The sequence below is a fragment of the Flavobacterium sp. 245 genome, from assembly GCF_004362055.1.
Classification (GTDB): Bacteria; Bacteroidota; Bacteroidia; order Flavobacteriales; family Flavobacteriaceae; genus Flavobacterium.
Genome location: NZ_SNXB01000001.1, coordinates 115,343 through 230,685, shown reverse-complemented (window position 1 = coordinate 230,685; position 115,343 = coordinate 115,343). Strand labels below are relative to the sequence as shown.

Sequence of the window (115,343 nt, the reverse complement as noted above, 5' to 3'; positions counted from 1 at the left end):
CGGCTTTTGTAAACAAGTTTGATGCTGTTACGACTGATACTCGTGGTCAGTTTTATACTAACGGACAGACGAAAGAAATTGCTAACATTGGAAATTTTACAGATGGTTATGCTATTCAGAAATTCAAAAATGTTGATGTAAACGGTGTTCAGGGATCAGATAAAGCTGGAAACTTTGCAGATACTGATTTTCCAATTTTCAGACTTGCAGATGCTTACTTAATGTATGCTGAATGTGTTGTTAGAGGTGCAGGAGGAAGTTTAGGAACTGCGACTACTTATGTAAATGCTTTAAGAACAAGAGCAAAAGCGAATACAATTTCTCAAAGTGATCTTACTTTGAATTTTATCTTAGATGAAAGAGCAAGAGAATTACATTGGGAAGGACACAGAAGAACAGATTTGATCCGTTTCGGAAAATTCACTGGAGGTTCATATTTATGGCCATGGAAAGGAAATGTGGCTGGAGGTACTTCTACACAAACTTACAGAGATTTATTCCCAATTCCAGCTGGATCTTTAGGAGCAAATCAAAATTTAAAACAAAATCCTGGATACTAACTAACTGAATAACGAAATTAAAAAATACCACAAATGAAAAATATAACTAAATCATTAATTGCTTTATTAGCATTAGTTGCAGTATCATGCAGCGTTGAAGATGTTCAAGACAGACCTGTAATCGAGGCGGTTACTGCCCCTGTATTAACAGCTCCTCAAAGCGGAACTGCATATGTTTTAACTCCAGATGCTGCTGCGAATCAAGCAGAGCGTTTTACTTGGACTTCTGCAGATTTTGGAGGAAGTGTTGAAGTAAGCTACGTAGTAGAAATTGACAAAAAAGGAAATACATTCAAAACGCCTAAAGAATTAGGTACTGTTAAATCTCAAAATCAAGTATCAGTTTCTGTAGAAAAAATGAATACTGCAATTTTGTCTTTAGGTGCAACTCCATTTACTCCTGGTGATTTCGAAGTTAGAGTTAAATCTGCAGTTGGTACTGAAACTCAATTTTCAAATGTTACAGGGATTGTTGTAACACCTTATACTACTGAAACTCCAAAATTATATGTTCCTGGAGGATATCAAATTGCTAGTGGTTATGGTGCAGCTGATTGGACTCAGGCATCTGCTCCAACATTATTAGCCGAAGGTTACGGAAAAACTGCTTTTGAAGGTTATGTATATTTTGCAACTGCGCAAGATGCTACAAAAGACGGACAAGGATACAAATTATCTACTAAATCTGACTGGAGTGGTACAAACTACGGAACTGGTACTGCAGCTGGTACTTTAAGTGGAGCAGGAGATGCTAAAAATCTTTCAATCCTTACACCAGGTTACTACAGAATTAAAGCCGATACTGACCCAGCAAAATTATCAATCGCTACATTAAAAACTACTTGGGGAATTATTGGTAATGCAACTCCAGGAGGATGGGATGCTGATACTCCAATGACTTATGATCCTGCAACTAAAAAATGGACAGTTATTGCAACTTTAACAGCTCAGTCAGCTCCAGATAATGGTTTGAAATTTAGAGCAAATGGCAACTGGGATCTTAACTTTGGAGACACAGGAGCTAATGGAACTCTAGAAGAAGGAGGGACAAATATTGGTACTAGTGCTGGAAAATATTTAATTACTTTGGATTTAAGCAACCCAAGAAATTATACTTATACAATGGTAAAACAGTAATAAGTTGAAACATAGAAAGAGGCTATCTACGGATAGCCTTTTTTAATAACCATATAAATTATGAAAAAAACTTTACTATTATTTTTCTTTTTGTTGTCGGCGATTTCATTTGCGCAGATACAAACAGCAAGCTATTCAGTTAGTCCATCTACTTTTGAGGAAACTGCATCTATTACAATTACTATAAATGGAAGCAGTATAAATGAAGGTACATGGGGTGTTACTGGAAATGCTTTATATATGTGGGCTTGGGCATTTGATACTAATGACACAACTCAAAAAGGTACACCAAACAATGGTACATGGGAAGCGTCAAGCGAGGAAAGTAGATTTACTTATAATGCAGGAACCGATACTTATACTAAAACAATTACACCAACGACTTATTACAATACAACAGGAATTGGTAAAATTGGATTTTTAATTAAAGCTAAAAACGGAACTGGCGACAAAAAATCACAAGATATTCTAGTTGAAGTGGGTTCTTTTCAAGTAACACTGACTTCTCCAACAGAAAATAGTACAACAATATTAGCGTCAGGTTCTAATTTTAATATTGCTGCAACTAATACAAACGGAGTGGCAAGCTATACATTAAAAGCAAACGGAACGACAATTAATACTAACGCAAGTACTGCAAGTTATTCTTATACTGCAAATAATATTACAGATAATCAAAGTTATGAGTTAGTAGTGGTTCAGGGAACTGTTACAATCTCAAAAAAGTTTTCGGTTGTTGTAAATCCAAATACAGTTTTAGCGGCTATTCCTGCAGGGTTAGTTGATGGAATAAATTACAATGCTTCTGATGCTACAAAAGCAACTTTGGTTTTAGATGCGCCTTTAAAAGATTTTGTTTACGTTGCTGGAAGTTTTAATAATTGGCAGCCTACAACGGCTTATGCAATGAAAAAAGATCCATCTTCTGATAAATTTTGGCTGGAATTGACAGGATTAGTTTCGGGAACAAATAATACCTATCAATATTGGGTAGGCGAGAGTACGCCAATGGCAAATTCTCCTGCATTAGTAAAAACAGCAGATCCTTATTCAACGTTGGTTTTATCTCCTTATGATGATGGTGGAATTCCTGCAGCTTCTTATCCAAATTTGCCAGCTTATCCAGCGGGACAAAGTTTTGAAGTTACAGTATTAAAAACAGGACAAACGCCATACAATTGGCAAGTGACAAATTTTACCAAACCAGAAAAAGACAAGTTGGTTGTTTACGAGGTTTTAGTTCGTGATTTTGACGCTAAGAAGAATTATCAGACTTTAATAGATCGAATAGATTATTTTAAAACACTTAAAATAAATGCGATCGAATTAATGCCGGTAATGGAATTTGAAGGCAATGAAAGCTGGGGATATAATACTTCATTTCACATGGCTTTAGATAAATTTTATGGTACATCAGATAAATTAAAAGAACTTATCGATTTGTGTCATCAAAACGGAATCGCAGTGATTTTGGACGTGGCTTTAAACCATGCTTTTGGAAGAAATCCGATGGTTAGAATGTGGATGAACGATCCTGACGGAGATGGTTTTGGATCACCAACTGCCGAAAATCCCTACTTTAATACAGTTGCAAAACATACTTATAGCGTAGGTGAAGATTTTAATCATCAGTCAGCAAAAACGCAATATTACGTTGAAAGAGTTGTGAAGCAATGGATTCAAGAATATAAAATTGATGGTTTCCGCTGGGATTTAACAAAAGGATTCACTCAGGCTTGTACAGCTTCGGATGAATCTTGTACAAATGCGTACCAGCAAGATAGAGTTGATGTTTTGAAAAAATATGCCGATTATTCTTGGAGTCTTGATCCGACACATTATACTATTTTTGAGCACTTAGGTTCTGACAGCGAAGAGCAGCAATGGGCAAATTACCGCGTTACTGAAACACCAAGCAAAGGTGTTATGATGTGGGGTAAAATGACAGATCAATATAATCAGTTGTCAATGGGATATTCATCAAGCAACAATATTTCAAGAATGATGAGCTCTAGCCGTGGTTTTACCGGAAATCGTTTAATGGGTTATGCCGAAAGTCATGACGAAGAACGTTTGATGTATAAAAATGTGATGTATGGAAATACATCAGGAACTTATAATGTAAAAAATTTAAATACAGCTTTATCAAGAATGTCAGCTGTTGGCGCTGTTTCACTTTTGATTCCTGGTCCAAAAATGATTTGGCATTTTGGAGAATTAGGTTGGGATGATTCGATTTATACTTGTAATGACGGAAGTGTAAATGATAATTCAGCTACTGTTCCAGGAGATTGTAAACTTGATACAAAACCACAGCCACAATGGACAGAAAATTGGTTGGGCGATACCAATCGTAATAAAATTTATTATGACTGGGCAAAAATGATCAATCTTAAAGTGACTGAACCAGTATTTTCAGGAACAGCAACAATGGCAAATGCAAATACATTAACGGTCAATATTAAAATAACAAACAGCAATCTGGCTGCGACACAATTAAAGGATGTCTTGATTTTAGCCAATTTTGATATAACAGCACAAAATGTTGCAACAGGTTTTCAATATACTGGTACATGGTATAATTTAATGGATAATTCTTCATTAAATGTTGCAGATGTTAATGCAACAGTAAATTTAGGTCCAGGAGAATATAGAATTTATGGAAATAAAACAGCCAATTTAGCAATTCCAGATTTTGATAAAACAAGCGCTGTAAATTTATATCCTAATCCAGTTTCAAATTATTTCACATTAAATACGGCAGTTTCTAAAGTTCAGGTTTATTCAATTTCAGGACAATTAGTAAAAAGTTTTATTTCAAATGGAAGTGCAGATTTTCAATATAATGTAAGCGATTTGAAAACAGGATTATATGTGGTAAAAGCGCATGATGAAAATGATAAAATTCAGGTTATGAAATTCATAAAGAAATAAATACGTCATTTTAAAATTTAGATCAAAAGCAAACTGCTGCTTTTAGGTTTGAAATTTTAATAGGTATTTAAATTTTGGTTTTTTAGTAGTGTAAAAGGGCTGTCTAGAAATAGACAGCCCTTTTTGTTTAAGGTTGTTTTGGTTATTTTTTCTCGTTGTATTCTCCGATCAAAGAAAAATAGCCAAAAGTTCCCAAGCCTAAAACGATTAGCGGGGTTAGAATGAATAAGGTTATAATTCCAAATACTGTATCATCCTGCTGGTCTGATAAAAATTTTGGCAAGCCAAATTCAAACACGCAGAAATAAGCGGCAGCAATGGAAAGTATAATCCACAAAACACCTAAAATTTTCTTAACTGTATTCATATTATATGTAGGTATTAAAGGTGATTCGTTTTGTTTTTATTATCAATGTAAACCATTCCAATCACAAAGCAGATCGAAGCAATAATAATTGGGTACCAAAGCCCATCCAGATAAAATTCAGGTTTTTTATTTGCTTTTGCATGGGTTACTAAATAGGTCGAAATTGCAGGAAGCAGTCCTCCAAAAATTCCATTCCCTACATGATAAGGAAGAGACATTGAAGTATATCGTATTTTAGTTGGAAACATCTCCACTAAAAACGCTGCAATTGGTCCATAAACCATTGTAACAAATAGAACCTGAATGAAAACCCAAAAAATTAATGTCCATTGGTTCTCTGAATTTATTGTAACTGTAAAAGTGCTTTGTGCCTCTTTTTTATCGGCAAAAACAGTTTTCTTTTCTACATACGATGTTCCGTCTGTATAGGTTTTGGAAATAGTGATTAAAGTATCATTATTCTTTGTTAATTCAGTACTTTGAGTTGTTTTCGCTGTAATTTCTGTCTTGTTTTTAATATTTGTTGTGTTGTACATTTTTTTATAGATCGGTCTATAAGAAAAAATAGCAAGGAACATTCCAAGCATCATAATATATTTTCGTCCAACTTTGTCGCTTAGCCATCCAAAAACAATAAAAAAGGGAGTTCCTAGGAGCAAGGCAATTCCTAAAAGTTCATCAACTTGTGAAGAATCTATATTCATGACGGTTTTCATGAAACTCATAGCGTAGAACTGTCCTGTGTACCAAACAACACCTTGCCCCATTGTAGCGCCAAAAAGAGCCAGTAAAACAAATTTTAAATTATATCGGTTTCCAAAACTTTCCTTTAATGGGTTTGTGCTTGTTGTTCCTTCTTTTTTAGCTTTTGCAAAAACAGGTGATTCGTCCATGTTTTTTCGGATTAAATACGAAACACCTACCATTACAATTGAAACCCAAAAAGGTACGCGCCATCCCCAAGTATCAAAAGCTTCAGCAGAAAGTGCATTTTTTGTGGCCAAAATCACCATTAATGAAATAAATAAGCCTACAGTAGCTGTAGTCTGAATCCAAGATGTCCAGTATCCTTTTTGACCAACTGGCGCATGTTCTGCAACATAGGTCGCTGCACCACCATATTCACCGCCTAAAGCAAGGCCTTGAAGCAAACGCAGAATCAATACTAATAAAGGAGCAACAAAACCAATAGTTTCATAACTCGGAATACAGCCTATTAAAAAAGTAGAACCACCCATTAATAACAGCGTAGCCATAAAAGTATATTTTCGGCCAATAATATCACCTAATCTTCCAAAAAACAAAGCTCCAAAAGGTCGTACTACAAATCCCGCAGCAAACGTGGCCAAAGTGGATAAAAATGCCGCTGCTGGATTATCACTTGGAAAAAATTTTGTCGAAATAACAACTGCTAAACTCCCAAAAATATAAAAATCGTACCATTCAATCATTGTTCCCATTGAGGATGCCGAAATAACTTTCCAAATACCTTTAGTCGAAGTTTTGCTCATAAAACTGTTTTGTGTACTTAATAACGATTAAATAATAAAATTATAGTTTTACGAATATAGAAGATATTTTCATATTCACTTAATACTTTTTTAACAAAAAGAATGTATTTGTTGACTTTTTTATTTTTAGTAGTATATGCTTTATAAAGTCCTTGAAAAAGTCAAATTTAATCGCAAAGAATATAAAGAAAAAAAACGCAAAGGTCCGCAAAGCAATAAATTAAACTTTGCGAACCTTTGCGTTAAACTTTTGCTCTTTGCGGTTGAATATTAAAAGGGTGTAAAAACAAAAAACCCGAATATTGCTATTCGGGTTTTGGTGGTACCTCCAGGGATCGAACCAGGGACACATGGATTTTCAGTCCATTGCTCTACCATCTGAGCTAAGGTACCGTCTTGTGCTCAATGCGGGTGCAAAGATAGAATCATTTTTCGTTTATCCAAAACATTTTTTTAAAAAAATCAATTCGTATCTTCGCAATGGTAATAAAATAGATATGATTTTAACTGTAGATATTGGTAATACAAGAATTAAAGCATCTGTCTTTGAGCGAAATACTGCCTTGGAGAATTTTGTTTTTGAGAAAAATGAACTCGAAAAAAAAATTAAAGAAATATTAGAAAAATTTCAAAATTGCTCCGATTTGGTTGTTGCTTCTGTCGGAAGTATAGAAAAACAATCTTTTTTGATCTTCGAAAAGCAATTGAATATTCATTTTTTTACTCATGAAGATGTTTTTCCTTTTCATAATAAATATGCAACGCCAAAAACTTTAGGTATCGATCGAATGATTTTGGCTGCAGGCGCAACTTTACAATTTCCTAAAAAAAACAGATTAGTTATTGACGCCGGAACTTGCATTACCTACGATTTTATCGACGAAAATGACAATTATCTTGGCGGTGCAATCTCTCCGGGACTTAGATTGCGATACGAATCGTTGCATCAATTCACGGCTAAACTGCCTTTGCTGACTTTTAAAGAACCAGAATCATATGTAGGAAACTCTACTGCAGAGGCGATTCATTCGGGAGTTGTTAATGGCTTCGTCTATGAGATCGACGGTTTTATCGATGAATATCGGGCTGCGTTTTCAAATTTTATAATAATTTTAACGGGAGGCGATGCAGAATTTTTGGCTAAACGATTAAAAAATACCATATTTGCCAATTCAAATTTCCTTTTAGAAAGTTTGAACCAAACATTTCAATATAAAATCGACAATGATTAAAAAAATTATAATAAGTGCTTGTTTACTTATCTCGTTCGTTTCATTTGCTCAGCAAGGTACAGCTTCACCATACTCTTTTTACGGAATTGGAGATGCAAGATTTAAAGGTACTCTAGAAAACAGATCTATGGCTGGGGTTTCAATAGAACAAGATAGTATTCACTTGAATGTTGATAATCCTTCAAGTTATGCGAGTTTAAGACAAACTACATTTACAGTTGGAGGAAGTTTTGGTACTTCTACTTTAAAAAATTCTACTCAGTCAGAGAAAGCGCAGCGTGCCACTTTCGACTATTTGGCAGTAGGGATTCCAATGGGAAAATGGGGAGCGGCTTTTGGTTTGGTTCCGTTAACTTCAGTTGGATATAAAATCTTGAACGATAATACAGATACAGAAGGAGCGACAAACAGCCAATTTCAAGGAAAAGGCGGTGTTAATAAAGTGTTCTTTGGTTTAGGTTATAAAATCAAACCAAACTGGAATATTGGAGCTGATGCACAATATAATTTTGGTTCAATTACTACAACAAGCGTAGAGGCAATCACTGGTGTTGCAAATCCAACAACAGAAACAAATAAATCTGAATTGTCGGGTATTAATTTTAATATCGGAACAATGTATCAGACTAAGATTTATAAAAAAATGATGTTGTTTACTAGTTTAAATTACACATTTGCAAGTACATTAAATGCAGACAATACCAGAGTTATTTCGGTAACTGATGATCCAGATCCTATTACATTTGATCCCGTTGCAGCAAAATTAAAAATGGGTAATAAATTGACAATTGGTGCGGGTGTTGGTATACCTAGAAAATGGCTTGTTGGTACTACATTAGCATTTCAAGGAGAAGGACAGTATCAAAATTATTACAATTCAAGCGATGATGTTCGTTATGAGAAGTATTCAAAATATGCTGTTGGAGGATATTATATTCCTAATTACACTTCGTTTACAAATTATTTCAGCAGAGTTACCTATAGAGCCGGTTTGAAATACGAAAAAATAGGATTGGTAATTAATAATCAGTCAATAAATGATGTGGGGATGACTTTAGGTGCAGGATTTCCAATTACTGGATCTTTTTCAAATGTGAACATAGGAATCGAATTTGGTAAGAGAGGTACAACTTCTGCAGGCTTGATTCAGGAGAATTATTTAAACTTCAGCGCAAGTTTCTCTTTCAATGACAGATGGTTTTCACAACGTAAAATCGACTAATACCTGAGTTATATTTTTATAAGCTCATTACAATTTACTACTTTTGGCAAATGAATTTACCAAAAAGATATATTAGAACCGCTGTCACAGTTCTTGCTGTGACACTGTTTTTTGGGTGTGAAAGTAATTTTAAGGAAGTACAGAGAAGCAATTTTGCAGAATTTGTTCCGGGAAGTGACGCTGACACTGTTAATATAAAATACACAGATTCTGGCCGTATTACGGGTGTTTTGAAAAGTCCTAAAATGTTGGATTATTCTAATCTTGAATTTCCTTTTACAGATTTTCCAAAAGGAATTGATGTTACTTTATACGATAAAAAACAAAAGCGTACTTTTATCAGGTCAAATTATGCTGTTTCTTATAAAAATACAGGAATAATAGATTTGCAGGGAAGAGTAAAAATTACTTCAGAGGCAGGACAGATTTTAGAAACTGAACAGCTTTATTTCGATCAGAAAAATGAGTGGTTTTATACAGAGAGAAAATTCAAGCTTACAGATGCAAAAGGAGTGTCAAACGGACAGGGGATAGATTTTAGCAAGGATTTTAAAATGATTAACTCGCAGCGAATAAGCGGCGAAATCGAATCGAACGAATAAAAAAATAGTATGGGAATTTCAAAATATACACAATACCTTTATTTAGTAATTGCAATTGCTTTTATTTACGATGGAGTTACGAAGCTAAATTTGCCAAATGAAAACCCTTGGTTAAGTTTTATAATTGCAGGAGTAAGTGTTTTTATGTTTTTCTTCAGAAGAAAATACAATAAGAAATTCTACGATCATTATAAAAAACAGTAAAAATGGAAATTAGTATTATAATATTATGTTTAATACTATCAGCCTTTTTTTCGGGAATGGAAATTGCCTTTATTTCCTCTAATAAAATTTATCTTGAAATCGAGAAAAAGCAAGATAACTTTTTGTCAAAAATATTAACCAGACTAACTCAGAATCCTTCAAAGTTTATTGCTGCAATGCTTATTGGCAATAATGTTGCGCTTGTAATTTACGGCTTCTACATGGGGGATTTAATTCTTCAATGTTTTGTTGGTTTAGGATTTCAGTTTTCTGCTTTGACCAGTTTGCTTGTTCAAACAGCGCTTTCGACTTTTATTGTTTTGATAACAGCCGAATTTCTTCCAAAAGTTTTTTTTCAGATTTATGCAAATTCTTTAATCAAGTTTTTTGCGGTGCCGGCTTATATTTTCTACAAGCTATTCTATTATATTTCAACTTTTTTTATCTGGATCTCAGATTTTGTTTTAAAGAAATTTTTTAAGACAGAAGGCGATCAGGTGCAGTTGTATTTTAGCAAGGTGGAATTAGGAAATTATATTACAGAACAAATGAATTCTGTGGAAGATGATGAAGAAGTTGATTCTGAAATCCAGATTTTTCAGAATGCATTAGAATTCTCAGGTGTAAAAGCGCGTGATATTATGACACCTCGTACGGAAATTGTTGATATTGATCTATTTGATAGTGTTTCAGACTTAAAAGCGCTTTTTATTGAAACGGGTTATTCTAAAATTGTTGTAAGCCAAAATTCGCTTGACGATATTGTGGGTTATGTGCATTCTTTTGATTTGTTTAAAAAACCAGCGACAATTAAATCTGTTTTAATGACGGTTGAGTTTGTTCCAGAAACAATTTTGATTAAAGACGCTTTGAATCTTCTTATCAAAAAAAGAAAAAATGTTGCCGTGGTGTTAGATGAATACGGCGGAACTTCTGGAATTGTTACCATAGAAGATATTGTAGAGGAACTTTTTGGAGAAATCGAAGACGAGCATGATCTCGATGAAGAGCTTTTAGAACAGGAATTAGGAGAAGGTGAGTATTTGTTTTCTGCTCGATTAGATGTAGAATATTTAAATGAAACCTATAAATTAGAAATTCCTGAAGAAGACTCGTATGGAACTTTAGGAGGATTTATTGTGAACTCTACTAAGAAAATTCCGCAAAAAGGTGATCATATTGTAATCGATAACTATCATTTTGTGATCGAAGAGGCGACAAATAAGAAAATCGAATTGGTGAAAATGACCATAAAAGACTGATTTTTTTTAATAATTAAAAAAATTGTTGAAAATAAAACGCTAGTTGTATTGTTATTAACTAGATAATTGTATTTTCGCAAACTGAATATAAAATTAACGATAATAAAAATGGCAGTTTTAGCAAAAATTAGACAGCGTTCCGCTTTATTGATAGGAGTTATTGCACTTGCATTATTTGCATTTATAATACAAGATCTATTTAATAAAGGAACATTTAGTCAAAGTTCAAAAGATGTGGGAAGCATCGACGGAAAAGATATTTCATTTGAAGACTTTAGAGTTAAAGTTAGTAATGTTGAAAAAAGTGGTCAAGGAATTACTTCCACTGAAGCTGCAAACAGAGTTTGGGATCAAGAAGTTTCAATCGCTTTATTATCTTCTCAATTTGATAAATTAGGATTGAGAGTGGGTGAAAAACATTTACTTGAAGTTTTAAAAGCAGATCCAAATATTGGTAAAAACCCAATGTTTTTAAATGCAGCAGGAATGTTTGATGTTGTTAAATTCAAAGATTACTTTAAAACTAATCCTGAAGCAGCACAATATATTTCTCAAAAAGAAAAAGATGCTGAATTAAATGCAAAATTCCAAATCTACAATACATTAATCAAATCTGGACTTTACACTACTGCTAGTGAAGGAAAGTTGAAATATGAAATGGAAGCTAACAAAGTAAACTTTAGTTATGCTGCAGCTTTGTATTCTTCTATTAAAGATAGTGATGTAAAAATCTCTGATGCTGATATCGTAGATTATATGAAGAAAAACGAGAAAAAATTCAAAGCGGATGAAACTCGTGAAATTCAATATGTTTTAGTTGAAGACAAAGCTTCTAAAGAAGACGAGGCTGAAATTAAAGCTAAAATCACAGGATTGTTAAACGGAAGTGTTGTTTACAATGCTAAAACTGGTAAAAATGATACTTTAGCTGGTTTTAAAAACGCTACAAACATTGCAGAATTTGTAAACTCAAATTCTGATGTTCCTTACGATTCTACTTATGTTCCTAAAAATGCTTTGCCAGCTGTTGATGCTGATAAATTATTCAGTTTGCCTGCAGGAGCAATTTACGGACCATATGTTTACGGAAGATATTACGCTATTTCTAAATCTTTAGGATTTAAAGCTGGTGTTAACGCAAAAGCTAGTCATATTTTAATTGGTTACGAAGGTTCTCAAACACCAAACCAAAAAGAGAAAAGAACTAAAGAAGAAGCAAAAGCTAAAGCTGAAGAAATTTTAGCACAAGTTCAGGCTAATCCAGATAGTTTCATGATGCTTGCTTTTACAAGCTCTGATGATTCGTCTGCACAGCAAGGTGGAGATTTAGGATATTTTGGTCAAGGCCAAATGGTAAAACCATTCAATGATTTTGTATTCAACAACGGAATTGGTAAAGTTGGATTGGTTGAAACTCCTTTCGGTTTCCACATTATCAAAATTACTGACAAACAAGACGGAATTCGTTTAGCTACAATTGCTCAAAAAATTGAGCCATCTGAAGCTACTTCTGATAAAGTATTTACATTGGCAACTAAATTTGAAATGGATGCTGCTGATAAAGATTTCAATGCAACTGCAAAAGAATTAGGTTTAAAAGTTGCTGCTCCAGTAACTGCAAAAGCTATGGACGAAGCATTTGGTCCATTAGGAAACCAACGTAACATCGTAAGATGGGCATTTGACAAAGAAACAAATATTGGTGATGTTAAACGTTTTGAATTAGCTAATATTGGTCACGTAATCGCTCAATACAAAAGTGAAAACAAATCAGGGTTGGTATCTGTAACTTTAGCTAGACCTTATGTTGAGTCTATCTTGAAAAACAAGAAAAAAGCTGAAATCTTAAAAGCTAAATTAACTGGTTCTACAATCGAAGCTATGGCTAAGAGTGCTGGTGTGGCGGTTCAGCAAGCAACTAATGTTACTATGGATAACCCAGTTTTACCAGGTGGAGTTGGACAAGAGCCTAAAGTTGTTGGAAATGCATTTGCTTTAGCAGCAAATAAAGTTTCTGCTCCAATTGAAGGAAATACTGGAGTTTATGTAGTGAAAAACGTTAGCACAGTTAAAGCTCCTGCAATTGCTAATCATGCAGAGTATGTTGCTAAGCTAAAAGCTCAAAGTGCATCTGATGCAAACAGAGTTTTGCCAGCTTTAAAAAGCAATGCTAAAATTGAAGATAACAGATTACAGTTTAACTACTAGTTTTAGTAATTAAATCAAAATATAAGACCCGAAACATTTTGTGTGTTTCGGGTTTTTTTGTTTAGTGTTTTTTGAATTTTGTAAGACATATTGCTTCATTTTTTGTAAATTATATAGGAATAATAGAAATATAATTTAAAAAATTTGGGATATTAAAATTATTACAGTTTATTTGTCGAAATTTTTATTTAAACAGAATAAATTTTGTCTGTATAGTATTTAAAAAATAGTGAGAGAAAAATGACGAAGTACTTTAATAATCAGATGTTTAATGTTTTTTATGTTTAATATTTTTAGGAGAAAACCAAGGGTTTATTCCAAAATTGAGAATCATATTTATGGAATAATCATTGAGCTTTTAAAAGTAAGCAGTACCGACATCAATGTTGATGAATTAGGCGGTAAATACTATTTAAGCAATGAAGAACAGCATTTCAAGGTTACGATCTTAAGTAACGATTATGTAATCAGATTAACGAACACACGTGACTCTGTTGCTGAAAAATACGACAAAGGTTTTGTTGAAGATGTTTTAAAAGCTGTAAAAGAAGAAAAGCATCGCAGAATGGAACTTGTTTATGATTCTATTAATAATAGTATAGAAAAGATGGCAGAGCGTCTCCATAACACGCTTATCGAATCTAATGAAATAGAGAATCAAAAAGTCCGTCATCTACAATCAGAACCTGCTGACGATAAAAAAGCGAATTTCTAAGAGAAAGTTATAAAATCATTTCCTCATAAGTTAGAATGGTTTCATAGCCCTTTGACTGGAAATAAGCGAAAGGATTTTCTTTTGATAAGACCATTACAAAATCGCCTCCCCACGCACCAAGACTCTTAATTGAGCCATTAAAATCAGGAAAAGCTTTTTCTTTTATCGTTTGGATTTCAAGAATGTTGCTTAAATGATTTTCATGTCTTTCAATTGCCTGCGCAAATTCTTTTAGAGTTTTAGAATGTAAAATTGTGTTGGTGATTTTGTTGTTTTCAGCAACACTTTTTACTAAATTTTGACCTTTGTGTGTGTTGTATGCGTGAATTGCGGTTTTACTGTTCTGCTTTTTATTTAGATAAACAAAGAAAATGTTTTTTGTAAAATCAGGATTAAAATCTACTGGTTGAACATTGTTGTTTTCTATTTTATAAAGAATAGGAGTGTCGTTTTGAGCACAAGCAATATCGTAGCCACTTCCGCCAAAACTGTTTTTCAGCAATGTAAAAGCATTAATTCTTGTCCATTGAGCGATATTATTAATCAAAGTCGATGAAGTTCCTAATCCCCACTTTCTTGGAAAAGTCAGGTTTGTCGTGATTTTATATCCTTCTGAATTGTTGATGAAGTCCGGATTTAATAAATAGGCTTCGTGAAGAATATTGATTAGCGTTGTTTTTACAGTTTCAATTTCTGAATCGGTATTGTTTATGATTTCATCAAATGAAATGGTGTTTTCGAACCAAAGCGCATCATCGTAATCATAGCTTTTCCAATCAATGATTTTGTCTTTTGTATTTTCAACAATTAAATTCTGTCCAAATTTAGTTGGCAAAGCAAAAGCATCTGCACCGTCTAAAACTAAATATTCTCCAGAGATTAATAATTTTCCGTTACTGTAAAAAGTTGTTGACATACGTGATTTTTTAGCCCCGATAGCAGTGAAAATCCTTTTGTGCTGGGGTTCAGCACAAAAGATTGTAACGAATAGCGGGATTAGCTCCTGATTATTTTCTTAAATTTTCGATAAACTCAACTACAGCGCTGTGTGAAACTGCCGTTTTTTTGAAATGAGCTTTAATTAACTGTCGCTCTTCATTTGTTGCTTCAAACTGATTGATGATATTGTTAAGATGCATTTTCATATGCCCCTCTTGAATTCCGGTTGTTGTCAAGGAGCGCAATGCTGCAAAATTTTGTGCCAGACCTGCTACTGCTGTAATTTCCATTAATTCAGTTGCTGAAGGTTTTTGAAGAATTTCTAAACATAATTTTACCAGCGGATGCAATGAAGTTAAGCCTCCAACTGTTCCTAAAGCCAAAGGAATTTCGATCCAGAAAGTAAAGATTCCGTTTTCGATTTTTGCGTGCGACAAACTTGAGTACTGACCATTTCTCGATGCATAAGCATGAACGCCGGCTTCGATTGCTCGAAAGTCATTTCCGGTTGCTAAAACAACGGCATCGACACCATTCATAATCCCTTTGTTGTGCGTAACGGCTCTAAAAGGTTCTACTTCGGCAATTTGAACGGCTTGTACAAAACGTTCTGCAAATTCCTGCGGGTTTGTGATATGTTTTTCAGACAAGTCTTCAATTGGGCAAGAAACTTCGGCCCTTACAAGACAATGTGGTACATAATTAGATAAAATGCTCATGATTACCTGAAGAGTATCTTCTTCAGAAAATAAATCCGAGTTTTGAAATTCCTCTTTTAAAGTCGAAGCAAATTGTTCCAGACAGGAATTGATGAAATTGGCACCCATGCTGTCTTTGGTTTCAAAAGTAGCATGAAGCTGAAAATAATTTTCAAGCAGATTTCTTTTGTCTTTTAGTTGGATGTCTAAAATTCCGCCACCGCGCTGTTGCATATTTTTGGTAATAGGCTGCGTTTCAGAGAAAAATTTAGGTTTAATTTGGTCGAAAAAAGAATGTAGTTTTTCGGCATTTCCATTGAAGGTAAAATGCACTTGGCCAATTTTTTCGGTATTAATTATTGTTGTTTTAAATCCCCCGCGTGTTGCCCAGAATTTTGCAGCTTTTGATGCTGCGGCAACAACAGAGCTTTCTTCAATTGCCATTGGGATGGTTTTGTATTTCCCATTAATCAAAAAATTAGGAGCAACTCCAAGTGGAATATATAAATTGGTAATTGTGTTTTCAATAAATTCATCATGAAGCTGCTGAAGCTTTTCGTCTGAATTCCAGTAATTTCTTATAATATTTAGAGCCTCTTCAGGTGTCGAAAAATATTCGTTTGCGATCCAGTTTATTTTTTCTTTTTTGGATAATTTAGAAAATCCGGCAACAGCGTTGTTCATTCTCAGTGTGTTAAATAATATTGTGCGCACAAAGATACTATTTTAAGAGTTTTGATTGCAATCTATTTGAGTTGTGAAAGTACGCAATCGTTATTTTTTTTAACATTTAACACTTAAAATGTGTATTATGTTTATTTTTTTTACTAAAATTGGGCTCTTTTTATATTTAAAATAATTATAATGAACACAAGTAAATTTACTGCAGTACTTTTATTTTTAACTGCGGTGGTTTTTGGACAGCAGAAAATAACTGTCGAAAACATTTTTGGAGGTACATTTCGTGCTAAAGGAATGGACCAGATGCAATCCTTAAAAAATACCAATCAATATACTGTTTTAAATGTCGATCAGGCAAGCAGAAGCATGCAGGTTGATTTATATGATTTTGCAACGCTAAAAAAAGTTTCCAATTTAATTGATACAAAAAACTTCAAAGAGCTTGCAGACGGAATTGACGCCTACACTTTTGATGCTTCTGAAAAAAAGATTTTAATTGCTTGTAATTCTTCTAAGATTTTCCGTCACTCTTTTACTGCTGATTATTTTCTCTATGATATTGCAGGAAATACTTTGACAAAACTAGTTGATTCCCAAATTCAGGAACCAACTTTCTCACCAGACGGAACAAAAATTGCTTACGCAAAAGAAAATAACCTTTATATATATGATGTTACTTCAAAAAAATCGGTTGCTATTACAACAGACGGAAAGAAGAATGCGGTTATAAATGGTATTACTGACTGGGTTTATGAAGAAGAGTTTGCGTTTGTGCGGGCATTTGACTGGAGTAAAGACAGCAAAAAATTAGCTTATATCCGTTTTGACGAAAGCCAGGTTCCAGAGTTTTCAATGTCAATATTTCATAAAGATTTATATCCAGGGATTGAAACGTTTAAATATCCTAAAGCAGGAGAAAAAAATTCGGCAGTTTCATTGCATATTTTTGATGCTGTAGCAAGTACTTCAAAAAAAGTTGATTTAGGAAGCTACAATGATTTTTATATTGCAAGAATGCAATGGACAAATGATAATAATGTGTTGTCAGCTCAGGTTTTAAACCGTCACCAAGATAATTTAGATTTATTGTTTATTGATGGAACTACAGCTGCTGCAAAAGTAGTTTTGAACGAAAAGGACAAAGCTTATGTTGATGTTACAGATGACTTGACGTTCTTAAAAGACAATAGTTTTATCTGGACAAGCGAAAAAGACGGATTTAATCATATTTATGTTTACGATAAAACCGGAAAACTTAAAAATCAGGTTACAAAAGGAAACTGGGAAGTGACTTCATACTACGGTTTCGACGAAAAAACTAAAACTATTTTCTACCAATCTACAGAAAATGGTTCTATCAACAGAGCCGTTTACCGCATTTCATTAGACGGAAAAAACAAAGTTGCTTTAACGAATAAAATTGGTACAAATAAAGCGACATTCAGCCCAAATTTCCAATACTTCATAAATACTTATTCTAGCGCTTCTCAGCCAACGGTTTACACTTTAAACGACGCAAAAGCTGGAAAAGAAATTCAGGTTATAGAAAACAATCAGGCTCTTGCTGATAAGTTAAAAGGATACAATCTTCCTTCAAAAGAATTTTTTGTTTTAAAAACAGCGAAAGGAAATGAATTGAACGCATGGATTATGAAGCCAAAAGATTTTGATGCTTCAAAAAAGTATCCAGTTTTCATGATTCAGTATTCTGGTCCAGGATCACAGCAGGTTGTAAATGGATGGGGAAGTTCTAACGAATATTGGTTCATGATGCTTACACAGCAAGGTTATATTGTTGCTTGTGTTGACGGAAGAGGAACTGGATATAAAGGCGCTGATTTCAAAAAAGTAACGCAATTACAATTAGGTAAATATGAAGTTGAAGATCAAATTGATGCTGCAAAAGTAATTGGTTCTTATCCGTATGTTGATGCTTCAAGAATTGGTATCTGGGGTTGGAGCTACGGAGGATTTATGGCTTCGAACTGTATTTTTCAAGGAAATGATGTTTTCAAAATGGCAATTGCTGTTGCGCCGGTTACAAACTGGAGATTCTATGACAGTGTTTACACAGAAAGATACATGCAGACGCCTCAGGAAAATCCGAGCGGATATGATCAAAACTCACCTATAAACCATGTTGAAAAATTAAAAGGCAAGTTTTTATTGATTCACGGTTCTGGAGATGATAACGTACATGTGCAAAATTCAATGCAGATGATGGAAGCTTTGATTCAGGCAAACAAACAATTTGATTCTCAAATTTATCCAGATAAAGACCATGGAATTTCTGGCGGGAATACCAGAATTCAGCTTTATAATAAAATGAGTAACTTTATCAAAGAAAATTTATAATCTAAAAATATTAACCTTAAATAAGAATAAATAATATGGGAGAAACTAAAGTAAAAACTGCGCATCCAAAAGGACTTTGGGTATTGTTTGGGACGGAGATGTGGGAGCGATTCAATTTTTATGGAATGCGAGCTTTATTGACTTTATTTCTTGTGAACTCATTATTGATGAAGGAAGAAGAGGCGTCATTAATTTATGGAGGTTTTCTTGGACTTTGTTATTTGACTCCTATGCTTGGAGGTTTTATTGCAGACAGATATTTTGGAAATAGAAATTGTATCATTTTAGGAGGTTTATTGATGGCGACGGGACAGTTGCTATTGTTTACCAGCGGAAGTGTTTTTGAAGGAAATCAAGATTTAGCAAGAGTGATTATGTTCTGCGGTTTAGGAACTATCGTTTTTGGTAATGGTTTCTTTAAGCCAAATATTTCTAGCATGGTGGGGAGTTTATATCCAAAACAAGAAAAAACAAAGCTAGATTCTGCTTTTACTATATTTTATATGGGGATTAACATTGGAGCGTTCTTAGGACAATCTATTTGTCCTCTTTTAGGAGACGTTAAAGATGCTAGTGGCTTTAGAGATGTTCATGCATTCAAATGGGGATTCTTGGCAGCTTCTGTTGCGATGTTGTTAGGGACAATTCTTTTTTACTTCTTAAAAAATAAATATGTAGTTTCTCCAGAAGGAAAACCTTTAGGAGGGCTTCCTTCTAAAAATGATGCTTCTGATTTTGAAGAAGGAGAAGCGCAGCAAGCAAACTTTTCAGGTAAAGCTTTGACAATTGCAGGAATTGCTTTTATAGTTTTAGGGTTCTTTTTTCACTACGTTGTGGGCCAGAATTTAATTTATACTTTAATTTACTCAAGTGGTTTAGCCCTGGCGGGATTAATTGTTTCAGATTCGTCATTGACAAAAATCGAGAGAGATAGAATTATTGTAATTTATATCGTTTCGTTCTTTATTATTTTCTTTTGGGCTGCGTTTGAGCAGGCAGGTTCTTCTTTGACTTTTATCGCAGATAATCAAACGGACAGAAACTTCTTTGGGTTTCAAATGCCAGCATCGATGGTGCAGATTTTTAACGGATTATTTGTAGTGTTATTAGCTGTGCCATTTAGTGTATTATGGGATACATTGAGAGCAAAAGATAAAGAACCAATTTCTCCTGTAAAACTAGCTTTTGGACTTGTTATAATTTCTGTGAGTTTCTTCATGATTGCAACTCAGGTTTCTTATATCGGAACTTCTGGTCTATTATTGGTTAAATGGTTGATTTTATTATATTTCTTAAATACATGTGCTGAGTTATGTTTATCGCCAATTGGATTGTCATTGGTAGGTAAATTGTCTCCAAAACGTTTTGCTTCTTTATTATATGGAGTATTTTTCTTGTCGAATGCTTCGGGTTATGCTTTAGGTGGAACATTAGGAGCAATTTTGCCAGCAACAGGTGATAAATTTGCAAAAGCAAAAGAATTAGGAATTGATCTTCAAGCAATTTTAGATAAAACTGTTACTCCAACTGCTGAGCAATTAGCGCTTTTAGAGAAACACCAAATTAGTGCTGCAAACCACTTTTTTGCAGGATTCGAAATTCATAATTTATATGAGTTTTTTATGGTGTTTGTTGTGCTTACTGGCATTGCAGCGATTGTGTTATTTGCTTTAACGCCATTCTTGAAGAAAATGATGCACGGTGTTAGATAAAATGGAAAAGACAATTACATTAGAAGAAATTCAAAATTTTAAAGGCAATTATCCAAAACAATTGTGGTACTTGTTTTTTGTTGAAATGTGGGAACGTTTTTGTTTCTACGGAATGAGAGGAGTTCTTACGTTTTTCATGGTGGATCAGCTTTTTTTAAAAGATGAGCATGCTAATTTACAATATGGTGCGATACAGGCTTTTGTATATGCGTTTACTTTTATAGGAGGTATTTTTGCTGACAAAGTTTTAGGATTTAAAAAATCTTTGTTTTTTGGCGGAATCGTTATGATTCTTGGGAATCTTTTGATTGCTTTTTCGCCTCAGGAAATGTTTTACTATGGAATCGCTTTCTCTATTATTGGAACAGGGTTTTTTAAGCCAAATGTTTCGTCAATGGTAGGTGAATTATACCATGAAGATGATGGGCGTAGAGATGCGGGTTACGGAATGTTTTATGCTGGAATAAATGTTGGAGGCCTTTTAGGGGGTGCTTTATGTATTTATTTAGGAAAATATTATTCTTGGCAATGGTGCTTTTTGTCAGCAGCTATTGTAATGTTTTTAGGTTTACTTACTTTCTTGTTTACCAAAAAATATTTAGGGCCTATTGGTGATTCTCCTCTTTTAGATTTAGAACCATCTAAAAGAAGAATTCGTGAAATTGCAGTTTATGCATTGTCACTTTTAAGTTTACCGTTTATTTTTATAATGGTAAAAAATACAGATTATACAGATTATTTCATGTATACCATTGGGGTTGCTGCAGTTTTGTATTTTACCTATGAATTGATTAAGTTGGGAGATGTAAAGCTTCAGAAAAAACTTTTTGCAGCATTTTTATTTGTATTTTTCTATCTTTTATTTAATGCGATTTATGAGCAAAGTGGTGGTTCTTTATCACTTTTTGCTAAAGATAATTTAAATGATAAGTTGTTATTTTTTACAATTGATCCGAATATTATAAATAACAGTTCGAATACTTTTTTTGTAGTTGTTTTAAGTCCTCTGATTGGATTGCTTTGGATTTGGTTAGGAAAAAGAAAAATAGAACCTAATACTTTAATTAAATTCGGAATAGGATTTTTATTTTTAGGAGCTTCTTTTTATATTTTCTACCTGACTAGATTTTTTGCAGATGCTAAAGGTATTGCATCACTGAATGTATTTACTTTTGCATATCTAGTAACAACGATCGGTGAACTTTGTCTAGGTCCAATTGGGATGTCAATTATAACAAAATTATCTCCTAAAAGATTGTTTGGGATGATGATGGGATTATGGTTTCTAGCCAGTGCATTCGGGCAATTATTTGCAGGGAAATTAGGTGCCGAAATATCAAGATCAAATACTGGTGATACGTTGTTGTCTAAGCTTCAGTCTTATACAGAAGGGTACTATCAATTGGCAATATACTCATTAGTTGCAGGGGTTATTTTAATTGCAATTTCGCCTATTATTAAAAAATTAATGCAAGAAGTGAAATAGAAGATGTTTTTGTGATTTCTTTTTTGTTTAAATTTGTGGAAAAATATAAAATATGAAAAAATTTTATTTAATCGCTTTGTTTTTAGTTGGCGGTTTTGCATCTCAAGCGCAAGAACTTAAATGGTATACAGATGTTAGAGAAGCGATTACAGTGAGTAATACTGTACATAAACCGATGCTGATGTTTTTTACAGGAAGCGATTGGTGTGGATGGTGCATAAGATTACAGAATGAAGTTTTAAAAACGCCTGAATTTAAAAAGTGGGCGACTGATAATGTTGTTTTAGTTGAACTGGATTATCCAAGAAGAACGCCTCAGGCTCCTGAAATAAAAAATCAGAATAATGAATTACAGCAAGCATTTGGAATACAGGGATTTCCGACAATATTTTTTACAAGTGCTGAATCTAAAGATGGAAAAGTAAATTTTAAAGGTTTGGGCCAAACGGGTTACGTTGCCGGAGGACCATCGGCATGGCTGACGGTCGCAGATGGAATTGTAAATCCGAAGAAGTCTTAAGTTTTAAATTATTAGAAAATAAAAAAGCTCCTTATGCTCATTTGCATAAGGAGCTTTTTTTTGGTTTCGTAGGAAAAGTTTTTGGTTACGCTTGACTGAATTGTGTATTTGGTATTTTTTTGTCTGTAAAAAAACACATTATTCATTTTTTGTATTAATTAAAATTGGATAATTAAAATATTATGTTAATTTCGTTCCACTATCTAACCAAAACCAATATAATATGACTAAAAAATTACTTATCCTACTATTTTTTTTAGGTTCATTTTTTATGCAGGCACAAAATCTTGTTTGGAGAACCAATATGACAGATGCAATTGCTATTAGTAATGAACAAAGAAAACCAATGTTAATTCTTTTCACTGCCTCAGGTGTACCAGAGAATCTTCAGAACGAAATTTTTAAAACCCCAGATTTTGCTGTGTGGTCGCGCGACAACGTAATTTTAGTAAAACTGGATTTATCTGATGATTCTGCATCAGACGGTGATAAAGAGCAAAATCTTAGATTAAAAAATGCTTTTGGTGTTGACGAGCTTCCTCAGGTTTGTTTTGCCAGTGCGTCTATCAGAAAAAGCAAAACTACATTTAGTGCTTTAGGAAAAATTTCCTACAAGCCGGGAGGAGCAAAAGCTTGGATTGCGGAGTCAAATGGAATTTTACATCCGAGTGAATAAGAATTAACTTCATTTTTAGTTAAAATATCCCCTTTTTATGAATATAAGAAGGGGATTTTTTTTCAATAGTGATGAAAAGTTTAAAAATTTCGGTGGTATTTTTTTTCATTTTTATATTTTTTTAACTTTTTATTAGCAAATTCGATTTTCTTAGTTTTTTTTTCAATTTTTTGTTTAATGTTGTGGATTTTAGTGGGATATTATAGTACTTTAGTCGAAATTAACCTACTTCAAACCCCAAATAATTATGATTAAAAAATTACTGACTCTGTTATTATTTTTAGGCTCATTTTTTCTGCATTCTCAAGGATTAGTGTGGAAAACTTCTATGACCGACGCTGTTGCAGCAAGTATGGAACAAAAGAAACCTCTGTTTATATTCTTCACAATTGCTGGCGCACCAACTAAACTTCAGAACGAAATTTTTAATACTCCAGATTTTGTTGTTTGGTCGAGAGATAATGTTATTTTGGTTAAATTGGATTTATCGGACACAACAATATCTGATGCTGAAAGAGATCAAAATGTAAGTTTAAAATCAGCGCTTGGTGTTGTTGAACTGCCTCAGGCCTGCTTGACTTTAGCTTCTGTACGAAAAACTAAGACCACTTTTAATCTGTTGGGTAGATTGGCTTATAAGCCTGTGACTGCAAAAGCATGGATATCGGAAGCTAATATTATGCTGAATCCAGAATAAAAAGATTTTATTTTAATTGATAGTATCCCTTTTCGGCTGTGGCATGGAAAGGGATATTTTTTTTAAGACAGGTGTATTTCCAAATTTTTTGAATTGAATTCGAATTTGAAGCATCTGCAATAATTGCTTTAGGATGCATTTCATTAAGAAGTCGATCTAAATTTATTTTTGGAGATTGTGTGAGCAGTAAGATATCAGGTTGAATCTTTTTATCATAAACACCAGCGCTATCCATAACAAAGATTTTTTCCCCGTTATAAAACATTAAATTTTCAGGTTTTGTAGCTGATTTTATTGTACCAAAATTCCCAACTAAATAAGATTTTAGAACTGTGTTTCTTGAATCTTTTAAGAGAAGTTTATCATTTGTAAAAATTGTAATGATTTTCCCAGATCGAATTGTGATTAATGTTTTCTTCTTAACGTTGTAAACAATCATTTCTTGTTGCGTTTCGGTTTCTTTTTTGGTATAAATAAAAGAAATCTGAACCATGATTATTGCAATTAAAGCTATCGCTAATTTTGGAAAATTAGGTTTTTTGAACCAAATAATTGTTGTGAATATTAGAAGATAAAAAGTAATCAGAAAATAAAAATTAAAACTGATATCCAATATTACGAATGATTTTATAGAGGCAACTCCATGAATTATCTCGTTTAAAAGGTAAATGCTCTTCTCTAGAATTTTCACCAAAAAAAATGGAGGAGAATCAAAAACGGCATAAATCATTACGATGATTCCGGCAATCATTACAAAAGCTAAAACCGGAATAATAGCAATATTTGTAATAAAGAATAATCCAGGAAATTGATGAAAATAATACAAACATAAAGGGAAAGCCCCAATTTGCGCTGCAAATGAAACCGTGAGTGCATCCCAAATATATATAGCTATTTTGTTTTTTGGAGTAAATAGCTTTTTTAATAAAGGCTGGAGCCAGATAATAAAAAACAAAGCAATATAACTTAGCTGAAAACCAGCGTCAAACAAAAAATATGGTTCAAAGAGCAAGATCAGCAACATTGAAACTAAAAGTGTGTTATAGATATTGCCCGTTCGGCGAAGATGATTTCCAATTGTTAAAAAAGAAAACATTACTACAGAGCGCAAAACAGAAGGCGATAGTCCCGAAATAACAGCAAAAAAACTGAGCGCTGTCAGTACAGAAATTAATTTTATAAAAGAACCTTTTCTTGTATTCGGAATTGGTTTTAATATAAAATTGATGAGAAGCATTATAAAACCAACATGTAGTCCTGAAACTGATAATATATGTGTCGCCCCAGAATATTGATAGTCCTGAATAATATCTGCTGAAATTTCCTGTTGCTGTCCTAAAATTAAAGCAAGCGCCACATTCATTTCTGTAGTATTAAAACGTGCTTTTTCCAGATTGCGGATAATGCGCTGATGAAGACAATCTGAATAATACCAAATATCTTTTTGGATGTTTTTATTAATCTGGATTTGAGATTTGCTGCAATAAATTTGAGCATAAATCTGACGGTCCGATAGGTATTTAGCATAATCAAACTGGTTAGGGTTTTTGTTTGATTTGTTAGCTTGTAAAGTGGTTTTTGTTTTAATACGGCTTCCAATTATCAAGGAATTATTGGTGCTGTCTTTTGCAATATTTACTATTATTTTGCCGGAATACACTTTTCCATCAATTCTATTTATTAATGCAGTATATCGGTCGCTGTATGAGTTGCTTTTGAGTTTTTCATGAAGTGTAAATGTTATTTGAGATGAAACATTGAATGCTTTTTGACAATGAATATAATTTGATTTTTGAAGAGAATCTGTATGCAGAAGTAATATAATACCACCTAAAAAAAATGCTGAACAATAGGTGCTGAGGCCAAAGAAAGGCAGTATTGTTTTGTTTTTGTTACTTAGAAAGTACAAAATGAGAAAAATAAAAGTGCTGCTAATTAATGCTATAGTTGCGATAAATAGCGTGGTTTTTGTATAATAAAAAAATAAAATGCCAGCAATAAACCAAATGGTAATTCTGATCAAGGGAAAATCTAATACTTTCATGGTTTAAAAGTATTAAAATTTTGTAAGAAAAAGAATATAAAAATATTATTCTACAATTCGGTTGATTTGAGCAAAAGAATTTTGGTAATAGGGTTCTTTTGTAGACGAAATAATTACGCCTTTTGAAGTTGAAGAATGTATAAACTTGATTTCATTAGAGTTAATTTCCGTAATAAGTCCAACATGATTTATTTGCTTGCTTTTGTTGGTTTTAAAGAAAATTAGATCTCCTTTTAAGGCGTCTTTTGAAGGTATTATAGTTCCGATTTTTGATTGCTCAAATGAACTTCTCGGCAATTTTATGTTTTCAGATTCAAAAGTAGTAAAAACCAATCCAGAACAGTCAAAACCATTTTTAGTCGTGCCTCCAGCTTTATATTTTACGCCGATATTTTCTGTGGCAGTTTCAATTAAATGGCTTACAATGGATTTGTTTTCTCGTTTTGACTCCTTTTTGCTCACTGCATTTGAAGAAGATTTACAAGAAGCAAATGTGATTGCTAAAAGAAGTAAAACAATTATTTTTTTCAAAATCAAAAAAGTTTAAGCTTGCTTTAAATCGGCAACTATAAGTTTTGCTGTTTTTTTGCTGGCACCAACACCTCCAAGCTTTTGTTCTAGTATATCGTAATTTTTTAATAGTTTTTCGCGGTACGCTGGTTCTAAAAGTTTTTGCAATTCCTCTTTAATGCGTTTTGTATTGCATTGGTCTTGAATTAACTCAGTTACAACTTCTTGATCCATAATTAAATTGACAAGAGAAATGTATTTCAGCGTGATAATACGTTTAGCAATTTGGTACGAAATTGCACTTCCTTTATAACATACTACTTCGGGAACTTTAAAAAGAGCAGTTTCAAGGGTTGCAGTTCCTGAAGTTACTAAAGCCGCTGTTGAAGAGCGAAGCAAATCGTAAGTTTTGTTAGAAACAAATGCAATATTTTTATTTTTTATAAACTGCTGATAAAATTCATAATCCTGACTTGGAGCGCCGGCAATTACAAATTCATAGTCTTGAAAATCATCAACAACGCTAAGCATTACGCTAAGCATTTTTGTGATTTCCTGTTTACGGCTTCCTGGCAAAACTGCAATAATTGGTTTTTCGCCCAATTCATTTTCTCTTCTAAATGTTGCCTCATCAAAAGCAGGCTGATTCTGGATTGCATCGATTAACGGATGCCCGACAAAATCAACTGGAAAATGATGCTTCTCTTCATAAAAACTTTTTTCAAATGGGAGAATCACAAACATCTTATCGACATCTTGTTTGATTGCGGTAATTCTGTTTTCTTTCCAAGCCCAAATTTGCGGCGAAATATAATAGTGGGTTTTGTAATTTAAAGCTTTTGCCCATTTTGCAATACGCATATTGAAACCTGGATAATCTATAAAAATTAATACATCTGGTTTGAATTCAGAAATGTCTTTTTTGCAGATCTTAATGTTACTCAAGATTGTTTTCAAATTGAAAATAACTTCAACAAATCCCATAAAAGCTAAGTCGCGATAGTGTTTTACTAAAGTGCCGCCCGCTTTCTGCATTAAATCACCGCCCCAAAATCTGATTTCAGCCTGCGGATCTTCTTCATACAAAGCTTTCATTAAATTAGAACCATGTAAATCTCCAGAAGCCTCGCCAGCTATTATGTAATATTTCATATTGAGTTTTTTAAAAGTGCGCGTAATTTAGAAGCACAGCATTTTTTTTTTGCAGAACAAAGATAAGATTTAAATAAATAAAGTCGAAATTGCTAAGACAATCACAGCAAAAACAACGCCTCTCGCCATTAATTCTTTATTTCTTTTTAACAGAAATAAGAATAAAACAAGATCTAAAATGCTTCCTAAAGTAATTACTTTTCCTAAATATCCGTATTGCTTTATGGTTTGAAGACCGTTTGAAAGGTCAAAAGAGGTAAATAATTTAATGAAAAGATAACTTCCGATAAGAGAAGTAATAATTCCGATAATAAAACCAATCAGGATGTCTAATTTATTCATTTAATTTCCAGGTGTTAAGTTGTTGCATTGAATGATGAGCCGTTAAGTCAAATTGAACAGGAACTACAGAAATGTATCCATTTTCCAGCGCCCATTCATCTGTATCTTCGCCCTTATCTTCGTTTGTGAATTTTCCGGTCAGCCAGTAATAATCTTTCCCAAAAGGAGTTTGTCGTTTGTCAAATTTTTGAGCATAATACGCTTTTGCTTGGCGACAAATTTTTATTCCTTTTATTTCGTTTTCTTTTAATTTCGGGAAATTTACATTTAAAACGACTCCAGCGGGTAATTTATTGGCAAGTGTTTCCAGTGTTATTTTTTTTACGAATGATTTTATGGGTTCAAAATCGGCATTCCAGTCAAAATCTAAAAGTGAAAAACCTATAGCCTGAATTCCTTCAATTCCGGCTTCAACGGCGGCGCTCATTGTTCCAGAATAAATTACATTTATTGAAGAGTTTGAGCCGTGGTTTATTCCTGAAACGCACAAATCAGGTTTTCTGTGCAGAATTTCATTTACTGCCAATTTTACACAATCTACGGGTGTTCCAGAACAGCTGTATTCAGTTACTAGATCATCATCTTTCGAAATTTTATCCAAAAATAAAGTATTGTTTATTGTGATGGCATGTCCCATGGCACTTTGAGGTTTATCTGGAGCAACAACCACAACTTCTCCAATAGTTTCCATAACACTAATTAAAGCTCTGATTCCGGGTGCTAGAATTCCGTCATCATTGGTTACCAATATTAAAGGTTTTTCGTCTTTCATGCTAGGCGAGGATTTTTTGTTTTATCAAAATTAAGGCTTCTTTAGGCAAATGTAGCAACAGATTTTGGTAGAATACTAACAAATAAATAAAAATTGTAAACTAAATCTTAAAGGACTTTTGAACAACAAACATTTTTATATCTTTAACAAAAAATTATAGTGAGCTTGGCTTTGTTGGCACAGTTTTTACCGTAACTTAGATTAAAAAATTTGATGAATGCTATTATTAAGTTTATGAAAAGAAATTATAAAATACTTATAGCCGTATTATGCTTATCAGTTACCTTATTTGCGTTTAAAATAAATGCAGATAAGTCTGCAGATCCGGACCCAAATAGAGACAAAACGCTTTTAGAATTACTTGCTTTCGTTATTGAAAAAGGACACTATAGTCCGGCTGAAATAAATGATGACTTTTCTAAAGGAATTTTTAAAGATTATATCGATGCACTGGATCCTTCAAAAAGGTTTTTCCTGCAGTCTGATATTGACGAATTTAAGCAGTATGAATTACAGCTTGATGACCAGTTTTTAAACAAAGATCTTACGTTTTTTAATCTTACTTATACAAGATTAATGAAGCGAATGGAAGAAAGTAAAAAACGTTACAAAACAATTTTAGCACAGCCTTTCAACTATAATGTTGATGAGACTTTTAATGCCGATTATGAGCATCTTCCTTATGCTAAAAATACGGCAGAAATTAATGAAAGATGGAGAAAACAAATTAAATTGTCTACGCTTTCTTCATTGGTAACAAAACAAAAAATAGAAGAGGATAAAAAGAAAAAAGATCCTGCTTATAAAGAAAAATCTTTTGAGACATTAGAGAAAGAAACTCGTGACAGTTCATTAAAATCATTAGACGACAATTTTGGTGTAATTAAAGATTTGAACAAAGAGGATTGGTTTTCTGTATATGTAAATTCAATCATGACACGTTTTGACCCGCATACAAGTTATTTTGCACCTGAAGAAAAAGATCGTTTTGATGTTAATATCAGTGGAAAATTAGAAGGTATTGGGGCAAGATTAGTTAAGAAAAATGATTTCACTCAAATTGACGAATTGATCTCAGGAGGTCCCGCATGGAAAGGTAAAGAACTTGAGGCAGGTGACATGATTTTGAAAGTGGCACAAGGAAACGAAGAGCCAGTCGATGTTGTTGGAATGCGTCTTGATGATGTCGTGAAAAAAATTAAAGGTCATAAAGGAACTGAAGTTAAACTTACAGTTAAAAAAGTTGACGGAACTATTAAAGTAATTTCAATCATCAGAGATGTTGTTGAAATTGAAGAAACATATGCTAAATCTAGTATTGTTGAAAGAAATGGATTGAAATATGGTGTGATTTATTTACCTAAATTCTACATTGATTTTGAAAACAAAGATGGTCGTGATGCCGGAAAAGATATTGCTCTTGAGGTTGAAAGATTGAAAAAAGAAGATGTAAATGGTATCGTGCTTGACGTTCGTGATGATGGCGGTGGATCTCTTTCTACGGTTGTTGATATTGCAGGTTTATTTATTGAAGAAGGGCCAATTGTACAGGTAAAATCTGCTGGTAAAAAGAAAGAAGTTTTATACGATAAAGATAAAAAAATCGAGTGGGACGGACCGTTAGTAATTATGGTTAATAGTTTTTCAGCTTCGGCTTCGGAAATTTTGGCCGCTGCAATTCAGGATTACAAACGTGGAGTAATCATTGGAAGCAAACAAACTTACGGAAAAGGAACAGTGCAAAATGTTCTTGATTTAAACCAGTTTGTACGTAACGCAAATTACGGTGACCTAGGAGCTTTGAAAATTACTGGGCAAAAATTCTACAGAATCAACGGAGGGTCAACTCAATTAGAAGGTGTTCATAGTGATGTTGTAATGCCAGATCGTTATGCTTATTTAAAAATGGGAGAGCGTGATATTGATAATGCAATGCCTTGGGATAAAATTGATCCAGCGGATTACAGTACTTGGACTTCTAACGAAAAATTTACTCAGGCGATTAATAACAGCCGAAACAGAATTGCAAATAATGATCAATTCAAATTGATTGAAGATAATGCAAAATGGATTGATGTTAAAAATAAAGAGAATACTTATAGCTTGAATATTAAAAGCTTTAAAGCCACTCAGGAACAAGTTGAAAATGAAGGTAAAAAGTATAAACCAATTGCTGATTATAAAAATAGCTTGGTTTTCAAATCATTGCCTTATGAAGAGCTTGAAATGAATAATGATGCTACATTAAAAGAAAAAAGAGAGGCTTGGCACCAAGCATTATCTAAAGATGTTTATGTAGAAGAAGCTTTAAATGTTTTGGATGATTTACAAACTAAAAGTTATGTAAAAAATACTGTTACTCCTAAAATGAAAAAGGATAAACTGGTAAAATCTTAATTCGATAAAGAATTAATTTGTTATTAAAATGCTCCATAGATATATTATTTATGGAGCATTTTTTTGTAAGTTTATTTCGTAATAAAAGAAAGGATGAAGAATTATATTTTTTTGGGTTTGATTTGTTTGGTATTGGTTTCTTGTAAAAAAGAAAATTCAGAAAGAGAGGGAGCGGTGCAGGAAAAACCAACATCTTTTACTTCAGCCTCGGCTCAAAATACTACAGATTCTTTGTATGCGGTTTCTTATTTGCCAACTTCAACTACAGGTCAAATTGTAAAGCATACATATTACACGCTTTCTTATAATGAAAAATTTGAGCAGGCAGAATGGGTTGCTTATGAATTGAAAAAGGAATATTTGAAAAACGGAGATTATAAACGTCCTTATTTTATTGAAGATCCAAAAGTAACAACGGGTTCTGCGGATTGGAGAAATTATAAAAAATCGGGCTATGACAAAGGGCATCTTTGTCCTGCTGGTGATATGGAGTTTAATAAAGAGGCTTATAATGATACTTTTTATACTTCTAATATTTCGCCTCAAAAACATGATTTCAATAGCGGAATTTGGAACAGAATTGAGCAAAAAACGCGCTATTGGGCAGGGAAGTACAATGATATTTATGTTGTAACGGGAGGTGTTTTGAAAGATTCAGACAAAAAAATAGGGACAGAAAATGTTGCTGTCCCTAAGTATTTTTATAAAATCGTTGTAGCTAAATCTGGAAAAGAGCACAAAGCTATTGCTTTTTTGGTTCCGAATGAAGACAGCGAAAAATCCATTTATGATTTTGTTGTTCCAATTGAAACATTAGAAAAAATGACTGGAATTGATTTCTTTCCGAATTTGAAAAACTTAAAAAGCAGTAAGGACTTTTAATTCTGAAATAGTTTGAGTTGGGTTTTCGGCTTTAAAAACAAAGCTTCCTGCAACTAAAACATCTGCTCCGGCTTCTACTAACTGTTTTGCATTTTTGCTGGTTACACCGCCATCAATTTCAATTAATGTTGAAGCATTTTTGCGAGTGATCAAAGCCTTAAGTTTTTGAACTTTTGTATAAGTGTTTTCGATAAATGATTGCCCACCAAAACCGGGATTCACACTCATAATACAAACCAAGTCGATATCATTTATAACATCTTCTAATAAATCGATATTAGTATGAGGATTGACAGCAACTCCGGCTTTCATTCCTTCAGCCTTAATAGCTTGTAAAGTTCTGTGCAAATGTGTACAGGCTTCGTAATGTACCGTTAAGTTGTTAGCTCCCAAATCGGCAAAAGTTTTAATGTAGCGATCTGGATCAACAATCATTAAATGCACATCGATTGTTTTTTTTGCATGTTTGGAAATTGCTTCTAAAACAGGCATTCCAAAAGAAATATTCGGAACAAAAACTCCATCCATAATATCAATATGAAACCAATCAGCTTGGCTATTGTTGATCATTTCGACATCGCGTTGCAGATTTGCAAAATCGGCAGCAAGAACTGAAGGAGCAATAAGTGTATTCTTCATTTTTATAGTAGTGTGTTGTTTTATTACAAAGATAAATTTTTAACCGCAAAGTTTACAAGGATTTACGCAAAGTTCGCAAAGCTTTGCAAACTTTGCGGTTAAAAGAGCCCTGCAGTTAAGGCCAATAAAAAACTCCGGTAATCAGCCGGAGTTTCAATCATCAATCAAAAAACGAACAGTCAATCAAACTGTTGTTTGCGTTAAAAAGGTTTCAAGTTTCAAGTTTCAGGTTACTACGAGCAACTTGAAACTTGAAACCTGAAACAAATATAATTTATCCTAAATAAGTTTTAAGAATTTTACTTCTTGAAGTATGTTTTAATCTGCGGATTGCTTTTTCTTTAATCTGACGAACACGCTCACGAGTTAAGTCGAAAGTTTCTCCAATTTCCTCTAAAGTCATTGGGTGTTGATCGCCAAGACCAAAATACAAACGAACTACATCAGCCTCTCTTGGAGTTAATGTTTCTAATGAACGTTCGATTTCAGTACGTAATGATTCGTGAATTAATTCTCTGTCTGGGTTTGGAGATTCTCCAGAACGTAAAACGTCATAAAGGTTAGAATCTTCACCTTCAACAAGAGGTGCATCCATAGATAAGTGACGACCAGAGTTTTTCATAGACTCTTTTACGTCATTTACAGTCATGTCAAGTTCTTTTGCAATTTCTTCAGCAGAAGGCGGACGCTCATTAGATTGCTCTAATAATGCGTACATTTTGTTGATTTTATTGATAGAACCAATTTTGTTTAATGGTAAACGAACGATACGTGATTGTTCTGCTAATGCCTGAAGAATCGATTGACGGATCCACCATACTGCATAAGAGATAAATTTAAATCCACGAGTTTCATCAAAACGCTGTGCTGCTTTGATAAGACCTAAGTTTCCTTCGTTAATTAAGTCAGGAAGAGTTAATCCTTGATTTTGATATTGTTTAGCAACCGATACAACGAAACGTAGGTTGGCTTTTGTTAATTTTTCTAATGCTCTTTGATCACCCGCCTTAATTCTTTGTGCTAATTCTACCTCTTCATCCGCGGTAATTAGGTCAACTTTTCCGATTTCTTGTAGATATTTATCTAACGATGCAGTTTCACGATTAGTTACCTGCTTGGTGATTTTAAGTTGTCTCATGTTTTTGTCTCCTCAATTTTTAAGTGTACAAATGGTTATACGTATGAAGTATCAAAAAAGTTACAACTAATTAAAAAATATTTTAAAATTTATAATTAATTCCTGTTTGCAGTGATAAACTGTAAGGTTTTGCTTCGCCATTTTCTTTAAAAGTATTGAGGTAATATTTAAAGAGAGGATTTATATCTACACCTATTTTATCTGTTAATTTATAGGTAATTCCGATTCCTAGATCGAATGAAATATTTAGTCCTGAAATGTTTTTTGCCTCGCCAATTTCCTGCATTGCTATTTTCTCTGATTTTAAAAATAGCTGATTTTTATCTAAAAATAAAAAACTAAATCCAGTGAAAGCATCTACTTCAAATTTGCTTTCATCTTTTTTTATGGCATAGTTAAATTCCATTGGAATTTCATAATAAGAAATTTTTTGAAGCAATTCAGCTTCATTAGAAGTACCAAATGTCTCCTTTATATTGGTTTCAGATTTAAGATTAATGTTTTCAAAATCTGTAATTAAGTTTTGATCGAGGTTTGTTGTTGTCTTTAAATTTATTTTTGAAAATCCTGTTTTAAAACCAATTCTGTCGTACATCGTTTTCACATAGATTCCGTAATGTGAGGTTACGGGATGGCTTTTTGGTAAATTATCCATAGTTGGACTAATCAGCGACAAACCATTTAAAGAACCAAAAATTGCTGGACCATAAAATGCGTGAATACTAAAATCAGGACGATTTTCTTCAGGTTTTGTGTTGTAAACGGTTTTTTTGTATTCTCTTTTTGGAGCAGTTATTTTTTTAGTAAGTAAACTGTCTGTTTTTGTAATTGTATCTTTTTGTATTTGATCTGTTTTTAATGCGGTTTCATTATTTTTTAAAGTGTCTAAAACGGTTTTTTCTGAAGCATAACTTTCGGGTAATTTGGCTTCTGTTTTTTTGTTTTGCCTCAAATTGTAAGGTTTCACTTTTTTGTTTGAAGCGTTTTTTGCTGCTTTATGTTTTGTTGGGGTTTTCGCATTTTTAGAAAGACTCGCTTTCAGTGGTTTCTTAGAAGTTCCTAATTTTATAGGTGCTGTTTTTACCTGTTGCTTTTTAATAACAACCTTATATTTTTTTACGACTTCATACTCTTCGTATTCCTTTGTCGATGTGATCAGTTTACTGGATTCTTTTACAAGCTTTACGTTTTTAGTTTTTGTAATCGTAGTAATTTGATCTGGTTCCTTTTTTTGTAATACTGTTTTTTGACTTGGCTTTAAATCTTGATTTTCGTTACTGATTCCTTTGCTGATTTCTTTTTTTGGTTGTGTTTGTTGTTTCTGATTTTTTTCTTGAAAATCAGAATTAAGATAAAGCGATGCAGACAAAAATACCACAGCGATTAAACTCGGAATTAACCAAGTTAATATTCTTTTGCGTCTTTTTTGATTCAAGTCTTTCTCAATTTTTGACCATAGAAAGTCATTCGGACTTTTGTCCAAATTATTTAACTGACCTCTAATTGCTTTTCCTATTCCTGTTCTATTTTCCATTTTTCTGTTTAGAATAATAAAATGTACTTTGTGATTTAATCTTGTCTTTTAAAATCTGTTTTGCTCTATGTAAATTAGATTTTGAAGTGTTTTCTGAAATGGATAGCAAACTGGCAATTTCCTGATGTGAAAAATCATCCAATTCATATAAACTGAAAACCAGTCGATATTGATGTGGCAATTCTTGAATAAAAGATAATAGAGTGTCAAGCGGTAAATTGATTTCGCTTTCATTTATGAACTCATCCTGCAGATATTCATCCTTAATGGCTGTTAGGACATAAGATTGTTTATAGCGGGTTATTGCCTTGTTGATTGTGATTCTTTTAATCCAGCCCTCAAAACTTCCTTTTTCTTTGTAGTTTTTTATATTACTGAAAATCTCAATAAAAGCGTCGTGAAGATTGTCCTCGGCTTCGGCTTCATTGCTGCAATATTTTAGACTTAGCACATAAAGCGTTTTCTTATATACATGATATAATTCTTCTTGTGCCTTTCGGTTTTGCTTAATGCAGCCCTTTATGAGTTGGTCTAAATTCAAATTTTATTTTAGAATATTTGTTGCTTTTTTTATTCTCTGGTTACAGAGTCTAATTAGTAGTACGGAATAAATAAAAAGGTTGCGTCAATAAATAAAAAAAAACCTCTATTTCAAGTCTTGGAAACAGAGGTTTTTTTGGTGTTTGTATTTTTTGAAGTATACTAGTTGCTAGGTTCTTCTTTTATTTCTATAAAATCTTTGATGAAAACAGGTTTTCCATTTGCTGAAAATCCTTCAAGTGTAACCTCGTAATTTCCTGAGACATCAGACGCATAAAATTTAATATTTGAGTCTGTTTTGCTCAAGTCAATATTAGGTTGCCATAAAAGCTGGTGTCTATAATCTGGAATTCTTACGCTTTTGTTGATTACATAATCAGGACTAAAATAGTTTTTCTTAACCTGAGGTCTTAAAATTTCAGGCCTAATAATAAATTGACCTTTCAGTTTCGTGTCATAATCGCCATTTTTAGTAGTGAAAGAAACAATACCGTTAAAAGATTTTGAACCATAATAATAGATTCCTCTTACTACATTTACCTTATAAATGAGTTTAGGATTAAAGGCAAAAAACTCATTTAGGTTTTCGATAATTAATCCGTCAACAACAATCAAGGCAGGAATTGAAGATTCATAATTTTCATCATAATCGAAAACATGAATCGAGTATTCATTATTGTATTTTCTATAATAAACACCTTTTAAAATCTCCGTAATTGTTTCTTCCATATTAGGAAATCTTGTAAAATCGTCCAGTTTAAATTCTTCAGATGAAGTGCCAAAAAAAGGAGCACCAACAACAGGATTTATTAAACTATCTTTTTTAATATCATAATAGGCATTTTCAACTTGAGTTGAAATCAATCGGTCTGTGATATTTTTCTGGAAATCCGAATTAAATTGAACAGTTGGAAAAGTCAAATTAGAAAAATCTAAAGCTTTTTGTTTGTCAATTTCAATTACATAATCTTCCTTGCCGCTTTCAAGAACCTGCACAATAATATTTGAATTTGGATTTTCTTTTTCTAGAATAAAAAGGAATCTTCCTTGATCATCAGTTTTAGCAAGTTTTAACTCAGAATTTTTTCCGACAATAGAAAGTGCTACTTTTTTGTTTTTAATGTCCGCACTAGCTGAAGATATTTTTCCTGAAATAATTTCGCCTCGCAGTTCTGGAATTGCGAATTGATTTGCCGTAATCTCGCTATTTTGTCCTCCGTTAACATTGCTGAAAATTGCTTTATTTTGAGTTAAATAACCATCAGTTTTTCTAACAGAAAGCGTGTAGTTTCCTTTAGAAAATTCCTCAGAATTAGCTTTGATATTTAATTCAATTAAATCTCTGCAGTTGTGCGATTTGTTTTTTATATCAAAAGAAATATTGCTGTTGCTCACCTTTTCTGACGAAACAGCATTGTACGAAACCGTATTGTTGCTAGGGTTTTCTTTATAAGGATTAACAATATAAATATCAACAGAAAAATATTCTGGTGTAGTTTTGTTAAGCATCCAATTGGTGTACCCAATTAATTTATAGCTTCCGGTTTCTAAAGTTGTCGGAATAAAATAGTCTCCATTTCCTGTTGCTTTGTCAAGAAAAAGTTTGTGAGTGAAAACAACTTTTTTACTATTATCAATTAGCTGTACATAAGCTATTTTGCTGAAAATTGAAGCCGTATTTGCTGCTTTATCTATGCAGAATATTTTGTAGAGCAAAGTTTCACCTGTCAAAAATGAATTAGCATTTGTGCTAAGGTAAATAGCCTCGTTAATTTTCTTGTCAACAACATTCAGTTCGTTTACAGAATTGCTTTTTTGAGCAAATACAATTTGCTGACAGCTAAAGGCTAGCGCTATGAATAATATGTGTTTTAATCTATCCAAAATGGTGGTTTTACGTTTGATGAATAAGAAGTACAGTCGCCGCATTCAATAGGGTACAATATATAGCTAGTACCTTCTGTAGGGAAATAAACTTTCGTGCCACTTGAAAGTAAATTCAGAATCAGTTCGCCCTGGCATTCATATTCAGGATTTTTATTGAAACAATAATTGTAAATATATTGTTTGGTCTGATCATCTGGTATTGGAGAAGGGCAGATGTATGGATACTTCGGAGTAGGTTCGCCATTCAATAAATCTTTGAAGTCAAAAAACAGTCTTTTTTCAGAATAAGAAGATACATCAAAATACCCAATGACTTTTTCTCCGGGGTTATCCACTGATTTTATGTTTCCATAGAAAAAACCAGGCTGTGTCTGCGATAAAATACTTCCTGAATTTGATATTTCTTTCAGTGTTTCAGAAAATGTATGAGCCGCAAGACTTTGTACATATTGTTTCACTAAAATGCTATATCTATTTGCAATAATATGATCAGTGCTGGCGATGAAGCGTACAGGAAAGTCTGTTACTCTATCCTCAGATAAATCATTTGTACTGGTTAAAAGCAATTCATTCGAGCTTTGGTTGGAGTAACAAGTTCTGACATCTTCAGTTCGATCTTCAAAAACAACCATTCCTGGTGGATAAGAACCCGCTGGAAAATAAACGGGAACTGCTTTTTTAGGGTAATATTTTGGAGCCACAACTTTATAGGTTTCATCATACTCATACCTGTAATAATGCGAGCTGTTTGTTGGATCATAGCTATTTACTGTGATTTCAACTCCAAGCTGGTTTTCTTTGGTTACTTTATTAGCTGCGATACTTTCTATTTCAGTTTGGTGTGGCAATGTTTCGTTGCTTGAAATATATGTTCTGCCATCTTTAGTAGTTACATGCAGCTGATATTGTCTGTCTGGTGCTGCTTGAAAAGGAGTTACAGAAGTATAGTTTTCAGTATTTTGCTTAAAATCGTATTTATTGCCTTGATTATCTGTCACAAAAACAACAGCACCTGTTTCAAAAGTTGGACTTTTATCATCAAGCTTATACGATCTTGTAAGTTTTACTACTTGCGCTTTATTTTGATTGGTAATAGTGGATTCAATAACAATGATATCTTCGAATCCGCTGCTTGATTGATAGGTATAAGGTGTTGTACAGCCAAATACCGCAAAGAATAGTATTGTTATTAGAAATCTAAGTAAAAAGATTTTTTTCATAACGGTTAAAATTTAAAATTATAAGTAACAGTTGGTATTGGAACTGCGAAAATTGATGTTTGATAAGCTTTTACTTGGCCTTCTTTAGTAACAAAGAAAATCGAATAAGGATTGTTTCTTCCTAATACATTATAGATTGATATATTCCAGAAACTATGCGCTAATTTTTTGATCTTGTGATTTCCTTCAATATTTAATCCTATATCCAATCGGTAATAATCAGGTATTCTAAACTTATTTCGGTCACTGTATAAAGTATATTCTGCACCGTTGTAATCATATTTACCAATAGGGTAGGTAATTGGTCTTCCTGTTTGATATACAAAATTAGAAGAAAAACTGTAACGATGCGTGAATTTATAATTCATAACAATGCTAAAATCGTGTGGCTTGTCAAAATTACTCGGAAAATAATCCCCGCTGTTTACTTTTTCATCATTAAACTGACTGTCTAATTTTATAAATGATCTTGAATACGTATAGCCAATCCATCCATTAAGGCGTCCAATTGATTTTCTTAACAAAAATTCGATACCGTAAGCTTTCCCGTCTCCCTGAAGTAATTCGGTTTCTAGGTTTTGGTTTAAAAGAATCTGTGATCCGACTTTATAATCCAAAATGTTTTTAGAAGTTTTGTAATACCCCTCAACACTTAATTCTAAGTCATTATATTCTAGTTTTTTGAATATTCCCAATGAATATTGTAGGCCACTTTCTGGTTTTACATTCAAATCAGACAATTTCCAAGTATCAGTTGGCGATTGTGTTGTATTGTTTGTCAGTAAGTGAATGTACTGATAATTTTTATCGAAACCAGCTTTTACAAAAAGACTTTCGTTAAAAATATAACGCAGGCCAACTCTTGGTTCAAAACCTCCATTTTTAGAAATTACATCATTATTTCCGTAGGTCTTTTGTTCAATTACTGTGGCTGGAGTCTTTGGTACGCCATCTGCATATACATTTTGTGTTGACGGGCCTAGCGCCATATAATAAGAATAACGTGCGCCAACATCTAACAATAGTTTTTCGGAAATCTGAAATTTATCAGAGAGGAATGCGGCCGATTCGAGTCCCTTTTCATTTTCTATTGTAATTGGCGTGACTAACGAGCTTTCTCCATTTGGCGATAATTCTCCCGGATTTACTTTATATAGTTTAGTGGCTATTCCATAAGTAAGCTTATGCTTGCTGTTAAGTTCGCTGGTGAACTTTAAAGTAGCCTGACTCTCGTTTATTTTATATTTAAGCAGAAAAGATTCAGGATTAACAGATTGGTAATTTATGCTGTATTTGTACTCACTATTTGTTACGTTGAACTCGCTATTGTTTTTTTCATTGAATGCATGTTTCCATTTCAACGAAATTAATCGGTTGCTGTATTGAAATAATGAATCTGGAGTTAAGCTGTACTTGTCTCTACTGTAATATCCAGTTCCTTCAACAGTGTTGTTTTTATTGATTTTATGATTGTATTTTGCAAACAAATCATAAAAAGAAGCTTGACTGTTTTTTAGTCGATCATCATCCAATGTTTTTAAAATCCAATCTGAGTACGTTGCTCTTCCGCCAACTAACAAACTAGCTTTGTCTTTTACAACAGGAAGTGATACCGTAAGATTGCTGGTTACGGGGCCAATTCCTCCTTCTCCAGAAATTTTTTCAGTATTTCCATTTTTAGAAATAATGTCAAAAACAGATGATAAGCGGCCACCATATTCAGAAGGAATACCTCCTTTATAAATATCTACTTTGTTGATCGTATATGGATTAATCGAAGAGAAAAAACCAAAAAGGTGCGTAGGATTGTAAATTGTAGCATTGTCTAATAACACTAAATTTTGATCTTCTTTTCCTCCTCTGACATTAAATCCAGAAGATCCTTCACCTGCCGTTTTAATTCCAGGAATCGTTAAAGCCACTTTCAAAATGTCTCTTTCTCCAAGAACTAGAGGAATATTTTTTACTCCTTCAGCTTCAATAGTTGTAACTCCTGTAATGGCTGTTCGAATGTTTTGACTGTCTTTTCCTTTTACTAAAACTTCATCAAGCTGATTGATTTTTTCAAGAATAGTAAAATCTAAAGTACCATTGCTGTAAATCATTATTTTTCTAGCCGTGCTATTGTAAAATAATGACTCGACTTCGATAGTGCTTAATCCGGTTGGAAGTTTAAAACTATAAAATCCTTCAGCATTAGTAGTCGAAATAATAGCCGTGTTTTTTACTTTTACATTAATATCTGCTAATGGTTTTCCGTCTTTTAAATCAGTAATGTGACCAGATAAAGTATATAGGTCTACATCTGTGTCAGTGGCTTCTTTACCAATTAATGCAATAGGTGCAGTTGTGCCTGATTTGTCTTTTTTAACGGAATCATATTGCTGGAAAAAGATAGGCGCATTAGCATCTTTTTTGTTTTGAAGCTTGTCGTAAATAATACTGTTTTTTGTTAATATGATTTTATTCTTATTAATGTAAAAATTAAGTTCAGTATCTTCAAGTACCTTAGACAAAACTTCTTCAATAGTTTTGTTAGAATAATCTCCGGAGATTAAGACATTTTTATCAAACCAATTTTCTTGGAAATAAAACTTATAAGAAGTCGAAGCCTCGATTTTTTCTAAGGCAGCGATTCTGTTTATGTTATTAAAAGTAACGTTTATTGTGTTTTTTTCGCCTTGTGAATGCAGTATCTGATTAAAACCGAAAAATAATAAAAGGATAGTAAATATTCTCATTGTATGTTTCTTCAAGTTTTAATTATTGATAAATTTCATTAAGTTTTTCATGAATAATGCTGTGTTTTCCTTTCTAAGACTTCGGTTCATGAGATAGAAATCATTTATTTTTCGTTTACTTTCTGGAAATAATTTGATAATCGCATTTTTATCATTGATTAAATTGAATTTATTTTCTTTCCACAAAACAAATTCATATCGAGGAATGTATTCAATGAGATTAAATTCTTCCTTAACATTTTTCTTTTTCTCTTTATAATATTTAATGTAAAGGACTTGATTGCTGTTGATTGTAATTTCTTCGTAGTAACCGCCTTTAAAAGCAGTGTTATTCAATTCTTTAAGATTCACAAAAGTTTCACTGCCAATTTTAAAATTAGCAACCTCTGACTTAATAAGATTTATTTTAGTATTGTTTTGTTCATCGTAAGGACGTAGAACAAGTTCATCAGCGTAGATGTCGTACTTTAAAAATAAATCAAAATAGTTTTGGGAATTGTATCTTACGCTTCCTTTTTTGAATTCATCAGGACCGTAGTAGCGATGTTGGTTGTCGATGGTTTTGTCAAAGTTTAAATGAGCACGGCCATTTTTAATATCTAATGATTCGATGCCTGCATTTTTATCAAACCAATTGAAGGTTTCGATTTCTTTGACGCTTTGGCTGTGTATTGAGTGAATGTTTAATAATAATCCAAATAAACTTAGGAATATTATCTTATTTTGGGAATTTTTCAAAAGATCGGTGGATTTTTGGTTTTGTTTCGGTTGATTTCAAAAGTATTAAAAAAAAAGTTACAAATAACACTAACAATTGTTAAAATGTAATAAAATATTCACTTTTTAACGTAAAAAACACCTCAGCTTAATAATAAACCGAAGTGTTTTTATAAAAAAGGGGCAAAATTTATTTTTATTTTAAACTATCATCTGGCGAATCAAGAATTTCATCAAATATTTTTTTGAGTGATTTTAGATAAATAGGAAAAGCGATAAGCAATAGAATGTATTCTTTTCTCAGAACAGTAACATCATCCAGAATTATATATAAACTGGGAATCAATATCGCGAGTGATGCCAGCGCACCAATCCAGGGATTTGATATTAATTGTTTTAAAAGAGGTAAAATTTTCATTTCTGGTCTATTGGTTAGCTCGATTTTCATTAAGATGGGTTTGTTTATTTGTTTAGCAAAAGTAACTTCGATTTTGTCGAATTGTTTTGAAAATGTCATGAAAGCGGTTTTTATTGTCATGAAATCCTGAAAAAATCATTTATGATTTATAATAAGGATATAGAAACAAAAAATCCTCTATAAAAAGAGGATTTTAAAATATTATGACGTGATACATGTTAAGATAAAATATTGATTTTTTTTATAAAATCCTTATACGTGTCGCTTAGGTTTATCTTGTGGTTTCCTTTTAAAATGACAAGATTATCAGCTAGGATGATCTCTTCTATTTTATCTGAATTTACAATCGTATTTCGATGTGTTTTTACGAATTTATTTTTATCCAGCAACTCGCTGATTTTTGTCAATGAAATTAAAATAACAAATTTTTCTTTTTCAGTAATGATGTTGCAGTACCGTTCTTCAACTTCAATGTAAAGGATATCGTTTATGGAAACTTTTTTTAGCGCGTTTTTTTTCTTTATGAATAAGTGCTCATTGCTGATAACAGTGTCCTGTTCTTCGCTTAAAAAAACGTTAGTCTGGGCATAAAATTTCTCAACAGCCATTTCTATGGCATATAGAATTTCGAGTTCATTGAAAGGTTTCATCAAAAAACTGAAAGGCTTGGTAAGTTTAGCGCGTTCAAAAATTTGGCGATCTTTTGAGCTAGTCAAAAATACAAATGGCTTGGCTGCATTTGGAATAATGTTGATCGATTCAGCAAATGTAATTCCGTCTGGCTTTCCGTCTAGAAAAACGTCGATAATAATAATGTCAACAGGATGCTCATAAAAAAGTTTAAGCGCATCGGTAAAATTTCTAGCCACACCTGCAACAATATAATTATTTTCAAGCAACACTTTGATCAAAGCATCGCTTTGTTCTGGTGTGTCTTCTATAATTAAAACATGAATGTTATCCATTGTTGTTTGTTTTTGGTAATGTCAGTATTATTTTGGTCCCAATATTTGGTTTGCTTTCGATATTTAGTTTGCCATCATTTTTCTTGATCATTTGCATGCACAATTGCATTCCTAAACCGGTGCCTATAATTTCAGAATCATTTTTTTTGGCTAAAAGCTCATTATCATTTAATAATTCTCTGATTGTGTTCTGATTCATTCCAATGCCGGTGTCCTCAATAATCAGCTCACAAAATTCGGAATTGCTTTCTTGGGTGTAGAAACTGATTTTTCCATTTTCTTTTGAGAATTTAATAGCATTATCTAATAAATTTCGAAAGACTATTTTTAGAGAATCAATATCTGCGAAGATAAAAATATTTTTTGAGACTGAATTTTCAAAAGTAATCGACTTATCTAGAAGCAAAGGTTTGTAGTTATACTCGATTTGCTGCACAATGGAATATAAGTGAACGGATTCTTTATGAAAATACAACTGCTTTGTTTGCAGCATAGCCCAATGAAGCAAGTTGTCTAGTAAACTGTAAGCACCGTTTGCAATAAAATTGTTTTGGGTAATAAGCTGGTTTAACTGGTCGTAATTTTTAGTTTCAAGCGTCGCCGCTAATTTAGAATTGCTCGTTTTTAATGCATTTACAGACGAACGCAAATCATGGCTAACAATAGAGAACAATTGATCTTTTGTAGCATTGAGCTGGTCGAGTTTGTTTTTTTGTGTCAATATAATTCGCCCATTTTTTACTTTTTGGGCATAAAAATAAACTCCTGCCGTTAAAGCTATTAGTAAGCCAATTGCAGAGAAAAACAAACTGTTGCGTTGTGTGTTTTTTAGCTGATTTTCGACTTCGAGAACTTTTATTTGCTTTTGTTTTTGAGCGACAGCAAATTTTTTCTCATAATCTGCGAGCGCCCAAATCTTGTTTTGATTGTTTAAGGAGTCTTTCCATTGATCCGCCTCTTTTCTATACGCTAAAGCTTTTTTGAAATCATTTCTGTTTTCTTCAACAATTGCCATATTGAAGGCTGCAAAGTTTTTAACGGTAAAATCTTTGCTTTGTTTGGAAACATTATATGCTTTTGTATAATAATAAATGGCTAAATCATCTTTGTATAATTCGTAATACAAAGCCGCCAGATTAGTGTATGCATTAGAAAGTTTGTCTTGATCTTGGTTTTTTTCACATAAGCTAATATTCTTAAGCAAATATTTTTCAGCTAAATCATATTTTTTAAGGAAAATATAAGTTGTACCAACACCACTGTAGATATTGCCAATGTAGTCTGAATCATTAATCGCGATTGTTTTTTTTTCGGCTAGCTGTAAAAAGAATAAAGCTTTGTCAAGTTTCTTTGTTTCCAAGTACGTTACGCCTATAAGAAAGTACTTTATATGCGATAACTGAAAATTTTCGGATATCGCAAATAGTTCATTTTGAGATTCTTTATAGAATTTTTTATTAAAAAAACATACACCTCTAAAATAATGGCAATAATCTGCTGCGAGCTTGTTTTTTGAAACACTCAATTGCTTCATGGAATACAGCAATGTAGAATCCCAATCTTTTTTAAAATAAAAAGATTGGGCTTTTACAAAATTATTTTCCTTTTTAAGCTCTATTGTTTTTTGTTGAAGTATTTTTTTTTCAAATAGACTAATCTTTTTGGATTGTGAAAAAAGACAAAACGGAATTAGGAATAATAAGCAAAAATAAATTTTGATATTTTTTAGCTTCATTTTAAGGCACATTTGTTTTTGTTCCTCTTGAAGTTTCAGGGTCGATATCTTTTAGATAAGAAATAATTTCAGTTATATCTCCTACTGTATCAGAAGTGTAATCCAGTTCAACATACCAAACATCACAGCTTTCAGGTGTTTTTTCAGAAAAATTATAGTCAAAAAAGAGTGTTAGTGTATTGTTCTCTTCTGTAGGTGGTTCAACAGTTGGATTTGCGAGATCTTCAGAGTTGATGTATAAAGTTGCTCTGATTTTTAATGTCAGTGCTCCGCCCTCTGGAGTGTAGAATTTTGCAGAAACTAATGGGGATACAGGATAAATGACTGTCTCAGGATGCGAAAAAATAAAGGCATCAGTATTAATTCTAGAATTTTGTAAAACGGTATAAGCCATATGAATGGTTTTAAGGTTAATACTTAATTATTTTTGATAAGCTAAAGGTATTTTTTTCTTACAATAAATGCAATAAAAACCTTGATTTTTAGTGCTTTTGCATATTGTTTTATTCAGAAATTGAAAAAATATTTGTTTTATGAAATTTTAAGAACCTTAAACAAATTGAATAAAAAAAGATAAGTGCCAATTGCATTGTTTAATTAAAGTCTGTTTTATGTTTAAGAAATAAAAAAAAAGAAAAGAAAACGAAAAACCCCAATTCAAATAAATGAATTGGGGTTTTCTATGAATAAACCTTTAGTAAACTAAGATCTGATTACTCTTTTTTCTCCTCACGTGGAGGTCTTTGCAAAAGCGCTTTTCTTGACACTTTTTCTTTTTTAGTTTTAGGATCAACACCTAAGTATTTCACTTCAAATACATCACCCATGTTTACTACATCAGTAACGTTTTCAGTGCGTTCCCAAGCTAACTCAGAAACGTGCAATAAAACTTCATTTCCTGGCGCAGCAGTATATTCAACTACGGCTCCAAAATCTAACATTTTAATTACTTTTACTTCGTAAGCTTCTCCCATTTGTGGTTTGAAAGTGATTGACTTAATTTTAGCCAATACTGCTTCAATTCCAGCAGGATCTGTACCTAAGATTTCAATAACACCTTGCTCGTCAACTTCGTTGATAACAATAGTTGTTCCTGTAGCTTTTTGTAATTCCTGAATTACTTTTCCACCAGGTCCAATTAATGCTCCAATAAAGTTTCCAGGAATAGTTCTGGTAATGATTTTTGGTGCGTGTGCTTTTACATCAGCTCTTGGAGCAGCAATAGTTTCAGTTAATTTTCCTAAAATATGCAAACGTCCGTCACGTGCTTGAGCTAAAGCTTGTTCCATAATGTCATAACGTAAACCATCAATTTTGATGTCCATTTGACAAGCAGTGATACCATCAGCAGTTCCAGTTACTTTAAAGTCCATATCTCCTAAATGATCTTCGTCACCTAAAATGTCTGACAATACAGCAAATTTCTCTCCGTCAGTAATCAATCCCATGGCAATACCAGAAACTGGTTTTACCATTTGAACTCCAGCATCCATCAAGGCCATTGTTCCAGCACAAACTGTTGCCATAGAAGAAGAACCGTTAGATTCTAAAACTTCAGAAACAATACGAATTGTGTAAGGACAATCAGCAGGAATCATATTTTTTAATGCTCTTTGAGCTAAGTTACCGTGACCAACTTCTCTTCTTGAAGTTCCTCTTAGTGGTTTTGCTTCACCAGTTGAGAAAGGAGGGAAGTTATAGTGTAAGTAGAATTTCTCTTCACCTTGTTCTGATGGAGAATCGATTTGGTTTGCTTCTCTAGAAGTTCCTAAAGTTACAGTTGCCAAAGCTTGAGTTTCTCCACGTGTAAATAAAGATGAACCGTGAACTCTTGGTAAATAATCAGTTTCACACCAGATTGGTCTGATGTCTGTAGTTTTTCTACCATCTAAACGAACACCTAATTCTAATACTACATTACGAACGGCTTCTTTGTTTGTTTTGTAGAAATATTTAGAAACTAAATCTCCATCAGCAGCTAATTCTTCTTCAGTAAATAAAGCTTTAACTTCTTCTTTTACTTCAGCAAATGCAGCGCCTCTTTCGTGTTTAGCTGAACCAACTTTTGCAATAGCATAAATTTTATCGTATGCTGCAGCTTTTACTTTTTTGTAAATCTCTTCGTTTTCTTTCTCACCTTCGTAAGAACGAATTTCTTTTTTACCAAAAGCAGCCTGTAAACGTAATTGAGCTTGAATTTGAACTTTGATAGCTTCGTGAGCAAATTTAATTGCTTCGATCATTTCAGCCTCTGAGATTTCTTTCATCTCACCTTCAACCATTGCTACAGAATCCATAGAAGCTCCAATCATCATATCGATATCAGATTTTTCTAATTCTTCTCTGCTTGGGTTGATAACTAGTTTTCCATCAATACGCGCTACACGTACTTCAGAAATTAGGTTATAAAAAGGGATGTCTGAAACAGCTAATGCTGCAGAAGCTGCTAAACCAGCTAATGCATCTGGCATAACTTCTTCATCATGAGACATTAATTGAATCATAACTTGTGTTTCAGCGTGGTAATCGTCTGGGAAAAGCGGACGCAATACACGGTCTACTAATCTCATTGTTAACACTTCGCTGTCGCTAGGACGTGCTTCTCTTTTAAAGAAACCTCCTGGGAAACGACCTGCTGCTGCAAATTTTTCGCGGTAATCTACCGTTAAAGGTAAAAAATCAACGCCTGGGTTTGATGTGCGAGCTGAAACTGCTGTTGCAAGAATCATCGTGTCGCCCATTCTTACTACTACAGATCCGTCAGCTTGTTTAGCTAAACGTCCTGTCTCGATTGTGATGCTTCTTCCATCACCTAAATCGATCTTTTCTACAAATAATTGTGGAATCATAAATTTTTTCCTTTTTGATTATACAATGGGTTTTAGTTGTGTTGTAGTTGTTGTTGTGTGTAGTTGTTGTTATCTAAAACCCAATGAAAAACCAAACTTTTTTTCTTGTAAATGCTTGTAATGTAAAAACAAAAAGAGGCACTTTCGCACCTCTTTTCTATATTGACTATTTTCTGATATTCAATACTTTGATAATCTCACGATATCTGTTGATTTCTTTCTTTTTCAAGTAATCCAACAAAGCTCTTCTTTTACCTACTAATAGTACAAGAGAACGCTCAGTGTTGTAATCGTGACGATTTTTTTTCAAGTGTTCAGTTAAGTGAGAAATTCTGTAAGTGAACAATGCAATTTGACCTTCTGCGCTTCCAGTGTTTGTTGCACCACCGTGTTGTGCGAAAATCTCTTCTTTCTTTTCTTTAGTTAAATACATTCCAATATTATTTAATGATTTTTATGTATGTCATACAGCTTTTGTAAGACGGGTGCAAAATTAGATTAAAAAAACAAAAAAATCAAACAAAAATAAAAGAATCTCAAAAAGATTTCTCTTTAGAAATTTTTCAGCAGTTGATCTTGATAGTTATTTTCTGAATTACCTGTTCCTGTTCGATAAGGTTGAGTCGAATTTGACTTTCCTGTTGCTTGTATAGTTAATGGTAATGAATATAATACTTCTTTGGGAATTCCTTTGAATTTTCCAGGAATCCATTTGCCATAACCTAATATTGTTTTAATAGCTTCCTTCCCAGTATTGTAACCAATGTCTTTTATAATTTTTAATTTAGTAGGATTTCCATCTTTATCTATTATAAAGGTGATATATACTTTTCCTTGTAGCCCTTCTACTTTAGGTGTTGCATAATGTCTTCCTATATATCTATAAAAGTCTGACATTCCTTTTGCTGGAATCGGTTTTTCAAAAGGGAATTTATAAGTGTATTGATTATTGTTTTCGTCAATGCTTGTGCCGCTAATTAAAACTCCATCTTTGTAGTTTTCAGTATAACTGTATTTTTCTTTAAGATTTCTGCCTTCCCAAACACCTTGTTTTTCACCGTTTTTTATTTCTCCTTTTTCATAGAAATAATCCCCGATTTCTTCAATCTGGCCATTACCACTTATAACCGTCTGTTCTTTTTGAGGATTCCAGAAGTTGTTGATTTTAAAATTGCTTTTTCCATCTTGTATGTCAAAATACTCAAATTCAGATTTGATATTTCCATTTTCATACCAACTGAATTCTTTTCCTATTTTTTTGCCGTTAGAAAAGGTTTCCATTGACTTTTTTTTGCCATTTTCATAATAAGAAACATACTGTCCATCTTTTTGTATAATGTCTTTGTCTAAAGTGGTACCGATAGATTTTATAGCCGCGGATTTGTAATATTCTTTAAAAATGTACTTTTCTTTGTTTGAGAAATAGTCTTCAACAAGTCTGGTATATTTGTAATTGTCCGGTGTACTTTCTGCCCAAGTTGAGTCCAGGTAAATTAATTTACTGACAGGAACAGGGGTTTGTGAGAATAATTTAATAGAAATTAAAAGAGCAAATAATATACTTAAAATTGGTTTCATGATAAGTTTTAGAAAATGGTCATGCTAAAGTAGTATTTTTAATACAGCTTAGCAACCTCTTCATTTACAAACTCTAAAAATCTTTCGTCAGCTTCTGTAAACGGATCAATCACGTGGCTGTCAATATCGATTTGGCCAATATTTACTCCATTTACAAAAAGTGGCACAACGATTTCAGATTTTACAGTAAAACTGCAGGCAATATAATTGTCTTGTGCTGCAACATCGGGAACAACAAAATTAGCGTTGCTTTCGGCAACTTGTCCGCAGATTCCTTTTCCAAACGGAATAACAGTATGGTCTGTTTCGGCACCTACATAAGGTCCTAAATGAAGCGTTTTATTTTCGTGATTGGCAAAATAAAATCCAACCCAGTTGTAGTATTCTATGTTTTCGTTTAGCAGTTGACAGATTGCCAATAGTTTTTCGTCTCTAACAATATTTGTGTCCGCTACAATAGCGCTTATTTTTGGTTGTAATTCTTGAAAAGTCATGATGAATAAATTTTATACAAAAGTATTTAAAGCCTGACTTAAAAAATACATAAATTTGAAAAAAAAATTCCGTTGAAAAAATATTTGATTCAATTTAAACCTTTCTTGATTTTTATAAGCACTTTCTTCACTGCTTATATTTTACTTACGATAGTTTATAAATTTTACTTAAACAGTTTTGATTCTTTGGAAGTTGACGGAATTTCAAAAATTGTCGGCAGTAGTGTTGAAGCGTTAATGCGCTTTTTTAATTCGGATGTAAGTATTGTAAAAAGTTTAACGGAGCCATGTTTACAAGTTTGGTACAATAATAAATTTACAATTAGAATTGTAGAGGGCTGTAACGCAATCAGTGTTATAATTTTGTTTATTTCATTTGTGATTGCTTTTTCAGGAAAATTCAAAACTACTTTGTTTTTTATTTTGTTTGGAATACTTTTTATTTACGTTTTAAATATTCTTCGTATTGCCTTTTTAACGGTTTTGCTTTTTAATTATCCGCAATATGAACACTTTCTGCATGGTGTTCTTTTTCCATTGATTATTTATGGATGTGTTTTTATTTTGTGGGTTATTTGGGTAAATAAATTTTCGAAATATGCTAAGTAATATCGCAGAGCATAAATACAAAATACTTATTGCAGTTTTTATTGTAATATGTTTTGGTGTCATTCGGACATTTGAAAAAAGCCTTTTTTATGACCCTTTTCTAGAATACTTTGAAACTGATTTTAAAAATTTGCCTTATCCTGAAGTTGATGCTTTTAAGCTATTTTTCGGACTTTTTTCAAGGTATTTTTTTAATACAATTTTGTCCTTGATCTTAATTTATGTGTTGTTTCGGGACGTAGAAATTTTTAAGTTCAGTGTTTTTTTATACCTCTTTTTTCTGGTAATTCTTTTTGTGGCCTTTTTTGTGATTTTGAACTATTTTCCAAATGCAAACTGGCTTCTTTTTTATGTACGACGATTTATAATTCAACCCATTTTTGTTTTGCTGTTTATACCTGCATTTTACTATCAGAGTCAAAATTTAAAAAAATAACAAATTATTAAATCTTTTTTCAAGTCTTTTTAGATAATTTTGCATTATGAATTTAAAAAAGTGCACAGGATTATTTTTAGCTTTCCTTTTGTTGGTTTCCAACATTGGGTTTGCATTTGATGTGCATTATTGCGGAGGCGAAATAGCTTCTGTTTCTTTAAATACAACAGTACAAGCTTCTCCAGAAAAGAAATGCTGTGGAGAAAAAGAAAAGAAATCATCTTGCTGTAAAGACAAATTAGTTCATTTTGAAAAGAAATCAGATAATGCTACTTTTAAAATATTCTTTTTTCAACTTGATTTTCCTGCTGTAATTCAGGAATATAAATCAATTGCTTTTTTATCAGTTCCGAATTTTAAAAGCAATCAGATCATTTCGTATTATTCTGATGCGAATGCGCCCCCCTTATTCAAGTTATACAATCAATATATTTTTTATTCCTGATTTTAATGTTTAGAATCAAGCCAGTTTTGTGGCTTGTTATCTGCTGTTTTTCTTTTTCGAAATGAATAAGCATCAGCTTTCTAATAACATTAAAATCTTTTTTATGCAAAAAAATATAATGCTTTTGGGCATGATTTTGCTGTCTGTTACTGCTTTTTCTCAGGAAGATCTACAGGAAGTCAAAGTCACCAAAAAGCAAAAGGGAATTAAAAAATCCTATACACTTACGGCCAATACATCGGTAATTACAAGTAAAGAACTGCTAAAGGCTGCTTGCTGTAATTTGGCTGAAAGTTTTGAAACAAATCCTTCTATAGATGTCAACTTTTCGGATGCCTTAACGGGAACTAAACAAATCAAAATGTTAGGTTTGACAAGTCCGTATTTAATGATAACCGAAGAAAATATACCATCAGTCCGTGGTGCTTCTCAAGCATACGGATTGTCTTTTACGCCCGGAACCTGGATCGAAAGTGTTCAAATTACCAAAGGTGCTGGAAGTGTGATTAATGGTTATGAGAGTATTTCGGGACAAATAAATACAGAACTTTTAAAACCTTTGAGTGACATTCCGTTTTTCTTAAACGCTTACGGTTCTACAGATGCTCGTTTTGAGTTGAATACGCATTTCAATAAAAAATTATCTGAAAAATGGGCAACAAGCTTGTTTGTTCACGGAAATACGCGTGTTGCAAAAAACGATATGAATAATGACGGTTTTTTGGATAATCCGTTAGGAAAACAAATTAATATTTTAAATCGCTATCAATATTATGATCCCGAAAGCGGGCTGGTGAGTTTTATCAATTTCAGATATATGAACGATAAGAAGCAAACTGGCGAAGTTGATTATGATAAAGATATTGACCGCGGAACTACAAATCATTGGGGTTCAGAAATAAATACAGAACGTTTTGATGTGTCGACTAAAATAGGTTACGTTTTTCCAGATATGCCCTATCAAAGTATTGGTTTTCAAAATGCTTTTAACAGCCATAACCAAAACTCTTATTTCGGGTTGAATTTATATGACATAAAGCAGAATAGTTTTTATTCGAATTTAATTTTCAATTCGATTATCAATAATACCAAGCATAAATTTACAACGGGATTAAATTTTACATATGATCAGTATCAGGAATTTGTGAATGTCAATGATTATAGTCGAATAGATAATTCGGTTGGGGCATTTTTTGAATATACTTATGATAATACAGATAATTTTAGTTTGATTTTAGGTGGAAGAGTTGATAATCATAATCGATTAGGCTTTTTTGTAACACCTCGTTTGCACATGAGGTATAATCCGTGGAAAAATGGTGTTCTTCGTTTTTCTGCCGGAAGAGGAAAACGTTCAGCTAATATTTTTGCCGAAAATCAACAGCTTTTTGCAAGTTCCAGAGCTTTTTCAATTTTGGATAACAGCGGAAAAATTTATGGTTTAAATCCTGAAATTGCATGGAATTATGGTATCAGTTTTTCTCAAAAATTTAAACTGTTTAATAAAAATGCTGAAGCAGGTTTCGATTTCTACAGAACCGATTTTCAGAATCAGGCCGTTGTTGATTTGATGCAAAGTCCACAGGAAGTTTTGTTCTATAATTTAAAAGGAAGTTCATTTGCCAATAGTTTTCAGGCCGAATTTAATTATGAGTTAGTTCATAACTTGAATTTGAGAACAGCTTATAAATATTATGACATTCAGACAGATTATTTAAGAGGCACTTTTCAGCGTCCGCTACAGGCGAAGCATCGTTTTTTAGGGAATTTGGAATATGAAACGATAGCTTCAGATAGTGGAAAACAATGGAAGTTTGATTATACTTTTAACTGGACAGGGAAACAGCAATTGCCTTATACAGCCTCGAATCCGCCAGAAGATCAGTTTCCAGATTTTTCGCCTTCTTTTGCTGTAATGAATGCGCAGGTTACAAGGATTTTTTCTCCCGTTTTTGAAGTGTATATTGGCGGAGAAAACATTGGGAATTACAAACAGCAAAAAGCAATTTTAGGTGCAAATGATCCTTTTGGACCAAATTTTGATGCTTCTGTGGCTTACGCGCCAATTTTTGGGCAAATGTATTACGCGGGTTTACGATTTAAAATAAAATAAATAGAAACGAATCAAATTCAATAACAATATCAAATTTTAATATTAGACAAAATGAAAAAAATAATTTTAATTGCAATAATTGGATTTTTAGGATTTTCGGCGCAAGCCCAAACTAAAAAAAACAAAAACTTAAAATACACTACCGAAGTTAACGGAAATTGCGAGCAATGTAAGAAACGTATTGAAAAAGCAGCTTTTAGTGTTCCTGGTGTAAAAACTGCAACTTGGGATGTGGCTTCGCATCAGCTTGCTGTAATTTTAAACGAAGAAAAATCATCTCCATCAGATTTGAATAACGCAATTGCTAAAGCAGGTCACGATACCAAAGACGTAAAAGCAACGCAGACAGATTATGATAATTTGCATAGTTGCTGTAAGTATGTAAGAGAATAATAATTTTAAGAGCCCCAAGTTTATTATTGGGGCTTTTTTAATAGTTAATTTATCTTTAAAATACCGCATTTTATTGTGGCTGAACTAAATTATTGTTACTTTCACAAACTTAAATTAAGTATAACCAAACCATTTTTATGAATAATTTTGATTGGACACAATTAGTCAACCCTGAATTTTATATAACTTTAAGTATCGGCGGTTTTCAAATTGGTTTATACATTGTGCTGTTTATTGTTTTTGCTGAAACTGGGCTTTTTGCTGGTTTTTTTCTTCCTGGAGACAGTTTGCTTTTTTTGTCAGGAATTTACAGCCGTGATCTGATTCAAAATGTTGTTTATATCCCAAGTGATTTTATAAACGTTTTTATACTTTCAACTTTAGTAGCAATAATGGGAGTTTTAGGAAACATGACCGGATATTGGTTTGGAGCTAAAAGCGGTTATTATCTGTTTAAAAAAGAAGATACATTTTGGTTCAAGAAAAAATACTTATTGCAGTCAAAAGATTTCTTTGAAAAGTATGGCGGAAAAGCAATTATTTATGCTCGTTTCCTTCCAATTTTTAGAACATTTGCACCAATTATTGCAGGAATAGTTTCAATGGATAAAAAGAAATTTATGTTCTATAATGTTTTGAGTTCTTTTTTATGGTCTTTTATATTGATCTTTTCAGGACATTATTTATACGGAGTGTTTTTAGAACAAGGAATCGATTTAAAAGAGCATATTGAAGTTATCGTAATAGGAATAATTGTACTATCAACTTTTCCGGTTTTCTTAAAGCTTATTAAAAAGAGAACAACTGGAGAAAAAATATAACCATAAAAAAGTCCGAAGTTTAAGCTTCGGACTTTTTTTATAGCTGTTTTTAAAGCTAAAATCTATTTTAGGTTATGAATTTATATAGTCTGCGGTTTCAATTGTAGGCAATGATTCAAGTAAGTAGTTTCTTTGGTATTAAGTAAATCGTTCGCAGAAAACTTTATATTGTGATTTCTTAAAATTGTAATAACAATTAACAATTAACAATTAACAATTAAGAATTAACAATTAGCAATTAGCAATTTTCAGGCTTACCATTCATTTACCTTATTGGCATCCATTTTTAAGAAGATAAACAACAAAATGGTAAATCCCCAGAGTCCAGAACCTCCATATGAAAAGAACGGCAACGGAACCCCAATAGTAGGGAAAATACCAATAACCATGGCAATATTTACAAAAAAGTGGATAAATAGAATTCCAGCAACGCAGTAGCCATAAACACGGCTAAATTTGGTTTTTTGCCTTTCTGCCAGATAAATCACTCTTAAAAACAAACCAACAAAAAGTGAAATAACAACCAGTGAGCCTACAAAGCCCCATTCTTCACCAACTGTTGTAAAAATATAGTCTGTATGTTGTTCTGGTACAAAACCTCCTTTGGTTTGAGTTCCTTGTAAAAAACCTTTCCCAAGCCATCCGCCAGATCCAATTGCGATTTCAGATTGGTTAGTGTTATAGCCAATACCTTTCATGTCAACTGATTTGCCCAATAAAATATTAAAACGATCTCTATGGTGTTGTTTGAAAACATTATCAAATACATAATCTACCGAGAAAACGAATGCGGAGATAATAGCTAAAAAGATAGCGCTCATAAGTAAATTTCGGTCTACTACGCGGCCTTTAAAATGGATAACTGCCAATACTACTAATGCAATCAATATTACAACATAGGGTTCCAAAACCAATGTCAGTACAAATAATAGAATGGTTATAAATCCAGTCCATACATACCATGATGGTAAACCTTCGCGGTACAATACAATAATGAAAATACTATAAATCAGGGCGCTTCCAGGATCCGGTTGCGGTAAAATAAGAATGACAGGTAAAAATACTATAGCTAGTGCCTGAATTTGCCTATTTACCTCTTTAAGATTGATTTGAGTATCGCTTAAATATTTTGCTAATGCTAATGATGTAGCGGCCTTTGCAAACTCGGAAGGTTGTAAAGTAAAGCTTCCAATGGCATACCAACATCTTTGACCCGCAATTGTCTTTCCGAAAAGAAACAATCCAGCAAGTGATAATAATGAAACACCAAAAATAATACTAGCGTATTTTTCGTAAAATTTCCCATCAACAAAGAGCACAACAAATATTAAAGGAATAGTACATCCAATAAAAATTAGTTGTTTTTGATATGTGCCTTCGGTAGATAATAATGAGGAAGAATAGATGTTTAACCACCCTAATATTACTAACGTGGCATAGATAAAAACACTTATCCAGTCAATATTATTTTTTACACTTTGATTTTTCATCTGAAATAATCTTTGTTAGTTTTTCTTAGTGGTGTCTACTGCTGTTTTTTTGACTTCCGTTTTTGTAGTCGTAACAGCTGGTACTTTTGGTTTTACAATTTTAGCTTGCAAAACAGAATCTTTTGGAACAGATTCAATTTTACTAGCTTCATTCATTCCTCCTAATTTAGCATATTCTGAAGCTAAGCTTTTATTTAAAACTCTTATTTCTAAATCGGTTCTTGTGATTTTTCGTCTTAAATATTTTTCAATCATCAAACTCGCTATTGGTCCTGCAACACTTGCTCCAAAACCTCCGTTTTCAATCATAATTGCAATCGCAATTTTTGGATTGTCTTTTGGGGCAAAAGCAACAAAAATAGAGTGGTCTTCCAGCTGGACTCTTTTACCTCCAATTTTAGCAAAGTTTTCAGCAGTTCCAGTTTTTCCACAAATATCAATTCCTTCAACCCTTAATCTGCTTGCTGTACCCATGTTGTATACATCAAATAGTCCGCTTATGATTGGAGGGAAATATTTTTGGTCAATAGTTGTGGTATGTTTAGTTGTGAATTTTTTATCGATACTCTTGCCTTCAATTTTTTTGATGATGTGAGGAGTGTAATAATAACCTTGATTCGCTATTGTCGCCATCATATTAGCAAGCTGAATAGGGGTCATTACAACTTCTCCCTGACCAATTGCATTAGAAACAATGGCAGTACTTCTCCATCCACCGTTAGGATACATACGCTTATAGGTTTTTGAAGTCGGAATTTTTCCTCTTTTTCCCGTTGGAAGATCATAGCCCATAAACTCACCTAGTCCAAAACTTTTAAGATGAGAGCTCCAAACATCTACTGCAGCACTTGGCTTTGTGTATTTGTTTATGGTTCTCATGTATGCCGTTGCAAAATAAGTGTTACAAGACTGATAAATACCTCTGTGTAATTGCAATTGTCCTCCGCTACAGTGGCATCTCATAAAACGACCTCGAGCATAGCTGAAACCGTGATGACAGGAAACCGTGAAAGTGTTTTCATCGATTACCCCTTCTTGAAGCGCTACTAAACCGGTTAATAATTTAAAAGGGGAGCCAGGAGGATATTCTGCTAAAAGTCCTCTGTCATAAAGTGGTTTTGCAATTGAATCGTGATACAAAAGAGTGTAATTCTTAGATTTTTGTCTTCCAACTAAAATTCCGGGATCATAGGAAGGAGCGGTAACAAGTGCTAAAATTTCTCCTGTTTTAGGTTCCAGGGCAACGATTCCACCTCTTTTATTAATCATTAATTCTTCGCCATATTTTTGAAGTTCAGCATCAATGGTTAAATTGATATCTTCACCTGCAACGGCAATTGTGTCGTATTTTCCGTCTTTATAAGACCCGATTTCACGATTGTATTTGTCTTTCTGAATATATTTAACACCTTTGATACCGCGTAATACTTCTTCATAGCTCTCTTCTACACCTTGTTTTCCTATTAAATCGCCACTATTGTAGTAGGGGTTTTTTGCTATCAAACGTTCGTTTACTTGGGTAATGAATCCAAAAATATTCGCGCCATAATCTACTTCGTAATCACGAAGCGATCTTTTTTGGAAATAAAATCCTTCGAATTTTCTGATTTTCTCCTGAAAAGCAGCAAATTCACTTTTGTTTAATTGTGATAAAAATACAGAAGGAAGACGTGGACTGTAAACTTTGGCCTTAGCGATTCTTTTGTCGTATTCTTCTTTTGTGATATTAAGTAAAGTGCAGAATTCAGTAACATTCAGATCTTCTTTAATATCGCGTGGTATTACCATGATATCGTATGAAGCCTGATTGGCTACCATTAATTTGCCATATCTGTCGTATATATAACCTCTTTCAGGGTAGTCGTACTGTTTTTTTATTGCGTTATTTTCTGATTTTAGCTTAAATGAATCGTCAACAATTTGCAAATAAAATACCCTGATCAACAGTAAAGATCCTGCAATAATAATTAAAGCGGGCAACAGCACTTTTCTCATCGTTTATTGGGCTTAATAAGGTAAATTATTATGATTGAAGTTATAATTGTAAAAATCGAACTGAAAAGCGTTCGGAGCAAAATATCCCAAATGAATTTAAACTGAAATGCTTCGAGAACAAACAATATGATATGATGCAACAGAACAGAAACTAATATAAATGAAAATCGTTCAGGCGTTAAAGATTCGTTTAGTTTAATGGTTTGATATTCATAACTCAGTCCAAATGAAAACTTAAAAATATAAGGTCGGTAATAGGCAAGAATTACACACGATGTTGCATGAATTCCTCCTGAATTACAAAACATATCCATTGTTAGACCAAGTAAAAAACTTGAAATAATCAATCCTGATTTATTGCTGTTTACAGGATAAAGAATAATATATAGAATATACGGAAAAGGACTTATGTAGCCTAAAAAATTCATATTGTTGAAAATAACAATCTGAATTGCCAGTAACATAATAAATCGAAAAATATTGACTAACAATGCGCTATTCATCTTTTTCCTTTTTTTCTAAATTAATAAGTTCTTCTCTGTCTTTACTTTTGATAATATAAACGTGTCCAAGATTTGTCATATCGTTAAATAACTTAACTTTTATAACATAAAAACTGGTCTGTTCTTCTTTGTAAACTGTTTCAACGGTTCCAATGTTGATTCCTTCAGGGAAAATTACAGATTGTCCTCCAGTTACGATAGTATCACCTTTTCTAACAGAAGCTAATCTCGGAACATCTTTCAGCTGTACGAAACCAGTACTTTTTCCATCCCATGTTAAAGATCCAAAATGATTCGATTTTTTAAGCTTGGCGTTGATTTGTGATTTCATGTTTAAGATACTCACTACAGTAGAATATCTTGGTGATGTATTGTCTACAACTCCAATAATTCCTAAACTATTGATTACTCCCATATCCTGTTTCACACCATCATTGGCTCCAGAATTTAAAGTAATGTAGTTTTCGTGTGTACTATAAGAGTTATGAATCACTTTTGAAACAATAATATCAGCAGGTTTTACTCCTTTTACACTGTCTGCCATTGGTAATTTTGTAGTGTCTTCTTTATTGAATAAAAGACTTTTTAATCTTGCATTTTCAAGTACAAGTTCGTCATTTTGAGCTCTTAAATTCAAATATTCGTTTACACGGTTAATTCTTTCATAAACACCTCCGCTTAAGAAATTGGCAGAACTGATTACTTTGCTTCTGTGGTAAGAATGTGATTGAATTGTGAGCGTCAACGAAATACCTAAAAGCAGCAAAAACAGTAACCGATTACTGTTTCTTATAATGAAATTAAAAATTTGCTGCATTTCTTGTCTGGTTATTTTGTTTCAGGATATGCTTATGGTTTCAAATTTTATCAGGGTCAAATTTTAGACATTTGACCCTAATAAAAGTATATTGATTGTTATTTTTTGAATCTTATTTAATTAAGATGCTTTTAAATTTTGCAATGTTTTTAAGTGCCATTCCGGTACCGCGAACTACAGCTCTTAATGGATCTTCAGCAATATAAACAGGTAAATCTGTTTTTTGCGAAATACGTTTGTCAAGACCTCTTAACATCGATCCACCACCAGCTAAATAAATACCAGTATTGTAAATATCGGCAGCTAATTCTGGAGGAGTCTGAGATAATGTTTCCATTACTGCATCTTCAATACGCTGAATTGATTTGTCTAATGCTTTTGCAATCTCACGGTAAGAAACATCTACTTGCTTTGGTTTTCCTGTAAGCAAATCTCTACCTTGAACTGACATATCTTCTGGTGGTCCGTCTAAATCTTCTATAGCCGCTCCAATTTGAATTTTGATTTTCTCAGCAGTACTTTCTCCAACGAATAAGTTATGCTGTGTACGCATGTAATAAACGATATCATTCGTGAAAACGTCACCTGCAATTTTTACAGATTTATCACATACAATTCCGCCTAATGCAATTACAGCAATTTCAGTTGTACCACCTCCAATATCAACAATCATATTTCCTTTTGGTTGCATAATGTCGATACCAATACCAATTGCTGCAGCCATTGGCTCGTGAATCAAATAAACTTCTTTACCGTTTACTCTTTCACAAGATTCTTTTACGGCACGCATTTCAACCTCAGTAATTCCAGATGGAATACAAACAACCATTCGTAAAGCTGGTGTAAACATTCTTTTTTTCAATGCAGGAATACTTTTAATGAACATATTGATCATTTTTTCCGAAGCATCAAAATCAGCAATTACTCCATCTTTCAATGGCCTTATGGTCTTGATGTTTTCATGCGTTTTACCTTGCATCATATTGGCTTCTTTACCAACTGCGATGATTTTGCCTGATACTCTGTCGCGTGCTACGATAGAGGGGCTGTCAATAACAACTTTATCATTATGAATGATTAAAGTGTTTGCGGTACCAAGGTCTATTGCAATATCCTCAGTCATGAAATCAAAAAATCCCATAAGTTTTTTAGGGGTTTAAAATGTTATAAATAATTATCGAACAAAGTTAAACAAATTAATGTTTAAAATGACGTGTTCCAGTAAATACCATTGCAAGATTATTTTCGTTGCAATAATTTATGCTTAATTCGTCTTTTATCGAACCTCCAGGCTGAATTACAGCGGTAATTCCTGCTTTTTTAGCTAATTCTACACAGTCCGGAAATGGGAAAAATGCGTCACTCGCCATTGAAGCTCCAGTTAAATCAAATCCAAAAGCTTTTGCTTTATCTACAGCTTGCATTAATGCATCGACTCTTGATGTTTGACCTGTACCAGATGAAATTAATGTTCCGTTTTTTGCAAATACAATAGTGTTTGATTTTGTATTCTTGCAAATTTTAGAAGCAAAGATCAAATCTTCGATCTCCTGAGCAGTAGGTTCTGTTATTGTAACGGTTTTTAAATGCTCTTTATTATCCGTAATATTATTTCTGTCCTGAATTAACAAACCATTAAGACAAGTTCTTACTTGACGATTTGGTAATTCAACTTCATTTTGAACTAATATAATTCTGTTTTTCTTTTCTTGTAAAACTGTAACTGCTTCAGCATCATAAGCTGGAGCGATTACCACTTCGCAGAATAATTTGTTGATTTCCTGTGCAGTTTCTAAATCAATTTTAGTATTTGAAATCAATACTCCTCCAAAAGCTGAAGTAGGATCACAAGCTAAAGCAGCTAAATAAGCCTCGCTGATTGTTTTTCTTGAAGCTAAACCACAAGCATTATTGTGTTTTAAAATTGCAAATGTTGGTCCGTCAGTTTTAAATTCAGCAATTAAATTTACAGCTGCATCAACATCTAATAAATTGTTGTATGATAATTCTTTTCCGTGAATTTTGTTGAACATTGCATCAAAATCTCCAAAGAAGAATCCTTTTTGGTGAGGGTTTTCACCATATCTTAAAACTTGACCATTTGCAATGCTTTCTTTGTAAATAGTCTCGTCTGTATTGAAATAATTAAAAATAGCTCCGTCGTAGTGAGAAGAAACGTGGAATGCTTTTGTAGCTAATAATCTTCTGTTTTCAAGAGTTGTGCTTCCGTTTTGTTCTGTAATCAAATCTAAAAGAAGGCTGTATTCATTAACTGAAGCAACAATTACAGTGTCTTTGAAGTTTTTTGCGCCTGCGCGGATTAATGAAATACCGCCAATATCAATTTTTTCAATGATATCTTGTTCGCTTGCACCTGAAGCAACAGTTTTTTCAAAAGGATACAAATCAACAATTACTAAATCAATTTGAGGAATGTCAAATTCTTTCATTTGCTGTACATCGCTCTCGTTGTCTTGACGGTTTAAAATTCCGCCAAAAATTTTAGGATGCAATGTTTTTACTCTTCCTCCAAGAATTTCTGGGAAAGAAGTAATATCTTCAACTGGAACTACAGGAATTCCAAGGTTTTTAATGAAATCTTCAGTGCCGCCAGTAGAGTAAAGTGTTACATTTTGCTCGTGTAATTTTCTAACGATTGGCTCTAATCCGTCTTTAGAAAAAACTGATATTAGTGCTGATTGTATTTTTTTTGTTGTGCTCATTGTGTAGTTATGATTTTCAGACTGCAAAAGTAGTTTTTTTAAATATTATTTTAAAGAAAATTAATGTAACATTATGCTAAAAAAATCTACTGATGAGTAAGTTAACTTTTATTAGGTTTTTGATTTTAAATTATTGAATTTTACTTTATTGAAAAATACTACTATATGCTTCTTTACCTTAGATTATTAAAAGAAAGTCTCAGCTTTGCCATCAATGCTTTACGAAATAATAAATTACGTACTCTATTGTCATTATTAGGCGTTACAATTGGTATTTTTTCAATTATTGCTGTATTGGCTGCCGTAGATTCTTTAGACAGAAAAATTTCTAAAGATTTGAGCAGTTTAGATAAAAATACGATTTATTTAATGAAATACTGTTTTGGTCCGTCAGAAATTCCACAATGGAAGAGAGAGCAGTTTCCAAATGTTAAATATGATGAATATATAGCTTTGAAAAATTCATTGAATAATACTGACCAAGTTGGTTACCAGCTTTTTGTAAGTCATGAAAGTTTGAAGTACGATTCAAAGACCGTTGCCGATGTTAATATTATTCCATCTTCTTTTGAAATGGTAGATGTTGATGGATTAAGTTTTGATAAAGGAAGATTTTACAACGAATCTGAATCAAATTCTGGAACTGCAGTTATTGTTTTGGGATATGATATTGCCGAAGGGCTTTTTGGAACAAGTGATCCGCTCGGAAAAAACATTCGTTTGTACGGACAGCGTTTTACGGTTATTGGTGTAATTGCAAAACAAGGAGCAGGATTTTTTGGAGATAGTAACGATACATCGGTTTATTTGCCGGCTAATTTTTTACGACGTATGTATGGGGACAGCGATGCAATGACGCCTGTAATTGTTTTGAAACCAGTAAAAGGTGTTGACATGGACGCTTATAAAGCTGAAGTTGCTCAAAAACTGCGCGCAATTCGTGGAATGAAAGCGGGTGAAATGGATAATTTCTTTGTGAATGTCCTTTCTGGTTTTACTGATTTTATCGATGGAATATTAGGAACCTTAAGAACGGCAGGGATTTTTATCAGTATTTTTTCTTTTTTAGTTGGAGGTTTTGGAGTTGCGAATATTATGTTTGTCTCAGTTAAGGAGCGTACGAATTTAATTGGGATTCAGAAGTCTTTGGGAGCAAAAAATCGTTTTATATTATTTCAATTTTTATTTGAAGCTGTTATGCTTTGTTTGATTGGAGGTGTAATTGGTCTGCTCATTGTTTGGCTGCTGTCTCTTCTTTTGACTAATTTGTTGGAATTTGAATTTGTTTTAAGTTTTTGGAATATTTTTATTGGAGCCGGATTATCAATTTTTGTAGGTATAATTTCGGGAATTCTTCCAGCGATTTCGGCGGCAAACTTAGATCCCGTTGAAGCAATTCGAACAGGAATGTGATATATTATTTTTGTGTTATTTAATTGTAAATTTTGGTGGCTGAAAATAATTAGATATTTTTGGTAGGCCAACAACTTAAAATGCTAGATAAATGAGCTTTAACCTTAGATCTGTTGATACTGTTGAGTCTATTTCCAGAGAAGATTTTAAAAAGAATTATTTGGATAAGAGAAAGCCTTTGATTATAAAAGGGCTTACTAAGGATTGGCCTGCAAGAGAAAAATGGTCAACAGAATATTTTAAGCAAATTGCTGGAGATATAGAGGTCAAGTTAGTTGATAATTCAAAAGCAGATCCAAAAAAAGTAATCAATGCTTCGATAGCGACTATGAAATTTGGTGAGTATTTGGATTTGATAAAACGTGAACCAACGCAACTGCGTATTTTTTTCTTTAATCTTTTCAAACACAGACCTGAATTAATTGATGATGTAAAAATCCCAAAAGAATTAATGGGAGGTTTTATAGAAAGCATGCCGGCAATGTTTTTTGGAGGTTCAAAGGCAATTACATTTTTGCATTATGACATTGATTTGCCACACCTTTTTCACACGCATTTTGGCGGAAGAAAACACATTATACTGTTCGATAATAAATGGAAAAAAAGATTGTATTGTCTTCCAAATACAACTTACGCATTAGAAGATTACGATGTAGCCAATCCTGATTTTGAAAAATTCCCTGCCTTAAAAGGTGTGGAAGGTTATGAAGTTTTTCTAGAACATGGAGATACGTTATTTATGCCAACCGGAATGTGGCACTGGATGCGTTATATAGATGGTTCTTTTTCGCTTACGCTTCGTGCATGGGATTCATCGATTTCTCGAAAAATTGCCAGTGTTTGGAGCTTATTTATGCACGGCGCAGTTGACAGTGCTATTAAAGTTGTTTTTAGAGAACGTTACGCGATCTGGCGTGAAAAATTAGTCTTTAAAATTGCTGAAAAAGAATTAAAAAAGGATTTGAAAAAGGCTGGGTAATTTAGAATTGCCATCCAAATAAGAAAACATAAAAAATTCCGTAGGAATAAAATATTGGTAGCAACGGAATTTATTCCGTTGAAAAATTAAACATACGTCTAGAAGTTTCGTAGGAAGGATATGAGTTTGTTTTAATGATTTAATTTAGGTTTTATAAAGGGAAATGAGATTCTTTTATCGTCCCATTTTATGTTTTTCGAATTATAATATTGATTGTTTTTCTTGTATTTCAATACCGTGTCTTCCTCTTGTGTGGTTCTTCGCATGAAATATTGATCTCTTTCTTTTAATGATGATTTAAGAGCTTTAACTAAGTCAAAATAAGCTTTCGTTTTTAATGTGTCTGATTTTGAAGCGATAAAAGTCATATTTCGAAAATGGTCTTTATAGTTTGATTTTATAAAATTAGAGATTGAATTAGTAGGTATTTGCGTTAAGTCTTTCGGTTGTAAGTTTATAAAGTATGCAATTGTATCGCCTCTATCCCAATTTCCGCATATATGACCTACGTCACCTCTTTTAAAATAATAAATTGTTGAATCAGAATCGATAATGAAAGTGTTTGTTCCATAAACTAAAAAACCTGGAATTGGCGGTGGGGGAACGGTGTCTCCGTTAATAATTTGCCTGTTATTTTCTTTCGAAATAATATAAGGTTTGTTCTTCTCGACAATCTTTTTATCTTTTTTGGCGCAATTCCAAAAAAGCAAACAAATCATAAAACCAATAAAAATTCTCCTCATAAATCAGATTTAAAATAAAGATATAAAAAAATCCCATCAGCCGAAGCGAATGGGATTTTATATGTTTAGAAGTTCAAAAACTATCTAATATCATTATTCTGAATCAAATCGATATATAAGTTGATCTTATCTTTCAATTCTTTTCTAGGCGTGATAAAGTCTAAGAAACCGTGCTCTAAAAGAAACTCAGCAGTTTGGAAACCTTCTGGTAAATCTTTTCCCGTAGTGTCACGTACAACACGCGGACCAGCAAAACCAATCAAAGCACCTGGCTCAGAGATATTGATGTCTCCTAACATTGCGTAAGATGCAGTTGTTCCGCCCGTTGTTGGGTCTGTACAAAGAGAGATGTAAGGCAATTTAGCTTCAGCTAATTGAGCTAATTTTACAGAAGTTTTTGCCAATTGCATTAAAGAATAAGCCGCTTCCATCATACGAGCTCCACCAGATTTAGAAATCATTACAAAAGGAAGTTTGTTTTTGATCGCGTGATCAATTCCTCTTGCGATTTTTTCACCTACAACTGCTCCCATAGATCCACCAATAAAGGCAAAATCCATACAGCAAATTACAAGTTCTCTTCCTTTAGATTTTCCTACTCCAGTACGTACAGCGTCTTTAAGATGAGTTTTTTCCATTACATCTTTCAATCTTTCTGCATATTTTTTTGTATCCACAAAATGCAAAGGATCTTTTGATGTCATGTTTTTATCTAACTCAACAAATTCGTTGTTGTCGAATAAAATTTCAAAATAGGTTGCGCTTCCAATTCGAACGTGAAAATCATCTTCAGGGCTAACGAATAAGTTTCTTGCTAATTCGTCTGCATCAATAATTTTTCCAGTAGGAGATTTGTACCACAATCCTTTCGGAACGTCCATCTTGTCTTCTGTAGCGGTCGTAATCCCTTTTTCTTGTCTTTTAAACCAAGCCATATTGAATGTTTTTTTTGTTTGAGGTTTCAAGTTTCAAGTTGCGAAACCTGAAACTTGAAACTTGAAACTTGAAACTTTTTTATTATAGTGTATTCACATTATTCAAGTCAGCAAAAGCTTGTTCAAGTCTTGCGTTGAATGTTACTTCGCTTTCACGAACCCATCTTCTTGGATCGTAATATTTTTTGTTTGGAGCATCAGCACCTTCTGGGTTTCCAATTTGAGATTTTAAATAGTCAAGGTTTTTAACCATATAATCACGGATTCCTTCAGTGTATGCAAACTGTAAATCAGTATCGATGTTCATTTTGATAACACCATAGCTAATTCCTTCTCTGATTTCTTCAAGTGTTGAACCTGAACCTCCGTGGAAAACGAAATCTACTGGGTTATGTCCAGTGTTGAATTTGTTTTGAACGAAATCCTGAGAATTTTTTAAGATTTTTGGAGTTAATTTTACGTTTCCTGGTTTGTAAACACCGTGAACGTTTCCAAAAGCAGCAGCAATTGTAAATTTAGGACTTACTTTAGATAATTCTTCGTAAGCGTAAGCTACTTCTTCTGGCTGTGTATATAATTTTGAGCTATCAACATCAGAGTTGTCAACACCATCTTCCTCACCACCTGTAATACCAAGCTCGATTTCTAATGTCATACCCATTTTGCTCATTCTAGCTAAATATTCTTTACAGATCTCGATGTTTTCTTCGATTGGCTCCTCAGACAAATCGATCATGTGAGAACTGAATAATGGTTTTCCTGTTTCTGCAAAATGTTTTTCAGAAGCATCTAATAAACCGTCAATCCAAGGTAAAAGTTTTTTTGCACAGTGGTCAGTGTGTAAAATTACAGTTGCACCATAAGCTTCAGCTAAAGTGTGAATATGTTTTGCTCCAGCGATTCCTCCAGCGATAGCTGCTTTTTCACCTGCATTAGATAATCCTTTTCCAGCGTTAAATTGTGCTCCTCCGTTTGAAAATTGAATAATAACTGGCGCGTTTAGTTTTGCTGCAGTTTCAAGAACACCATTGATTGTGCTAGATCCAGTAACGTTTACTGCTGGTAAAGCAAATCCTTTTTCTTTCGCATAATTAAAAATCTCTTGAACTTGATCTCCTGTAGCTACTCCTGGTTTAATATTGTGTGCCATTGTAATTTTTTTTATAGTTGTTTTTAGTTTTTAGGTTGCAAAAATAAGAATTAATTAGCATTAGAAAGGATAATTTATTCCAAAATTTAAAACCGAGTGACCAAAATTGTATTCTTTAAACCATCTGTCTCCCTTCTCATGTGCCGGATTATAAGTCTTGAAGCCTAAATCTAATCGAACAACAAAAAAGCTTAAATCGTATCGTAATCCAAATCCTGTACCCAAAGCAATTTCAGCTAAATCGTTTACGTTGTTGAATTTTGCCTTCTCATCAATAACATTATCGAGCACATTCCAGATATTTCCGGCGTCTGCAAAAATAGCTCCTTTAACATCGCCAAGAATTTTAAAGCGATATTCTGCACTAAATGCAATCTTCATATTCGCCTCATTAAAATCATCCATGGCATCTGTACTTCCTGGACCTAATGAGTAAGGCTGCCATGCACGGTTGTCATTTGAACCTCCTGAATAGTAACTTCGTGAAAACGGAATATAGTCTGAGTTTCCAAAAGGAATTGCAATTCCGAAGAAACTTCGTACTGCAAGTACATTTTCTTTTCCAAAATCCCAGTGTTTGATATAATCGAATTCGGTTTTAATGTATTCTGAATATTCTAAATTGAATATTTCATAATTGCCATTTGTGTTTTTAGACAAATTTGCAATGTTTGAGACTGCTGATAGTAAAGTTCCTGCCGATTCTACTTTTGTTTTAAACTGATAGAAATTGTTGTCGGCAAGATCTTTTTTAGTAGTTTTTGTAAAAGTATAACTAGTAGCAAGAATAAAGTCATTTTCAGTCAGACGAACTCTTCTTTCTTCAATGCTTTCTACATCTTGATACTGAGGATCTCCAGGAAGCAAAGCCGTTTGATTAGTTAAAACATCGTTTGTAAAGCCTGTGGTTCCTGTAGGTATTGTTAGGTTTTTTCTATTTTGTTCTTCTGGTGAATCTCCCCAGTTTGTAGGATTGACATTATAATCTTTACCAATATTATTCAACTCATCATAAGAAGAGGTATAAACGTTGAAATAATTATTAGGATTTAAATTTCGAACATATTGCGCATTTAACAATTCTAATTTTGCTGTATTATGACGTTTAGGAGACCAGTTGTATGCAATTCCTCCTGTAAAGTTTTCTTTGTCCAAACCAATATTTCGCTGTTTCGAAAAACCGCTCGAGATTGAAGTAGAAGGAATCATCCTTTTTGGAATAATTTTTTCAGTTCCAAAAGGCATTAAAATCCTTGGGAAATTCAATTTCATATCAAGTCCATATTCTGAAACATTGAAAAAATTGTTGTTAGGATTCGCCATATCTTTTGATGAACCTATATTCATACGTGCCGAAATTTCCAGTGTTTCAGCGCGATTAAATACATTTCTAATAGTCTCAGAAACACTCGCTCCAATACCGAAATCCTGAATATTAGAGTGTGTCACGTCAAGTGTTGCTCCAAAACTGTATTTTTTTCTTGGCGTTAAGTAAACCTTGGCAATTAAAGATTGTGCTGTTGAATCTCTTTTGTCAACTTCATATTGTATGGAAGGATAGTTAAAGATTTTTAAATTGTTTAAATATCGCGAAGAAAGAGTTGTTCTGGTGTCTGAAAATGTACTTCCTTTAGTAATAAAAACGGCATCTGTAATGGCTCTTGGTTTGTATTTTAGCTTTTTATAGCTGTATAAATTAAAATTGTTGTACGTTACACTGTCGTTAATTTTTGATTTTGCATTTGCAGGCGAATAATCAGTATAGATATTTACATCACTGATTTTATAAAGTTTAAAAGGTTCAGTTCGGCTGGAATCTTTCTCTTGTATACTATTATTATTGATAATTAAATTTACGTCGGCTTTGTTTTTCTTGCCAATGGTATCAATATCAAAAGTTACGTAAGTCGGTTGAAAATAATAGGCACCATTATTTCTGAAATACGTTGTAATGCGGTTTTTTTCTTCTTCAAAATCAGTTGTTTTGTATTGATTTCCAGATTTCAGAATAGAAGGTTCTCTGCTTGTGTGATAAAGCGAATCTAATGCAGGAGTTAAAATCGTAGTTCGTATAGAATCTAAAGTATAAGCTGGCCCGGTTGTAATATTATAGTTAATTTTAGCTTTTTTAATTCCAATAGTATCAATAGTGTAATCTGTTTGTACTTTGAAAAAACCATTATTTAAATAATAGTATTTTAAGCGAAGCAAAGTTTTTTTTGTTTTTGCGGTATCAATAATTACAGGTGGTTCTCCAGTATTTTTTAAGAAATCATTCAGCCCTTTGTTTATAAAAGACTGACCAAGACGATCAACTTGTTTTGCCGAAAGCACTTTTGACCAACTTTCATAACGGCCAGGATGATTATCAAATTGAGCTTGATACGTTGAATCTGGATTTAAATTGGCTAAATTGTATAAATTTAAACGTAATTTGAAGCCTAATAACTTTCCGTTTGGCTTTTGATACATTTGATTCGAGGCAATTTCGTCATTTGAAGACTTTCCGTTTACAAGAATATTGTTTTTTACAAGAAGGTTTTTTCCATCTGGAACTCTTTTTACGGCATTACAAGCACAAATAAGTGTTGCTATTAGAATAAATGCTGTTATTTTTGTGGAATTATTTTTCAAGTGTTTTTAAATATTTAATTCAAAAGTACATTATTTTATGGTTAGTAAAAACCAAATAAAACTTATCTCAGGCTTACATCAAAAAAAGCATCGTTTTGCAAATCAATTATTTTTTGCCGAAGGAGTAAAAGTAATTCAAGAATTGTTGCAATCCAATTTTGAATTAGAGCATTTATACACCACGCAAAATGATTTTGAAACAGTTCAGTCTTCAAAACGAACTCTTATTAATGAACAGGAGTTAAAAAAAATAAGTGCTTTGTCGACTCCAAATTCTTGTTTGGCTGTATTCAAAATTCCTGCCGAAAATAAAATTAGTGATTCCGGCTTGATTTTGGCTTTAGACGATATTCGCGATCCCGGAAATTTAGGTACGATTTTGCGTCTTTGCGACTGGTTTGGCATCAAACAAATTATTTGCTCTAAAGAAACAGTAGATATTTATAACCCAAAAGTGGTTCAGGCTACAATGGGATCTATTACCCGAGTAAATGTAAATTATGTTGATTTGAAAAACTTTATCGCGCAAACAAAACTGCCAGTTTTTGGAACTTTTATGGACGGCGAGAACATTTATAAATCAAATTTGCCTCAAAATGGAATCATTATTATGGGTAATGAAGCCAATGGTATTTCGGCAGAAATTGAAAAAACGGTCACAAGCCGACTCACAATTCCTCGTTTTGGAGAGCTTCAAAAAACCGAAAGTTTAAATGTAGCTACCGCAACAGCAATTATTCTTAGTGAATTTAAACGAAATAGTTAGGTATTTGTTTTAGTGAAAAGTAAAATTTATTAATATCGCTCTAGATTTCATAGAATCGATGTTTCCTGTCCATGGACTATTAGGATCATTGTCTCTTATTAACTCATCGGTTATGCCAAACATACCTCTGATTGACGGAGAAAAAATGAAATATTCTGTAAAAAAGTCAATTCCAACTCCCATTTCATAAGCAGCTGTCCAAGGTTTCACTCTGAATTTTTGTTCAGAGTTGTCGTCCTGAGATTTTGAATTGCTTGATAAATTAAGCGTAGTCGACATTCCTCCAACTAAATAGGGACGAATATTTCCTGTACGCAGAGATGAGAATTTTAAAAGTAACGGAAAATGAATATAAGTACTGTTTACTTCTCTTAAATAATCATTTTTAGAGTTGAAATTTGGATAATATAAATCGCGTTTTGTATAGTACAAACCTGGTTCAAAACGCAGATTTATGTATTCCTGCAATCTTAAATCTGCCACAACACCAACATTAAATCCGGTCGTTTTTTTTACCTGAATATCTTGGTTCACAACGTTTTTATAGTCAAACTTAAAGTCAAAACTGTTAAAGCCCAAATAATATCCAAAATAAAGGCGTTGTTTTTGCCAGTTTTCAAGATTGATAATAGGGTCTTTGCTAAACATGCTTTTAGCAAATTGCGAATATCCTTTTGTCGTTAAGACTAATAAAATTAAGATTACTGTTTTTTTCATACTATTTTTTAGAAGCAGAATAAATGGTTGCAACTCCAAAAGTTTGAGGCATGGCCACAACATCTATAAACCCAATTTTTCTCAAAATATTGTTTAATGCTTCTCCGTATGGAAAAACCGCAGCCGATTCAGATAAATAACCATATGCTGCATTATCTTTCGAAAATAACTTTCCAATTATTGGGAGAATGTTTTTGCTGTAAAATTTATATCCTTGTTTATATGGAGTTTTATCTGGAACTGAAGTTTCTAAAATTACAAATACACCATTTGGTTTTAAAACCCTTAAAATTTCAGCAAATCCTTTTTCTAAATTTTCGAAATTTCGAACACCAAAACCGACAGTTATGGCATCAAAATAATTGTCTTCAAAAGGAATATTTTCAGAATCGCCTAAAACTAAATCAATTGTATTAGACAGATTTTTTTCTTCAACTTTTTTCTTCCCAACCTCAAGCATTCCTGCCGAAATATCTAAACCAATAATTTTTTCAGCATTTGTCTGTGCCATTAAAATAGCAAGATCGCCTGTACCTGTTGCAATATCAAGTATGATTTTAGGTTTAGTGTCAGAAACTATTTTTAAAACTTTTTTTCGCCATTTTACATCGATCCCAAAAGAGATCACACGATTCAAATTATCATAGTTCCCAGAAATGTTGTCAAACATTTGGGCAACCTGTTCTTTTTTTCCTAAAGAGGAGTCTTTATATGGAGTTATTTTTTCAGACATTTTTTTTATTTAGGCAAATATAATACAATCTGACTTAACTGTAATTGGCTTTTTTAATTTGTAAATCAAATGTTTTAAAAGAAAGGCTTTCGTCTTTGTTTGTCTTCTGGTTTTACTGTTTTTAAAGCATCACCAAAAGTGGGTATTTTTAAAAAATCACTAAAAGTGGGTATTGTGGAGTGCTGTATTTATGCTCAAATTTGTCAAAGATAAAATGATGAAATTTTAATGATTGATTAAGAATAGGGCTTAAAACAAATGATTACTCTCTTTGCACTTGTAATTTCATTTGTTCCTGAAGATAGTTTTGGCAGTGCTTTTTTTAAATCGCACCGAAGTTTTTTAAAAGTGCAAAATACGTTCTTAGGATTAAATTTGTTTTTGGAAATTTTAATTTTCTTGCCTTTAATATCTTAGTGGTATTTGTTATTAAAGGCTCTTTTGAGACTTGTTCTCAATTAACATTTATGTTATTCAGTTTTCAAATGTTTTAAACATTTGTGATTTTTTTACCAAGACTGTTTCTGGAATAAGCCAGATTTAAAAATCAATCGTTTTTAAAAAACATCCTTCAAAAGAGGATGTTTTTTTATTTACGGATATAAGTTTCATAAGTGTAATCGTAAAGATGTTTGTCATCTTTGAAATTTTCTTCACTTTCAACAAGCATCCATTCTTTTTCACTTATTTTCGGAAAAAAAGTATCTGCATCAAATGTATGATGCACTCTGGTTACTTCAATAATATCAGTAAATGGCAATGCAAGAGTGTAAATTTCGCCTCCACCAATAATATAAGAATCTTCATTTTCAGGACACACCGATATAGCTTTTTCAATGCTGTCCACAACAATACAGCCTTCAGGATGATAATCGCTCTGACGGGTGATGATTACATGCGTTCTGTTAGGCAAAGGTTTTGGAAAGCTTTCAAAAGTTTTTCTTCCCATAACAATATGATGATTTGTCGTCAGTGCTTTGAATCTTTTAAAATCATTGGGCAAATGCCATACTAAATCATTGTTTTTTCCTAGGGCATTATTTTCGGCTACAGCCGCTATCATTATAATCATTATAATCTAAACTAAATTTTATTTTCAGTATCCTCGTTTATTTTGGATTCTAATTGACTGATTCTTTTTTGTTGCAAAGCAACAAGTCTGTCAATTTGTTCTCTTTCCCATTTTTTATTCATGAATCTGTCTGTGATGTAAACTTTTATAAAGTGCAGAATAAACAAAAAGAACCATATCGTAATTCCCCAAATGCACCAGTTTTGATTGCTTTCTGCCCCAAAACCAAAAAATCGGTTGGCAACAAATAAAAATAAACTTCCTAATAGAAAAAGCACAAAATGAAAATAAAGAATTTTCTTCTGTCTGAGTCTTCTTCTGGCATATTCATATTGTTCGTGTACTTCTTTTTCCATAAGATATTAAATGAAATGAGGTTATAAAGTTAAAATTTATTTTGAAAACAAGGAATTTTGATTCTATAATATTTGCCTTTGAATGAGTTAAGAATTTGAAATTAAAAAATTATCATTGATTAATTTATGGATATGATTAAAATAAATAGACATTTTTGCTATTGTCATAAATCGGATATTGTGGTGTCAAAAGTTCAGCGGATTTTATGTAATTTAGGCATATCAATCTAAAAACTAAATAGTTATGTCTTTAAAGAAACAATTTATCAAAGCAAAACCAGTAGTGAAAGTTACTTTTTCTGTCGATGCTAAAGATGCAAGTACAGCTGCTGTAGTTGGAGATTTCAATAATTGGAATCCTGAAGAAGGAACTTTAAGCAAATTGAAAAACGGAACTTTTAAAGCAACTTACGACTTAGTGAAAGATGCAATTTACGAGTTTAAGTATTTGATTGACGGCGTTTATGTGAACGAGCCTGAAGCAGATTCTTATAAATGGAATGATTTTGCTGGAAGCGAAAACAGTGTTTTAGCAGTATAAAAAAATCCGCTTAAAATTTAAGCGGATTTTTTTATAGTTTTATACAGCAACACTTCCTTTTATTCCCGGATGTGGCTCATAATCGACAAGTGTAAAGTCATTGTAATCAAAATCAAAAATGTTTTTAATCGCAGGATTTAATATCATTTTTGGCAATGGTTTTGGTTCTCTAGAAAGCTGTAATTCCAATTGATCAAAATGATTATTGTAAATATGTGCATCTCCAAAAGTGTGGATAAAATCTCCAGCTTCAAGATCACATACTTGTGCAATCATCATGGTTAATAATGCGTAAGAAGCAATATTAAACGGAACTCCCAAAAAGATATCAGCGCTTCGTTGATACAGCTGGCAAGAAAGTTTGCCTTTGGTTTCTCCTTTTTCTAAATCGGGACTCGAAACATAAAATTGAAAAAAGGCATGACAAGGAGGCAAAGCTGCCTTGTTATTTGCTACATTTTCTTCAAATGATTTTTTTGTATCTGGCAGTACTGATGGATTCCAAGCTGAAATTAGCATTCGTCGACTGTTAGGATTTGTTTTCAGCTCTTTAATCAATTCAGTGATTTGATCGATTTCTTCGCTGTTCCAATTTCTCCATTGATGTCCGTAAACTGGTCCTAAGTCTCCATTAGAATCGGCCCAATCATCCCAGATTTTCACTCCATTTTCCTGAAGATATTTAATATTGGTATCTCCTTTTAAAAACCAAAGCAATTCGTAAATGATAGATTTTAAATGAAGTTTTTTAGTTGTAACCATTGGGAAACCTTCACTTAAAACAAAACGCATTTGGTAGCCAAAAACACTTTTAGTCCCGGTTCCGGTTCTGTCTCCTTTTTGATTGCCGTTTTCTAAAACGTGTTTTACTAAATCTAAGTATTGCTTCATTGTTGTTTAATCGTTGATTTGTTGATTTGTTTAATTGTGAATTTGTTTGATCGATTTAACGAATAAACAAATCAACGATTAAACAATATTTCTATCTTTTTGAGATTTCGTCTCTAATTTTTGCTGCTTTTTCGTAATCTTCTTGAGAAACAGCTTGATCTAAAAGCTCATTCAATTCTTGAAGACTATGTTTTGCATAAACATCTCCAGATTGATTGGTTTCTTCTTCGTGACCAAAAGTCTCCGGATTAGAAAGTACATCATCAATTTCTTGAGAACCTTGATCTGTGTCGGCCGTATTTGATTTTAAATAAATTCCGGCTTTGTCAAGAATATTTTTATAAGTGAAAATCGGTGCGTTGAAACGTAAAGCTAGTGCAATTGCATCAGAAGTTCTGGCATCGATAATTTCTTCAATTTTGTCTCTTTCACAGATTAAGCTGGAGTAAAAAACACCATCAACAAGTTTATGAATAATTACTTGTTTTACGACAATATCAAATCGCTCAGCGAAATTTTTGAATAAATCGTGCGTTAATGGGCGAGGAGGTTTTATTTCTTTTTCTAAGGCAATAGCAATCGATTGGGCTTCAAAAGCGCCAATTACGATAGGTAGTTTTCTTTCACCATCAACTTCGTTCAAAATTAAAGCATAAGCGCCATTTTGAGTTTGACTGTATGAAATTCCTTTTATAGATAATTTTACTAGACTCATATATGATTGTAAAAAGGGCACTTAAGCCACATTTTAATACTATTTTTGATTGGAAAATAAAGCTGCAATTTTAATCAAAAAATATGGAACAAAAAAGCTGCCTTAAAACAAAGATACGATTATCTTGTTTTTAGGCAGCTATATTAGTAAGAATTCTTAAATTAAGAATGCTGTGCTTTAAAAGCTTTTAATTTCTCAGTTAATTGAGGTACAATTTCAAAGGCATCACCAACAATTCCGTAGTCAGCCACTTTAAAGAAAGGAGCTTCAGGGTCACTATTGATTACTACTTTTACTTTTGAAGAGTTGATTCCGGCAATATGCTGGATTGCTCCTGAAATACCTATTGCAATATATAAATTTGTTGCAACCGGTTTTCCTGTTTGTCCAACGTGTTCGCTGTGAGGTCTCCATCCTAAGTCAGAAACTGGTTTAGAACATGCTGTTGCAGCACCCAAAACTTCAGCTAAGTTTTCAACTAATCCCCAGTTTTCTGGACCTTTCAATCCGCGTCCGCCAGAAACTACGATATCAGCATCAGCGATAGAAACTTTTCCGGTTACTTTTTCAACAGATTCTACTTTTACACCAAAGTCATTATCACCAATTGATGGATTGAAATCTTCAGCAGCTGCAGCTCCTGCGCTTTCAAAAATTCCGTAAGAGTTTTTTGCTAAACCAAGAACTTTTACATCGGTGTCGATTTGTGTAATGTTGAAAGCTTTGTTAGAGAAAGCATTTCTTTTTACTTGAAATGGAGAAGTGCTTAATGGCAATCCTACAACATTTGAAGCAAAACCAGCATTTAATGACACTGCAACTAATGATGAAAGGTAAATGCTATCTGTTGTAGAAGAAAGCAAAACTACTTTTGTTCCTTCTTTTTCAGCAGCTTGTTTGATGACATCGGCGTAAGCCTTTGCTGTAAAACCAGCTAATTTATCGTTGTTTACTTTTAGAACTTTATCAACTCCGTATTTGCCTAATTCGCTTACATCACTGATATTTACAGTTAAAGCTGTTACAGTAGTTCCTAATGATTCTGCTACTTTCTTAGCGTAAGAAGCTAATTCGAAAGCAACTTTTTTAAATTTTCCTTCTGCAGATTCTGCATATATTAATATTGACATGATTTTTTTGTTTAGAGGTTATTAGTTTCAGGTTTCAGGTTTCAAGTTGTAAACTGAGGCTGAAAACCGAGACTGAAAACTGTTTACTAGATTACTTTCGCTTCGTTGTGTAATAAATTGATTAACTCATCTAAATTATCTGCAGAAACTAATTTCACTGCTGATTTTGGAGCTGGTTTTTCAAATTTTACCGCTTTTGTATTTATTGGAGCGTCAACTGGCTCAAGAATAGTTAGCGCTTTTGTTCTTGCAGTCATAATTCCTCTCATGTTTGGAATACGAAGATCTTTTTCTTCAACAAGACCTTTTTGGCCACCAATAATTAAAGGAAGTGTAGTGCTTACAGTTTCTTTTCCACCATCAATTTCACGAACTGCTTTTACATTGTTTCCGTCAACAGTTACACTTGTACAAGAGTTTAAGAAGTTAGAACCTAAAATTCCAGCAATCATTCCAGGAACCATTCCACCATTATAATCTAAAGATTCTTTTCCTGCAATTACAAGATCGTAACCTCCATTTTTAATAACTTCTGCTAATTGTTTAGCAACAAAAAAACCATCAGTTGGATTAGCGTTTACACGAATCGCTTCGTTTGCACCAATTGCTAATGCTTTACGTAAAGTTGGCTCAGTATCAGGACCTCCAACGTTAACAACAGTTACAGTTGCTCCTTGTTGTTCTTGAAACCAAATTGCACGTGTTAAACCAAATTCGTCATTTGGGTTTATTACATATTGTACACCATTGGTATCAAATTCTGAATCACCATTGGAGAAGTTAATTTTTGAAGTAGTATCAGGCACATGGCTGATGCAAACCAATATTTTCATAAGTATATATTTTGAATTTGTAATATGCTTTGACAAATTTAGAAATTAAAATCGGAATAATATACTATGCATGCATAATATTTTTTAAAAACTATTACGTTTTCGAAGATTATGAAATTTGGCGTGCCTTTTGGCTCTTTAGAAAATTAAAAATTCAGCTATTTCATCTGATTCTTAGTAATTTCATAATTGCGAAAGGCCGTTCAGCTGTTAAAATTGAAGTGAATTTATACTAGATTTTGATTTGTTTCGTTTTAAAGAAGCTAAATTGAAAATTATAATTACACAAATAAGAGCGCATTTGTATAAAAAGTGCTTTTTGGAATAGAATAATAACAATTATATCGATTTCGTAAATAGCGCCACACCTTTTAAAAAGTTAAAAGGTACAGAAGAGGATAAAGTTCCTGCGATTTTAAACTTAATTTATGCTTTTAAGTGATTTAAAATATTTATTTTTGCTCTTCAGAAAATTCAACATACAATATAAATATGAGAACAATACAATTTAGAGAGGCCATTTGTGAAGCGATGAGCGAAGAAATGCGTCACGATGAATCCATATATTTAATGGGCGAAGAAGTTGCAGAATACAACGGAGCATATAAAGCTTCAAAAGGAATGCTTGCTGAGTTTGGCGAAAAAAGAGTAATTGATACTCCAATTGCAGAGCTTGGTTTTACAGGAATTGCAGTAGGTTCTGCAATGAATGGTAACAGACCGATTGTAGAATATATGACATTCAACTTCTGTTTAGTAGGTATTGATCAAATTATAAATAATGCTGCTAAAATGCGCCAAATGACTGGTGGACAATTTAATGTGCCAATCGTTTTCCGCGGACCAACTGCTTCTGCAGGTCAATTAGGAGCAACTCACTCTCAGGCTTTAGAAAACTGGTTTGCAAATACACCAGGTCTTAAAGTTGTAGTTCCTTCAACTCCTTATGATGCAAAAGGACTTTTAAAATCAGCAATTCGTGATAACGATCCTGTAATTTTTATGGAATCTGAGCAAATGTATGGTGATAAAGGTGAAGTGCCAGACGGAGAATACACAATTCCATTAGGTGTTGCTGATATTAAACGTGAAGGAACAGATGTAACTATTGTTTCTTTCGGAAAAATCATTAAAGAAGCTTTTATTGCTGCTGATGAATTAGCTAAAGAAGGAATTTCATGTGAGATTATCGATTTAAGAACGGTTCGTCCAATGGATAATGAAGCGATCTTGAAATCAGTTAAGAAAACAAACCGTTTAGTAATTCTTGAAGAAGCTTGGCCATTTGCAAGTATCTCTTCTGAAATCACTTATATCGTTCAGGAACAGGCATTCGATTTCCTTGATGCGCCAATTCAGCGTATCACAACAGCTGATACTCCTGCGCCTTACTCTCCTGTATTGCTGAAAGACTGGTTGCCAAACGCTGGTGATGTAGTAAAAGCAGTAAAGAAAGTAATGTACAAATAAAAAAATCAACAATACTTATAAAACTTCATCAGTCATATTCATTGATGAAGTTTTTTTTTGCCAAATGATAAAAAGAATAATTTTACTCAGCCTATTTTTTGTATTCGCCTTTGTGAATCTTGGAACTGCACAAACAAAAGTGAGTGGAATTGTTTTGGACAAATCAAATCAGCCGATACCTTTTGCAAATGTCGTTTTCAAAGGTTCTAATACCGGAATCGTTTCTAACGAAGATGGACGTTTTTATCTGGAATCACCTAATACTTATACTGCTTTATTAGTAAGTTCTGCTGGATTTTCGGATAAAGAGGTTCCTTTGGAAAAAGCAGTTAATTATAATTTCAAAATTGTTTTAGGCGAAGCCGAAGCACTTAATGAAGTGGTAATTTATACCGGAAAAACCTCTAAGAAAAACAATCCGGCATTGGATATTTTGAGGAAAATTTGGGAACGAAAACGTAAAAACGGACTCTACCAGTTCAATCAATATCAAATGCAGAAGTACGAAAAAGTCGAGTTCGACATGAACACGATTGACAGTGCTTTGATGAAAAACAAACTTTTCAAAGGAATGGAGTTTGTGTTTGAACATGTTGATACTTCTGATGTTACTGGTAAAACGTATTTGCCAATTTTTATCAACGAATCGGTTTATGATGTTTACGGCGATAACAAATTAAAGAAAGTAAAAGAAAATATTACGGGGAATAAAATGTCTGGTTTCAACGGAAATCAGCAAATTCTATCTTTCGTAAAAGACCTTTATTCCGATTATAACATTTACGATAATCATCTTAAATTTTTTGACAAAAGTTTCACAAGTCCGCTTTCAAGAACCGGAATAGATGTCTATAATTATGTTCTGAAAGACAGTGCTTATATCGACAAAAAATGGTGTTATAATATTGTTTTTTATCCGAGAAGAAAAAATGAATTGACCTTTAAAGGTGATTTTTGGGTAAACGATTCCACTTTTGCCATCAAGAAAATTAATATGGGCGTAACAAAAAGTGCCAATATTAACTGGGTGAAAGATATTTATATCGAACAGGAATTTGAAGTCGAGAATGATTCCGTTTTCCTTTTGACACGTGACTACATGATGTCTGATTTTGCTTTAAATAAGAAAGAAAAATCAAAAGGAGTGTATGGAAAACGAACGACTTTATACAGAAATCATAAATTCAATATTCAGAAACCAGAGAAGTTTTATAAAGAAGAAGTCAATTTTATAGATAATGCCGTTTACGACCGTCCTCCCGAATTCTGGGATGAAAATCGTTTTGAGAAATTAAACAAAGACGAAGCAGGAATTTATAAAATGCTGGATACTTTACAGACCGTCAAGCGATTTAAACAATTATATAGTCTGGTCTCCATTTTAGGAAGCGGTTATGTCGAGTTTAAAAACTTTGATTTTGGACCTATTTTCTCCACATTTGGTTACAATGAAGTAGAAGGTTTAAGGATACGCGCCGGTGGCCGAACGTATTTTGGGCCAAATGATCCATGGCGTGTACAAGCCTATACTGCATATGGTTTTGATGATAACAAATTTAAATATGGCGTTTCTGGAAAATGGATGGTTGATAAGAAAAAACGAATCATTATTTCTGGGGGAAATAGGCGTGATATTGAACAAATTGGTGCTAGTTTAACCACTACAAATGATATTTTGGGACGAAGTTTTGCGTCTTCTGCGTTATTTACAACGGGAAGCAACGGAAAATTAACCAATATTAATTTGAGTAATGTTTCTTTTGAAATTGAGCCTAAAAAGAATTTTATTGTCCAAACCGGTTTTTCATATAGAACCTTAGAATCGGCATCAAAAACATTTAGTTTAGATTATTATACTACTTTGCCAAGTCCTTCAAATCCTGCGGGAGTTGTAGAAAGTAAAGTAAGACAGTCAGAAGCTAATATCCAGTTTGAGTATATGCCAAACCGAAAAACTATTGGTTATGGAGTAGAAAGAAGTTTGGTTGATAGCCCTTTTAGTCACTTTTTTGTGAATTTCAGTTATGGATTAAAAGGTGTTTTTGAAAGTGATTTTGCTTACGAAAAAATTCAGCTTTATTATAAACAGCCAATCATTATTGGCCCTCTGGGAAGATCAAATATTATTCTTGAAACCGGTAAAACATTTGGAACAATTCCGTTAGGTTTAATGAGTGTTATTCCGGGTAACCAGACGTATTGGACGATTGAAAATACATTCAGTAACTTGAATTTCTACGAATTCATTACAGATCAATATACAACTTTACAATGGAACCATGATTTTGGTGGAAGATTATTTGCCAGAGTTCCTTTTATGAGAAAATTGAATTGGAGAGAATTTATTGGAATAAAAGCGGTTCATGGAACTATTTCTGATGCGAATAGAGCGATAAATGCTTCAGGCCAACCCTATAATGCACCTGAAAATGTGTATTGGGAATATAATGCCGGAATTGGTAATATTTTCAAAGTTTTTCGTATTGATTTTTCTTGGAGAGGAAGTTATCTAAATGCTCCAGATGCTAATAAATTTGCAGTAAAAGGATCGTTTGGGTTTTATTTTTAATAGAAAAAGCCTGCAGTTTAATAATCTCGCAAAGACGCCAAGTCGCTAAGTTTTAAATTCTTTGCGTCTCTGCGTCTTTGCGAGATTCTTTTTTTATTTAATTTTGAATGAGATTTAAGAGTAAAAAAAATGCAGGAAGCCATCGATTTTCTAATCACTAAAAATCCGATTTTTCAGGAAATAATCGAAAAGTACGGATTGCCTCCAATTCCGAAACGTCCACAGGGTTTTGAGACTTTGGTATTGCTGATATTGGAACAGCAAGTTTCTGTAGATTCGGCGAAAGCCACATTTTTAAAAATCAAAGCTTATACAACTTGCAATCCTGAAACAATGGCAATTTTGTCCGATGAAGAATTTAGGAATCTTGGTGTAAGCCGTCAGAAAACAAAATACATTAAAATTTTAGCAGAAGCTGTTTTAAATAAAGAACTTGATATCGAAAGCCTTCCATTAAAATCGGCAAAACAAGTCCGGGAAGAGCTTATTAAGCTAAAAGGAATTGGAAACTGGACAATTGATATTTATTTAATGTTTTGCCTTAAAGAGCCAGATTTGATTCCGCTTGGCGATATTGCAGTAATAAATACCATAAAAGAATTACTGAATATTCATGACAAACAGGAAATGGAAATTCACTCTGAACAATGGAGTCCGTATCGATCTTATGCAACCTATTTGCTCTGGCATTATTACTTAAAAAAGCGAAATAGAACAATTACTTATTAAATGCTTGTTTTTTAATAGATAATGCCGATAATTTAACCTGTTTTTTTATTGTAAAAATAGAATGTTTGGTTACTTTTGCAACCGAAATTATAGATATAATAAAAAACGAAAATGACCGCAGACAAACTAACGACTTTCGATGTATTAATCGAAATACCAAGAGGAAGCAGAAATAAATACGAGTACGATTTTGAGATCAAAAGAATGCGTTTCGACAGAATGTTATTCTCTTCAATGATGTACCCAGCTGATTATGGATTTATTCCAGAAACTTTAGCACTTGACGGAGATCCTCTTGATGTATTGGTTTTAGTAAACGAACCAACTTTTCCTGGATGTGTAATGGAAGTTAAGCCAATTGGTGTTTTCCACATGGCAGATGATAAAGGACCAGATGAAAAAATTATTTGTGTACCAGTTTCAGATCCAATCTGGAATTCATTAAATGATCTTTCAGACATCAATCCACACTTAGTAAAAGAAATCGAGCATTTCTTCCAAGTTTATAAAGATCTTGAAAACAAAAAAGTTGATGTTGAAGGATGGGGAGACGTAAACGAAGCTTATGCAATTATTGCAGAGTGTACAAAGCGTTTTGATGACATTGAAAACAAACCAGAGGGATTATTTAGCATTAAATAATTTTTACCCTATTCTATTATAAAAAAAGCAATACTCCGTCAGGAGTATTGCTTTTTTGTTTAAATTCGTTTCAGTTAGATTGTTGACTATTAACCAAAACCATTAAAATATTATGAATGCATTTATGATTTACCTGCCAATAGTTATGGCAGTTTTAGGATTACTTTTCATGGGAATAAAAAGGACTTGGGTTTTAAAACAAGATGCCGGAGACGGTAAGATGAAAGAGATTTCAGATTACATCTACGAAGGAGCCTTAGCCTTCCTAAAAGCCGAATATAAACTATTGACCATCTTTGTAATTGTTGCGAGCATAGCTTTAGCAGGAATTACTTTTATTCCGGGAGTAAAAACACATTTATTTATAGTAATTGCATTCATTTTTGGAGCGTTATTTTCAGCTTATGCAGGAAACATAGGAATGAAAATCGCGACCAAAACAAACGTTAGAACAACGCAAGCAGCACGTACAAGTTTACCTCAAGCTTTGAAAGTTTCTTTTGGCGGAGGAACTGTAATGGGGCTTGGTGTTGCAGGATTAGCAGTTTTAGGCTTAACAGCTTTTTTTATAATTTTCTTTAATTTATTATCTGGTGGCGTTTGGAAAGATACTGAAACAATGACAGTTGTTTTAGAAACTTTAGCTGGGTTTTCTCTTGGTGCAGAATCTATTGCATTGTTTGCCAGAGTTGGAGGCGGAATTTATACCAAAGCTGCTGACGTTGGAGCAGATTTAGTGGGTAAAGTTGAAGCGGGAATTCCAGAAGATGATCCTCGTAATCCAGCAACAATCGCTGATAACGTGGGCGATAACGTTGGTGACGTTGCAGGTATGGGAGCTGATTTATTTGGATCTTATGTGGCGACAGTTTTAGCAGCAATGGTTCTTGGGAATTATGTTATAAAAGATATGGGCGGAAGCATTAATGATGCTTTTGGAGGAATTGGACCAATTTTACTTCCGATGTCAATTGCTGGTTTCGGAATCTTGTTTTCAATTATTGGAACAATGCTAGTAAAAATTTCAGATGATAATGCTAAAGAAGCTCAAGTTCAAAAAGCATTAAATATAGGTAACTGGGTTTCTATTGGTTTAACAGCGATTGCTTGCTACTTTTTAGTGCAACACATGTTGCCAGAAGTAATGACAATGGAATTTTTTGGAGAAGGTGCACAGCAAATTTCTTCATTACGTGTTTTCTATGCTACTTTAGTCGGATTAGTTGTGGGTGGAGCTATTTCATCTGTAACAGAATATTATACAGGATTAGGGACAAAACCAGTTATGGCAATTGTTCAAAAATCTTCAACAGGAGCAGGAACAAACGTTATTGCAGGTTTGGCAACGGGAATGATTTCTACTTTCCCAACTGTCTTGTTGTTTGCAGGAGCAATTTGGATTTCTTATGCTTTGGCAGGATTTTATGGAGTGGCGCTTGCTGCTTCGGCAATGATGGCTACGACTGCAATGCAATTAGCAATTGATGCTTTCGGGCCAATTTCTGATAATGCTGGAGGAATCGCTGAAATGAGCGAATTACCAAAAGAAGTTCGTACCAGAACAGATATTTTAGATTCAGTTGGAAATACAACTGCTGCAACTGGAAAAGGATTTGCAATCGCATCTGCAGCTTTAACTTCATTGGCTTTATTTGCTGCGTATGTAACGTTTACAGGAATTGACGGAATTAATATTTTTAAAGCGCCAGTTTTAGCCATGTTATTTGTGGGCGGAATGATTCCGGTAGTTTTCTCAGCTTTAGCGATGAATTCTGTTGGAAAAGCAGCTATGGATATGGTTTATGAAGTGCGTCGTCAGTTCAAAGAAATTCCAGGAATTATGGAAGGAACTGGAAAACCAGAATACGGTAAATGTGTTGAAATTTCTACAAAAGCAGCATTACGTGAAATGATGCTTCCAGGAATTTTGACTATTGGTTTTCCAATTGCAATTGTGCTTTTAGGTAAATTGGTTTATTCAGATAATAATCAGCTAATTGCTGAAATGTTAGGAGGATATATGGCTGGAGTTACGGTTTCTGGAGTACTTTGGGCAGTTTTTCAGAACAATGCGGGAGGTGCTTGGGACAATGCTAAAAAATCTTTTGAAGCTGGAGTAATGATCAACGGCGAAATGACTTATAAAGGTTCTGATGCGCATAAAGCTGCAGTAACTGGAGATACAGTTGGAGATCCGTTCAAAGATACTTCTGGGCCATCAATGAACATTTTAATTAAACTGACTTGTTTGATTGGGTTGGTTGTTGCGCCAATTTTAGGTGATGGACATTCGTCTTCAGGGATGGCAGAAAAAGGATCTTGCTGTGTTAAAACAGAAGTGCATGCCGGTGGTGTTTCTAAATGTGGTGATTTGTCTGGAATGACTAAAGAAGAATGCGCTAAAATGTGCAAAGAAAAAGGTTGCACGGTAGAAGAAACTGCTAAATGCTTAGCACATTATGATGCAAACGGAAAATTTGTTCACCAAAAAACAGATTGTTTTGACACAAGCAAATACGAGAAAAAAGCGGTTCGTATTGAATTGAAAAATGAAAATGGAAAAACCATTGGAACAGTTACAAAAACAGAAAATGGTAAAACAACAACTGAAGTTTATGAAGGAACTGAAGCTGAAGTAAAAGCTAAGATTGAAGCTGTAAAATAAGAATAATTTGAAAGCTTTGTCAAAGTTTTAAACTTTGCAAAGTTTTTAGAAATAAAAATGCCTCTAAATAATTTTAGAGGCATTTTTTATTGATTTAAACTATATTCTTTGATTAAAGTTGAAGCCGGAATATGAAGAGCTTCAGTTAAAACTCTGATTTGTTTTATTGTTAGGGCTCTTTTTCGGTTAAATAATTCCGATACTCTTGAACGGCTGTTTAGAATAATTCCTAAATCAGCATCAGTTAATCCATTTTGTTCCATCATGAATTTTATAGCTTCTATAGGATCAGGTTCTGGAATTGGAAAATGAATTTGTTCGTATTTTTCTATAAGAGTTACTAATATATCTAGCTCATCAGCTTCAATAGAGTTAGGTTTAGCATCAAAAATTAAATTGACTCTTTCTAATGCTAAATTGTAGTCTTGTTCTGTTTTTATAGGCTTTATATTCATCTTATAAATTTTTAATATCTTTTAAATTATCATATTCACTATGTGTTCCAATAAAAAGAATATACACAATTTGTGTGTCGTAATTTATTTTAACAATCAAGCGATAGTGATTACCGCAAATATTGAAGACTACTTTATTATTGCCTACAAAATCTGCAGTACCAAAAGAAGATTTTATAACGTTAGAATTTGCAAAATTATTTTTATCAAAAACTTGATACCAAGCCAAAAGCTGTTGTTTAGAATTTGGAAATCTTTCCCAAAAATTTTGCAGTGTCCTTTTTGCTATTATTCTCATAATTACTTTTACAAATGTAATGATTTTTCCCAAATAGGGAAATTTATTTATTCGCAATAAATGTAAGAAAATATTTAAAAAAAAATAGAAAATGCCTCTAAATAATTTTAGAGGCATTTTTTATATCAAGTAAATTGTGTTTAAAACAATCCGTTTAATTCAGCATCGATTCTATTAATGATGTTTCCTAAATCTTCAGGATTGTCGACAAAATTAATGTTGTCAACATCAATAATTAATAGCTTTCCTTTAGTATAAGTCTGAATCCAAGCTTCATATCTTTCGTTTAATCGGCTTAAATAATCAATAGAAATGGAGTTTTCGTACTCGCGTCCGCGCTTGTGAATTTGTCCCACTAAATTCGGGATAGAACTTCTTAAATAAATCAATAAATCTGGAGCTTTTACCAGTGATTCCATCAATTCAAATAAAGAAGTATAATTTTCGAAATCACGGCTTGTCATCAATCCCATCGAATATAAATTGGGGGCAAAAATATAAGCATCTTCGTAAATCGTTCTGTCCTGAATGATTTTTTTACCGCTTTCGCGAATTTGCTGCACCTGACGGAAACGACTATTCAAGAAATAGATTTGTAAATTAAATGACCAACGCTCCATTTGGTGGTAAAAATCGTCTAAATATGGATTATCAACCACATCTTCATAATGAGGTTCCCATTTAAAGTGTTTGGCTAATAATTTGGTCAAGGTGGTTTTTCCTGCGCCGATATTTCCTGCTATTGCTATGTGCATTACGGTGTTACGATTTTATAATTTACAATTTCTTTAGCTGTAAAAATAGATAAAATTTGGTCTTTGTAATAGAAATTGTCAAACGATTTTTCTAAAATTTCAATTTCCGAAATTATAGTGGTTTTCTCTTTGCTAATGTTCCTTAAATACAACAGATTACCTTTGCTGAAAATATATTTTTGAGCATCAATTATTTCGATTTTATCAAAATCTGATACATTTCCAAGGCTTGTGGTTTTTCCAAAAATATCGCATGAATACCAGTTGTTTTTTTTATCAATCCAATAAAAAGTATTAAAATCGGTCTGGTAATATTTAATAGAATCCGTCAATGGAATAGAAACCGTTTTGTATTCATTTTTTAAATAATCAAACAGTCCAATTTGCTGGTTCAGTGCATTGTAAATCCATAATTGATTTTGAGTTGACATGCCAATTGCGCTTACGACAATTGGAGTAGAATTTAATGAAAAATTGATTTCGGTAATTTTATTCAACTGATTATCTAGTAAAACAACAGTATTGAAATCTTCATAATACAAAACTATTTTCAGCGGATTTTGTAAGTCAGTTTTTGTGATTCTTCCTAAAGAAACATTTTTATATTCAAAAACTTCATTTCCTTTAAATTTACTAAAAATATTATTGCTGATCTGATAACTAAATCCGAATGAATCTTGACCTAAATATTCATCAGCAGTATTGCTTAAATGAGAAATTTGAGTTGCATTTATTTTTGGATTTTGTGCCGAAAGAACGGTCGGAATAACAGCAATTAAAAGAAAAAATAAAATATTTATTGCTGTTTTAGTCATGGTTTTTTTGGGTTTCGGTCGCGCCAAATTACAAAAAACCTTATTATAAATATTTAAAAAGAGCAGATTTTGCTGTTTTTGCCATTTAAACCTTTCTCAATCGTAATAGTCTAAACAATAGAGCGTTCTGTCTATGTGTTAGAAGCATTGATATATTATATTTTTAGTATTTTAAAATTAATGATACATTTGGATGTACGTTTTATACAATTTGCTCAATTTAAAATAAAATGAAAATGAAAAAAGTGATTTTTTATATGTCTTTAATGCTTGTGTTTACTCAGATGCAGGCACAGAAAGATTTTCAGGGAATGGCCGTTTATGAGTCAAAAACACAAGCGCCTAAACTTGACGGAATGCGTCCGGGAAACCGAGACATTACGCCCGAAATGCAAAAAAACATGGAAGAGCGAATGAAAAAAATGCTGGAAAAAACCTTTATTTTAAATTTTGATAAATCGGCTTCAATTTATAAAGAAGAAGAAAAGCTCGATGCTCCTGGACAACAGCAAGGTGGTATGCGTATTATGATGAATTCGTTTATGGGAGGCGGAGGCACTTTTTATAAAGATGTAAAAAGCAAGTCGTATACGGTTGATAAAGAATTTATGGGGAAAGAGTTTTTAGTAATTGATTCTTTGCCAAAACTAAACTGGAAAATGGAATCTGAAACTAAGCAAATTGGCGGTTATACTTGCTACAAAGCAACAGCTGTTAAGGAAGCAAGTAAAACTGATTTTAGAAATTTCAGACCAAAAAGCGACAGTGATAAAAAACCTGAAGAGAAAAAAGACGACGCTAAGAAAACTTCTGGCGAAACCAAAACTAACTTTCAGGATAACTTCGAAATTCCTAAAGAAATTATTATAACAGCTTGGTATTCTCCAGAAATTCCGGTTAGCCAAGGTCCAGAAACTTATTGGGGTCTTCCAGGTTTGATTTTGGAAGTAAATGATGGAAGAACAACTATTTTATGTTCAAAAATTGTTTTGAATGCCAAAGATAAAGTTGAAATAAAAGCACCTACAAAAGGAAAAACAATTTCTCAGAAAGATTACGATGAAACAGTAATCAAAAAAATGGAAGAGTTTAGAGAAATGAACCGTGGTCGTGAAGGCGGTCCAGGTGGTGGCCCAGTAATGATCAGACGATAATTGTAAGCAAATCATCTTTTAGTTTTCTCCATGAAAAATCTACTTTTTTATGTCATTTTTTTAATGACCTCGATATCTTTTGCACAAAGTGTCCGATTTGACGGCGTTATTCAGGACGAACAGAAAAATCCGTTGGAAATGGCTAATATTATGGCTGTTAATAACGGAACCAAAGCAATGGATTCCTATGGTATTACAAACGATAAGGGAAAGTTTCAGCTGACTTTAAAGCCAAACACTTCCTATACAATTAAGGTGAGTTATCTTGGAATGAAATCTAAAGAAATAGCAATTTCAACCAATACAGAAAATTTCGTTCAGAATATTGTTATGGACGGCGCGGGAATTGAACTTGAAGGTGTTGAAATTGTGCGTGAAATGCCGGTTTCAATAAAAGGCGATACCATTGTTTACAATGCTGATTCCTTTAAATCTGGAACAGAAAAAAAGCTGGAAGATGTCTTGAAAAAATTGCCTGGCGTCGAGGTAAATGCTGATGGTGAAATTGAGGTTGAAGGGAAAAAAGTCAGCAAATTAATGGTTGAAGGCAAAGATTTTTTTGACGGAGATACTAAACTAGGCGTTAAAAACATTCCAGCTGATGCGATTGATAAAATTCAGGTTTTAAGAAATTACAATGAAGTTAGTCAGCTAAAAGGCCTTGAAAATGATCAGGATAATGTTGCTATGAATATCAAGCTGAAATCGGGTAAAAAGAACTTTTGGTTTGGAGATGTTACTGCCGGAGTAGGCGTTGCAGAACTTGACAGCCGTTATGTTATTAATCCGAAATTATTTTATTACAGTCCAAAATACAGCATTAATTTAATTACGAATTTCAATAATATTGGCGAATTGCCTTTGACTGCACAGGATTATTTCAAATTTACGGGAGGTTTCAAAAATATGATGAAAAAAGGCGGAAGCAATTTTAACGTTTCGTCAAATGATATAGGAATTTCAATTTTAAGAAACAATCGGGCTAAAGAAATTGAAACAAAATTTGGTGCGACTAATTTTGCTTATTCGGTTACAAAAACATGGAATATTAGTGGTTTCGGAATTCTTTCCACTTCAAAAACAGATTTAGAAACCAAATCGCAGACAACGATTTTAGACTCAGGCGATCAGCAGAAACGTGATGAAAACACACATCAAAAAAATAATTTGGGGCTTTTTAAATTAAGTTCAACGTATAAACCAAATGATAAATTTCAGTTTGATTATGACATCTTAACCAAATTATCAAAACAAGATGAAGATACTGATTTGCTTCGTGAATCGGTTGTAAATAATGTTTCTTCACTGGAAACTATTTTGACTCAAAAAAAGCAGGATCCAACATCAGTAAATCAAAATTTAAGCTTGTATTATACACAAAGCGAGAAGAATATTTTTGCTTTTGAAATGCAGCATTTATATCAGGACGAAAATCCGTTTTATAATGCCAATCTTCGTTCACAGCCTTTTGATTTGGCGGGATATATTTCAGGGCAAAATCGTAATGATTTGAATCAGGACCGTTTTGTAAAGACAAATAAAGTGGATGCAAAACTGGATTACTATTATATGGTAACGCCAAAAAGCAATTTCAATGTTACTTTAGGAAACACCTATTCGTACCAAAATTTTAATTCGCATATTTTTCAGATGCTGGACAACGGAGATAAAAATGATTTGAATGCAGCAGAAAATAATAATGACGTAGATTATAGATTCAATGACGCTTTTTTAGGATTTCATTATAAAATATTGACTGGAAAGTTTACTTTGACGCCGGGAGTAAGTTTACATTCTTACCAAATGACAAACGGGCAGCTGGGAACAGATTATTCGCAAAGTTTTACAAAAGTTTTACCTGATTTCTTTGCTTTGTATCAAATCAAAAAATCAGAAACACTGACTTATAATTTCTCATTGTCAAATGATTTTACCGATATTAATCAGCTTGCGGCGGGTTATGTTTTGTCTGATTACAGCAGTTTGTTCAGAGGAAATCGTTTTTTAGAAAATGCAACTTCACAAGTACACTCGCTTCGTTATTTTAAATACAATATGTTCAATTTTGAAAATATTTTTGCAAACGCAACATACACTAAAAAAGTGGATGCCATAAAAACGAAAGCAAACTTTGACGGAATTAATCAGTCTTCTGTTCCATACAATTCTAATTTGGCCGATGAAACGCTAAGCGGCATGGGAAGTTACGGACGTTCTTTTTTAAAGAATTATAAAGCATCGGCAACTGCAAGTTTGAATTGGTCAAAATTCAATAATATTCAGAATAATGTTTTGTCAACAACAGAAAGTTTTACCCAAAGTTACACCGTAAAAGCAGCAACAAATTATAAAAACTTACCCAATTTAGAGCTTGGATATAATGCCTTAATTAATCAATACAGCGGTTCGACTTATTATACAGACAAGCCTTTTGCGAGATTAGATTATTATTTCTGGAACAGTTTTTCATTTGTTTCTGAGTATGAATTCTACCATTATTATAATGGCGACAAAACGGTTGATAACGAATATGACTTTTTAAGTGCCAGTTTAGTCTATCAGAAAAAAGACAGCAAATGGGAATATAAAGTATCGGCGACGAATTTGTTAAATACAACTTATCTTAACGATGACAGCTTCTCGCAGTTTTCTACACGAGTTTCACAATACACTGTTCAGCCCCGTTATATCATCTTTTCAATGAAATATAATTTGTAGTATTTTAATTGCAAATTATAATATTTAGGTATTGTATTTCATTTTAAACAAATATCTTTACGCTTAATTATTACCACAAAAAATAATAATCATGCGTAATTTTATTTGGAGTTTATTGCTCGTATTTTCTGGAATTTTTGTTTCTGTTTCTCAAACCAAAGGAATAGAAAAAGGAACTTATATATCAACAAATAAAGGAGAAAAGATTAAATTAAATTTATTAGATGATAATAAATTTGAGCTTGTTTTTTATAGTGGTGATTATGTGATAAAAGGAGATTCGTTGTTATTTGTTAAAAAAGAAAAATCTGAAAGTAATTTTGATCTTGCTTATGTATTCGATAAAAAGGCAAAAAAAATAAAAATTAAGTTTCCAGATTCGTCTTATTATTCCACTTATATAGGTACACAAAAGGGTTCTGAAGATGTTGTTTACCAAAGACTTTCTGATATCAAAACAAAAACAGATCCGAATTGGGAAAAAACAGATTTAGAATTTGAAATTGAAAAAACAGACTACTTATACTTGGTCTATGAAGATTATGATGGTAAAAGCACTGTCTGTAAATATGCATTGCCAAAGGACGTTTCTGAAGTAACAGTCAATTATGAGTATGCAGTTGGCGATTTGAAAATTGGCGGATATTTTGACAGAAAAACAAATGAATTAAAGATTTCTGAATCTGCAGGCAAAAATCCTTTGGTGTTTTTAAATGAAAAAAATCCTCAGCCAGAAAAAGCAAAAAAAGTAATTCCTGTTGAAAACCAAATAATTTCAAATTGGACTTATCCAGGCAAAGAAGTGGTTTTGGCATCGGAAGATTTTGGTTCGCTTGGAAGTCCGGTGGATAGTACTGCTGTTGGAGATTATACAGTTGATCCTCCTGCGGTTCCTTCACAATATGATTTTAAATTTAAAATCGAAAACAATTTAAAAAATGCATTATCTGCCACAAAAGAATCAAAAATCAAATTTTTAGCACTTTATACCAATAACAATAAAACTTTAGGAAAAGAAAATTTTGATGCCTTTATAAAAGATCAAGAAACGCAAACTGGATATAATATGTATGATGGCTACAATCCGGTTTATGATGTTTACAATTATTATTTGGCTGGCGCCGATGATAAAAAATGGCTCAAAAATAACAAGATAACAAATGATCCAAGTATAGTAGTTTTAAATGGAGAGGGCGATATTTTAGCAACTTCAAAATCTGATTTATTAGATCAGAGTTATCAATTTGGTTATTACGGTGATTTTTATAAAAAACTGCAACGTGCAAATGCTTTCGTTTATATTGACAAGATCTTCAAAAATAAAAAAGCAACAGATGCAGATTTGATTAGAGCTTTTAATAGAGCTGCGGTTTTAGAGATTTCATACGATTATGATTCTCCAGTGGAAGATCCAAACTCTAAGGAATTTGTAATGAGCAAGACTTCTCTAGATAAAAAAACAGTTGCACAGACTTGGAAAAACTTGATTGAAGCACATCAAAAAGATAAAAAGCCAGACATGTATCTAGTCGAAACGATTGTAAAAGAAATCAAAAATCAAGGATTTACAAAACAGCTTTTTAACGAAGACAGAATCCTTAATGATACTGATTTTTTAGCAATTGATTATCTGCTAAAACATTCCGAAGAAATTGAAAACAACCGCGCAGAATTCAATACTAAGGAAGGTGAAGTGCACAATTTAGGAAATGTAATTTCTGAAATTTCAGCAGCATTGCAGTCTAATACCTATATTGCTCAAGATAAATCTTCTGCCGATATAAATAAGGATAAGAATATCTCAATTTATAAAAAGATAATTGCTTTAGGAAAAGGAAATTTTGAATCGTACAGCAATTATTTTCAATATTTAAACAATACAGAAGATGCAGAGGCATCTAATGTTGATTTCTTAAAAGAGTTCAGCACTTATTTTAATTCTAATTTGACAACATCTAATCCAATCGAAAAATTAGATACAATGTATTCGGCTTTAGATCCAACTTCTCCATATGCATACGATGGATGGAATTCTTTTAAAGAGTATCATTCTAATCTTTGCAATAACGCAGCATGGTCAGTAGTGCTGCAGCCGCAAAATGCTAATTTTTTAAAGGAAGCTATTAAATGGTCTGAATATAGTTTAGTTGTAACCAAGAACAATTCGTACTATTTAGATACTCTGGCACAATTGTACTACAAAGACGGTCAGAAGCAAAAAGCAATCGAAACACAAACCTTGGCGGTTAAATTTGTAAATGCTGTGACAGAACCAGAAACTGCAGCTGATATTAAAGAGACTTTAATCAAAATGCAAAACGGAACCTATTAAGATTTAATAGTTGTGAAAAATGCAATGGCTGTCAGTATTGACAGCCATTTTTATTTAATAATCGTTGCTATTCTCTGTTTTTGATGTTAAAAAATCAACGTTTTTGCCTTGAATTGATTAAGTTTGGATTATAAAATTAAAATGTATGAAAAACAAATTGATCCTTGTTTTACTTGCCTCTAGCGCAGTGACTTTTGCACAGGCAGTTAAAAAACCATTAGTTTCGGCAATAACTGATAAAGATCTTAGAACCGATATGTATCAAATGGCCGGCGACCACTTTAATGGCCGTGAAGCTGGAACTCTTGATGAATTAAAAGTATCGATGTGGCTTGCCAATAAGGCTAAAGAAGCCGGAATGGCCCCAGCGGGAGATGATGGAACGTATTTTCAGTTTTTTGATATGTACAGACATCAGGTTACGCCAAATACAAAGTTTAAAATTGGCCAAAAAGAATATAAATTATGGAAAGATGTTCTGGTTGCAGAAACGACGAACATAAAAGTTGAAGGATCCTTAGTATATTTAGGAGCAGCAACAAAAGAAGAAATCGAAAAAGCTGATATTAAAGGAAAAGCGGTTGTTTTATTAGCTTCAAAAGAAGGAATTGCAGATGATATTTCTCTTTTTGACAGACGTTATCCAGGATTGGTAAGAAATAAATATTATGATCTTGTTGTAAAAAAAGGTGCCGTAGCACTTATTATGGTTGCTGACGAATTAGCAGAACAAAGCTGGTCTCAGGTTGAACCACAAATGACAAGAGGAATTTATGGAATTGAAGGTTTTCGCGATAAAATAGGTGCTACAATGCCTGTTTTTTGGGTTCACGGAGATCAATTAGACTATTTAAAAACGACTAAAGATATTTTATCGACAGAAGTAGTTTCGGAAACCTATAAATACCCATCTGTAAATATCGTAGGTACAATTGCAGGAACTGATCCAAAGTTGAAAAATGAATATGTCCTTTTTAGTGGGCATCAAGATCACGATGGAGTACGTCAAAAATATGGTCAAGATTCAATTTATAATGGTGCAGATGATAATGCAAGTACTTGTGTAGCGATGCTCGCAATTGCAAGAGCGTATAAAAAACAGCCAGGAAAAAGAACTGCTTTATTTGTGTTTCATGGTTCTGAAGAGCGTGGTTTGTTAGGATCGAGATGGTATGCGGCGCATCCTACAGTTCCAGAAAAAGATATTATTGCAGTTTTAAATGGTGATATGATTGGTAGAAATAATGTAAATCAAGCAGCTTTATTAGGTTCTAGTTCTCCTCATGAAAATTCATCTGATTTGGTAGCAATTGCTAAAAAAGCAAATGACGAAGGGCCAAAATTTGATTTAGATAAACTTTGGGACAGACCAGAGCATCCGGAGTATTTTTACTTCCGTTCAGATCATTTGCCTTATGCAAGAAAAGGAATTCCTGCGGTTTTCTTTACAAGTGTGCTGCACAGTCAATATCATACTCCAATGGATGAATCTGAAAATATTGATTACGTAAAACTGCGTAAAATGACAGAATGGATGTACCGTACGGGCTGGATTTTGTCAAACGATGTTAATCGTCCTAAAACATTACCAAATGTAAAATTGGAAAGATAAAAGAAAATTTGATAAAAATAAAAGACCCGATTTCAAGAAATAGAAATCGGGTCTTTTTATGTTTAAGATTAAAGTAGTTGTCTAAAATTCTAAAATTCTAACAATCTAAGTTAGTCTAAGTAGTCTAAAATTACAATCCAAATGCAGCTTTTACTTGGTCAACAAAATCAAGTTTTTCCCATGTAAACAATTCAACAGTAACTGTTTTTTCGTTTCCGCCTGGAGCAGAGAAAGTTTTAGTAACCGTTTCTGGTTTACGACCCATGTGTCCGTAAGCAGCAGTTTCACTATAAATAGGGTTTCTTAATTTTAAACGTTGTTCGATAAAGTAAGGACGCATATCAAAAATAGCTTCTACTTTTTTAGCGATTTCACCGTTAGTTAAGTTTACTTTAGAAGTTCCATAAGTTTCAATGAAAATACCCATTGGCTCAGCAACTCCAATTGCGTAAGAAACCTGAACTAAGATTTCGTCAGCAACACCTGCAGCAACTAAGTTTTTAGCAATATGACGTGTAGCATAAGCAGCACTTCTATCTACTTTACTTGGATCTTTTCCAGAGAATGCACCACCACCGTGAGCACCTTTTCCACCGTAAGTATCAACAATAATTTTTCTTCCTGTTAAACCAGTATCTCCGTGAGGTCCTCCAATAACGAATTTTCCTGTTGGGTTAATGTGGTAGTTGATTTTATCGTTGAATAAATGAGCGTGCGTTGGGTTTTTAGCGATAATTCTCGGAATCAAGATTTCGATAATATCTTTTTTGATTTTAGCAAGCATTGTAGCTTCTTCATCAAAATCATCATGTTGAGTTGAGATAACAATTGCATCAATACGAGTTGGTTTGTTATCGTCGCTGTATTCTAAAGTCACCTGAGATTTAGCATCTGGACGTAAATAAGTGATTTCTTTATTTTCACGTCTTAAAATAGCTAGCTCTTGTAATAATTTATGAGATAAATCAAGTGCCAATGGCATGAAGTTTTCAGTTTCGTTTGTAGCGTAACCAAACATCATTCCTTGATCTCCTGCGCCTTGTTCTTCTGGCTTAGCTCTGTCAACACCTTGGTTAATGTCTGCAGACTGCTCGTGAATTGCTGAAAGAATTCCACAAGAATTCGCTTCAAACATATATTCACTTTTAGTATATCCAATTTTACGGATTACCTCACGTGCAATTTGCTGAACATCAAGATAAGTGTTCGATTTAACTTCACCTGCTAAAATAACCTGACCTGTTGTAACTAATGTTTCACAAGCTACTTTTGAATCAGCGTCAAATGCCAAAAAGTTGTCAATTAATGCATCCGAAATTTGATCTGCAACTTTGTCTGGATGCCCTTCACTAACAGATTCTGACGTAAATAAATAAGCCATAATAATGTATTAAATTAAAATTAAGCGAGGAAAATAATTGCTAAAAAGGGCTAAAGGAGAGTTTCTGCTTTAGCATTTTTTACTGCTGAAAATAATCTTTCAGCACTCATAACGAACCATTTCATTATGAAGAGGTTGCAATCAGTTCAAATTTTTCCTCTGTATTCGGGTGCAAAGGTATAAAACCATTTTGATTTGCAAATTAAAGTTCAACTTTTTTTATTTTTTTAAGCAGAAATTTAACAGTAACATACTAATTTGATAGGGCAATAGAAAATATTTTGCTTTTTGTTTGGCCGATTAAAAATAAGTTCGCAACTTTGCCTCGTTAAAATAAAAGAAACAAATGAAATTTACAGTTTGCAATATGATGTCTTGTATGATGCCGGAACTATCCGCAGAGACTCTGTTGTAAATTTTTTTCAAAAATAGATATAGAACCTCTGCTTAGTGCAGAGGTTTTTTTTTGCTCAAAAGGGAAAAATGGTAAAAAAGATATCAGTATATAAATGGACTGATAAGTTTAAAATAAAATGCCTGTCTTTATTAAGGAAGAAAAAAAATAGTAAGAAAAATTGATTTTTAATTTGGTGGTTAAATAAATACTTATTACATTTACTCTATCGAATTAGTCGAATTTAAAAAAGCAATTCAAACATTAATATAAATGAAAACAATAGCAAATAATAATATGATGATGTGTTGTCAGATGATGCAAATGTGCATCCCAATTTGCTGTTGCCAAAAGTAAAAGTTAAATCTTGGTTTTAGTTAGAACTAAAAGCCCTTTTGGTAGCCATCCGAAAGGGCTTTTTTAATTTCAACACTTAAATTTTCAAATTATGAAAACACTAAATTCAATCGCAATAGAGTATTTATTGAGAAACGATTCTCAAAAAAACAATAATAAGTCAGAAGACATAACTAGAGAAGTCGTCAGAATAAATGCAGAGCAGCATATAAAAACTCAAAAATCATTATTGTTTCAAATGTATGACCTCGAAGAACAAGAAAGTTTTCTTGTTTAAAGGAGTTTCAGCATCAATTTCAAAAAACAACATAAATATTATATATAGTATCAACAATATTTAAAAAATTAGAAATCATGAGTACACAAAAATTCGCAACAAACGCACTACACGCAGGACACGATGTTACTAAAAATGCAGGAACAAGGGCAGTGCCAATTTATCAAACTTCATCATATGTATTTAATAATGCTGATCATGCAGCCAATTTATTTGGTCTTGCTGAAGCTGGATTTATTTATACACGATTAAATAACCCAACAAATGATGTTTTAGAACAGCGGTTAGCAGCACTTGAAGGCGGAATTGGAGCTGTAGTTACGGCATCTGGAGCATCGGCAATTTCAACAACTTTCTTGACTTTGCTAAGAGCGGGCGATCATATCGTGGCTTCAAACAGTTTATACGGAGGAACATATAATCTGCTAAATGTAACTTTACCGCGTTTAGGAATTACAACCACTTTTGTAGATCCTTCAAAACCAGAAAACTTCACGAAAGCGGCGAAAGAAAATACGAGAGCTTTCTTTGTAGAATCATTAGGAAATCCAAAATTAGATGTATTGGATTTAAAAGGAATTTCGGCGGAAGCCAAAGCATTCAAAGTGCCTTTTATAGTAGATAATACAGTTGCGACACCTTATTTATTAAACCCTATTAAATATGGTGCCGATATTGTAATTCATTCCTTAACAAAATATATTGCCGGAAACGGAACTTCATTAGGAGGTGCCATTATTGATGCCGGAACTTTTGACTGGTCTAACGGAAAATTCCCTGAATTTACAGAGCCTTCGGCAGGATATCACGGATTAGTATATCATGAAGCTTTAGGAAATGCTGCTTTTATTGCAAAAGCACGAATTGAAGGTTTGCGTGATTTTGGCGCGGCTTTGAGTCCGTTTAATGCTTTTCAAATTATTCAGGGATTAGAAACTTTGCCAATCCGAATTAAAAAACACAGTGAAAATGCTTTGGCCTTGGCTGAATGGCTAGAGAAACAAGATGAGGTAGTTTGGGTAAATTATCCAGGTTTGAAAACTAATAAATATTATGATTTAGCCAAGGAATATCTTCCTGCCGGACAAAGCGGGATTATCACTTTTGGATTAAAAGGAGGTTTTGATGCTGCCAAAAAAGTGGTCGATGAAACCAAATTGTTCTCATTATTAGCCAATATTGGTGATACAAAATCATTGATTATTCACCCAGCAAGTACAACGCATCAGCAATTGTCTGAAGAGGATCAATTGTTAACTGGAGTTTCTAAAGATTTAGTCCGACTTTCTGTTGGAATAGAAGATATTGAAGATTTAATCGCCGACTTAAAAGCGGTTTTTGAAAGCGTTACACAAGCGCAATACAGTATCAATAAAAATTAGGTTTTTTTGTTTTTTGTTTGAAAAATTGCCTTTAGCGGTGTGGTGCCGCTAGAGGTGATTTTTTATGATTAAAAAATTCACAATATATGTAGAGACGCACTGCTGTGCGTCTAACTCGGAACACGAGATGCTTAAACTTATATAGTTCAATAAAATTAGATGTGTTTTAAAAATTAAAATTATGTCAAAGCTTAAAATAAATATTATTCTTTTCGGGATTGGAAATATCGGAAGCACTTTAATCAATCAGATTATCGAAAGTCAGGAATTTTTTCTGCAGAGTAAAAATGTCGATTTTCATTTTCCAATAATTACCAATTCAACTGTTGCTTTTTTTGAGAAAGAAGGCGTTGGATATGCGTGGGAAACCAATTTTAGAGAATTGGCTGTTCCTTTCAGGGTTGAAGATATTATAGAATTTGCAAAAGAAAATGAATTTGAAAACTTGATTGCCGTTGATGCGACAGCAAGTGACGAACTAATTAGTCATTATAATACTTTGATCGAAAACGGATTTAATATTGTGGCAGTCAATAAAAAAGCCAATACGCTCCCAATCGAATTATATAAACAATTAAGAGAGAATCTTAAGAAATACGATAAAGAATTCTTGTATGAAACCTCGGTTGATACAGGATTTCCGGTTTTGCAGACTTTGAGAGATTTATATTATTCTGGCGAAAAAATCACGAAGATTAGAGGTGTTTTTTCAGATCATCTGAGTTATGTTTTTAATCGGTTTTCAGCCGAAGAAAATTCTTTTGCATCAATTCTAAAAGATGCCAGCCTCCTTGGATTAATGCGTTCTACGTTTAAAGAAGATTTGTCAGGAAACGATACTGCTAAAAAACTATTGATTTTAACTCGAGAAATTGGAAAGGAATTTGAATTGTCTGATATAAAAATCAATCCTATTATAAGAGAAGAACATTTGGAGAAAAATGGCATCTTAAATAAGGAGGCAATTGATAAATCATACAAGATTGCAAAAATTACTCAGGCAGAAGATCATGTCCTGCGATATGTGGGTGAATTTGATGTTGAGAAAAATACTTTGGAAGTCAAGCTAGTTTCAGAACCTGCAACATCTGCAATTGGGCAGTTAAAAGGATCTGATGCCATTTTTGAAATCTACACAAAGTCTTATGCCGATGTTCCTATTGTTATACAAGGAGCATCACCATGCAAACAGGCAATTTCGCGAGGAATTATAACCGATATTTTAAAAGTAGCCGAAAAAATCAAAAACAAAGAAGCTGTCTGGCTTTAAGTGGTTTTTAAATAGTAGAAAAAAATAGTTCTTTGACAGATTGAAACAGAAAAGTTAGCTAAATTTTTGTAAGATAAAACTTCTTTAATTCAAAATATTAATTTTGTAAGATGTTTTTTAACGGTAAAAAGCTGTTTTTTAACGTTTTTTAGGAATAATTAAGCTTTTATAACTTGGAAAATTAAAAAAAATATCGCAAATTTGTAAGACAAGTAAGATCTGTTAAAAAGAGATGCTTAATTGTTAAAATAAACAATCGCTTTTTGGAGCTAATCAAATCAAAAAGCTTATTAAAGAAAATTAAATGCAGAATTTTTTTCAAATAAAAGTCAAACAACAAATGAATAAATCCCTACAGATGAACAAGATGTTTAACGTCGCACGTATTTGTGTACGCGTCTGTTGATACTAAAAGTATATATAAGTTCTATAAAAACTTAAACCCTTTTGGTATTAAAATCCGAAAGGGTTTTTTTATTCCATTTGAATAGCATAACAAAGAATTAAAGAAATAGTAAAGATTATAAAACGCAAACTAACTTAAACTTAAATATCATGAGCACATTAAACTACTTATCAAAAACATTTTTGACATTGAAAAGCATAAGAGCTAAAAGAAACAATCCGCCTCCACCAACAAATGAATTAGTTCATCCAAGATTTGGAATAACTGAGACAGATAAAAAAGAGGTAAAAAAAGATCCAAATTCTTTATTGTTCTTAATGTATTCAAAAGAGAATGAAACGCTTTTTATCTAAATCAAAAAGCAGCATAAAATAGGGTAAAACCCGCTTAATTTTACTGGGCATTGTGTTCGGTAAATTTTTGCGTATAATAGTTTTTAAACAATAAACGAAGAGATTGTCTTATAAATTGACACTAATTCTTTCGACTTTATGACTTTTAAACTTTCGACTTGCTTTAGATAATGTTTAAGAAATTGAGGAATCAGTTTCGATAAAATTTGTTAGTTTAAGAAATTAGTAGTTAATTTGCACCGTTAAGTTCAAAAACGTATTGAAATGTTATAAAGAAAGGAGGAGGGATTAGACCCGATGAATCCTTAGCAACCCTTCGTTAATTCGAAGAAGGTGCTGCATTCTACCACGCCCAAACGTGGAAAGATAACAACAAGAATTTTTCTAGTTTCAAACTCTAGACTTTCTTTCTAATATTTCCACATACAAATCATAAATAAAAAGATTTGAAATTGGAAAATATACCCAATCCCATTATAATTCAAGATTTCATCACTGAGAGTGGTGCGATATTTTCATCATTACCGTTAAGTTTCACGCTTTTTGGTTTGCCTTTGCATACAGCGCCAATTGTTTTGGTAAATCATGCTTTGACAGGAAATGCGCAAGTGACTGGCGAAAACGGATGGTGGAATGATTTAATTGGCGACGGAAAAACAATTGACACCCATAAATTCACTGTTTTGGCATTTAATGTGCCAGGCAACGGGAACGATTCATTTGTAATTGAAAATTATCAGGATTTTACCGCCAGAGATATTGCAAGAATTTTTATCAAAGGTTTAGAAGCGCTTCATATCGAACAAGTATATGCTATAATTGGAGGTTCTGTTGGAGGCGGAATTGCGTGGGAAATTCTAGCATTGGAACCAAATATTACAGAACATTTGATTCCGATTGCAACCGACTGGAAATCGACCGATTGGATGATTGCAAATTGCTATTTACAGGAACAGATTCTGAATAATTCTTCAAAACCAATCGAAGATGCCAGAATCCATGCCATGCTTTGTTATCGTTCGCCAGAATCGTTCAAAGAAAAATTTCAGCGAACTATAAATCAGGATCTTTTGATTTTTAATATTGAAAGCTGGCTGGCGCATCACGGAAAAAAATTACAGCAGCGTTTTCAATTGGCATCTTATAAATTGATGAATCAACTGCTTAAAACTATAGATATTACCAGAAATAGTGAGGATTTCGAGGCATTAATATCAAAATCAAACGCATCGATTCATATCGTAGCAATCAACTCAGATTTGTTTTTTACACCAAAAGAAAATCTGGAAACTTATAATGAATTAAAAAAGTTTAAAGAAAATGTTTCCTACAGCGAAATAGATTCGGTTCACGGACACGACGCTTTTTTAATAGAGTACAAACAATTAGATCTTTTACTTGCCGATATTTTTAAGGCAGAAATAATAGCAAAATAAAAATGAAAGTATTAAAATTTGGAGGTAAATCATTATCAAACGGAGAAGGACTAAATAAAGTCGTTTCAATCATTTCTGATAAAGTAAATCAAGGCGAGCAAATTGCCGTAGTCGTTTCTGCAAGAGGAAATGCAACAGATGAATTAGAAGATATTTTAAGAATTGCTGCTAAAAACGGGAATTACAAACCGCTTTTGGAGAGTTTTAAAGCTTATCAGACTTCAGATTACGGTCAGGTTGATTTGTCAGAAGAATTCAATATTCTGGATAAACTTTTTGAAGGCGTAAGCTTGATTGGTGATTACAGCAATAAAATCAAAGATCAGATTTTATCGAAAGGAGAATTGCTTTCGGCTAAATTATTGACAGCTATTTTAATTGAAAAGGGTATCCCGGCAAACTTTGTTGATACCAGAGAATTGCTTAAAACAGATTCAAAATTTGGTGACGCTCAGCCTTTGGAACAACTTTCAAAGAAAAACGTTATCAATTATTTCAAACTTCATAATGGTGAAACTGTAAATATTGTTACAGGTTTCATTGGTTCAAATAATAACAACGACACGACAACTTTAGGACGCAACGGAAGCAATTATACGGCTTCGCTGATTGCAAATTATTTAAATGCTGAGGAGCTTCAAAATTTCACACACGTTGACGGAATTTACACAGCAAATCCAGATTTAGTTGCCGATGCTAAAAAAATTGAATATTTGTCGTTTAATGAAGCGAATGAATTGGCCAATTTTGGCGCAACAATTCTGCATGCTAAAACGATTATTCCTTTGTTGGAAAAAAATATTCCACTTCGTATTTTAAATACATTCAATCATGAAAATCGCGGTACTTTAATCACTTCAGATTCTGCTAAAGAAGGGATCAAAACACTTTCTGTTTTAGAAAACGTTTCTTTGGTAAATCTTGAAGGTCGCGGGTTGCTTGGAAAAGCTGGAGTTGATGCTCGTATTTTTAAAGTAATGGGCGATCACAACATTAGCGTCAGTATCATTTCGCAAGGTTCTTCTGAAAGAGGAATTGGATTAGTTGTTGCTAAAGATAAAGCGACGCTTGCAATGGTTGAATTAGAAAAAGAATTCGAAAATGATTTCTATTCTAAAGATGTAAACCAAATTACAGTAACCGATAATGTTTCGGTAATTTCGATTATTGGTCAGGATTTGAGTACTTTCCACAAGCCATATACTGCATTAATCAAAAACAAAATAGTTCCAATTTTATTCAACAACACGGTTACGGGTAAAAACGTGAGTTTAGTTGTTAAAAAAGAAGAACTGAACAAAGCCTTAAATGTAATTCACGGAGAGATTTTTGGGGTTTCTAAAAAAATCAACATTGCGATTTTCGGTCATGGATTAGTTGGTGGAACTTTAATTAATCAAATTTTAGAATCAGCTGCAGCGATTGAAAAACGTAAAGATGTTAAGCTGAATGTTTTTGCAATTGCAAATTCTAAAAAACTGTTATTAAATAGAAATGGCGTAACTTCAAGCTGGAAAAATGATATTCAGACAAAAGGTGAAGAATATTCAATCAATGATATTATTGCGTATGCAAATGAGCATCATTTAGAGAATTTAATTGCGATTGATAACACGGCAAGTACAACATTTGTAGAAAACTATATTCCGCTTGTTGAAAGCAGTTTTGATTTGATTTCTTCGAATAAAGTAGCCAATACGCTGACGTATGGTTTTTATAAAGAATTGAGAAAAGCTTTGGCCGAAAATCAAAAGAATTATTTATACGAAACCAATGTTGGAGCAGGTTTGCCATTAATTGACACCATTAAATTACTGCATCTTTCAGGTGAAAACATCACAAAAATAAAAGGAGTTTTCTCAGGAACATTGAGTTATTTATTTAATAATTTCTCTGCTAAAGATGCTCCGTTCAGCGAAATTCTGAAGGAAGCAATTGATAACGGATATACAGAACCAGATCCGCGTGAGGATTTATGCGGAAATGATGTGGGAAGAAAATTATTGATCTTGGCAAGAGAATTAGATTTACAAAATGAGTTTGAAGAAATCTCAATTCAGAATCTTATTCCGGAACATTTACGTGAAGGAAATGTGTCTGATTTCTTAACGAAATTAAAAGAATTCGACCCGATTTACGAGAAAATAAAAGCCGATCAAAAACCAAATCATGTATTAAGATACATTGGTGAATTGTCTGGTGATTTACAAAATGATAAAGGGAATTTAGAAGTAAAATTAGTTTCTGTTCCTTCAGACACTGCTTTAGGCGGATTAAAAGGTTCAGATTCTTTCTTCGAAATTTATACAGAATCTTACGGAGATCGTCCAATTGTTATTCAGGGAGCCGGTGCAGGTTCTGCAGTTACAGCGAGAGGCGTTTTTGGAGATATTCTGAGATTATCTGATAAAGGGTAAAAAGTCTAGTTTGTCATTGCGAGGAACGAAGCAATCACATTTGCAAAATCAAGCTTTGTGTAATTGTTAGTGAGGTTGCTTCGTTCCTCGCAATGACAATAAACAAAAACAAAAAACAAAAAAAATGAAAGTAACCTTAAACAGAGTAAACGACGCATTTCATTTTAAAGTAAAAAATGAACGCGGACATGTAGTTGACGTTGACAGCAGAGCTGAATTTGGCGGAAGCGATTTAGGCGCAAGCCCAATGGAGCTAGTATTAATGGGCGTTGCCGGTTGCAGTGCGATTGATATGATTTCGATTTTGAAAAAACAGCGTCAGGAAATCACATCTTTTAATGCTGAGGTTGAAGGAACACGAGTGCAAATCGAAGAAGCAAAACCTTTTAAAGAAATTGATGTAGTTTTTTATTTAGAAGGCGATATCAATCCTGAAAAAGCACAGCGCGCTGCACAGCTTTCTTTCGAGAAGTACTGTTCAGTTGCTAAAACTGTTGAGCCAACTGCCACTATTAAATACAAAGTTGTATTGAACAACGAAATACTATAAATTAGAAAATGAGTCAATTAGAGAATTAGATAATTTTTAGATTGGCTAAAAAGACTCACTTGTTTACGTTTCAAATCATTGTTTTACACATCGTATAAACCTGAAACTTGAAACCTGAAACAAAAAAAAACAAAAAATAATGAACGAACAAGAATTTGGTTTTGAAACTCAAGCCATCCGTACACATTTAGAAAAAACACAATTTCAGGAACATTCAACTCCTTTGTATTTATCATCAAGTTTTGTATTTGAAGATGCTGAGGATATGAGAGCTTCTTTCACGGAAGAAAAAGTCCGTAATATTTACTCTCGTTTTAGCAATCCAAATACAACAGAATTTGTAGACAAAGTTTGTGCAATGGAAGGTGCCGAAGCTGGTTATGCATTTGCAACAGGAATGGCTGCGATATACTCGACGTTTGCCGCATTGTTAGAATCAGGAGATCACATTGTTTCTGCTGGAAGCGTTTTTGGATCAACTCATGCATTGTTCATGACATATTTCCCAAAATGGAAAATTGAAACTTCTTATTTTGATATCAATAAACCAGAAACTATTGAAAGTTTTATAAAACCAAATACAAAGATTTTATATGCAGAAACGCCTACAAATCCAGGTGTAGATGTAATTGATTTGGAATTGTTAGGCCAAATTGCCAAAAAACACAATTTGATTTTAATAATTGATAACTGTTTTGCAACTCCATACATTCAACAGCCTATCAAATATGGAGCTCATATTGTAGTCCATTCAGCAACAAAATTAATCGATGGACAAGGTCGTGTTTTGGGTGGAGTTGCCGTTGGAGATGCTGAGTTGATTCGTAAAATTTATTTGTTTTCAAGAAATACCGGACCGGCAATGTCAGCTTTTAATGCTTGGGTTTTGTCTAAAAGTTTAGAAACTTTGGCTGTGCGTGTTGACAAACATTGTGAAAATGCTTTAAAAGTGGCTGAGTTTTTAGAAAGTCACCCAAATGTAAACAGTGTGAAATATCCTTTTTTAAAATCACACCCAAAATATGAGATTGCTAAAAAACAAATGCTTTTAGGCGGTAATATTATTGCTATTGAAATTAAAGGCGGTCTTGAAGCAGGAAGAAAATTTTTGGATAAAATTAAACTGTGTTCGCTTTCGGCAAATATTGGAGACGTAAAAACTATTGTAACGCATCCGGCTTCTACAACGCACAGTAAATTATCTGAAGAAGATCAATTAGCTGTTGGAATTACACAAGGTTTAGTTCGTGTTTCTGTAGGTTTGGAAACCGTTGCTGATGTAATTGCTGACTTGAAGCAAGCTCTTGAATAAATAATTTTAGATTTCTACTTTAAATAATGACGATTTTTGACTGTAAATTTATTACTGTTAAAAATCGTCATTCTTTTTGGTGTAATTTGCATAAAAAATATATTTTTGTTAGGAACTAAAAAAAACTAATAAATTATAAAACTACCAATTTCTATATGAGTAATTCAGGTTACATTCTTGATGACAGACTGCTGGCTCCTGTTGGAATCCGTTTTTTTAATTTTATTTTAGATGGCATATTTGTAGTTCTATTATTTATGGGAATCTGCATTTTAGCTGGAGTTCTTATAGGTTTATTTGGTTTGACAGGTTTTAGCCTCTGGATGGACAGCTTAGGAGATTGGGGATGGAATATAGTAATAATGCTGATTTACTTTTTTTATTTTTTAATTACTGAAGGAATATTTGGAAGATCTTTAGGTAAATTTATTACAGGAACAATCGTGGTTAATGAATATGGTGAAAAAACAGATTTCGTAACAATTTTGAGAAGAACTTTATGCCGTTTTATACCGTTTGAAATATTTTCATGCTTTGGAACTAGAGGATGGCACGATTCTATTTCTGATACTTATGTTGTAAATAAGAAAGCACTTGTTGAAGAAATAAAATCATTTCATGAATTCAATTTAATTGGGATTAACGAAGTAATCTGATAGAACAGGTAGAATATAATTTCTATTCTGTTAATATTCTCATTTAAAAAGCCTATTTTTGTTGCAGAAATAAAATGTATCGTTTCGAGACATTAAATTCGGAACAACTATTTTGCAATTTAAAATTTAAAAATGCTTTCAAAAAAAACAAAATACGGAATAAAAGCGTTGACTTATTTGGCCAGACGAGAAAATAATGATCCTGTTCAAATTGCCGAAATAGCGAAAAACGAACATATTTCCATTAAATTTTTAGAAAGTATTTTATTATTGCTTAGAAATTCAGGTTTTCTGGGAGCAAAAAAAGGAAAAGGCGGTGGTTATTATTTAATCAAAGATCCCAAAGATATTAGTATGGCAAAAGTCTATCGAATTCTTGAAGGACCAATTGCATTATTGCCTTGTGCGAGTCATAATTTTTACGAAAGATGTGACGACTGTGATGACGAGTCTACTTGCGCTGCCCGAAGATTAATGACAGAAGTTAGAGATAATACACTTAAAATATTAGAAAGCAATTCTTTGGCAGATATTGCATTTTAAGAAATAAAAAAGACCATTTCCAAATTAGAAATGGTCTTTTTTTATAGTGATGATTTTATTTAAAAAATCAATTTATATCCTGTAAAGAATAACATTACTGCTATCGCATTTCTAAGAAATTGATCCGGAACTTTTCCGCTCAGCATACTTCCCATATATATTCCAGGAAGTGATCCCATTAACAGTTGTCCAAGTAATCCTACGTCTAGATTTCCCATAGAAGCATGTCCAATTCCTGCAACAAGCGTTAATGGAACAGCATGAGCAATTTCAGTTCCAACTAAGCGAGGCAACGGTAATAGAGGATAAAGAAAAAATAAAGTTACTGTTCCCAGCGCACCTGCGCCAATGGATGTTACTGTTACAGTTGCGCCAAGTAATATACCGATTGCAATAGTTAGCATATTTTGTGTGGTGCTTTCGTAATGAAATTTGTCTCCAGCATGCTTTTGAGAAAATTTCAAAAGCTTCTTTTTAAATATAATGGCAACAGATGTAAATAATAATGCCCAACCTAAACTATACTTTATAACATGATTAATGGTATCAATATCTGTCTTGATGCTGTTTAATATCCATAAAGTCAATAAAGCAGCAGGAACACTGCCTAATGTAAGCCATCCTGTAATTTTCCAGTTTATATTTCCTTTTTTATGATGAACAAATATCCCTCCAGCTTTCGTAAAAGCAGCATAAAGCAAATCTGTACCCACTGCAGTTGTTGGCGGAATATTAAAAAATAATAAAATCGGGGTCATTAAAGAGCCCCCTCCAACACCTGTTAAACCTACAATAAAACCAACTGCTAACCCCGCAATTACAAGACCAATCTGAAAATCCATAAAAAAAGTTTGGCGTAAAAATAATAACAATTTTATAATTATCCTATAGATATGGTAGACTTTAAAGTGCTATATTTGTAAACAAATGTCATTACAAGTTTATTTTGTTGTAAGACAGTAATTTATGATTTTAATTTTGGAAGCGAATTTATAAAACTAAAAAAAAACAACGCTTACTTAATGTAAAGAGAATTAGTGCTGTAAAAAAATTAAATAATGTTTTGATATTTAGAAATAAGTATTAATTTTGCATAGTAATCTATTAACCCGATAGGGTAATAGATTTTGCATCAAAAGCCAGTCCTGAGAGTATGGAAAAAGAATTGAAGATCAATAGTTACGATGTTAGGTCAGATGCATCAATAAAAGAAAAATTATGGGTGGTAGTGCCTTTGGTTTTATTGGTAGGCTTGTTAGCTACCTTAATTTTTAATCACTACACTGAGTTTTCATGGAGCGGATTTATTGGGGGTTTTAATCAGGAGTTTTTGGTGTTTTTTGCGATCGGTGTTTTTGCTCAATTAGTAGATGGCACATTAGGAATGGGTTATGGAGCAACTTGTACTTCGTTTTTGCTGGCATACGGAGTTCCACCTGTTGTTAGCAGTACAGGAGTTCACGTTGCAGAAATGTTTACAACAGGAGCATCGGCAATTTCACATCACAAATTCGGGAATATTAATAAAAAACTGGTAAAGCATTTATTAATTCCGGGTGTTTTAGGTTCTATTACAGGCGCGTATTTATTGTCAGATGTGATTAACGGAGATATTATAAAGCCATTCATTGCCGTTTATATGATTGTTTTGGCAGGTATAATTATTAGAAAAGCACTTGCAAAATCAATTGTTAAAAAGAAAACTACTAAACTGGGTTATTTAGCCACTTTTGGAGGTTTTATGGATGCGGTTGGCGGTGGCGGTTGGGGGCCAATTGTAACCTCAACATTATTAGGAAGAGGAAGAAATCCGAGATATACTATAGGTTCTGTAAATGCAGCTGAGTTTGCAATTTCATTTGCAAGTGGTATAACATTTATGCTTTTTGGAGGAATTCATGGTTGGCAGGTTATTTTTGGTTTGATTTTAGGAGGTGTAATTTCAGCACCATTAGGAGCTTATTTAGTAAATAAAATCAAAAGAAAACCAATGATGATTGCAGTTGGAGTTCTAATTATATTATTGAGTTTAAAAACATTATCTAAATTATTGTAGAAATAATTTTAGAAAGGAAGAAAGATTATGAGTGCGATTATTGTACAAGATTTATTAGATAAAACAAAAGATTTTTCGCTTGACGAAACTTTAGTTTTTTTAGCTAAAGAATACCCGGGAAAAGTGATTTTTTCGACTTCATTCGGTCAGGAGGATCAGGTAATTACAGATTTCATTGCAAAAAGCAATACTGATATTACTGTTTTTACTCTGGATACCGGAAGATTGTTTCAGGAAACTTATGATGTTTTTCATAAGACATTAAAAAAGTATAAAAGACCAATTGAGGTTTATTTTCCGGAAGCAACAGCGGTAGAAAATTTACTAAAAGAAAAAGGGCCGAATAGTTTTTATGATTCGGTTGAGAATAGAAAAGAATGTTGTTTCATCCGAAAGGTGGTTCCGTTAAGAAAAGCTTTGGCAGGAAACTCAGTTTGGATCACAGGTTTAAGAGCAGAGCAATCGGAAAATAGACAAGATTTGAATTTATTTGAATACGACGGAGGTTTTGAAATCATCAAATTTAATCCCTTATTAAAATGGTCTTTAGAGGAAGTTGAAACCTATTTATCAGAAAACAATGTTCCTCAAAATGCCTTACACAAACAAGGTTTCGTAAGTATAGGATGCGCACCATGTACAAGAGCCATTTTTCCGGGAGAAGATATCAGAGCCGGAAGATGGTGGTGGGAATCAAGCCACAAAGAATGCGGATTGCACAGCGCTAAGAAAGAGTAAAGAGAATAGAATAAAGAAAATAGAACAAAGAGCATAGAATAAAGAGCAAAGAATCAAGAATTAAGATTTTGATTTAGAGTTCCGGAGGAACATTCCATATTGTAGCGTCGGGTTTCAACCCGATGGAGAGGAGGAACGTTTCCTATTGTAGCGTCGGGTTTTAACCCGATGGGATCCGAAAAAGAATATAGAAATTAGAATAAAACAATAGTTGAGAATTTTAGAGTCACCACAAACTTGAAACCTGAAATTTGAAACTTGAAACAAAAAAACACAATGAGTTCAGTATTAAAAACAAACGCTTTAGAGAGTGAAGCAATATACATTTTCAGAGAAGTAATTTCACAGTTTGATAAACCTGTTTTACTTTTTTCTGGAGGAAAAGATTCTATAACATTAGTGCGTTTGGCTCAAAAAGCATTTTTCCCGGCAAAGATTCCGTTTCCTCTATTGCACGTTGATACGGGACATAATTTCCCTGAAACAATTGCTTTCAGAGATAAATTGGTTGAAGAATTAGGTTTAGAGTTGATCGTTCGTAATGTTCAGGATGCTATTGATGAGGGAAAAGTGGTGGAAGAAACTGGAAAATATTCTAGTAGAAACAGCTTACAGACAACAACACTTTTAGATGCAATTGAAGAATTTAAGTTTGATGCTTGTATTGGTGGAGCACGTCGTGATGAAGAAAAAGCAAGAGCGAAAGAACGTATTTTTTCAGTGCGTGACGATTTTGGTCAGTGGGATGAAAAAAACCAACGTCCGGAATTGTTTGATATTTTGAATGGAAAAATAGAAAATGGTCAAAACGTTCGTGTTTTCCCAATTTCAAACTGGACAGAATTAGATGTTTGGAGTTATATCGAAAAAGAACACATTGAGATTCCGTCAATTTATTTTTCACATAAAAGAAAAGTTTTTTTGAGAGACGGTTTAATCTGGTCGCATTCTCCTTTTGTGTATCAGGAAGAAGACGAACAAATCGAAGAACGAATTGTTCGCTTCAGAACCGTTGGAGATATGAGTTGTACAGCCGCTGTTGAATCTTACGCAGCAACAATCCAGGAAGTTGTTGGAGAAATCAGAACTTCAACTATTTCTGAAAGAGGAGCTAGAATCGACGACAAACGTTCTGAAGCTGCAATGGAAAAGAGAAAGCAACAAGGATATTTTTAATAATTATGAGTTATGAATTGTGAATTATGAATGCAATTCGGAACGTAATTAAAGTCAAAATCAGAAAAACAAAAAACATACAGATTTAAATTTTTAGACAAAGTTTTTCAAAACCTGACTCGAGAGCTTTGCTCGAACAGGCGAAGCAAACTTGAAACAAAATTTAAACCTGAAACAAAATACTAAGAATGGAAGTTTTAAAAATAGCAACAGCAGGAAGTGTAGATGACGGAAAAAGTACTTTAATTGGAAGATTATTGTACGATACAAAATCATTGACTACAGATAAAATTGAAGCAATCGAAAAAAGCAGTAAACAAAAAGGGTACGATTATCTTGATTTTTCTTTGGCAACTGACGGATTAGTAGCAGAGAGAGAACAAGGAATTACAATTGACGTAGCGCACATTTATTTTTCGACTGCAAAGAAAAGTTACATTATTGCCGATACTCCGGGGCACGTAGAATATACCAGAAACATGGTGACAGGAGCTTCGACTTCTCAGGTTTCTATTATTTTAATTGATGCCAGAAAAGGAGTAATAGAGCAAACGTACCGTCACTTTTTTATCAATAATTTATTGAGAGTAAAAGAGGTAATTGTTGCGATTAATAAAATGGATTTAGTTGATTATTCTGAAGAAGTTTACAATAAAATCAAAGCCGATTTTCAGGCATTAAATGCAAAAAGTACTTTCAAAGAACAAAATGTAAGTTACATTCCGTTAAGCGCAATCAACGGTGGAAACGTAGTGGATCAATCTAAAGATATGCCTTGGTACACAGGACAAACGGTTTTAGAGCATTTAGAAGGATTGCATTCTTCAGATGTTTTTGAAGCAGGAAAAGCACGTTTCCCGGTTCAAACGGTTATTCGTCCGAAAACAGAAGAATACCATGATTTTAGAGGTTACGCTGGAAAATTATACGGAAACTCTATTAAAGTTGGAGATGCTGTCACAGTTCTTCCTTCTTTAACCGAATCAAAAGTTGCTAAAATACATTTTTTCGATAAAACATTTGATGAAGCCGTTGCAGGTTCATCTATCACAATCGAATTAGAAAATGATATCAATGTGACAAGAGGCGATATGATTGTAAAGTCATCAGAGCTTCCAAAAATTGAAAAAGAAATCAATACAACGGTTTGTTGGATGGACAGTAAAAAATTGGTTGCAGGAACAAAATACCTGATCCAGCACAATACCAACAGAGTTTTGGCAAAAGTAGAAAGTATCAAAAATACAATTTCAACAGATTATTCAGGAACAAAAGAAGCATCTCAATTAGCGATCAACGAAATTGGAGAAGTAACCATCAAATTAAGCAAGCCTTTATATTTTGATGCCTATAACGATAATAAATCAAACGGAGCCTTCATCTTAATTGATACGGCAACAAACACAACAGCAGGAGTAGGATTCATTCGCTAGTTGATAGTTGATGGTTTTTAGTTGATAGTTATTCTGCCAGCAAACCAACAACCAACAACTGACAACCAACAACTAAAGAGAAATGGAAAGTTTTAGAACAGAAATAGAAAATCCGATAGTTCAGAAAGAGATTATCGATTTAGAAAAAAAGATTCATTTATTCCGTGGAGGAAAAATTGATGATGAGCGTTTTCGTAGTCTTCGTTTAGCACGTGGAATTTACGGACAACGCCAGGAAGGCGTTCAAATGATTCGTATTAAATTACCTTACGGTAAAGTAACCAGCGAACAATTGGTACGTATTACTAAAGTTTCTGATGAATATTCTACAGGACGTTTGCACATTACAACGCGTCAGGATATTCAGATTCACTATGTGAGTTTAGACAGAACTCCGGAACTTTGGGCAAATTTGGCTAAAGATGATGTGACCTTGCGTGAAGCTTGTGGAAACACTGTTAGAAATATTACCGGAAGCGAATTAGCAGGTGTAGATGTAAACGAACCATTTGATGTTACGCCTTATGCACATGCTTTATTTCAATATTTATTAAGAAACCCGATTTGTCAGGAAATGGGACGTAAATTCAAAATTTCGTTCTCATCATCTGATGAAGATACAGCTTTGAGTTATTTACACGATTTAGGATTTATCCCAAAAATTGTTGACGGACAACGTGGATTCAAAATCATGTTTGGTGGAGGTTTAGGATCTCAGCCAGCACATGCTGAATTACTTTCAGAATTTGTACCGGCAAACGAAATCA

Annotated in this window: 101 protein-coding genes, 1 tRNA gene and 1 riboswitch (2 of these 103 running past the window's edge); of the genes, 52 read left to right on the top strand and 50 right to left on the bottom strand. The window is 33.0% G+C overall.

Going from position 1 to position 115,343, the window contains the following annotated elements; translation table 11 throughout:
- The 3 genes in view from EV145_RS00960 to EV145_RS00950 are tightly spaced (at most 60 nt apart) and all read left to right on the top strand, a layout consistent with a single transcriptional unit that may run on beyond the window.
- Positions 1–560, top strand: the end of a protein-coding gene (locus tag EV145_RS00960) for a RagB/SusD family nutrient uptake outer membrane protein (protein WP_133523374.1). Its footprint begins 1,036 nt before the window's first position; only the last 560 of its 1,596 coding nucleotides appear in the window; its start codon lies beyond the left edge, outside the window; it ends in the stop codon at positions 558–560.
- A gap of 33 nt (positions 561–593) precedes the next feature.
- Positions 594–1,697 (top strand): SusE domain-containing protein, encoded by a 1,104-nt coding sequence (locus EV145_RS00955; protein ID WP_133523373.1) that lies wholly within the window; start codon positions 594–596, stop codon positions 1,695–1,697.
- A 60-nt stretch (positions 1,698–1,757) separates the two neighbouring features.
- On the top strand, positions 1,758–4,631 hold the full coding sequence (locus EV145_RS00950) for an alpha-amylase family glycosyl hydrolase (protein ID WP_133523372.1): 2,874 nt from the start codon (positions 1,758–1,760) through the stop codon (positions 4,629–4,631).
- Positions 4,632–4,773: 142 nt separating this feature from the next.
- Here the strand turns inward: EV145_RS00950 and EV145_RS00945 are convergent, their stop codons facing one another.
- The 3 genes from EV145_RS00945 to EV145_RS00935 form a co-directional block, all read right to left on the bottom strand.
- Complete coding sequence (locus EV145_RS00945) at positions 4,774–4,998, bottom strand: DUF6814 family protein (protein ID WP_133523371.1); 225 nt, start codon at positions 4,996–4,998, stop codon at positions 4,774–4,776.
- Between the two features lie 14 nt (positions 4,999–5,012).
- Positions 5,013–6,509 carry an MFS transporter gene (locus EV145_RS00940; protein ID WP_133523370.1) on the bottom strand — a complete coding sequence of 499 codons (1,497 nt, stop codon included), beginning with the start codon at positions 6,507–6,509 and terminating at the stop codon, positions 5,013–5,015.
- Between the two features lie 317 nt (positions 6,510–6,826).
- Positions 6,827–6,902: transfer RNA gene (locus EV145_RS00935), tRNA-Phe, on the bottom strand.
- Positions 6,903–7,006: 104 nt separating this feature from the next.
- Between EV145_RS00935 and EV145_RS00930 the strand changes: the two genes are divergently transcribed.
- The 7 genes from EV145_RS00930 to EV145_RS00900 all read left to right on the top strand — a co-directional run bounded on the left by EV145_RS00930 (position 7,007) and on the right by EV145_RS00900 (position 13,954).
- The gene (locus EV145_RS00930; protein ID WP_133523369.1) at positions 7,007–7,741 is read left to right on the top strand and encodes a type III pantothenate kinase; all 735 of its coding nucleotides are present in this window, start codon (positions 7,007–7,009) and stop codon (positions 7,739–7,741) included.
- Positions 7,734–8,963, top strand: a complete 1,230-nt coding sequence (locus EV145_RS00925) for a hypothetical protein (RefSeq protein WP_133523368.1) — start codon at positions 7,734–7,736, stop codon at positions 8,961–8,963. Before EV145_RS00930 ends, EV145_RS00925 begins: the two co-directional genes overlap by 8 nt.
- A gap of 50 nt (positions 8,964–9,013) precedes the next feature.
- Positions 9,014–9,565 (top strand): LPS export ABC transporter periplasmic protein LptC, encoded by a 552-nt coding sequence (gene lptC, locus EV145_RS00920; RefSeq protein WP_133523367.1) that lies wholly within the window; start codon positions 9,014–9,016, stop codon positions 9,563–9,565.
- Positions 9,566–9,574: 9 nt separating this feature from the next.
- The gene (locus tag EV145_RS00915; RefSeq protein ID WP_133523366.1) at positions 9,575–9,769 is read left to right on the top strand and encodes a hypothetical protein; all 195 of its coding nucleotides are present in this window, start codon (positions 9,575–9,577) and stop codon (positions 9,767–9,769) included.
- Between the two features lie 2 nt (positions 9,770–9,771).
- The gene (locus EV145_RS00910) at positions 9,772–11,031 is read left to right on the top strand and encodes a hemolysin family protein (RefSeq protein WP_133523365.1); all 1,260 of its coding nucleotides are present in this window, start codon (positions 9,772–9,774) and stop codon (positions 11,029–11,031) included.
- A 108-nt stretch (positions 11,032–11,139) separates the two neighbouring features.
- Positions 11,140–13,239, top strand: coding sequence for a peptidylprolyl isomerase (locus tag EV145_RS00905; RefSeq protein ID WP_133523364.1), 2,100 nt, complete (start codon positions 11,140–11,142; stop codon positions 13,237–13,239).
- A 280-nt stretch (positions 13,240–13,519) separates the two neighbouring features.
- Positions 13,520–13,954: a hypothetical protein gene (locus EV145_RS00900; RefSeq protein ID WP_243739184.1), complete on the top strand. Its 435-nt coding sequence runs from the start codon at positions 13,520–13,522 to the stop codon at positions 13,952–13,954.
- 7 nt (positions 13,955–13,961) lie between these two features.
- On the opposite strand, the gene EV145_RS00895 is transcribed toward EV145_RS00900, so the two are convergent.
- The gene (locus EV145_RS00895; RefSeq protein WP_133523362.1) at positions 13,962–14,870 is read right to left on the bottom strand and encodes a GYDIA family GHMP kinase; all 909 of its coding nucleotides are present in this window, start codon (positions 14,868–14,870) and stop codon (positions 13,962–13,964) included.
- Positions 14,871–14,961: 91 nt separating this feature from the next.
- Entirely contained in the window at positions 14,962–16,275 is a 1,314-nt protein-coding gene (locus EV145_RS00890) for a hydroxymethylglutaryl-CoA reductase, degradative (protein ID WP_133523361.1), read from the bottom strand.
- A 180-nt stretch (positions 16,276–16,455) separates the two neighbouring features.
- On the opposite strand from EV145_RS00890, the gene EV145_RS00885 reads away from it, so the two are divergent.
- The 6 genes from EV145_RS00885 to EV145_RS00860 all read left to right on the top strand — a co-directional run bounded on the left by EV145_RS00885 (position 16,456) and on the right by EV145_RS00860 (position 23,718).
- A complete protein-coding gene (locus tag EV145_RS00885) occupies positions 16,456–18,627 on the top strand; it encodes a S9 family peptidase (protein ID WP_133523360.1) in 2,172 nt (723 codons plus the stop codon).
- A 35-nt stretch (positions 18,628–18,662) separates the two neighbouring features.
- The gene (locus tag EV145_RS00880) at positions 18,663–20,339 is read left to right on the top strand and encodes a peptide MFS transporter (protein ID WP_133523359.1); all 1,677 of its coding nucleotides are present in this window, start codon (positions 18,663–18,665) and stop codon (positions 20,337–20,339) included.
- A gap of 1 nt (position 20,340) precedes the next feature.
- The gene (locus EV145_RS00875; protein WP_133523358.1) at positions 20,341–21,825 is read left to right on the top strand and encodes a peptide MFS transporter; all 1,485 of its coding nucleotides are present in this window, start codon (positions 20,341–20,343) and stop codon (positions 21,823–21,825) included.
- Between the two features lie 52 nt (positions 21,826–21,877).
- Positions 21,878–22,345, top strand: coding sequence for a thioredoxin family protein (locus tag EV145_RS00870; protein WP_133523357.1), 468 nt, complete (start codon positions 21,878–21,880; stop codon positions 22,343–22,345).
- Between the two features lie 223 nt (positions 22,346–22,568).
- On the top strand, positions 22,569–23,021 hold the full coding sequence (locus EV145_RS00865; RefSeq protein ID WP_133523356.1) for a thioredoxin family protein: 453 nt from the start codon (positions 22,569–22,571) through the stop codon (positions 23,019–23,021).
- 247 nt (positions 23,022–23,268) lie between these two features.
- Complete coding sequence (locus EV145_RS00860) at positions 23,269–23,718, top strand: thioredoxin family protein (RefSeq protein ID WP_133523355.1); 450 nt, start codon at positions 23,269–23,271, stop codon at positions 23,716–23,718.
- Between the two features lie 7 nt (positions 23,719–23,725).
- Here the strand turns inward: EV145_RS00860 and EV145_RS00855 are convergent, their stop codons facing one another.
- From EV145_RS00855 to surE, 5 genes are all read right to left on the bottom strand, one after another.
- Positions 23,726–25,762, bottom strand: a complete 2,037-nt coding sequence (locus EV145_RS00855) for a ComEC/Rec2 family competence protein (protein WP_133523354.1) — start codon at positions 25,760–25,762, stop codon at positions 23,726–23,728.
- 45 nt (positions 25,763–25,807) lie between these two features.
- Positions 25,808–26,293, bottom strand: a complete 486-nt coding sequence (locus tag EV145_RS00850; RefSeq protein ID WP_133523353.1) for a C40 family peptidase — start codon at positions 26,291–26,293, stop codon at positions 25,808–25,810.
- A 12-nt stretch (positions 26,294–26,305) separates the two neighbouring features.
- The gene (gene lpxB / locus EV145_RS00845) at positions 26,306–27,424 is read right to left on the bottom strand and encodes a lipid-A-disaccharide synthase (protein ID WP_133523352.1); all 1,119 of its coding nucleotides are present in this window, start codon (positions 27,422–27,424) and stop codon (positions 26,306–26,308) included.
- Positions 27,425–27,493: 69 nt separating this feature from the next.
- Positions 27,494–27,766, bottom strand: coding sequence for a hypothetical protein (locus EV145_RS00840; RefSeq protein WP_133523351.1), 273 nt, complete (start codon positions 27,764–27,766; stop codon positions 27,494–27,496).
- Positions 27,759–28,538, bottom strand: a complete 780-nt coding sequence (gene surE / locus EV145_RS00835; RefSeq protein WP_133523350.1) for a 5'/3'-nucleotidase SurE — start codon at positions 28,536–28,538, stop codon at positions 27,759–27,761. Before surE ends, EV145_RS00840 begins: the two co-directional genes overlap by 8 nt.
- A gap of 213 nt (positions 28,539–28,751) precedes the next feature.
- Between surE and EV145_RS00830 the strand changes: the two genes are divergently transcribed.
- Together EV145_RS00830 and EV145_RS00825 are read left to right on the top strand one after the other, a co-directional pair.
- Positions 28,752–30,935 (top strand): carboxy terminal-processing peptidase, encoded by a 2,184-nt coding sequence (locus EV145_RS00830; protein WP_133523349.1) that lies wholly within the window; start codon positions 28,752–28,754, stop codon positions 30,933–30,935.
- Positions 30,936–31,028: 93 nt separating this feature from the next.
- Positions 31,029–31,817: a DNA/RNA non-specific endonuclease gene (locus tag EV145_RS00825; RefSeq protein ID WP_133523348.1), complete on the top strand. Its 789-nt coding sequence runs from the start codon at positions 31,029–31,031 to the stop codon at positions 31,815–31,817.
- Here EV145_RS00825 and rpe read toward each other — a convergent pair.
- The 16 genes from rpe to EV145_RS00745 all read right to left on the bottom strand — a co-directional run bounded on the left by rpe (position 31,794) and on the right by EV145_RS00745 (position 50,272).
- On the bottom strand, positions 31,794–32,456 hold the full coding sequence (gene rpe / locus EV145_RS00820) for a ribulose-phosphate 3-epimerase (RefSeq protein ID WP_133523347.1): 663 nt from the start codon (positions 32,454–32,456) through the stop codon (positions 31,794–31,796). The two genes, EV145_RS00825 and rpe, sit on opposite strands and share 24 nt — an antisense overlap.
- A 274-nt stretch (positions 32,457–32,730) precedes the next feature.
- Positions 32,731–33,594 (bottom strand): RNA polymerase sigma factor RpoD/SigA, encoded by an 864-nt coding sequence (locus tag EV145_RS00815; RefSeq protein ID WP_007804760.1) that lies wholly within the window; start codon positions 33,592–33,594, stop codon positions 32,731–32,733.
- A gap of 82 nt (positions 33,595–33,676) precedes the next feature.
- Complete coding sequence (locus EV145_RS00810) at positions 33,677–35,128, bottom strand: hypothetical protein (RefSeq protein ID WP_133523346.1); 1,452 nt, start codon at positions 35,126–35,128, stop codon at positions 33,677–33,679.
- On the bottom strand, positions 35,118–35,669 hold the full coding sequence (locus EV145_RS00805) for an RNA polymerase sigma factor (RefSeq protein WP_133523345.1): 552 nt from the start codon (positions 35,667–35,669) through the stop codon (positions 35,118–35,120). Before EV145_RS00805 ends, EV145_RS00810 begins: the two co-directional genes overlap by 11 nt.
- 161 nt (positions 35,670–35,830) lie before the next feature.
- Positions 35,831–37,552 carry a hypothetical protein gene (locus EV145_RS00800; RefSeq protein WP_133523344.1) on the bottom strand — a complete coding sequence of 574 codons (1,722 nt, stop codon included), beginning with the start codon at positions 37,550–37,552 and terminating at the stop codon, positions 35,831–35,833.
- A complete protein-coding gene (locus tag EV145_RS00795) occupies positions 37,540–38,775 on the bottom strand; it encodes a DUF4249 domain-containing protein (protein ID WP_133523343.1) in 1,236 nt (411 codons plus the stop codon). The genes EV145_RS00800 and EV145_RS00795 overlap by 13 nt, the downstream gene beginning before the upstream one ends.
- 5 nt (positions 38,776–38,780) lie before the next feature.
- Entirely contained in the window at positions 38,781–41,516 is a 2,736-nt protein-coding gene (locus tag EV145_RS00790) for a carboxypeptidase-like regulatory domain-containing protein (protein WP_133523342.1), read from the bottom strand.
- A gap of 18 nt (positions 41,517–41,534) precedes the next feature.
- On the bottom strand, positions 41,535–42,254 hold the full coding sequence (locus EV145_RS00785; RefSeq protein WP_133523341.1) for a hypothetical protein: 720 nt from the start codon (positions 42,252–42,254) through the stop codon (positions 41,535–41,537).
- A 175-nt stretch (positions 42,255–42,429) separates the two neighbouring features.
- Entirely contained in the window at positions 42,430–42,750 is a 321-nt protein-coding gene (locus tag EV145_RS00780) for a hypothetical protein (protein ID WP_243739183.1), read from the bottom strand.
- A 119-nt stretch (positions 42,751–42,869) separates the two neighbouring features.
- On the bottom strand, positions 42,870–43,616 hold the full coding sequence (locus EV145_RS00775) for a LytR/AlgR family response regulator transcription factor (protein WP_133523340.1): 747 nt from the start codon (positions 43,614–43,616) through the stop codon (positions 42,870–42,872).
- Positions 43,609–44,976 (bottom strand): tetratricopeptide repeat-containing sensor histidine kinase, encoded by a 1,368-nt coding sequence (locus EV145_RS00770; protein WP_243739182.1) that lies wholly within the window; start codon positions 44,974–44,976, stop codon positions 43,609–43,611. Before EV145_RS00770 ends, EV145_RS00775 begins: the two co-directional genes overlap by 8 nt.
- Positions 44,977–45,352: 376 nt before the next feature.
- Positions 45,353–45,745, bottom strand: a complete 393-nt coding sequence (locus EV145_RS00765) for a hypothetical protein (protein ID WP_133523339.1) — start codon at positions 45,743–45,745, stop codon at positions 45,353–45,355.
- Between the two features lie 319 nt (positions 45,746–46,064).
- Positions 46,065–48,200: a polyribonucleotide nucleotidyltransferase gene (locus EV145_RS00760; protein ID WP_133523338.1), complete on the bottom strand. Its 2,136-nt coding sequence runs from the start codon at positions 48,198–48,200 to the stop codon at positions 46,065–46,067.
- 166 nt (positions 48,201–48,366) lie between these two features.
- Positions 48,367–48,633, bottom strand: coding sequence for a 30S ribosomal protein S15 (rpsO, locus tag EV145_RS00755; RefSeq protein ID WP_007804772.1), 267 nt, complete (start codon positions 48,631–48,633; stop codon positions 48,367–48,369).
- 119 nt (positions 48,634–48,752) lie between these two features.
- Positions 48,753–49,778: an energy transducer TonB gene (locus EV145_RS00750; RefSeq protein ID WP_133523337.1), complete on the bottom strand. Its 1,026-nt coding sequence runs from the start codon at positions 49,776–49,778 to the stop codon at positions 48,753–48,755.
- 38 nt (positions 49,779–49,816) lie between these two features.
- Positions 49,817–50,272: a GAF domain-containing protein gene (locus tag EV145_RS00745; RefSeq protein ID WP_133523336.1), complete on the bottom strand. Its 456-nt coding sequence runs from the start codon at positions 50,270–50,272 to the stop codon at positions 49,817–49,819.
- A 72-nt stretch (positions 50,273–50,344) separates the two neighbouring features.
- On the opposite strand from EV145_RS00745, the gene xrtF reads away from it, so the two are divergent.
- The 6 genes from xrtF (at position 50,345) to EV145_RS00715 (ending at position 55,089) form a co-directional block, all read left to right on the top strand.
- Entirely contained in the window at positions 50,345–50,881 is a 537-nt protein-coding gene (gene xrtF, locus EV145_RS00740) for an exosortase family protein XrtF (RefSeq protein ID WP_133523335.1), read from the top strand.
- Positions 50,871–51,317 (top strand): exosortase F system-associated membrane protein, encoded by a 447-nt coding sequence (locus EV145_RS00735; RefSeq protein WP_133523334.1) that lies wholly within the window; start codon positions 50,871–50,873, stop codon positions 51,315–51,317. Before xrtF ends, EV145_RS00735 begins: the two co-directional genes overlap by 11 nt.
- A 46-nt stretch (positions 51,318–51,363) precedes the next feature.
- Positions 51,364–51,762, top strand: a complete 399-nt coding sequence (locus tag EV145_RS00730) for an HYC_CC_PP family protein (protein ID WP_133523333.1) — start codon at positions 51,364–51,366, stop codon at positions 51,760–51,762.
- Between the two features lie 103 nt (positions 51,763–51,865).
- Positions 51,866–53,875, top strand: a complete 2,010-nt coding sequence (locus EV145_RS00725) for a TonB-dependent receptor plug domain-containing protein (RefSeq protein ID WP_133523332.1) — start codon at positions 51,866–51,868, stop codon at positions 53,873–53,875.
- Positions 53,876–53,926: 51 nt separating this feature from the next.
- Positions 53,927–54,268, top strand: coding sequence for a heavy-metal-associated domain-containing protein (locus EV145_RS00720; RefSeq protein ID WP_133523331.1), 342 nt, complete (start codon positions 53,927–53,929; stop codon positions 54,266–54,268).
- 137 nt (positions 54,269–54,405) lie between these two features.
- Positions 54,406–55,089 carry a DedA family protein gene (locus tag EV145_RS00715; RefSeq protein ID WP_133523330.1) on the top strand — a complete coding sequence of 228 codons (684 nt, stop codon included), beginning with the start codon at positions 54,406–54,408 and terminating at the stop codon, positions 55,087–55,089.
- 254 nt (positions 55,090–55,343) lie between these two features.
- On the opposite strand, the gene rodA is transcribed toward EV145_RS00715, so the two are convergent.
- From rodA to purH, 6 genes are all read right to left on the bottom strand, one after another.
- Positions 55,344–56,579, bottom strand: a complete 1,236-nt coding sequence (gene rodA / locus EV145_RS00710; protein ID WP_133523329.1) for a rod shape-determining protein RodA — start codon at positions 56,577–56,579, stop codon at positions 55,344–55,346.
- Positions 56,580–56,594: 15 nt separating this feature from the next.
- Positions 56,595–58,574, bottom strand: coding sequence for a penicillin-binding protein 2 (mrdA, locus tag EV145_RS00705; protein ID WP_133523328.1), 1,980 nt, complete (start codon positions 58,572–58,574; stop codon positions 56,595–56,597).
- Positions 58,571–59,077: a rod shape-determining protein MreD gene (locus EV145_RS00700; RefSeq protein WP_133523327.1), complete on the bottom strand. Its 507-nt coding sequence runs from the start codon at positions 59,075–59,077 to the stop codon at positions 58,571–58,573. Before EV145_RS00700 ends, mrdA begins: the two co-directional genes overlap by 4 nt.
- A complete protein-coding gene (gene mreC / locus EV145_RS00695) occupies positions 59,070–59,894 on the bottom strand; it encodes a rod shape-determining protein MreC (RefSeq protein WP_133523326.1) in 825 nt (274 codons plus the stop codon). The genes EV145_RS00700 and mreC overlap by 8 nt, the downstream gene beginning before the upstream one ends.
- A 112-nt stretch (positions 59,895–60,006) precedes the next feature.
- The gene (locus EV145_RS00690) at positions 60,007–61,035 is read right to left on the bottom strand and encodes a rod shape-determining protein (RefSeq protein WP_008466528.1); all 1,029 of its coding nucleotides are present in this window, start codon (positions 61,033–61,035) and stop codon (positions 60,007–60,009) included.
- A 55-nt stretch (positions 61,036–61,090) separates the two neighbouring features.
- A complete protein-coding gene (gene purH / locus EV145_RS00685) occupies positions 61,091–62,617 on the bottom strand; it encodes a bifunctional phosphoribosylaminoimidazolecarboxamide formyltransferase/IMP cyclohydrolase (protein WP_133523325.1) in 1,527 nt (508 codons plus the stop codon).
- Between the two features lie 165 nt (positions 62,618–62,782).
- On the opposite strand from purH, the gene EV145_RS00680 reads away from it, so the two are divergent.
- Both EV145_RS00680 and EV145_RS00675 read left to right on the top strand, forming a co-directional pair.
- Positions 62,783–64,030, top strand: coding sequence for an ABC transporter permease (locus EV145_RS00680; RefSeq protein WP_133523324.1), 1,248 nt, complete (start codon positions 62,783–62,785; stop codon positions 64,028–64,030).
- Positions 64,031–64,121: 91 nt separating this feature from the next.
- Positions 64,122–65,009, top strand: a complete 888-nt coding sequence (locus EV145_RS00675) for a cupin-like domain-containing protein (protein ID WP_133523323.1) — start codon at positions 64,122–64,124, stop codon at positions 65,007–65,009.
- A 131-nt stretch (positions 65,010–65,140) separates the two neighbouring features.
- Here the strand turns inward: EV145_RS00675 and EV145_RS00670 are convergent, their stop codons facing one another.
- The 4 genes from EV145_RS00670 to EV145_RS00655 all read right to left on the bottom strand — a co-directional run bounded on the left by EV145_RS00670 (position 65,141) and on the right by EV145_RS00655 (position 70,471).
- Entirely contained in the window at positions 65,141–65,752 is a 612-nt protein-coding gene (locus tag EV145_RS00670; RefSeq protein WP_133523322.1) for a hypothetical protein, read from the bottom strand.
- Between the two features lie 80 nt (positions 65,753–65,832).
- On the bottom strand, positions 65,833–66,687 hold the full coding sequence (accD, locus tag EV145_RS00665) for an acetyl-CoA carboxylase, carboxyltransferase subunit beta (protein WP_026728501.1): 855 nt from the start codon (positions 66,685–66,687) through the stop codon (positions 65,833–65,835).
- Positions 66,688–66,769: 82 nt separating this feature from the next.
- On the bottom strand, positions 66,770–67,837 hold the full coding sequence (gene fbaA / locus EV145_RS00660; RefSeq protein ID WP_035645669.1) for a class II fructose-bisphosphate aldolase: 1,068 nt from the start codon (positions 67,835–67,837) through the stop codon (positions 66,770–66,772).
- A 60-nt stretch (positions 67,838–67,897) separates the two neighbouring features.
- Positions 67,898–70,471, bottom strand: coding sequence for a BamA/TamA family outer membrane protein (locus tag EV145_RS00655; RefSeq protein WP_133523321.1), 2,574 nt, complete (start codon positions 70,469–70,471; stop codon positions 67,898–67,900).
- A 37-nt stretch (positions 70,472–70,508) separates the two neighbouring features.
- Between EV145_RS00655 and EV145_RS00650 the strand changes: the two genes are divergently transcribed.
- Complete coding sequence (locus EV145_RS00650; RefSeq protein ID WP_133523320.1) at positions 70,509–71,237, top strand: TrmH family RNA methyltransferase; 729 nt, start codon at positions 70,509–70,511, stop codon at positions 71,235–71,237.
- A gap of 9 nt (positions 71,238–71,246) precedes the next feature.
- Here EV145_RS00650 and EV145_RS00645 read toward each other — a convergent pair whose 3' ends face one another.
- The 4 genes from EV145_RS00645 to EV145_RS00630 all read right to left on the bottom strand — a co-directional run bounded on the left by EV145_RS00645 (position 71,247) and on the right by EV145_RS00630 (position 74,115).
- Positions 71,247–71,954, bottom strand: a complete 708-nt coding sequence (locus tag EV145_RS00645) for a porin family protein (RefSeq protein WP_133523319.1) — start codon at positions 71,952–71,954, stop codon at positions 71,247–71,249.
- Position 71,955: 1 nt separating this feature from the next.
- On the bottom strand, positions 71,956–72,687 hold the full coding sequence (ubiE, locus tag EV145_RS00640; protein ID WP_133523318.1) for a bifunctional demethylmenaquinone methyltransferase/2-methoxy-6-polyprenyl-1,4-benzoquinol methylase UbiE: 732 nt from the start codon (positions 72,685–72,687) through the stop codon (positions 71,956–71,958).
- Positions 72,688–73,276: 589 nt separating this feature from the next.
- On the bottom strand, positions 73,277–73,759 hold the full coding sequence (locus tag EV145_RS00635) for a dihydrofolate reductase (RefSeq protein ID WP_133523317.1): 483 nt from the start codon (positions 73,757–73,759) through the stop codon (positions 73,277–73,279).
- 11 nt (positions 73,760–73,770) lie between these two features.
- A complete protein-coding gene (locus EV145_RS00630) occupies positions 73,771–74,115 on the bottom strand; it encodes a 2TM domain-containing protein (RefSeq protein WP_133523316.1) in 345 nt (114 codons plus the stop codon).
- A 244-nt stretch (positions 74,116–74,359) separates the two neighbouring features.
- Between EV145_RS00630 and EV145_RS00625 the strand changes: the two genes are divergently transcribed.
- Positions 74,360–74,656 (top strand): isoamylase early set domain-containing protein, encoded by a 297-nt coding sequence (locus tag EV145_RS00625; protein WP_133523315.1) that lies wholly within the window; start codon positions 74,360–74,362, stop codon positions 74,654–74,656.
- A 39-nt stretch (positions 74,657–74,695) separates the two neighbouring features.
- Here the strand turns inward: EV145_RS00625 and EV145_RS00620 are convergent, their stop codons facing one another.
- The 4 genes from EV145_RS00620 to EV145_RS00605 form a co-directional block, all read right to left on the bottom strand.
- Positions 74,696–75,547: a thymidylate synthase gene (locus EV145_RS00620; protein WP_133523314.1), complete on the bottom strand. Its 852-nt coding sequence runs from the start codon at positions 75,545–75,547 to the stop codon at positions 74,696–74,698.
- A gap of 91 nt (positions 75,548–75,638) precedes the next feature.
- On the bottom strand, positions 75,639–76,262 hold the full coding sequence (locus EV145_RS00615) for a bifunctional nuclease family protein (protein ID WP_133523313.1): 624 nt from the start codon (positions 76,260–76,262) through the stop codon (positions 75,639–75,641).
- Between the two features lie 161 nt (positions 76,263–76,423).
- Positions 76,424–77,392, bottom strand: a complete 969-nt coding sequence (locus tag EV145_RS00610; RefSeq protein ID WP_133523312.1) for an electron transfer flavoprotein subunit alpha/FixB family protein — start codon at positions 77,390–77,392, stop codon at positions 76,424–76,426.
- A gap of 86 nt (positions 77,393–77,478) precedes the next feature.
- Positions 77,479–78,225, bottom strand: a complete 747-nt coding sequence (locus EV145_RS00605; RefSeq protein ID WP_133523311.1) for an electron transfer flavoprotein subunit beta/FixA family protein — start codon at positions 78,223–78,225, stop codon at positions 77,479–77,481.
- A 492-nt stretch (positions 78,226–78,717) separates the two neighbouring features.
- On the opposite strand from EV145_RS00605, the gene EV145_RS00600 reads away from it, so the two are divergent.
- From EV145_RS00600 to EV145_RS00580, 5 genes are all read left to right on the top strand, one after another.
- On the top strand, positions 78,718–79,695 hold the full coding sequence (locus tag EV145_RS00600) for a pyruvate dehydrogenase complex E1 component subunit beta (protein WP_133523310.1): 978 nt from the start codon (positions 78,718–78,720) through the stop codon (positions 79,693–79,695).
- 64 nt (positions 79,696–79,759) lie between these two features.
- Positions 79,760–82,264: a DUF5686 family protein gene (locus EV145_RS00595; RefSeq protein ID WP_410501073.1), complete on the top strand. Its 2,505-nt coding sequence runs from the start codon at positions 79,760–79,762 to the stop codon at positions 82,262–82,264.
- 129 nt (positions 82,265–82,393) lie between these two features.
- Complete coding sequence (locus EV145_RS00590; protein ID WP_133523309.1) at positions 82,394–82,993, top strand: DNA-3-methyladenine glycosylase family protein; 600 nt, start codon at positions 82,394–82,396, stop codon at positions 82,991–82,993.
- Positions 82,994–83,104: 111 nt separating this feature from the next.
- Positions 83,105–83,635: an inorganic diphosphatase gene (locus tag EV145_RS00585; protein ID WP_035645638.1), complete on the top strand. Its 531-nt coding sequence runs from the start codon at positions 83,105–83,107 to the stop codon at positions 83,633–83,635.
- A 112-nt stretch (positions 83,636–83,747) separates the two neighbouring features.
- Positions 83,748–86,300 (top strand): sodium-translocating pyrophosphatase, encoded by a 2,553-nt coding sequence (locus EV145_RS00580; protein WP_133523308.1) that lies wholly within the window; start codon positions 83,748–83,750, stop codon positions 86,298–86,300.
- 86 nt (positions 86,301–86,386) lie between these two features.
- Here EV145_RS00580 and EV145_RS00575 read toward each other — a convergent pair whose 3' ends face one another.
- From EV145_RS00575 to EV145_RS00560, 4 genes are all read right to left on the bottom strand, one after another.
- Positions 86,387–86,755 carry a type II toxin-antitoxin system HigA family antitoxin gene (locus EV145_RS00575; protein WP_133523307.1) on the bottom strand — a complete coding sequence of 123 codons (369 nt, stop codon included), beginning with the start codon at positions 86,753–86,755 and terminating at the stop codon, positions 86,387–86,389.
- Position 86,756: 1 nt separating this feature from the next.
- Positions 86,757–87,086: a type II toxin-antitoxin system HigB family toxin gene (locus EV145_RS00570; RefSeq protein ID WP_243739181.1), complete on the bottom strand. Its 330-nt coding sequence runs from the start codon at positions 87,084–87,086 to the stop codon at positions 86,757–86,759.
- 107 nt (positions 87,087–87,193) lie between these two features.
- A complete protein-coding gene (locus tag EV145_RS00565) occupies positions 87,194–87,808 on the bottom strand; it encodes a deoxynucleoside kinase (protein WP_089052568.1) in 615 nt (204 codons plus the stop codon).
- Positions 87,808–88,623 carry a hypothetical protein gene (locus EV145_RS00560; RefSeq protein ID WP_133523305.1) on the bottom strand — a complete coding sequence of 272 codons (816 nt, stop codon included), beginning with the start codon at positions 88,621–88,623 and terminating at the stop codon, positions 87,808–87,810. The genes EV145_RS00565 and EV145_RS00560 overlap by 1 nt, the downstream gene beginning before the upstream one ends.
- 236 nt (positions 88,624–88,859) lie before the next feature.
- Here EV145_RS00560 and EV145_RS00555 point away from each other — a divergent pair, with 236 nt between their 5' ends.
- From EV145_RS00555 to EV145_RS00540, 4 genes are all read left to right on the top strand, one after another.
- Positions 88,860–89,777 (top strand): GLPGLI family protein, encoded by a 918-nt coding sequence (locus EV145_RS00555; protein WP_133523304.1) that lies wholly within the window; start codon positions 88,860–88,862, stop codon positions 89,775–89,777.
- Between the two features lie 30 nt (positions 89,778–89,807).
- Positions 89,808–92,495: a carboxypeptidase-like regulatory domain-containing protein gene (locus tag EV145_RS00550; protein ID WP_133523303.1), complete on the top strand. Its 2,688-nt coding sequence runs from the start codon at positions 89,808–89,810 to the stop codon at positions 92,493–92,495.
- 91 nt (positions 92,496–92,586) lie between these two features.
- Positions 92,587–94,827: a hypothetical protein gene (locus tag EV145_RS00545; protein ID WP_133523302.1), complete on the top strand. Its 2,241-nt coding sequence runs from the start codon at positions 92,587–92,589 to the stop codon at positions 94,825–94,827.
- 145 nt (positions 94,828–94,972) lie between these two features.
- Positions 94,973–96,439, top strand: coding sequence for a M28 family metallopeptidase (locus EV145_RS00540; RefSeq protein ID WP_133523301.1), 1,467 nt, complete (start codon positions 94,973–94,975; stop codon positions 96,437–96,439).
- A gap of 130 nt (positions 96,440–96,569) precedes the next feature.
- Here EV145_RS00540 and metK read toward each other — a convergent pair whose 3' ends face one another.
- Positions 96,570–97,820: a methionine adenosyltransferase gene (gene metK, locus EV145_RS00535; RefSeq protein WP_133523300.1), complete on the bottom strand. Its 1,251-nt coding sequence runs from the start codon at positions 97,818–97,820 to the stop codon at positions 96,570–96,572.
- Between the two features lie 842 nt (positions 97,821–98,662).
- Here metK and EV145_RS00530 point away from each other — a divergent pair.
- From EV145_RS00530 to EV145_RS00485, 10 genes are all read left to right on the top strand, one after another.
- Complete coding sequence (locus tag EV145_RS00530) at positions 98,663–98,848, top strand: hypothetical protein (protein WP_133523299.1); 186 nt, start codon at positions 98,663–98,665, stop codon at positions 98,846–98,848.
- Between the two features lie 77 nt (positions 98,849–98,925).
- Positions 98,926–100,230, top strand: coding sequence for an O-acetylhomoserine aminocarboxypropyltransferase/cysteine synthase family protein (locus tag EV145_RS00525; RefSeq protein WP_133523298.1), 1,305 nt, complete (start codon positions 98,926–98,928; stop codon positions 100,228–100,230).
- A 181-nt stretch (positions 100,231–100,411) separates the two neighbouring features.
- Positions 100,412–101,500 carry an aspartate kinase gene (locus EV145_RS00520; protein WP_133523297.1) on the top strand — a complete coding sequence of 363 codons (1,089 nt, stop codon included), beginning with the start codon at positions 100,412–100,414 and terminating at the stop codon, positions 101,498–101,500.
- Positions 101,501–102,055: 555 nt separating this feature from the next.
- Positions 102,056–102,259, top strand: a complete 204-nt coding sequence (locus EV145_RS00515) for a hypothetical protein (RefSeq protein WP_133523296.1) — start codon at positions 102,056–102,058, stop codon at positions 102,257–102,259.
- Between the two features lie 264 nt (positions 102,260–102,523).
- A riboswitch (SAM riboswitch) is annotated at positions 102,524–102,632 on the top strand.
- A gap of 79 nt (positions 102,633–102,711) precedes the next feature.
- Complete coding sequence (locus EV145_RS00510; RefSeq protein ID WP_243739180.1) at positions 102,712–103,695, top strand: alpha/beta fold hydrolase; 984 nt, start codon at positions 102,712–102,714, stop codon at positions 103,693–103,695.
- Between the two features lie 2 nt (positions 103,696–103,697).
- Entirely contained in the window at positions 103,698–106,112 is a 2,415-nt protein-coding gene (gene thrA, locus EV145_RS00505) for a bifunctional aspartate kinase/homoserine dehydrogenase I (RefSeq protein WP_133523294.1), read from the top strand.
- Between the two features lie 124 nt (positions 106,113–106,236).
- The gene (locus EV145_RS00500) at positions 106,237–106,662 is read left to right on the top strand and encodes an OsmC family protein (protein ID WP_133523293.1); all 426 of its coding nucleotides are present in this window, start codon (positions 106,237–106,239) and stop codon (positions 106,660–106,662) included.
- Positions 106,663–106,801: 139 nt separating this feature from the next.
- A complete protein-coding gene (locus EV145_RS00495; protein WP_133523292.1) occupies positions 106,802–107,974 on the top strand; it encodes a trans-sulfuration enzyme family protein in 1,173 nt (390 codons plus the stop codon).
- A gap of 155 nt (positions 107,975–108,129) precedes the next feature.
- Positions 108,130–108,630, top strand: coding sequence for an RDD family protein (locus tag EV145_RS00490; protein WP_133523291.1), 501 nt, complete (start codon positions 108,130–108,132; stop codon positions 108,628–108,630).
- A gap of 132 nt (positions 108,631–108,762) precedes the next feature.
- Entirely contained in the window at positions 108,763–109,173 is a 411-nt protein-coding gene (locus tag EV145_RS00485) for an RrF2 family transcriptional regulator (RefSeq protein ID WP_035645602.1), read from the top strand.
- A 59-nt stretch (positions 109,174–109,232) separates the two neighbouring features.
- Here EV145_RS00485 and EV145_RS00480 read toward each other — a convergent pair whose 3' ends face one another.
- Entirely contained in the window at positions 109,233–110,015 is a 783-nt protein-coding gene (locus EV145_RS00480) for a sulfite exporter TauE/SafE family protein (RefSeq protein WP_133523290.1), read from the bottom strand.
- A gap of 311 nt (positions 110,016–110,326) precedes the next feature.
- On the opposite strand from EV145_RS00480, the gene EV145_RS00475 reads away from it, so the two are divergent.
- The 5 genes from EV145_RS00475 to EV145_RS00455 form a co-directional block, all read left to right on the top strand.
- Entirely contained in the window at positions 110,327–111,229 is a 903-nt protein-coding gene (locus tag EV145_RS00475; protein WP_133523289.1) for a sulfite exporter TauE/SafE family protein, read from the top strand.
- Between the two features lie 27 nt (positions 111,230–111,256).
- Positions 111,257–111,967 (top strand): phosphoadenylyl-sulfate reductase, encoded by a 711-nt coding sequence (locus tag EV145_RS00470; RefSeq protein ID WP_133523288.1) that lies wholly within the window; start codon positions 111,257–111,259, stop codon positions 111,965–111,967.
- A gap of 276 nt (positions 111,968–112,243) precedes the next feature.
- Positions 112,244–113,143 carry a sulfate adenylyltransferase subunit CysD gene (gene cysD, locus EV145_RS00465; RefSeq protein WP_026983843.1) on the top strand — a complete coding sequence of 300 codons (900 nt, stop codon included), beginning with the start codon at positions 112,244–112,246 and terminating at the stop codon, positions 113,141–113,143.
- A 188-nt stretch (positions 113,144–113,331) separates the two neighbouring features.
- Positions 113,332–114,576 carry a sulfate adenylyltransferase subunit 1 gene (locus tag EV145_RS00460; protein WP_133523287.1) on the top strand — a complete coding sequence of 415 codons (1,245 nt, stop codon included), beginning with the start codon at positions 113,332–113,334 and terminating at the stop codon, positions 114,574–114,576.
- 82 nt (positions 114,577–114,658) lie between these two features.
- A protein-coding gene (locus EV145_RS00455; protein WP_133523286.1) for a HEPN domain-containing protein crosses the window boundary here: on the top strand, positions 114,659–115,343 show its beginning. Its footprint extends 1,406 nt past the window's final position; only the first 685 of its 2,091 coding nucleotides appear in the window; its start codon is at positions 114,659–114,661; its stop codon lies beyond the right edge, outside the window.

Coding starts and splice junctions, on each gene's coding strand:
- EV145_RS00955 (WP_133523373.1), top strand. CDS start 594: ATGAAAAATATAACTAAATCATTAATTGCTTTATTAGCATTAGTTGCA.
- EV145_RS00950 (WP_133523372.1), top strand. CDS start 1,758: ATGAAAAAAACTTTACTATTATTTTTCTTTTTGTTGTCGGCGATTTCA.
- EV145_RS00945 (WP_133523371.1), bottom strand. CDS start 4,998: ATGAATACAGTTAAGAAAATTTTAGGTGTTTTGTGGATTATACTTTCC.
- EV145_RS00940 (WP_133523370.1), bottom strand. CDS start 6,509: ATGAGCAAAACTTCGACTAAAGGTATTTGGAAAGTTATTTCGGCATCC.
- EV145_RS00930 (WP_133523369.1), top strand. CDS start 7,007: ATGATTTTAACTGTAGATATTGGTAATACAAGAATTAAAGCATCTGTC.
- EV145_RS00925 (WP_133523368.1), top strand. CDS start 7,734: ATGATTAAAAAAATTATAATAAGTGCTTGTTTACTTATCTCGTTCGTT.
- lptC (WP_133523367.1), top strand. CDS start 9,014: ATGAATTTACCAAAAAGATATATTAGAACCGCTGTCACAGTTCTTGCT.
- EV145_RS00915 (WP_133523366.1), top strand. CDS start 9,575: ATGGGAATTTCAAAATATACACAATACCTTTATTTAGTAATTGCAATT.
- EV145_RS00910 (WP_133523365.1), top strand. CDS start 9,772: ATGGAAATTAGTATTATAATATTATGTTTAATACTATCAGCCTTTTTT.
- EV145_RS00905 (WP_133523364.1), top strand. CDS start 11,140: ATGGCAGTTTTAGCAAAAATTAGACAGCGTTCCGCTTTATTGATAGGA.
- EV145_RS00900 (WP_243739184.1), top strand. CDS start 13,520: ATGTTTAATATTTTTAGGAGAAAACCAAGGGTTTATTCCAAAATTGAG.
- EV145_RS00895 (WP_133523362.1), bottom strand. CDS start 14,870: ATGTCAACAACTTTTTACAGTAACGGAAAATTATTAATCTCTGGAGAA.
- EV145_RS00890 (WP_133523361.1), bottom strand. CDS start 16,275: ATGAACAACGCTGTTGCCGGATTTTCTAAATTATCCAAAAAAGAAAAA.
- EV145_RS00885 (WP_133523360.1), top strand. CDS start 16,456: ATGAACACAAGTAAATTTACTGCAGTACTTTTATTTTTAACTGCGGTG.
- EV145_RS00880 (WP_133523359.1), top strand. CDS start 18,663: ATGGGAGAAACTAAAGTAAAAACTGCGCATCCAAAAGGACTTTGGGTA.
- EV145_RS00875 (WP_133523358.1), top strand. CDS start 20,341: ATGGAAAAGACAATTACATTAGAAGAAATTCAAAATTTTAAAGGCAAT.
- EV145_RS00870 (WP_133523357.1), top strand. CDS start 21,878: ATGAAAAAATTTTATTTAATCGCTTTGTTTTTAGTTGGCGGTTTTGCA.
- EV145_RS00865 (WP_133523356.1), top strand. CDS start 22,569: ATGACTAAAAAATTACTTATCCTACTATTTTTTTTAGGTTCATTTTTT.
- EV145_RS00860 (WP_133523355.1), top strand. CDS start 23,269: ATGATTAAAAAATTACTGACTCTGTTATTATTTTTAGGCTCATTTTTT.
- EV145_RS00855 (WP_133523354.1), bottom strand. CDS start 25,762: ATGAAAGTATTAGATTTTCCCTTGATCAGAATTACCATTTGGTTTATT.
- lpxB (WP_133523352.1), bottom strand. CDS start 27,424: ATGAAATATTACATAATAGCTGGCGAGGCTTCTGGAGATTTACATGGT.
- EV145_RS00840 (WP_133523351.1), bottom strand. CDS start 27,766: ATGAATAAATTAGACATCCTGATTGGTTTTATTATCGGAATTATTACT.
- surE (WP_133523350.1), bottom strand. CDS start 28,538: ATGAAAGACGAAAAACCTTTAATATTGGTAACCAATGATGACGGAATT.
- EV145_RS00830 (WP_133523349.1), top strand. CDS start 28,752: ATGAATGCTATTATTAAGTTTATGAAAAGAAATTATAAAATACTTATA.
- EV145_RS00825 (WP_133523348.1), top strand. CDS start 31,029: ATGAAGAATTATATTTTTTTGGGTTTGATTTGTTTGGTATTGGTTTCT.
- rpe (WP_133523347.1), bottom strand. CDS start 32,456: ATGAAGAATACACTTATTGCTCCTTCAGTTCTTGCTGCCGATTTTGCA.
- EV145_RS00815 (WP_007804760.1), bottom strand. CDS start 33,594: ATGAGACAACTTAAAATCACCAAGCAGGTAACTAATCGTGAAACTGCA.
- EV145_RS00810 (WP_133523346.1), bottom strand. CDS start 35,128: ATGGAAAATAGAACAGGAATAGGAAAAGCAATTAGAGGTCAGTTAAAT.
- EV145_RS00795 (WP_133523343.1), bottom strand. CDS start 38,775: ATGAAAAAAATCTTTTTACTTAGATTTCTAATAACAATACTATTCTTT.
- EV145_RS00790 (WP_133523342.1), bottom strand. CDS start 41,516: ATGAGAATATTTACTATCCTTTTATTATTTTTCGGTTTTAATCAGATA.
- EV145_RS00780 (WP_243739183.1), bottom strand. CDS start 42,750: ATGACATTTTCAAAACAATTCGACAAAATCGAAGTTACTTTTGCTAAA.
- EV145_RS00775 (WP_133523340.1), bottom strand. CDS start 43,616: ATGGATAACATTCATGTTTTAATTATAGAAGACACACCAGAACAAAGC.
- EV145_RS00765 (WP_133523339.1), bottom strand. CDS start 45,745: ATGGCTTATACCGTTTTACAAAATTCTAGAATTAATACTGATGCCTTT.
- EV145_RS00760 (WP_133523338.1), bottom strand. CDS start 48,200: ATGATTCCACAATTATTTGTAGAAAAGATCGATTTAGGTGATGGAAGA.
- rpsO (WP_007804772.1), bottom strand. CDS start 48,633: ATGTATTTAACTAAAGAAAAGAAAGAAGAGATTTTCGCACAACACGGT.
- EV145_RS00750 (WP_133523337.1), bottom strand. CDS start 49,778: ATGAAACCAATTTTAAGTATATTATTTGCTCTTTTAATTTCTATTAAA.
- EV145_RS00745 (WP_133523336.1), bottom strand. CDS start 50,272: ATGACTTTTCAAGAATTACAACCAAAAATAAGCGCTATTGTAGCGGAC.
- EV145_RS00735 (WP_133523334.1), top strand. CDS start 50,871: ATGCTAAGTAATATCGCAGAGCATAAATACAAAATACTTATTGCAGTT.
- EV145_RS00730 (WP_133523333.1), top strand. CDS start 51,364: ATGAATTTAAAAAAGTGCACAGGATTATTTTTAGCTTTCCTTTTGTTG.
- EV145_RS00725 (WP_133523332.1), top strand. CDS start 51,866: ATGCAAAAAAATATAATGCTTTTGGGCATGATTTTGCTGTCTGTTACT.
- EV145_RS00720 (WP_133523331.1), top strand. CDS start 53,927: ATGAAAAAAATAATTTTAATTGCAATAATTGGATTTTTAGGATTTTCG.
- EV145_RS00715 (WP_133523330.1), top strand. CDS start 54,406: ATGAATAATTTTGATTGGACACAATTAGTCAACCCTGAATTTTATATA.
- rodA (WP_133523329.1), bottom strand. CDS start 56,579: ATGAAAAATCAAAGTGTAAAAAATAATATTGACTGGATAAGTGTTTTT.
- mrdA (WP_133523328.1), bottom strand. CDS start 58,574: ATGAGAAAAGTGCTGTTGCCCGCTTTAATTATTATTGCAGGATCTTTA.
- EV145_RS00700 (WP_133523327.1), bottom strand. CDS start 59,077: ATGAATAGCGCATTGTTAGTCAATATTTTTCGATTTATTATGTTACTG.
- mreC (WP_133523326.1), bottom strand. CDS start 59,894: ATGCAGCAAATTTTTAATTTCATTATAAGAAACAGTAATCGGTTACTG.
- EV145_RS00690 (WP_008466528.1), bottom strand. CDS start 61,035: ATGGGATTTTTTGATTTCATGACTGAGGATATTGCAATAGACCTTGGT.
- purH (WP_133523325.1), bottom strand. CDS start 62,617: ATGAGCACAACAAAAAAAATACAATCAGCACTAATATCAGTTTTTTCT.
- EV145_RS00680 (WP_133523324.1), top strand. CDS start 62,783: ATGCTTCTTTACCTTAGATTATTAAAAGAAAGTCTCAGCTTTGCCATC.
- EV145_RS00675 (WP_133523323.1), top strand. CDS start 64,122: ATGAGCTTTAACCTTAGATCTGTTGATACTGTTGAGTCTATTTCCAGA.
- EV145_RS00670 (WP_133523322.1), bottom strand. CDS start 65,752: ATGAGGAGAATTTTTATTGGTTTTATGATTTGTTTGCTTTTTTGGAAT.
- accD (WP_026728501.1), bottom strand. CDS start 66,687: ATGGCTTGGTTTAAAAGACAAGAAAAAGGGATTACGACCGCTACAGAA.
- fbaA (WP_035645669.1), bottom strand. CDS start 67,837: ATGGCACACAATATTAAACCAGGAGTAGCTACAGGAGATCAAGTTCAA.
- EV145_RS00650 (WP_133523320.1), top strand. CDS start 70,509: ATGGTTAGTAAAAACCAAATAAAACTTATCTCAGGCTTACATCAAAAA.
- EV145_RS00645 (WP_133523319.1), bottom strand. CDS start 71,954: ATGAAAAAAACAGTAATCTTAATTTTATTAGTCTTAACGACAAAAGGA.
- ubiE (WP_133523318.1), bottom strand. CDS start 72,687: ATGTCTGAAAAAATAACTCCATATAAAGACTCCTCTTTAGGAAAAAAA.
- EV145_RS00635 (WP_133523317.1), bottom strand. CDS start 73,759: ATGATTATAATGATAGCGGCTGTAGCCGAAAATAATGCCCTAGGAAAA.
- EV145_RS00630 (WP_133523316.1), bottom strand. CDS start 74,115: ATGGAAAAAGAAGTACACGAACAATATGAATATGCCAGAAGAAGACTC.
- EV145_RS00625 (WP_133523315.1), top strand. CDS start 74,360: ATGTCTTTAAAGAAACAATTTATCAAAGCAAAACCAGTAGTGAAAGTT.
- EV145_RS00620 (WP_133523314.1), bottom strand. CDS start 75,547: ATGAAGCAATACTTAGATTTAGTAAAACACGTTTTAGAAAACGGCAAT.
- EV145_RS00615 (WP_133523313.1), bottom strand. CDS start 76,262: ATGAGTCTAGTAAAATTATCTATAAAAGGAATTTCATACAGTCAAACT.
- EV145_RS00610 (WP_133523312.1), bottom strand. CDS start 77,392: ATGTCAATATTAATATATGCAGAATCTGCAGAAGGAAAATTTAAAAAA.
- EV145_RS00605 (WP_133523311.1), bottom strand. CDS start 78,225: ATGAAAATATTGGTTTGCATCAGCCATGTGCCTGATACTACTTCAAAA.
- EV145_RS00600 (WP_133523310.1), top strand. CDS start 78,718: ATGAGAACAATACAATTTAGAGAGGCCATTTGTGAAGCGATGAGCGAA.
- EV145_RS00595 (WP_410501073.1), top strand. CDS start 79,760: ATGATAAAAAGAATAATTTTACTCAGCCTATTTTTTGTATTCGCCTTT.
- EV145_RS00590 (WP_133523309.1), top strand. CDS start 82,394: ATGCAGGAAGCCATCGATTTTCTAATCACTAAAAATCCGATTTTTCAG.
- EV145_RS00585 (WP_035645638.1), top strand. CDS start 83,105: ATGACCGCAGACAAACTAACGACTTTCGATGTATTAATCGAAATACCA.
- EV145_RS00580 (WP_133523308.1), top strand. CDS start 83,748: ATGAATGCATTTATGATTTACCTGCCAATAGTTATGGCAGTTTTAGGA.
- EV145_RS00575 (WP_133523307.1), bottom strand. CDS start 86,755: ATGAATATAAAGCCTATAAAAACAGAACAAGACTACAATTTAGCATTA.
- EV145_RS00565 (WP_089052568.1), bottom strand. CDS start 87,808: ATGCACATAGCAATAGCAGGAAATATCGGCGCAGGAAAAACCACCTTG.
- EV145_RS00560 (WP_133523305.1), bottom strand. CDS start 88,623: ATGACTAAAACAGCAATAAATATTTTATTTTTTCTTTTAATTGCTGTT.
- EV145_RS00555 (WP_133523304.1), top strand. CDS start 88,860: ATGAAAAAAGTGATTTTTTATATGTCTTTAATGCTTGTGTTTACTCAG.
- EV145_RS00550 (WP_133523303.1), top strand. CDS start 89,808: ATGAAAAATCTACTTTTTTATGTCATTTTTTTAATGACCTCGATATCT.
- EV145_RS00545 (WP_133523302.1), top strand. CDS start 92,587: ATGCGTAATTTTATTTGGAGTTTATTGCTCGTATTTTCTGGAATTTTT.
- EV145_RS00540 (WP_133523301.1), top strand. CDS start 94,973: ATGAAAAACAAATTGATCCTTGTTTTACTTGCCTCTAGCGCAGTGACT.
- metK (WP_133523300.1), bottom strand. CDS start 97,820: ATGGCTTATTTATTTACGTCAGAATCTGTTAGTGAAGGGCATCCAGAC.
- EV145_RS00530 (WP_133523299.1), top strand. CDS start 98,663: ATGAAAACACTAAATTCAATCGCAATAGAGTATTTATTGAGAAACGAT.
- EV145_RS00525 (WP_133523298.1), top strand. CDS start 98,926: ATGAGTACACAAAAATTCGCAACAAACGCACTACACGCAGGACACGAT.
- EV145_RS00520 (WP_133523297.1), top strand. CDS start 100,412: ATGTCAAAGCTTAAAATAAATATTATTCTTTTCGGGATTGGAAATATC.
- EV145_RS00515 (WP_133523296.1), top strand. CDS start 102,056: ATGAGCACATTAAACTACTTATCAAAAACATTTTTGACATTGAAAAGC.
- thrA (WP_133523294.1), top strand. CDS start 103,698: ATGAAAGTATTAAAATTTGGAGGTAAATCATTATCAAACGGAGAAGGA.
- EV145_RS00500 (WP_133523293.1), top strand. CDS start 106,237: ATGAAAGTAACCTTAAACAGAGTAAACGACGCATTTCATTTTAAAGTA.
- EV145_RS00495 (WP_133523292.1), top strand. CDS start 106,802: ATGAACGAACAAGAATTTGGTTTTGAAACTCAAGCCATCCGTACACAT.
- EV145_RS00490 (WP_133523291.1), top strand. CDS start 108,130: ATGAGTAATTCAGGTTACATTCTTGATGACAGACTGCTGGCTCCTGTT.
- EV145_RS00485 (WP_035645602.1), top strand. CDS start 108,763: ATGCTTTCAAAAAAAACAAAATACGGAATAAAAGCGTTGACTTATTTG.
- EV145_RS00480 (WP_133523290.1), bottom strand. CDS start 110,015: ATGGATTTTCAGATTGGTCTTGTAATTGCGGGGTTAGCAGTTGGTTTT.
- EV145_RS00475 (WP_133523289.1), top strand. CDS start 110,327: ATGGAAAAAGAATTGAAGATCAATAGTTACGATGTTAGGTCAGATGCA.
- EV145_RS00470 (WP_133523288.1), top strand. CDS start 111,257: ATGAGTGCGATTATTGTACAAGATTTATTAGATAAAACAAAAGATTTT.
- cysD (WP_026983843.1), top strand. CDS start 112,244: ATGAGTTCAGTATTAAAAACAAACGCTTTAGAGAGTGAAGCAATATAC.
- EV145_RS00460 (WP_133523287.1), top strand. CDS start 113,332: ATGGAAGTTTTAAAAATAGCAACAGCAGGAAGTGTAGATGACGGAAAA.